Source organism: Paracoccus sp. S-4012 (genome assembly GCF_009674885.1).
GTDB lineage: Bacteria > Pseudomonadota > Alphaproteobacteria > Rhodobacterales > Rhodobacteraceae > Paracoccus.
In genome coordinates, this window is sequence record NZ_WKKA01000008.1 from 1 (window position 1) to 112,201 (window position 112,201).

Genomic DNA, 112,201 nt, shown 5'->3' on the forward strand with positions numbered 1-112,201 from the left:
CGGCTTCCTGTTCCTTGATCATCCCGATGATCTGCGCATCGGTGAAGCGGCTTTTCCTCATCTCGTCTGCTCCTTCAGGTCGGGCAGACTCTACATCACGGCGAGGGAGCTTACGGGGGGCAGGTCAATGCCTTCCGCACGACCTCCCACGGCGATTCCATGAACTTGCATTGCAGCGACGCGATCCGCCGGCGTCTCATGGGCCATGCTCCGCTCGACGAGGGCGAAAATCCTACGCATAGGGTCTTCCGGCCGAGGCACTCGCCGTCGGGATCAACGCGGTTCGGGACGAAGGATCGGACAGAAACTGCGGACGCAGTTTCTGGCAGCGGAAAGAGAAAACCGCCGCCCCGAGGGGCGGCGGTTCTGCGTTCAGCCTTGCGGATCAGCCCGCCGAGGGAGCGAGAGCACCGTTCTTCTGCAGGATCATCATGTAGGTGTCGAACTGGTACTCGGCCGTCTGCGTGTAGAGATACCAGTCGTTGCGGAACTCCTGCACCGCATCCCACTGCGCCTTGAAGTCGGCGTTCTTGGCCGCGACATCGGCATAGACCTCGAGCGCGGCCTGGTAGCTGGCGTTCAGGACCTCTTCCGAGAACGGACGCAGCTGCGCGCCCGCCGCGACGAGGCGCTTCAGCGCGGCCGGGTTCTTGTAGTCGTATTTCGCCAGCATGTTCTGGTCGGAGGCCTGGCAGGCGCTGCGCAGGATCGCCTGATAGTTCGCCGGCAGCTCGTCATAGCGGGCCTGGTTGATGAACAGGTGGACGGTCGGGCCGCCCTCCCAGTAGCCGGGATAGTAGTAGTAGGGCGCGACCTTCACGAAGCCGAGCTTCTCGTCGTCATAGGGGCCGACGAACTCGGCCGCGTCGATCGTCCCGCGCTCGAGCGCCGGGTAGATGTCGCCACCGGCGAGCTGCTGCGGCACCGCGCCCAGCTTCTCGACCACGCTGCCGGCAACGCCCGCGATGCGGATCTTGAGGCCCTGCCAGTCGGCGACCGTGTTGACCTCCTTGCGGTACCAGCCGCCCATCTGCACGCCGGTGTTGCCGGCGACGAAGCCGATCAGGCTGTGCTTGGCGAGGAACTGGTTGTAGAGGTCGTTGCCGCCGCCCTGATACATGTAGGCGGCCTTGCCACGCGCGTTCAGCATGAACGGCAGATCGGCGCCCACGGCGAAGGCCGGGTCCTGGCCCCAGTTGTAGTAACCGACCGAATGCGCGCAATCGACCGTGCCCCCGGAGGCCGCGTTGATCGCCTCGAGACCGGGGACCAGTTCGCCCGCGGCGAAGACCTGGAGGTTGAAGCGCCCGTCGGTCGCTTCCTTGACCCGCTGCGAGATCTCTTCGCCGCCGCCGTAGATGGTGTCGAGCGACTTGGGGAAGGACGAGGCCATGCGCCAGTTGATCGTCGGGCTCTCCTGCGCGATCGCGGGCGCGGCCAGCGTGGTGGCCGCGGCCGCCGCGGCGCCGCCGATCGCCCCGCGCGTGATAAAGGCGCGCCGGCCGAGCGTTTTCGTGTCGGTCATTGATTTCCTCCGAATCGGACCCGCCGGGTATCGCCCCGGCCGAGTGACAGGTAGCTTCTAGCGGCCGATGGCCGCTTGTCTACGATGGCGTGGCGGCCGCCGCCGCATTCATCCGGTCACGCCGCGTTCGCGGCGGCCTTCTCGACCAGTTCAGGGTCCCGCTCTATCACCGACAGCAGCAGCCGGGCGGCGACATCGGGCTTGCGGCGGCCTTGTTCCCAGTTGTTGATGGTGGCAGCCGGGATGCCGAACCGCTTCTCGAACTGGGCGGCGGAACGCGCGACCTTCTTGCGTATGGCCTTTATCCGCGCGGGCGGCATTGGATCAATGTTCTCGACCTCAAGCGCAATCTCGCCCCGCTTCCAGGCGACGGCTTCGCGTAGGGCTTCCTCAAGCTCAAGCCCGAATTGCGTTCGCTTCTCAGTCATCGGTCATCTCCTTGATCGCCGAGAAGATCGCCTTGCAGTCATCCGCTGATAGATCGGCCTGTTCGTTCTTGGCATAGGCCTTCAGCATCACCGCCACGTCATCACCTATCATCAGCAGGTAAACAGCCCGTCCGCCGCCGCTCTTCCCCTTGTTGCCAAGTGGGAAGCGGATTTTCCGAACCCCCTTGAGGCCGATCACCACATCACCAGCGGCCGGATTGGCCACGATCGACGCGTGAAGGGCGGCAACTTTTGCCTCGGTCGCCCGGATTCGCTTGAGATCCTTCAAGTAGCGCCGGGTCCGAACGATCTTCATGCCAGAAAGATGCGCCATTGGCGTAAGTCGGTCAAGAGAAGTTACGCCACCGGCGCAACGTCGCGTTCACCGGTTCTGCCTGTCCGGCACGGGGCTTTCCTTAGCCCGCCTGCTGTGGAACAGATCGCACGGGGCGCGACAGCGCGGGAGCGGGGGCCGAGGCGGCATGGCGGCACGGGGCTTGGATCGGGAAGCGCGGCAGGGGCTGGCCCTGGTGGCGCCGCCCTTCGCCTATGTGCTGCTGGTCATGGCCGCGCCGCTGCTGGTCATGCTGGCGACCAGCCTGTTCCTCTTCAAGACCGGCTACCGCGAGTACGTCGAGGGCTTCACCCTCGCCAACTACCTGCAGGTCTGGGCGGATCCGATCTTCCGCGCGCTGATGCTGCGCTCGCTCTGGGTGGCGGGTCTGGTGACGCTGGCAACCGTCGTGCTGGCCTTCCCTGTCGCCTATTTCCTCAGCTTCGTGGTCTCGCCGCAGAGAAAGGCCTTGTGGCTCTTCCTCATCACCATCCCGTTCTGGACCAGCTACCTGATCCGGGTGTTCCTGTGGTCGGTGATCCTCGCGCCGAACGGGGTCGTGAACTCGATCCTCGATTTCTTCGGCCTGATCGAGCGCCCGCTGAGGATGCTCAACAGCGTCGAGGCAATCGTCGTGACGCTCTCGCATGCCTACGCGCCCTTCGCGATCCTGCCGATCTTCGTCGCGCTCGAGCGAATCGACCGGGCGCTGCTCGAGGCGGGGCGCGACCTCGGCGAGAACCGGGTGATGACCTTCCTGCGCGTGACCCTGCCGCTCGCCATGCCGGGCGTCGTCGCGGCGGCGCTGATCGTCTTCATCCCGACCATCGGCGACTATGTGACGCCCACGCTGATCGGCGGCGGCCGGGTGCCGATGATCGCCAACATGATCCAGAGCCAGATGCTCGACCAGGACAACCGCCCCCTCGGCTCGGCCATCGCGGTCACGGCGATGCTGGTCGTCGCGGTGCTGGCCGCAGTCTTCATGGCGTTGAACCGGCGCTTCCTGAAGGTGCGCGCATGAGGCCGAACTGGCTCGGAGCCTATGCGCTCCTCTACCTGCTGTTCCTCTACGCGCCGATCCTGCTGCTGCCGCTCTTCGCGTTCAACGACGCCACCATCGTCGCCTTCCCGCTGCGCGGCTTCACCACCCAGTGGTTTGGCGAGATGTGGGAGAATGCGACCCTGCGCCGGGCGCTTGGCAATTCGCTCATCATCGCCGGCTCCTCGGCGGTGCTCTCGACCTGCCTGGGCATCTTCGCCGCCCGCGCCTCGACCCGCTTCCGCTTTCCGGCCAAGGGCGGGATCATGGGCGCGATCATGCTGCCGTTGGTCCTGCCCGAGATCATCGTCGCCATGTCGCTGCTGGTGGTGCTGCTCTCGATCGGCGTCACGCTCTCGATCGTCACGGTAATCGTCGGTCACACGCTGATCTGCATGCCCTATGCGATCACGGTCCTCACCACCGCCTTCGCCTCGCTCGACCCCGCCTTCGAGGAAGCCGCGCAGGATCTGGGCGAGAGCAAGTGGGGCGCCTTCCGGCTGGTGATCCTGCCCCTGGTGATGCCCGGCATCATCTCGGCGCTGCTGATCTCGTTCACGGTGTCGCTGGACGAGTTCATCATTGCCTTCTTCCTCGCCGGGAACCAGCCGACGCTGCCGACCTACATCTTCAGCCAATTGCGGTTCCCGGCCTCGATCCCGATGATCATGGCCCTGGGGACGGTGCTGGTGCTGCTGTCGATCGTGATGCTGACCATCGCCGAGTATTTCCGCCGCCGCGGCGCCGCCCGCACCGGCCAGAACGACCGAGGCTTCCTGTGAGCGACCCGACCCCCGCACCCGCCGCCGTGACCCGGCCCGCGCGTCAGCGCCCGCCGCCGCGCACCCCGCGGGCCGAGGCCCGGCCGATGATCGAGTTCCGCGACGTCCACAAGCATTACGCCGACTACCACGCGCTGCGCGGCATCAGCGCGACGATCCGCGAGGGCGAGTTCTTCTCGCTCCTCGGCCCCTCCGGCTGCGGCAAGACCACGCTCTTGCGGACCATCGCCGGGTTCGAGGACATCTCCTCGGGCGCGGTGCTGATCGACGGCCGCGACATGGCCCAGGTGCCCGCGAACGTGCGGCCGACGAACATGGTGTTCCAGTCCTACGCCATCTTCCCGCACCTGACCGTGGCGCAGAACGTGGGCTTCGGCCTCCGCCGTGACCGCCGCGGGCGGATGGAGAAGGACCGCGCCGTGGCCGAGGCGCTGGAGATGGTGGGCCTCGGCGGCTACGGTGCGCGGGCGGCGCATGCGCTCTCCGGCGGGCAGCGGCAACGGGTGGCACTCGCCCGCGCGCTGATCCTCAAGCCCAAGGTGCTGCTGCTCGACGAGCCGCTCTCGGCTCTCGATCGCAAGATGCGCGAGCAGATGCAGGTCGAACTTATCAAGCTGCAGCGCCAGGTCGGCATCACCTTCGTCCTCGTCACCCACGACCAGGAGGAGGCGCTGGTCATGTCGGACCGCATCGCCGTCATGTTCGAGGGCGAGATCGCGCAGCTGGACGAGCCGGAGGCGCTCTATGCCCGCCCGGTGGACCGGCGCGTGGCGGATTTCATCGGCGTGATGAACTTCCTGCCGGCCGAGGTGCTGGGTGACGGCGGCGAGGTCGTCGCGGTGCGCATCGCGGGGCTTGGCATCGTCGAGATCCCGGCGGCCCAGATCAGCCGCGCCATGCCCGGCGACCCCGGCCCGAGCGTCGGCTTCCGCCCCGAGACGATGACGCTGCTCGGCGCCGGGGAGGAGCCGCGCGGAGCCGTCCAGGTCTCGCGGGGCGTGATCGATGAGGTCGTCTATTACGGGGACATGACCTATTACGACATCCGCCTCGAGGGTATGGGCGAGGCGGTCGAGCCGGTCCGCATCTCGATGCGCAACGTGTTCGGGCGCGACGTGCCGGCGGTGGGCATACCGGTGCGGGTGGCGTGGTCGCCGGGCGCACTGGTGCTGTTCCGTTAGCCTGACCGCGATGGTAAACTCGTAGCGTCCAGTGGACGGCCGAGCCGTGGCGCCGTCCGAAGGCGGCCGGCTATCTGCCGGTCGATGTCGATGTGCGCGGCGGCGCGGATTCCGTCATTCAGTTTGCGGAACTCACTCGGCCCTCGGCGCTGATGACGACGCCGTCGCTGGCGCAGTTCCTGATCGACCGGATGAAGGAACGCGCGGGGCGCGAGGTCAGCTCGCTCGGCCTGCGTGCGGTTTTCGTGGTCGGCGAAATCGGCGTCGGCATTCCCGCGATCAAGAAGAAGATCGAGGACGCCTATGGCTGCCGCGTCTGCGACCGGATCGTGCCGGCCGGGCAGACGCTCGCCTTCTCCTGCGACAGCGACGAATATCACGATATCGGCGCGAACATCGCGCGGACCTGGTATGACGTGGACGGCGTCAATGCCATCCTCGACGTGCCGGTGTCCTCGATCGCGGCGGCGGTGGTGGACATCAGCGACAGCAAGGGCGGCGCCACCCTGCTCTCGGCCGCGGCGTCGAGCATCTTCACGCGCGAGAGCTGCCGCCCCTCGACGGTGCAGTGGACCTACGACACCAAGGCCTTTGCCGCCGGCACCGGCCGCAGTCTGGTCGAGGCCGGTGCGACGAAGTGGTTCTTCATCACCGCGGATTACAAATTCGGCCATACGCTTCAGCAGACCGTCTCCGAGGTCGTCGTCGAAGGCGGCGGCGAGATCGTCGGCTCGGTGGCGGTGCCGCTCGAGTCCACGGACTTCTCGTCCTTCCTGCTCCAAGGCCATGAGCAGCGGCGCCGATGTGGTCGCCCTGGCGAGTTCCGGCTGCGATACCTCGACCGCGATCAAGCAGGCGTTCGAGTTCGGCCTGCCGCAATCGGGTCAGAAGCTCGCGGCCATGACGATGTTGCTGACCGATGCCAAGGCGATCGGTCTGGAGACCGCGCAGGGGCTGGTCCTCCTGAGCAACGGATGCGACTTGAATCCCCTGGCGCCGCGCCGGCGCGCTTCCGGGGAGAACCTGTTCGTCTCGGGCATGTTGCCCGCGCTGATGGCAACGCTGGCCCCGCGCAGCGGGAAGGCGACGGCGTTTGCGTCGCCCCTGCGCCCCGTGCTAATCGGCCCGCCATGACCGCTCCGAAGCGCCTCTTCATCAAGACCTATGGCTGTCAGATGAATGTCTATGACAGCGAGCGCATGGCCGCGGCCATGGGCGCCGAGGGCTATGTCCAGACCGACAGCGCCGACGACGCGGACATGGTGCTGCTGAACACCTGCCATATCCGCGAGAAGGCGGCCGAGAAGCTCTATTCCGACCTCGGGCGGCTGAAGCCGCTGAAGGCGGCGCGGCCGGACCTGAAGATCGGCGTCGCCGGCTGCGTGGCGCAGGCGGAGGGTGAGGTCATCCGCGCGCGGATGCCGCTGGTCGATCTCGTCGTCGGCCCGCAGGCCTATTACCGCCTGCCGGCGATGGCGCGCGGCGAGGCGCCCGCGGTCGTGACCGACTTCCCGGCCGAGGACAAGTTCGACCACCTGCCGCCCGCGACCCGCCGCGCGCCCACCGCCTTCCTGACCGTGCAGGAGGGCTGCGACAAGTTCTGCGCCTTCTGCGTCGTCCCCTACACCCGCGGCGCCGAGGTCAGCCGCCCCGCCGCCCGCATCATCGCCGAGGCGCAGGGCCTCGTCGCGCGCGGCGTGGGCGAGATCACGCTGCTGGGGCAGAACGTCAACGGCTGGCATGGCGAGGACGGGCAGGGGCTCGGCCACCTGATCCGCGCGCTTGCCGGGATCGAGGGGCTGGCGCGGATCCGCTACACCACCAGCCACCCCAACGACATGGCCGAGGACCTGATCGCCGCCCATCGCGACGTGCCGCAGCTGATGCCCTACCTGCACCTGCCGGTGCAGTCGGGGTCCGACCGCATCCTCAAGGCCATGAACCGCCGCCACACTGCGGACCACTACCTGCGCCTCGTGGACCGCATCCGCGCGGCGCGGCCGGACATCCTGCTGACCTCGGATTTCATCACCGGCTTCCCCGGCGAGACCGACGCGGACCACGCCGCCACCCTGCGCCTTGTCGAGCAGGTCGGCTTCGCCACCGCCTTCAGCTTCGCCTATTCCGCCCGTCCCGGCACCCCCGCTGCGGACCGCACGCCGGTCCCGCGCGAACTCGCCGAGGCGCGGCTGCATGAGTTGCAGGCGCTGTTGACCCGCCAGCAGAAGGCCGCGCAGCAGGCAATGGTCGGGCGCACGGTCGGCGTCCTCTTCGAGAAGCCGGGCCGCAAGCCGGGGCAGATGGTCGGCAAGTCCGATTACCTGCATTCGGTCTTCGTCGAGGCACCCGAGGCGAAGGCGGGCGACCTCGTGCAGGTCCGCATCATAGGTTCCGCCGCGAACAGCCTCGAGGGGAGGCTCGTGGCGTGACCCCCGCGGTCTGGGCGGCGCTCATCATCGCGGTCGCCTTCGAGGTCGTCGGGACGACGTTGCTGCAGGCATCTCAGCAGTTCACCAAACCCTGGGCCGTGGCGGGGATGCTCCTCTGCTACGCGCTCTCGTTCTACCTGCTCTCGCAGGCGTTGCGGGTGCTGCCGCTGGGCGTTGCCTATGCGCTCTGGAGCGGGTTCGGCATCATGCTGGTGACGCTGATCGGCCTCGTGGTGTTCCGCCAGCGGCTCGACACCGCGGCGGTCGTGGGTATCGGGCTGATCGTCGCGGGCGTGGTGGTCATCAACCTGCTGTCGGAGACGACCACCCACTGAGCCAACGGTCCTTCGTACGAAGGATCGTATCAGAACCTTCGTACGAAGGTTCTGTCAGCCGACGGCGACCGGATATTCCCGGGCTTTCACCGGCGCATAGGCGGCGGCCACCCGCTCCACCGCGTCGGCAGGCGACAGCACCTCGGTCTCGCCGGTGCGGCGGTTCGTCAACTCGACCGTGTTGCTGGCCAGCCCCCGCGGTCCGGCGGTGATGCGCCAGGGCAGGCCGATCAGGTCCATGGTCGCGAATTTCGCCCCCGCGCGCTCGTCGCGGTCGTCGTAGAGCGCCTCCAGCCCCCGCTCGGCAAGCGCGGCATAGAGCGCCTCGCAGGCGCCATCGGTCGCGGCGTCGCCCTGCTTGAGGTTGACGATGCCGACAGGGAAGGGCGTCACCCCCTCGGGCCAGATGATGCCGCGCTCGTCATGGCTGGCCTCGATGATCGCGCCGAGGAGGCGGCTGACGCCGATGCCGTGGCTGCCCATATGGACCGGCTGGCGGCTGCCGTCGGGGCCGACCACCACCGCGCCCATCGGCTCGGAATATTTGGTGCCGAAGTAGAAGATCTGGCCGACCTCGATGCCGCGGGCTTTGCGGCGGCGCGCCTCGGGGATCTGCGCGAAGAGTGCCTCGTCATGCGTCTCGTCGGTGCGGGCGTAGCGCGAGGTGAACTCCTCCAGCACGGCGCGGCACTGGGTCTCGTCGGCATAGTCGATCTGCCGGTCGCCGAAGCGCAGGTCGGTGATCTCGCTGTCGTAGAAGACCTCAGATTCGCCCGTGTCGGCCAGCACCAGGAACTCGTGCGTGTCCTCGCCGCCGATGGGGCCTGAGTCAGCGCGCATCGGGATCGCCTGCAGGCCCATGCGCTCGTAGGTGCGCAGGTAGCTGACCAGGTGGCGGTTGTAGGCGTGGAGCGCGGCCTCCTTCGTCAGGTCGAAGTTGTAGCCGTCCTTCATCAGGAACTCGCGCCCGCGCATGACGCCGAAGCGGGGCCGCATCTCGTCGCGGAACTTCCACTGGACGTGGTAGAGGGTCAGCGGCAGGTCGCGGTAGCTCCCGATGGCCGAGCGGAAGATGTCGGTGATCATCTCCTCATTCGTCGGGCCGTAGAGCAACTCGCGCTTGTGGCGGTCGGTGATCCGCAGCATCTCCTGGCCGTAATCGTCGTAGCGGCCGCTCTCGCGCCAGAGTTCGGCCGGCTGCAGCGTCGGCATCAGCAGCGGGATGTGGCCCGCGCGCTGCTGCTCCTCGTGGACGATGCGCTCGATCCGCTTCAGCACCCGCCAGCCGAGCGGCAGCCAGGAATAGATGCCCGCCGCCTGCTGCCGGATCATGCCCGCGCGCAGCATCAGCCGATGGCTGACGATCTGCGCCTCGGCCGGGTTCTCCTTCAGGACGGGCAGGAAATACTGGCTCAGGCGCATTCGGACGGGCTCCTCGGGGTAGGGACGCGGGAAGGGCCGGGCGCCCGGCTCGCGGGTTAGCGCAGGGCGGGGGTTGCCGCAATGGCGGCTGGGACGACGCCCGCGCCGGCCAGACCGCGCAGCAACCCAGCCAGGTCGCCTGTCTGCACATGGACATGGTCGGCCCGCCCCTCACCGGCAGGCCCTACCAGCACGGTCCGCATCCCGAGCCGGTGCGGCTCCTCGAGGTTGCGGGCATCGTCCTCGAAGAACGCCGCCCGCGCGGGGTCGATCGCGTGCCCGGCGAGGACCGCCTGATAGGAGCGCGGATCGGGCTTCGGATGCCAGGCGGTCTCGCCGATGCCGTAGATCGCCTCGAAGACGGGCAGGGCCAGGCGCGAGAGCACGCGGACGGCAAAGGCGGCGTCGGCACTGGTGTGGACGATCCTGCGCCCCGGCAGCGCGGCAATCGCCGCGGCGAGGCCGGGGTCGGGGCCAATGCCCGAGAGGTCGATGTCATGGACCTCGTCCAGATACGGATAGGGGTCGATCCCGTGCTCGGCCATCAGCCCCGCGAGGGTCGTGCCGTGCCGCTGAAACCAGTCCGCGCGCAGCGCCTCGGCCTCCGCCTCGGAGGCGCCGGTCAGGCGCATGACATAGCCCGTCATCCGCCGCTGCACCTGCGCGAAAAGCTGCGCCTCGGGCGGGTAGAGGGTGTTGTCGAGATCGAAGATCCAGGTGTTCACATGCGAGAAATCCATGCGCAGGCCGTAGCCCGCCCGCCGCGGCCTTGCAATCGCGCGCCCACTGCGGTGAGGCTGGCGTGATGAAGGACGCCTATTCCCTGATCCTCGCGGCGATCGAGGCCGGCGACTACCCGCCCGGCACCCGGCTGGTCGAAAGCGATCTGGCCGAGCGTTTCGGCGTCTCGCGCACGCCTGTCCGCGAGGCTCTGCAGCGGCTCGAGACGCAGGCGATGCTGCGCCGCGACGGGCGCAGCCTGATGGTCGCGTCGCTCGACCACGACCAGCTGGCGGAACTCTACACCGTCCGGGCCGAGCTCGAAGCCCTGGCCGCGCGCCTCGCCGCGCGTCATGCCACGCCCGAGGAGGTGCGGGTGCTGGGGCAGATGGTCGAGGCCGACCGCCGGATCGTGGACGACCCGCAGGCCCTCGCCCGCGCCAACCGCCGTTTCCACCACCAGCTGCATCTGGCCAGCCACAACCGCTACCTGATCCAGCAGCTCGACATGGTCCACAAGACCATGGCGCTGATGGCGCGGACGACCTTCGCCGCCGAGGGCCGCGCGCCCGAGGCCCTGGGCGAGCATCAGGCGATCGTGGATGCGATCGGCGCGGGGAATGCGCGCGAGGCCGAGGCATCGCTGCGCGCTCATATCAGCCAGGCCTACGAGACGCGGCTGCGGCAGGACGCGCGGCTCATCGGCGGTGAGGACGCGGCATGACATCGGAAACCGACCCCAAGGGCTTGATCCGCGAAAGTTTTCGGATCGAGGGCATCACCGCGGGGGAGTGCCGTTCCATTTTCCTCGACTGGGCGCTGTCCCTGCCGCCCGGCCTTGTTCCGCATGAGGCGGCGCGGGCGCTGCTCGACACCTACGCGTCGGAGACCGGGCACCCGATGCTGGCGGTCCTGCGCGAGGCGGCGGACCGGCCGCCGCCCGAGCCGCGCCGCCGCGGCGGCTCGCGCGCGCGGGCGCGGCCGGACGGCGAGTGACATGCGGCTGATCGAGACCGAGGCCGACCTCGCCGAAGGCGCGGCGCATCTGGCGGCGCTGTCGCCGGTCTGGGCCGGGGCGCTGGCCGAGATCGGGCCGCTGCCGCTGCGCCGCCGCAGGGACGGCTTCCCGGCGATCCTGAACGCGGTGGCAAGCCAGCAGCTTTCGGTCGCCTCGGCCGACGCAATCCTCGGGCGGCTCGTGGCGGCGGGCTTCGAAAGGCCCGAGGCGATCCTCGACGCAGGCGAGGATGCGCTGCGCGCCACCGGCCTCTCGCGCCCGAAGATCCGCTATCTCACGGGCATCGCCGCCGCCGGTCTCGACTGGGAGGGCCTGCGCGGCCTGCCGGACGACGAGGTGGCCGAGCGTCTCGTGGCGCTGCCGGGTATCGGCCGCTGGACCGCGGACATCTACCTGATGTTCGCCCTCGGCCGCGCCGATGCCTTTGCGCCGGGCGACCTCGCGCTACAGGAGGCGGCGCGGCTGCTCCACGGGCTCGATGCGCGGCCCTCGCCCAAGGCGCTCGCTGCCATCGCCGAGCCCTGGCGGCCGTGGCGGTCGGTTGCGGCCCGCGCCCTCTGGGCCTACTACCGCCTCGCCAAGGGCCGCGAGGGGGTGACATGACGCGTGCGCTGAAATCCGAACGCCGCGGTCCTGCGGACGCCGATGCCGTGGTCGTCTTCCTCCACGGCTACGGCGCTGACGGGGCCGACCTGCTGGGACTGGCCGAGCCGCTGACCCCGCATCTGCCCGGCACCGCCTTCTACAGCCCCGACGCGCCCGAGCCCTGCCGCAACAACCCCTTCGGCCGGCAGTGGTTTCCGATCCCCTGGCTCGACGGCTCAACCGAGGCCGAGGCGCGGGCGTCGATGGGCGAGTCGATCCGTGACCTCGACGCCTTCCTCAACCGGGTGCTGCGGGACGAGGGGCTGGACGCCGACCGCATGGCCGTCGTGGGCTTCTCGCAGGGCACCATGATGGCGCTGCATGTGGTCCCCCGGCGGGACGAGGCCGTGGCGGGGATCGTGGGCTTCTCGGGGCGGCTCCTCGCGCCCGAGACGCTGGCCGCCGAGGCGCAGGTGAAGCCGCCGGTGATGCTGATCCACGGCGATCAGGACGAGATGGTGCCCTTTGCCGACATGCGCCTCGCGGCCGAGGGGCTGACGGCGGCTGGCTTCACGGTCTATGGTCATGTGATGGAGGGGACGGGGCACGGGATCGCGCCGGACGGCCTCGGGGCCGCCTTGGCTTTCCTGCGGAAGGTCTTGAAAAAAGAGGACTAATCGTCCCAGATCGCCGGATCGGCCAGCTCGATCGAGTTCCCGGCCGGGTCGCGGAAATAGATCGACCGCCGCCCGTTCGGCCAGCGGAAGTCGGCCTCGATGGCGACGCCCGCGCGCTCCAGATGCGCGCGCCAGCCGTCCAGCTCCTCGGGGGCGACGGCGAGGCAGTAGTGGCCCGGCCCCTCGGCCCCGTGCGGCGGGACCGGCAGGCGGGCGTCGGGGGCGGGCGGCTTCGCCGTCGCCTCGGGATTGAAGACCAGCAGCACCTGCGCCGGCTGGCCCTCCACCACCCGGAAGAACACATGCCGTCGCGGCACGCGCTGAAAGACCCGCAGGCCTATGATGTCGGTCCAGAACCCCTCCGCCGCGTCGAGGTCCGCGGCGTAGAGGGCCGATTCGAGGGTGCCGATGCGAGGCGGTGCGGGCTTGCTCATGCCGTCAGTCTGGCACGGCGGGGCCACTGTGGCTACCGCGGCCCATCTTCACCGTGCGACGTGCCAGACGCCGTTCACCCCGTCGCCGGTCATCTCGCCCGGCTGCGTGTCCTTGATCCACAGATAGAGCGGCTTGCCATTCAGCGCCCACTGCATCGTCCCGTTGCTGCGCTGGATCGGGGCGAAGTCGCCCGTCGCCGTTGCATCCGCCGGCGCCACCAGCGGCGGCCAGTTCACCGCGCATTGACCGTCGCAATTCGACACGCCCGGCGTGTCGTTGTCGAAGGTATAGAGCGTCATGTGATTGGCGTCGGCATAGACCTCGCCGCTCGGGGTCTGAATCCTGACCACGCCGGGATCGGCCATTGCCGCGCCGGCGAACGCACCCAGCAGCGCCGCGGCGGCAAGGGCCGCGCGGAGCGATTCGTTGAGACTCGACATCGGATGATCTCCTGACAACGCCCTTGCGACTCAGTCGGGCGCAGGCGTCAGAATAGCACGAGAAAAGGGCCGCTTGCAGGCGGCGTGCAGGGTGGCGTTCACGGCCTCGTCACGCAGACGCGCTAGCCCTGCACGGGGCGGATACATGCGGGGGCTTGCCCAGAGGCGGACGCCAGATATAGTCCGCGCAAAGCCGAGCCCTTCCACCGGACCCGAGGCGGGAACGACGCGGATGCTGGACGAGCACATCACCACCGATTTCCGCACCCAGTTCGTGCGCGAGCCTTCGACGCTCAGGCAACATCCGGCCCTGGTCCTGAACGCCGACTTCAGACCGTTGAGCTACTATCCGCTGAGCCTCTGGCCCTGGCAGGAAGCGATCAAGGCGGTGTTCCTCGACCGGGTGACGATCATCGCCGAATATGAGGAGGTCGTGCGAAGTCAGCGCGCGGCCATGCGCATCCCCTCGGTCGTGGTGCTGAAGGAATATGTCCGACCCCAGAAGCGCGTGGCCTTCACGCGCTTCAATCTTTTCCTGCGGGACGAATTCTGCTGCCAGTACTGCGGCAGCCGGGGCGATCTGACCTTCGACCATGTGATCCCGCGCTCGCGCGGGGGCATCACCAGCTGGGAGAACGTGGTCGCCGCCTGCTCGCGCTGCAACCTGAAGAAGGCCAACCGCAGCCTGCGCAACTCGGGCCTGAAGCTGCGGAAACCGCCCGCGCGGCCCACGGCCGAGCAGATGCACGGAATCGGCCGGCGCTTCCCGCCGAATCACCTGCATCACAGCTGGATCGACTATCTCTACTGGGACGCCGAGCTGGAGAGCTGAGCAAGGATCCCCGGCAGCTCGCCATAGCCCGTCTTGCGCCGCTCATAGGCCAGGCCCAGCCGCGCCGCCGCTTCCTCGGCCTGCCCGTCGAGGGCCGGGTCGTCGGTCTGGGCGAGGTAGATCAGCCGCTCGTAATTGCCGAACATCATCTCGATCAGCTCCGGGTGGCGATCGAAGCCCATGGCGCGCCAGACGAAGGCGTCGAACTGCCGCACGAGGAAATCGGTGAGGTAGAAGGCGCGGATCTCGTCCGCGGCGCGGGCCTCGTGCTCGGCCAGCCCGTCGAAGAAGGCGTAGCAATGCGGCCCCGGCACCATCTCGACGCCGAGGGCCTCGCAGCGGGCGGCCAGCAGGCCCCCGGTGCCGCAGTCGGCGTAGACGACGAAGATCTGCTCATAGGCCGCGCGCGCCTCGGTCACGGTTGCCTCCACCGCGTCCGGGATCAGCGCCGGGCGCAGGTGCAGGTCCGCGGGCAGGCATTGCAGGTCCATGTGGTCCCAGCCATTCGCATCGCGGATGGCCAGCAACTCGCGGGCAAGCGCGCCGCAGGCGATCAGCAGGACCCGCCCCGGCTTGGGCGTCAGTGCTCGCGTCCGACGAGGTGCACCGCCGCTGCCGCCAGCAGCGCCGTGACGGCGAGCGCGAAGAGCGGCACGCCGGCCGCAGAGACGGCCCACAGCGTCAGCCCGGCCGCCGTCACCACCAGAAGCAGCATCACCAGGAAGTGGGGCAGGGGCATGATGGTCCTCCGTCATGGGATCAATATGGCGGCAGACCGGAAAGTTGCAAAGCGGATAGCATTTTTTTGTGCGGGTTGGTGCCGGGAGCGGCGAAAGGCCCTCGACCTGGGCAGATGGCCGGCGGCGCTCAGCCGCGGGCCATCTGGTTGTGCTTGCGGGCGATGAAGTCCTTCGCGGTCTCGACCGCCACGGCCGCGTCGCGGCAATAGGCATCGGCGCCGATCGCGCGGCCGAACTCCTCGTTCAGTGGCGCGCCGCCGACCATCACGATGTAGTCGTCGCGCAGCCCCTGCTCCTTCAGGGTGTCGATCACCACCTTCATGTAGGGCATGGTCGTGGTCAGCAGCGCCGACATGCCGATGATGTCGGCCTCCTCGGCCTTGGCCGTGTCGATGTATTTCTCGACCGGGTTGTTGATGCCGAGGTCCACCACCTCGAAGCCCGCCCCCTCCATCATCATGGCGACCAGGTTCTTGCCGATGTCGTGGATGTCGCCCTTCACGGTGCCGATCACCATCTTGCCCATGCGCGGGGCGCCGGTCTCGGCCAGCAGCGGCTTCAGGATCCCCATGCCGCCCTTCATGGCGTTGGCGGCCAGCAGCACCTCGGGCACGAACAGGATGCCGTCGCGGAAGTCGGCGCCAACGATGGTCATGCCGGCGACGAGCGATTTCGTCAGCACGTCATAGGGTGCCCAGCCGCGCCCGAGGAGGATGTTGACGCCCTCCTCGATCTCCTCCTTCAGCCCGTCATAGAGGTCGTCCATCATCTGGCTGACGAGGTCGTCGTCGGACAGTTCGGACAGGATGATCTCGTCAGCTTCGTCGGCCATGCTCGTGGACTCCTTCGCGCCCCGCTCAAGGGCGTCTTGGCCCGGATCGCCCGGCTTTGCCATACGGATTGCGACATCGCGCGCGGTGCGGGCGACAGGCGGCGCTTGATCCGCGCCTCCGCGGATGCCAGCAGGGGTCCATGAGCCTGAGGATCCTCGACCGCGTGCTGTCCGACCGCGGCTCGCGCTACGCGGCCGCCGGGGGGCCCGCGGCGACCCGCGCCGAGGCCGAGGCGCTGCTGGCCGCGCTGAAGCGGCAGAAGCGGTTCCAGAAGGCGACCCACAACAGCTGGGCCGCGATCCTCGGCGGCGAGGCGGTGAAGGCCGATGATGGCGAGGCCGGGGCAGGGGCGATCATCCTCGCGGAGCTCGAGGCCGCGGGGGCGCGGGACACGCTGCTCGTGGTGACGCGGTGGTATGGCGGCAAGCCGCTCGGCGGGGACCGGTTCCGGCATGTGCGGACGGCGGCGCGGGCGTGGCTGGCTGAGGCGAGGTGACTTGTCCTGGTTACTCCTCCAGCAGGTCCAGCCTCCGCTGGATTCGTGCAAGGCGGGCATAGAGATACGCGAAACCGTCGTCGTGCCTGCCCGTCGTCTGCATCAACGCGCGCAGATGCGCCCGATCCTCCGCTGCGGCGGCACCCTGATGGCGCACCATGTGCTCGAGCCGGTCGAAGCGCGTGTGCATGGCGCGCAGCGATTCTTCCGGCAGCTTGGAGCGTGAGCTCTCGCTCATGATCGCCTCCCCGTGGGCTTCAACATAGGTGCACTCTCCGCCCAACGCCCGTGATCGCGTCACCTCGGCGCGGACACGTAAAGCCGCCTCAGATCCCCCGCATCAGGCTCGGCAGCTCCGGCGCCAGCTCCCGCGCCAGAAACCCCATCGGCCCGTGGCGCTCGGCCAGCCGCCGCCCGGCCTCGCCGTGCAGCCAGACGCCCCAGGCCGCGGCCTCGAAGGGGGTCATGCCGCGCGCGAAGAGCGCGCCGACGATCCCCGCCAGCACATCGCCCGAGCCGCCGGTCGCCAGCCCCACGCCGCCCCCGCCATAGCGCAGCAGCGCGCCCTCCGGCGCGGCGATCAGCGTGGTTGCGCCCTTCAGCGTGATGATGGCGCCGAAACGCTCGGCGGCGCCGCGGGCGATGCCCTCGCGGTCGGCCTCGATCGTTTCGGCCTCGATCCCGAGCAGCAGCGCCGCCTCGCCGACATGCGGGGTCAGGATCAGCCGACCCGCCATTCCGTCGAGCAGCGTCGCCCGTCCCGCGGCGGCGGCGATCGCGGCCGCGTCGAGGACCGCGGCGGCGGGGCGTTCCGCCTCTCCCAGCAGCGCATCCAGCGCCGCCCCGGCAGCCTCGGCCGAGACCATCGCCGGGCCGAGGACGAGGCAGTCGCAGGCATCCACCAGCCCGGCGAGAGGCGCGACCGAGGCGATCTCGCCCTCGCCGTCCACCGGCAAGGCGCGGATACCGCATTCTGGCAGCACCATGCCGGTCGGCACCGCGAGCGGCTCCGGCAAGGCCAGCTGCACCTTGCCCGCGCCCGCCCGCAGCGCGGCCTCCGCGGTCAGCGTCAGCCCGCCCGGCACCCGCAGCGAGCCGCCGACGACCAGCACCCGTCCGCGGCTGTTCTTGTCGGTGTCCTCGGGCGGCACCGGCAGCGGATGGGCGCGCAGCCAGGCGCTGTCCAGAATCGCGGGTTCGCTCATCCCCGGCTCGCCACGATGGGGTCGGGGGCGCGCGTGACCGGCGTTGCCTCCGCCTTCATCGGCGCGGTGACGTTGTAGGCGACGAGCTGCATCTCGCCGGCGCCGTCCTCGGTCTCGGCGAACGCGTATTCGGTGACGCCGCAATTCGCCACGTCCTTCTCGGCGTCGATGGCGAGGATCTCCGCTTCCGTCATCCCCTCGATGATGTAGCGCATGCAGAGGACCACGACCTGATGCGCCACGATCATCACCCGGCAGCCGCCGTAATGCAGGCCCACCGTGTCCAGCAGCGAGCGCAACCGGAAGATCACGTCGCACCAGCTCTCGCCCCCTGGCGGGCGGTGGTAGAACTTGCCAAGCATCTGGCGGAACTCGGCCTGCTCGGGCATCTCGGCGCGGATGCCGGCGGTGGTCCAGCCGTCGAGGATGCCGAATTCCTTCTCGCGCAGGCGCTCGTCGAGGTGGATGCGCGCGCGCGGCACGGCGCCGCCGCCCTCGCGGAAGAGCTCGGCCGTGGCGCAGGCGCGCAGATAGGGCGAGGCGAGGATCACGTTCGGCCGCGCGCCCTCCTCGCCACGGGCGAACCAGTGGCCGAGGGCAAGCGCCTGCTGCCGCCCGAGTTCCGAAAGCGGCACGTCCACGTCGCGGCCGGAAAGCGCGATGCGGTGATGCCCCTGCTCATGCGCGAGGTCGCGCGCGACATTGCCGGCCGACTGGCCGTGGCGGACGATCCAGAGGCGTTCGGGCCAGCGGGGGGTCATCGTGGTTCCTCGACGCGATTGCCGGTGGCAACGCGGTGAGGGGTGCCGGGGTTCAGCGGCGGTCCTCCTCGGCCGCCTTCCAGCGCCGGTGGACCCAGAACCATTGATCCATGTGCTGGCGCACGAGCGTCTCGAGGCCGTCGTTGCAGGCCTGCATCATCGCCGCCGGGTCGCCCGGGGGGATCGGGGCGAAGGCGTGGACGCGGAAGCGGAAACCGTCCGGCTGACGGATGGCGTGCATGGGGATCAGCGGCGCATCGTGGCGCAGGGCGAGTTCGGCCGGGGTCAGGCTGGTCATCGCGGGCAGGCCGAAGAAGGTCAGCGGCGCACCCTCCTGCACATGCAGGTCGAAGCCGAGCGCGATCATGCCGCCGCCACGGATGAAGCGCAGCATCTGGCCCAGACCCTCGCGGCCGCGCGGAAAGACCGGCTCGGCGATGGCCGAGATCGCCGGGACGTAATGGGTGTTGAAGGCCGGGTTGCTCATCGGGCGGTAGAGGCCGCCGATGGGCCAGCCACGCGCGGCGACGACCGCGCGCAGGGCGTCGTAGTTGCCGAAATGGGCGCAGGCGAGGACGACGGGGCGGCCCTCGCGGGCGGCGGCCTCTAGGACCGGCAGGCCCTCGCCTTCAAGCGATGAGGTCTCGGCCATGCGGGTGGTGAACTCGGCCCCGGAATAGGTCTCGGCCATCGCCCGGCCGACATTGTCGGGCACGGCGCGGGCGAGGCGCTCGACCTCCTCCCGCGGCAGGTCCGGCCGGGCGAGCGCGAGGTTCCGGCGGATGCGCCGCCGCCAGCCTGCGAGCGGGCCGAGCGCCTGCGAAAACAGGCGGCCTCCCGCGGGAATGCGGCGCTCATAGGGCAGGCGGCGCAGGCCCGCCATTACCGTCTCGAAGGCAAGGCTGAGGGCGCGGTCGCCGGGGCCGGGGATCCGGTCGCTCATGCGCGGGCCGCCAGTTGCGCCTCGCGGGCCCAGACATAGAGACCCGCGCTGACGATGACCCCCGCGCCGATCACCGTCCAGCGGTCGGGCACCGCGTCGAAGAAGAGCCAGCCCCACAGGGTCGCGAAGACCAGCCCGATATAGCCGAAGGGGGCGAGCGTGGAGGCCTCGGCGAACATGAAGGCGCGGATCAGCAGCGCTTGCGCGACGGCGCCGATCACCCCCATCGCCGCGAAGGCCCAGAGGTCGCGCGGATCCACCGGCTGCCAGACGAAGGGCACGATGGCGCTGCTGATGATGGTGCAGATTGCCGTCGCCCAGAGGATCGAGGTCGCGGTCGAATCGCTCCGCGCGAGCCGGGTCAGCACCGCGCCCGTGGCATAGACGAAGGCTCCGGCGAGGGCGAACAGCGCCGCCGGATGCAGCACCCCGGCGCCGGGGCGGATGACGATCATGGCACCGATCAGCGCCACCACGATGCCGGCGATGCGCCGGGGCCCGATCGCCTCGCCGAGGAACACGGCCGCGAAGAGGGTGATGAGAACGGGGTTCAGGTCCATGATCGCCGTGGTCTCGGCGAGCCCCACATGCCGCAGCGCGAAGAAGAAGCAGACGATCGCGCCCAGTTGCGTGAGGCCGCGGAAGATCTGCACCCAGGGACGGCGGCTGCGGGCGACCGAACCCAGCCGCGGTGCAAGGACCGCGAGCACGATCAGCATGTTGCCCGCGTAGCGCGCCCAGATCACCTGCATCGGCGGGTAGCTCGCCGTCAGATGCTTGCCGAAGGCGTCCATCACCGTGAAGAGGGTGATCGCGCCCAGCATCAGCAGGATGCCGCGCCCGGTCGTGTCGCCCTCGTTGCGGATCCGGTCGAGGACCGGCGTCGCCTCCGCCGTCATCCCCGGCACCTTGGTGCCCGCGGCCTCCCGGCGGTCGGCGATGCCGGGGCGCGCTGTCACATCAGCGACCGGGCGAGATCAGCGGCGGCCTCGGCGGTGATGCCGAAGTGGCGGTAGAGTTTGGGCGCCGGGGCCGATGCGCCGAACCCCTCCATGCCGACGAAGCCCGCCTTCGCCTCCGAGCCGCCCTCGCCGAGGAGCAGCCAGTCCCAAGGCATCCGCACCGCCGCCTCGATGGCGATGCGAACGGTCCCGGCGGGCAGCACCTCGCGGCGGTAGCCCTCGTCCTGCGTGCGGAAGAGCTCCATGCAGGGGACCGAGACGACGCGGGTGGGCGTGCCCTCGGCCTCGAGCGCCTCGCGGGCGGCGAGCGCGATCTCGACCTCCGAGCCGGAGGCCATCAGCACGACCTTCGGCGCGGCCGAGGCCTCGCGCAGCACATAGGCTCCGCGCGCGGTTAGGTTCTCCGCGCCCGCTTCCTCGCGCACGGTGGGCAGGTTCTGGCGCGAGAGTGCGAGAACCGAGGGCGTGGCGGCGGAGGTCAGCGCCAGTTCCCACGCCTCGGCGGTCTCCACGAGGTCGGCGGGGCGGAAGGTCCAGAGGCCCGGCGTCGCGCGCAGCATTGCCAGATGCTCGACCGGCTGGTGGGTCGGGCCGTCCTCGCCGAGGCCGATGGAATCGTGCGTCATGACGTAGGTGACCGGCACCCCCATCAGCGCCGAAAGACGCATCGCGCCGCGCATGTAGTCGGTGAAGCACAGGAACGTGCCGCCATAGGCGCGGATGCCGCCGTGCTGCGTCAGCCCGTTCATCACCGCGGCCATGCCATGCTCGCGGATGCCGTAGTGGATGTAGCGCCCGGCGCGGTTCTGGACGTTGAAGATGCCGAGATCCGCGGTCAGCGTGTTGTTCGATCCCGTCAGATCGGCCGAGCCGCCCATGGTCTCGGCGCAGATCGGGTTCACGACCTCCAGCACCATCTCGGAGGCCTTGCGGGTGGCGAGTTTCGGCTTGCCCTCGACCGCCTGCCGCTTCAGCGCCGCAATAGCCGGGGCGAGGCCGGGGGCCGGTTCCAGCGAGATGCGGCGCGCGAACTCGGCCCGCGTGTCGGCGGGCATGGCGTCCACGCGCGCTTTCCACCCCTCGCGCGCGGTCGCGCCACGGCCTCCGATCTCCAACCAGGACTCGCGGATGTCGTCGGGGATGGTGAAGTCGGCATGCTCCCAGTCGTAGAGGTTGCGGAGCTTCACGATCTCCTCGGCCCCGAGCGGCGAGCCGTGGACGCCCGCGGTGTCCTGCTTGGTCGCGCCGTAGCCGATGGTGGTGCGGCAGGCGACCAATGTCGGGCGGCCATCCGACTGCGCGGCTTCGGCGAGCGCGCGGCTGATGTCCTCGGGGTCGTGGCCGTCGCAGGCGAGCGTGCGCCAACCCATCGCGGCGAAGCGCGCGAGTTGGTCGGTCGAATCCGACAGCGACACGCGGCCGTCGATGGTGATCTTGTTGTCGTCCCAGAGGACCACGAGGCGGCCGAGCTTCAGGTGCCCGGCGAGCGACAGCGACTCCTGGCTGATCCCCTCCATCAGGCAGCCGTCGCCGGTGATGACCCAGGTGCGGTGATCGACGATGTCCTCGCCGAACTCGGCCCGCATGTGCTCCTCGGCGATAGCCATGCCGACCGCGGCGCTGACGCCTTGACCGAGGGGGCCGGTGGTCGTCTCGATCCCGCCCGCATGGCCGTATTCCGGGTGCCCGGCGGTCAGGCTGCCCAGCTGCCGGAAGCGGCGGATCTGGTCGAGGGTGATCTCGTCATAGCCGGTCAGGTGCAGCAGCGAGTAGAGCAGCATCGAGCCGTGGCCTGCCGACAGCACGAAGCGGTCGCGGTCCGGCCAGTGCGGGGCCGAGGCGTCGAACTTGAGGTGGTCGCGGAACAATACCGTGGCGACGTCCGCCATGCCCATCGGCATCCCCGGATGGCCGGAATTGGCCGCCTGAACCGCGTCCACGCTGAGGGTGCGGATGGCGGTGGCGAGGTTCCAGGTCGCGAGGTCGGACTGGCGGCGGGCGGCGAAAGGCATGGCGCGGCTCCTCGGGGAGGCGTGGGGGAGGGTCGCCGCGGGAATAGCAGGTGGCCCCGCGGACGCAAGGCGCGGCGCGGCTCAGGGGCAGGGGGCGAGGATCACCGGCTCGGCCGAGGCCGCCCCAAGCTCGCGGCAGCCCGCATCGGTGCAGAGCCGCCAGCCCGCCCCGGTCGCCCCCGAGGCGCCGAGGGCGAGCGAGGGGACGCGCAGCCCGCCCGGCCAGACCCACCAGCCGTCCCGCAGCACCGCGCCCTCGCCCGGCTCCATGCCCGCGCCGGAACCCTTCACGGCCGCCTCGACGAGGACCAGCTCCGCCCCCTCCACGCGCCAGCTCTCGCGCCACCCGGCCCGCTCGACCGAATGGGTCCAGCCGAGGGTGAAGCCGTGGCTCACGGCAAGCGCGAGGCCGCCGGCCAGCAGGCAGCTCACGCCGCGGCGGCGCGCTGCCGGCGCTGCCAGAGAAGCCAGACAACGAACAGCGCGCCGAGGCCGAAGCCGATCTGGTCGCTGATCGCCGACGGGACGACCAGCGTGAAGCCCGCGACCATCGCCAGCGCGCGCTGCCCCCAGTTCAGCCGGTGCCCGAGCCAGCCGATCACCGCGATGCCCCAGAGGCCGAGCGAGGCGACGGCCTTGACGACGATGTAGACGACCGACGGCCAGAAGCCGATCGCCGCGCTCAGCGGATCGCCCGCCTGCAGCATCAGCGCGGGCGAATAGACCGCCATGAACGGCACCACGAAGCCCGCGGCGGCGATCTTGATCGCCTCGCCGCTGATCTTCAGCCCCGACTCCCGCGCGATCGGCGCCGCCGCGAAGCAGGCGAGCGCCACCGGCGGCGTCAGGTCGGCGAGGATGCCGAAGTAGAAGACGAACATGTGGCTGACGATCAGCGGCACGCCCAGCTCCAGCAGCGCGCCCCCGGCGATCGAGCTGGTGATGATGTAGTTCGGGATCGTCGGGATCCCCATGCCCAGCACGATGCAGGTGATCATCGTCAGCAGCAGCGACAGGAACAGGTTGCCCTGGCCGACCGAGACGATGAAGTTGCCGAAGGTCGAGGCCGCGCCGGTCAGCGTCATGGTGCCGATCACGATGCCCACGAGGGCGCAGGCGACGCCCACCGGCAGCGCCGTCTTTGCCCCCTCGCCGAGGCTGTCGATGCAGAGCCACAGCGTCTCGCGCCCGCCCTTGGAGAGGAGGTTCCAGCCGATCAGGACCGCAAGGGCGATGCCGATGGGCCGGGTGCCCCACTGGAAAAACGACGCGGCGACGAGGCCGATGCCGATCCAGACGATGCTCCGCAGCACCACGTTCGGCAGCCCGAGCACGGCCGAGGCGCCGAGGATCAGCAGCACCGTCAGCGCCAGCCCGATGGTGCCCGCGAAGAGCGGCGTGTAGCCCGCGAACAGCAGCCAGACGAGGACGCCGAGCGGCAGGACCAGATACCAGCCCTCGCGTATGGCCTTCAGCGGCGAGGGCATCTCCTCGCGCTTCATGCCGATGAGGTTGCGCTTGCCGGCCTCCAGATGCGTCATCCAGAAGGCCCCGGCGAAGTAGAGGATCGCGGGGATCACGGCCGCCTTGACGATCTCGACGTAAGGAACGCCCAGCGTCTCGGCCATGATGAAGGCGACCGCGCCCATCACCGGCGGCATGATCTGCCCGCCCATCGAGGCGGTGGCCTCGACGCCCCCGGCGAAGGCCGGGCGGTAGCCGAAGCGCTTCATCAGCGGGATGGTGAACTGCCCGGTGGTGACGACGTTCGCCACGCCCGAGCCGGAGATGGTGCCCATCAGGCCGGAACTGACCACCGCCACCTTGGCCGGGCCGCCGATCATGTGCCCGACAAGGCCGAGGGCGACGTCGGTGAAGAGCTTGATCATCCCCGCCTTCTCGAGGAACGAGCCAAACAGGATGAACAGGAAGATGTAGGTGGAGCTGACGTAGATCGGGATACCGTAGATGCCCTCGGTCCCGTAGGCCATGTGCTCGATCACCTGATCGAAACCGTAGCCGCGGGTCTGGAGCATCCCCGGCATGTATTGCCCGAAGAAGCAGTAGAGCAGGAACGCGCCGGCGATGATCGGCAGCGCGATGCCCATGATCGCCCATGCGGCGGCGAAGACCGTCACGAGCGCGATGGTCCCCATCACGAGGTCGGCGGTGTTCGGCATCCCCGCGCGCAGGATCAGCGGCTCGTATTCGACCCACTGATAGGCCGCGACCGCCACCCCGGCGAGTGCGAGCGCCCAGCCGAGCGCCTGCCCCCAGGCGGGCCAGCGGCGCGCGAGGCCGACCAGCGGGAAGGTCAGCAGGATCAGGAAGCCGACATGGACCGCGCGGACGATCTGGCTCGGCATGTCGATCACATGCGCGGCGGTGGCGATCTGGAAGACCGAGAAGGCGACCGCGATCCAGAACAGCAGCCGGCCCATTTCGGTGTCGGGGAAGCTCTCGGCCAGCGGGTCGTGGATCGAAAGCTCCGCTGCGCCGGGCGGCGGGACGTGCTGGGCTGGGTCCTGGATGTTGCTCATGCGGTCTCGCCTTCTGCGGCCTTGGGCCGAAAAGGCCCCGGCGCGAGAGAACGCCGGGGCCGGGTCGTCATCTGCAGCCCCGCTTACTGCAGGATGCCGGCCTCGCGGTAGTAGCGCTCGGCGCCCGGATGCAGCGGGATCAGCGAGCTGTCGGCGGCGCGCGCCGGGTCGATCGCCTGCGCGGCCGAATGCGCCGCGACCATCGCGGGCAGGTTCTCGAACAACAGCTTCGTCATCTGGTAGACGGTCTCCTCCGGCACATCGGCATGCGTCACCAGCATGTTCTGGATCGACACCGTGGAGGCGTCCGCGTCCTGCCCGTCATAGGTGCCCGCCGGAATCACCGCCGCCTCGAAGGGCGCGCCGAGCGTCTCGGCGATCGTGGCCGGAACCTCGACCACCGTGATCGCGGTGCTGGTCGAGAGGTCCTTCAGCGAGGCGACGCCGAGGCCCGCCGACTGGAGGGTGGCGTCGAGCTGGCGGTTCTTCATCAGCTCGACCGATTCCGCGAAGGGCAGGTATTCGACCTTGCCGAGGTCGTCATAGCTCATCCCCGCCGCCTCGAAGATGGCGCGGGCGTTGAGCTCGGTTCCCGATTTCGGCGCGCCCACCGAGAGGCTGCGGCCCTTGAGGTCGTCGAGCGAGGTGATCCCGGACTCGGCGGTGGCGACGATCTGGACGTAGTTGGGATAGATCGTGGCCAGCCCGCGCAGCTTGTCGAGCGGCTGCGCGAAGCCCGCCTCCGCATCGCCCTCGGCCGCGGCCTTGACGCTGTCGCCGAGCGAGAAGCCGACCTCGCCCCGGCCGGCCTGCAGCAGGTTGAGGTTCTCGACCGAGGCCTTGGTGGACTGCACCTGCGTGCGCGCGCCCTCGATGCCGTCGCCGTAGAGCTTCTGGAGCGCGACGCCGAGCGGGTAATAGACCCCCGAGGTGCCGCCGGTCAGGATGTTGATGAACTGCTGCTGGGCGCTCGCCTGGATCGGCAGCGCGACGAGGGCGGCAGCGGTCAGCGCGGCAAAGGCGCGGCGGTTGAGCATGGTCTCTCCCCTGGGGCTGGTCGTCTGGCTGGCGCGCGGCCCGGCCCGTGTCTGACCATGCGACAGGCGGGCGCGCGCGATCAAGGCCCGGAAAGCCGGGGGCTTCGCGCCCCCGGACCCCCGCCGGATATTTTCGGACAGAAGAAGGAACGGGTCGATCACGCGGCCGTCGCTGGACTTTCCCGCCGGGGGGTCGCATTTCCCGGCTCGCCCGACCCGGATGCGAGCCCCATGACCACCGACCCGTCGCCTCCGCGCGCCACCCCGCGCCCCTTCGCGCCCTTCGAGTTCATGATCGCCTGGCGCTACCTGCGCGCGCGGCGCGCCGAGGGCGGGGTCAGCGTCATGACCTGGATCAGCCTCATCGGCATCGCCCTCGGCGTCATGGCGCTGATCGCCACGCTGGCCGTCCGCGCGGGCTTCCGGGCCGAGTTCGTCGACACGATCCTTGGCGCGAACGCCCATGTCACGGTCTACCAGCAGCCGCGGCAGATCGCCGAGGGGGTGGTCGTGCCGGGGCGGATCGCCGACTACGACACCCTCGCCGGGCGCATCGAGGCGATCCCCGGCGTCACCCGCGCCACGCCCGTGGTGAAGGGGCAGGTGATGATGCAGTCGGGCGACCGCTCGATGGTGGCGGAGGTGTTCGGGCTGACGCCCGAGGCGCTTGCCGCGATCCCGCGCGTGGCCGATCCCGCGACCGGCATCGGGCGGATCGAGGATTTCGGCCAGGGCATCGCCATCGGCTCCGGTCTCGCGCGCGAGTTGGGCGTCGGGCCGGGCGACACGCTGCGCGTGATCTCGCCCCAGGGGGCGCAGACGCCCTTCGGCACCACGCCGCGCGTGAACGCCTACCAGGTCGCCTATGTCTTCACCGCCGGGCGCTACGACATCGACCGCACCCGCGCCTACATGCCGCTCTCCGAGGCGCAGAGCTTCTTCAATCGCGAGGGCGTCGCCGACGAGATCGAGGTCTTCGTGGACGATCCCGAGCGCATCGACCGCTGGACGCCGGCGCTGCTGGAGGTGGCGGGGGAGGGGGCGCAGGTCTGGACCTGGCGGGACAGTTCCGGCGCGTTCCTGCGGGCGCTCGATATCGAGGACGACGTGATGTTCGTCATCCTCTCGGTGCTGGTCCTGATCGCCGCGATGAACATCACCTCGGGGCTGATCATGCTGGTGAAGAACAAGACCCGCGACATCGGCATCCTGCGGACGATGGGCCTGACCGAGGGGTCGGTGCTGCGGGTGTTCTTCCTCTGCGGAGCGTTCACCGGAGTCATCGGCACGCTGGCCGGGGTGATCCTCGGGGTGCTGCTGTCGCTGAACGTCAGTACGATCATGGCCGCGATCAACTGGTTCTCGGGCGGCGGCGCATGGGACGCTTCGGTGCGCGGCATCTACGAGCTTCCGGCGCAGCTGCGCGCCGTGGACCTGGCCCGCGCCGTGGGCCTGTCGCTGACGCTCTCGTTCATCGTGACATGGTTCCCGGCCCGCCGCGCCGCGCGGCTGAACCCGGTGGAGGCGCTGCGCTATGAGTGAGGTGCTGCGCCTCCAAGGGATCGCCAAGACCTACAACCGCGGCCTGCCCTCCGTCGTGGAGGTGCTGCGGGGCCTTGATCTAACGGTCGGGCGGGGCGAGGTCGTGGCCCTGGTCGCGCCGTCCGGGGCCGGAAAATCCACCCTGCTGCACATCGCGGGGCTTCTGGACAGCCCCGATGCGGGCCGCGTCATCGTGGCGGGCCGCGACATGACGACCGAGTCCGACCGTGCCCGGACCACGGCGCGGCGGCGGCAGATCGGCTTCGTCTACCAGTTCCACCACCTGCTGCCCGAGTTCACGGCGCGCGAGAACGTGGTCCTGCCGCAGCTCGCGGATTCGGTCCCGCAGGCGGAGGCCCGCGCCCGCGCCGACGCCCTGCTCGCCCGCGTCGGCCTCGACCACCGGGCCGACCACCGCCCGGCCGCGCTCTCCGGCGGAGAGCAGCAGCGCGTGGCCTTCTGCCGCGCGCTCGCCAACGGGCCCGCGCTCATGCTGGCCGACGAGCCGACGGGCAACCTCGACCCCGCGACCTCGGATCAGGTGTTCGGGGTGCTGATGGAAGTGGTGCGCGAGACCGGCCTCGCGGCGCTGATCGCCACGCACAACATGGAACTGGCGGCGCGGATGGACCGCGTGGTGCGGCTCAGCGCCTGACGAGCTTGAAGAAACGGCTCTCCTCGCCGTCTTTCGTCTCGTCCTGATAAAGGAAGGCGAGGCCGCGGTCCTCGAAAGTCTCAAAGAACTCCTCCCAGGAGATTTCCTCGAGCGCCTCGTCGCGCTCGGCGAAGTCGATCCGCAGGATGCCCTCGCCCTCGTCGTCCTCGGTGCCGCGGACTATGGTCGGAACGCCGCCGCGGGCCTCGGCCCATTCGCGGATGGTGTCGTGATCGGTGGTGGTCTGGCTCGACATGGCTGGCGTTCCCCCCGGAGGCTCGAGCCAGAACGCCCGTATCGAGGCGGCGTTCCGTTACACGTCGCCGATCGGGGCGCCTTTGGTGTGCCAGCTGTCGATTTCATCAGCGACCAGCCGCTGAAGCTGCCAGATATAGGGATCGTCCAGTCCGTTCTCGGCCAGTGCCGCTGCCGTCCGCTGCAGATATTCAGCGCCCGACCCGGCATGGCCGCAAGCATGGGCGAGCCGCCGCGCCTGTTCCTCGAGCGGCGGGCAGACGAGGGTCTGCCCCACCGGCCCGGCGTAGAAGGTCAGCGCCTCTTCGGTGCCGCGGTCGGTCTCGACGGCGATCCAGCAGGCGTTCTCGACCAGCTCCTCGGCCACCAGTTCGCGCTTGAGGATCGCGCGCAGCGAGTCGCGCTCGGTTCCAGGTGCGACCTCCATGATGAGGCCGTCGCAACTGCCCCCCGCCTCGAGCGCCAGCATCAGGCCGGGACAATCAGGCGAGCCGCGCCAGTGGTTCAGCTCGATGCAGAAGCTGCGGTGCCAGCCGATCGCGCGGGCGCGGCGGATGCCGCCGACCTCGAAGCCCGGTTTCCAGATCAGCGAGCCGTAGGCGAAGATCGGGACCGGGCGCGGACGCCCGTGGGTCAGCCGGTGGGCGAGGGCATCGAGGTCGTCGTCCGTCAGCAGCGTGAAGCTGGGATCATGCGGCGGCGCCGCCACCTCGCGGTGGGCGCGAGCGACATGGGCGGGGGTGAGGGCGAGGGAAAAGTCCTTCACAGCCCCGCCGCCTTCCGCAGCAGCGCATTGGCACGCGTCTGCCACCCCTTGCCGTCCTGCTTGAGCCGCTCGACCAGATCGCGGTCGAGATAGATCGTGACCCGCTGCTTGCGCGCGTCCTCCGGCAGCGGCGGGCGGCCGCGACGCAGGACGGCGGCGAGTTCGGGGATTTCGTGCGAGGGCTTGGCGCGGGCGAAGTCCTTGGCCGTCCACTCCGGGTTCTCCGGGTCGTCGATCACGATCTCGTCGCGCTTGCCCACAACCGTCGCTCCTTCGCATTAGCCCTGCGGAGGCTGATGATCCTCAGCCTTCCATCACGCGGCGTCACCACCGCCATGTGCCACCGCCCGTCGATAGGTGCCGCCACCCGCAGCCGCGTCTCGCCATAGTCGTGGCGGTCATCCTCGATGACCACCGCCGCCGTCCAGTCGAGCCGCTCAGCCGCCGCGAAATCCACGCCATGCTTGATCAGGTTCGCGGCGCGCTTGGCCTCATCCCACTCAAGCATTTAAGTATGCATGTAAAGCCCTGCCGTCAAGCCGGACTTCACACATCCAGCTCCTCCACGAACCGCGCATTCTCGCTGATGAACTGGAACCGCAATTCGGGCTTCCGCCCCATCAGCCGCTCGACCACGTCGCGGGTCTCGCCGCTCTCGTCCTCGTCGATGCTGACGCGGATCAGCTTGCGCGTGGCCGGGTTCATCGTCGTGTCCTTCAGGTCCTTGGCGTCCATCTCGCCGAGACCCTTGAAGCGCTGCACGTCGATCTTGCCCTTGCCGCCGAGGCCCTTCGCCAGCCAGCGCTCCTTCTCCGCGTCGTCGGGGACGTAGACCCGCTCGGCCCCCTGGGTCAGCCGGTAGAGCGGGGGGCAGGCCAGATAGAGGTGCCCGCGGTCGATCAGCGGGCGCATCTGGGTGAAGAAGAAGGTCATCAGCAGCGAGGCGATATGGGCCCCGTCCACATCGGCGTCGGTCATGATGATGATCTTGTCGTAGCGCAGATCGTCGAGGATGAAGCGCGTCCCCATGCCGGTGCCGAGCGCCTGGCAGAGGTCGGCAATCTCCTGGTTCTGCCCCAGCTTCGAGGAGGCCGCGCCCAGCACGTTCAGGATCTTGCCCCGGATCGGCATGACCGCCTGCGTCGCCCGCTCGCGCGCCGCCTTCGCGCTGCCGCCCGCCGAGTCGCCCTCGACGATGAACAGCTCCGTCCCCTCGCGGCTGGTCGCGCTGCAATCCACTAGCTTGCCGGGCAGGCGCAGCTTCTTGGTGGCGGTCTTGCGCGCCGTCTCCTTCTCCTGCCGCCGCCGCAGCCGCTCCTCGGCCCGCAGCACGAGAAAATCGAGGATCGCCCCGGCGCTCTTCGGATCGGAGGCCAGCCAGTTGTCGAAATGGTCCCGCACCGCGCCCTCGACCAGCCGCGCGGCCTCGGCGGTGGCGAGGCGGTCCTTGGTCTGGCCGACGAACTCCGGCTCGCGGATGAAGCAGGAGACGAGGGCGCAGCCGCCGGTCAGCAGGTCGTCGCGGGTGATCTGCTCCGCCTTGCGGTTCTTCACCAACTCGCCATGCGCGCGGACGCCCTTGAGGATCGCCGACCAGAACCCCGCCTCATGGGTGCCGCCCTCGGGTGTCGGCACGGTGTTGCAGTAGGACTGGATGAAGCCGTCGCGGGCAGGGGTCCAGTTGATCGCCCAGTCCACCTTTCCGGCACGGTCGAACTTCTCGGCAAACTCGACTGACCCCGCAAATGGTTGGGCGGCATAGGTCGAAACGCCATGAAGCTGCTCGGCGAGGTAGTCGGCCAGGCCGCCGGGGAAGTGGAACACCGCCTCGGCCGGTGTCTCGCCATCGTCGATCTCGGTCCGCCAGCGGATTTCCACGCCGGAGAACAGGTAGGCCTTCGACTTGACCATTTTCATCATCCGCGCGGGTTTCAGCCGGTGGTGGCCGAAGATTTCCTCGTCGGGATGGAAGGTGACGGTGGTGCCGCGCCGGTTCGGGGCAGGACCGACCTTCTCGACCGGGCCGAGCGGAATGCCGCGGCTGAAGGCCTGGCGCCAGAGTTCGCGGTTCCGCGCGACCTCGACCACCATGCTGTCGGAGAGCGCGTTGACGACGGAGGCGCCGACGCCGTGCAAGCCGCCGGACGTCTGGTAGGCGTCGCCCGAGAACTTGCCGCCCGCATGCAGCGTGCAGAGGATCACCTCGAGCGCCGAGCGGCCCGGAAACTTCGGATGCGGGTCGATCGGGATGCCGCGGCCGTTGTCGCGCACGGCGACGGAGCCGTCGGCGAGCAGCTCGACCTCGATGCGGCTCGCGTGCCCCGCGACGGCCTCATCCATCGCGTTGTCGAGGATTTCCGCGACCAGATGGTGCAGCGCGCGCTCGTCGGTGCCGCCGATATACATGCCGGGGCGCTTGCGGACCGGCTCCAGCCCCTCCAGCACCTCGATCGAGGCGGCGGAATAGGCGTGGCTGGCCGCCTCGGCGGAGGAGAGAAGGTCGTTCATCGGCTGCCCGTTGTTTTCGTTGTGGCGAGGGTTATGCGCGCTCGGGCGTTCCAAGGCAAACGCGCGATCCGCCCTCAGGCGTGGTCGCGCAGCCAGTCGGCGAGCGCGCCGTCGTCGATCAGGCCCTGCGCGAGGGCGATGACCTTCTGGCCCATCACCTCCTCGGAGACGGCCGGCTCGCGCGCACCGTTGGTGTCGAGGACGGTCTGCATCACGCGGAACGCAGTCCGCTTGTTGCCGTCATTGAAGCAGTGCCCTTGGGCAATAGCCATCGCGTAGGCAGCGGCGAGGTCATAGACATCGCCCACCAGCCCGTAACTCAGTCGGTTCTCGACGCGCGCCAAGGCACCGTCGAGCGACTTGTCGCGCGCGCGTCCGGTTAGTTCACCGGGGTTCAGCACGGCATCATGGATTAGTTCCACCATGTCGGTGGTCGGCAGAAGCCAGTTCATCCGGCGTCACTTGTCCCGGAGGTAATCCAGCACCGGCTGGGCGCGCTCGCGGGTGCGTTCCAGCGAAGCCATGATCTCCTCGCGCGTGGCATAGCGATGCTGCGGCGCCGTCGCCTCCTCCGGCACGAGATAGGCCACCACCGCCGAGTTCTTCAGCACCGCCACCGGCTTGCCGCCGGCGCGGTCGAGGACCTTCTGCGGCTCGCGTAGTTCGGTCATGGTGCAGATCTGGTTCGTCAGCAGGCGGGTCATCACGCATCCTCCCTGCGCTGGATATCGTCTATTCTAATGCGCGTTTCAATGGCTACTCGGGCTCGGCCAGCCGCGCCTGCCACATCTTCTGGAACGCCGGCCGGGCCTGCGCGGCGGCGAGCCATTCCTCCACCGCCGGAAACTGGCCCATCAACGCGCCATAGCCTTGGGCGTAGCGCACCACCTCGGCCACGTTCAGGTCGGCGACGGTAAAGCGGTCGCTGACGAGGTGGCCGTGGCGGCCGAGGTGCTCGTCGAGGACGCGCATCGGCCGGACCAGCCGCTCGCCGGCCTCGGCCACGAGGCCCGCATCCTCACCGGATTGTGCCTGGCCGCGGCCGTGCAGGAACAGGATCGTCAGCGCATCCGGCTCGATCGCGGTCGCGGCGTAGAAGCTCCACTGCTCCATCAGGGCCAGTTCCGCCGCATCCGCGGGGCCGAGTGGCGGGCCGGCCTTGCGGGCCAGATGCAGCGTGCAGGCCATCGATTCGGAGAGGACCAACCCGTCATCCTCCATCACCGGCACGGCGCCCGCGGGCGAGAGGCGCAGGAAGCCAGGCGACAGGGTATTGAGCGGCGCGCCCTCGTCCAGCGGGTCGGCGAGGCGGTAGGACTGGACCACCGGCACCTGCTCGAAAGGCAGGTCAAGCTCGTGGCAGAGCCAGATGATGCGCGAGGCGCGCGAGCGGGTAACGCCGTGGATCTTCAGCATGGGGGCTCCGGTCTCGGGTTCAGGCCGCAGGCTAGGCGCGGCGCGGGGCCGGGGGAAGGGGGGCCACGATCCCGTGACGCGTCAGGCCGCCGCGGGTGCGTCGGCCGCGAGTTCGGCGACGCTGCCATAACCCTCGCGGGCGAGGCGGGCGTCGAGGGCCTCGGCCAGCCGTGGGGCGAAGGAGAGGCCCTGGAAGACGAGGGCGGTGTAGACCTGCACGGCGCTTGCGCCTGCGGCGAGCTTGGCCCAGGCGTCATCGGCCGAGGCGATGCCGCCGGTCCCGATCAGGGCGATGCGGCCGCCGGTGAGGCGGTGGAGCGCCGCGAGCGTTGCCGTCGCACGCTCGAACAGGGGACGCCCCGACAGGCCACCGGCTTCGGCCTGCCAGCGGGCGGGGAGACCTTCCCGCGCGGTCGTGCTGTTCGTGGCGATGAGCGCGTCGAGGCGCAGGTTCAGCGCCACCGCCGCCAGATCGCTCAGGGCGGGCGCGTCGAGGTCCGGGCCGATCTTGAGGAATACCGGCCGCCGCACCGGCAGCGCATCGCGGGCAGCCAGCACGCCGGACAGCAGCGACTCGAGCGCGGCAGCCCCCTGAAGCTCCCGCAGGCGCTCGGTGTTGGGCGAGCTGACGTTGACGGTCAGGAAATCCGCCGCCAAGCCCGTCGTGGCGACCACGGAGGCGAAATCGGCGGCACGGTCCTCGCTGTCCCTGTTCGCGCCGATGTTGAGGCCGACCGGCACCGGCGAGGGCGCGCGCGCGGCCAGCCGTGCCGCAATGGCCTCCGCCCCCTCGTTGTTGAAGCCGAAGCGGTTGATGACCGCCTCCTCCTCCGCCAGCCGGAAGAGGCGCGGTTTCGGGTTGCCGGGCTGCGCGCGGGGTGTCGCCGCCCCCGCCTCGATGAAGCCGAAGCCCGCTCGGGTGAGGGGGCCGATGACGCGGGCGTTCTTGTCGTAGCCGGCGGCGAGGCCGACCGGGTTCGGCAGATCGAGACCGACGACGGTGGTGCGGAGGCGGTCGGACGTGACCGGCCCGCCCCTCAGCGGCACCAGACCTCGGGCCAGCAGCGACAAGGACAAGTCATGCGCCCGCTCAGGATCGAGGCGGTGGAGCGCCTTGATTCCGACGCGTTCGATGAGGCTCATCCGGCCCCCACGTCCTCGCCGAAGCGGTGGCCGCCGGTGCCGAGGGGCAGGGGCCGCGCCCAGACGACATCCGCGGCGCGGAGCACCCGGTAGAGATGCGGGAACGCCGCGCCTCCGCGCGAGACCTCCCAGCGCAGCGCCGGGCCGAGACCCGCGCCGTCGCAGGCCAGCAGCCACAGCCCGTCCTCGCCGGAAAAATGCCGCGCCGCGGTCTCGCGGACCTGTTCCCCGGTCGAGAAGTGGACGAATCCGTCGGCCCGGTCCACCGGGGCGCCCGCGCTCTCGCCCCGCGCGATCAATTCGGCAAATTCTGCCGGGCGGAAAATCTTGTAGATCAGCATGGGCACGCTTCTGCGGCCCTCCGCCGCCCCGGTCAAGCCGTCACGCCCGCGTCACGGGACCGCGGCAAACACTTGACCGGCGCCGCCGCCCTGCGGCCTCATGCCGATGTTCCGAACCCCTGCGAAAGGACCGCCCCCGATGCTTCGCCTTCTCGCCACGACTGCCGCGCTCGGCCTCATGGCCGGCGCCGCGCAGGCCGACTACGTGCTCCATGTCCTGCACATCAACGATTTCCACAGCCGCATCGAGTCGATCAACGCCTTCGATTCGACCTGCGACGCCGAGACCGAGGCCAAGGGCGAGTGCTTCGGCGGCATTGCCCGCCTCGCCGCGAAGGTGGCCGAGCTGCGCGACGGGCTGGAGGCCGAGGGCGCCAACGTCATCCTGCTGGACGCGGGCGACCAGTATCAGGGCAGCCTCTTCTACATGACCTACAAGGGCGAGGAGGTGGTCGAGTTCATGAACGCGATCGGCTTCGACGCCATGTCGCTCGGCAATCACGAGTTCGACGACGGGCCGGAGGGCACGGTCACGCTGCTTAACGGGGCGCAGTTCCCGGTCATGTCGGGCAATCTCGACGTCTCGCAGTCGAACCTGCTGAACGGCAAGCTCGAGGATACGGTGACGCTAGACGTGGGCGGCGAGAAGATCGGCCTCGTCTCGGCCCTCGCGATGGACACGCCCGAGACCGCCGCGCCGGGGCCCCAGGTGATCTTCCACGACGACATGGAGAGCCTGAAGGGCGACGTGCAGGCGCTGACGGACGAGGGCGTGAACAAGATCATCGCGCTGACGCATTCCGGCTACCTCCGCGATCAGGCCTTCGCGGCGCAGGTGCCCGGCCTCGACGCGGTGATCGGCGGCCACAGCCACACGCTGGTCGGCCCGATGGAGGGCGCGGCCGGTCCCTATCCGACCATGGTCGCGGGGCCGGACGGCAAGGAGGTGCCGGTGGCGACCGCCTATGCCTACGGGAAATATCTCGGCCACCTGATCCTGACCTTCGACGACGCGGGCAACCTGATCGCGGCCGAGGGCGAGCCCGTGCTGCTCGACGCCTCGGTCACGCCCGACCCGGAGATCGCGGCGCGGGTGGCGGAGATGGCGGCCCCGATCGAGGAACTGCGCCAGCGGCAGGTGGCCGAGACCGCCGCGCCGATCGACGGCAGCCGCGAGACCTGCCGCGCGCGGGAATGCGAGATGGGGAATGTCGTGGCCGATGCCATGCTCGAGCGGGTGAAGGGACAGGGCGTCACCATCGCCATCCAGAACGGCGGCGGGTTGCGCGCTTCGATCGACGCGGGGCCGGTCACGATGGGCGAGGTTTATGACGTGCTGCCGTTCCAGAACACGCTGGCGACCTTCGAGGCCAAGGGCGCGACCATCCTTGCGGCGCTCGAGAACGGGGCGAGCCAGTACGAGGAGCAGGCGGGCCGCTTCGCGCAAGTGGCGGGGCTGCGGTATACAGTGGACCCGGCCGCGCCCGCGGGCAGCCGGATCAGCGAGGTGCAGGTTCTGGGCGAGGGCGGCGAGTGGGTGCCGATCGACCCCGAGGCGACCTATGGCGTGGTGACGAACAACTACGTCCGCACCGGCGGCGACGGCTACGACATGTTCGAGACCGAGGGGATGAACGCCTACGACTTCGGCCCGGACCTCGCGGATGTGCTGGCCGAGCATCTGGCGGCGCAAGGGCCGGGGTTCGCGCCGTCGCTCGACGGGCGGATTACGGTGAGGTGAGGGGGGCGGGCTCCCGCCCCCTTACGGATGATTGACCATGCCGCTACGTCCCGCCCGTCCGCCAAAGCGGACGGATCCGCGCCCGCCCGCCCCACAGGCGGGCGCGTTTGCGCCCACCTTCGTGCGGGCGCGGACCCTCTCTGTTACGCTGACGTCTCCGTTCCAAGCGGGATTGGGTCACTCGCCCCAATCCCTCGCGCCGAACCGTCAGCGATCAAAAGCCGAGATCGTCCGTTCCCTTCAGCGTGAGGATCTCCCGCGCCTCATCGGGCGTGGCGATCTCCAGCCCCAGCCCCTCGAGGATCTTGCGGACCAGCCGCACCTGCTCGGCGCTCGACTCGGCGAGCTTCCCCGGCCCCGCCCACAGCGAATCCTCCATGCCGACCCGCACATGCCCGCCCATCGCTGCGGCCATCGCGGCGACCGGCATCTGCGACCGGCCGGCGCCCAGGACCGACCAGCGGTAGTTGTCCCCGAACAGGCGGTCGGCGGTGCGCTTCATGTGCATCACGTCGTCGGGATGCGTCCCGATGCCGCCCATCAGGCCGAACACCGTCTGGATGAACAGTGGTCCCTTCACCAGGCCCCGGTCATGGAAATACTTCAGGTTGTAGAGATGCGCTGTGTCGTAGCACTCGAACTCGAAGCGGGTGCCGTTCGCGCCCAGCGTCGTCAGCAGCTTCTCGATATCGCCGAAGGTATTGCGGAAGATGATGTCCTTGTTGCCGAGGTAATCGCGCTCCCATTGGTGCTTCAGCTTGCCCTCGAAGCGCTCCAGCATCGGCGCGAAGGAGAAGTTCATCGATCCCATGTTGAGCGAGGCGACCTCGGGGCGGTAGACCGCCGCGGGCTGCATCCGCTCCTCGATGGTCATGGTCGGCGCGCCGCCGGTGGTGATGTTCACGACCACGTCCGAGCGCTGCTTGATGACCTGCAGGAACGGCAGGAACGCCTCGGGCGACTGGTCGGGGCGGCCGTCCTCGGGGTTGCGGGCGTGCAGATGGACGATGGCCGCGCCCGCCTCGGCGGCGCCGAGCGCGGCGTCGGCGATCTCGGAGGCCGTGACCGGCAGGTGCGGCGACATCGAGGGCGTGTGGATCGAGCCGGTGACGGCGCAGGTGATGATCGTCTTGCGGGGCGGTCTGGCCATGTCGTGTCGGTCCTTCTGGTCTCAGGCTTCCGGTTCGCGGCCACGATCGCGGTCCCGCGCGGCCGGCGCAAGGGGCCGGACGCTTGCGCCTTCCGCCGGGCGCGATCACAGTCGCCCGGCACAGTCACGGAGCCTGCCCATGGACCTCGCCCTTCTCGGCGCCCGAGTCATCGTCACGGCCGGCGCCGCCGGCATCGGCCGCGCCATCATCGACGCCTTCCTGGCCGAGGGCGCCCGCGTCGCCACCTGCGACATCGACGAGGAGGGGCTGGCGAGCCTGCCCGAGGGCGTCTTCCATCGCCGCGTGGACGTGGCCGACGCCGCGGCGCTCGAAGGCTTCATCACCGACTCCATCACCCATCTGGGCGGGCTCGACTGCCTCGTGAACAACGCCGGCATCGCCGGGCCGACCGCGAAGATCGAGGACATCGGCCTTGACCAGTGGCACGCCACCATCGACATCGGCCTGACCTCGCAATTCGTCGGCACCAAGGTCGCGGTGGCGGCGCTGCGCGAGAGCGGCAATGCCTCGATCATCAACCTGTCCTCGGTCGCGGGCCGCCTCGGCTTCGCCAACCGCACGCCCTATTCGGCGGCGAAATGGGGAGTGATCGGGCTGACGAAGTCGCTCGCGCTCGAACTCGGCCCCGACAGCATCCGCGTGAACGCGGTGCTGCCGGGCGTGGTCGCGGGCGACCGGGTGCGGCGGGTGCTGGAGGCGCGGGCGCAGCTGCGCGGGCAGAGCTTTGCCGAGATCGAGGCCGAGGCGCTCTCCAAGGTCGCGCTGCGCGACTACGTCACGGCCGAGCAGATCGCGGACCAGATCCTCTTTCTGGCGAGCGAGCGCGGGCGGACCATCTCGGGGCAGGCGGTCTCTGTCTGCGGTGGCGTCGAGATGCTGGGCTGAGCGATGGCCAGCTTCAGCTTCAACAGCCCGAAGTCCATCCATTACGGCCCCGGGGCGCTCTCGGGCCTGGGCGGGATCGCGCGCGCGCAGGGGGCCGAGCGGGTGCTGCTCGTCACCGACCCCGGCATGGTCGCCACCGGCATCGTCGAACGGGCCGAGGCCGCACTGCGCGAGGCTGGCGTCGAGGTCACGCGCTATGCCGAGGTCGCGGCCGACCCGCCCGAGAGCGTGGTGCTGGCCGCGACCGAGGCCGCGCGGGAGGCGGGCGCCGCGGGGATCATCGGCCTCGGCGGCGGCTCGTCGCTCGACGTGGCGAAGCTGGTGGCACTGCTCGCGGGCGGGTCCGAGACGCTGGCCGAGGTCTATGGCGTCGGCAAGGCGAAGGGTCCGCGCCTGCCGCTGATCCTCGTGCCGACCACCGCGGGGACCGGCTCGGAGGTCACGCCGATTTCCATCGTGACCACCGCCAGCAGCGAGAAGATGGGCGTGGTCTCGCCCGTCCTGCTGCCCGACGTGGCGCTGCTCGACCCGGAGCTGACCTACGGCCTGCCGCCGCATATAACCGCGGCGACGGGTGTGGATGCGATGGTCCATGCGATCGAGGCCTATGCCTCGGCCAGCCCCAACAACAACCCGGTCTCGCGCGTGCTGGCGACCCAGGCGCTGACGCTGATCGGCCGCTCGCTCTTGCGTGCCGTGCGCGACGGCAGCGATGCGGAGGCGCGCGGGGACATGCTGCTCGGCTCGATGCTGGCGGGGCAGGCCTTCGCGAACTCGCCGGTGGCGGCGGTCCATGCGCTGGCCTACCCCTTGGGTGGGCATTTCCATATCCCGCACGGCCTCTCGAACGCGCTCGTGCTGCCGCATGTGCTGCGCTTCAACATCGTGACCGCGCCGCAGCGCTATGCGGAACTGGCGCCGTTCGCGTTCCCGGAGCTGGCGCAGCTGGAGGGGCAGGAGCGGGCGGCGGCGTTCTGCGACCGACTGGCGGAGCTTGCCCGCCACTGCGGGCTGCCGCCGGATTTACGGTCGATGGAGATCCCGGAGGAGGTGCTGCCTCGGCTGGCGTCGGATGCGATGAACCAGACGCGGCTGCTGGTGAACAATCCCCGACCGGTGACGGAGGCGGATGCCTTGTCGATCTACCGCGCGGCCTGGTAGGGGCGACGCCCCGCGTCCGCAAATGGGACCCTGTGCCCATTTGCGCGCACCGCCAGCCATAGGCCGACCGATCCACCCCGCGGATCGGTCAGCGTCCACCCTGCCCCCGGCGGACGCTTCGCGTCCACCAGGGCGGACGCTGCCCTCTGTTGCGCTAGGCCAGCCACGGGCAAGTGTCGGAGTGCGCCCCGAGGACGCATCTCCTCACCCCGCCTCGCGCAACTCCGGCAGCACATACCCCTGCATCAGACTTCGCAGCGTCAGCTTGGAGATCTTCCCCGTCGCCGTCATCGGCAGGCTCTCGACCAGGATGATGTCGTCGGGCAGCTGCCAGCGGGCGAAGCTGCCGCCCAGCAGCGCATTCACCTCCTCCAGCGTCGGCGGATCGCCCGGGTCCTTCGGCACCACGATCAGCACCGGCCGCTCGTCCCAGCGGGGGTGCGGCACGGCGATGGCGGCGCATTGGGCGATCTTCGGATGCGCCTCGGCCGCGTTCTCGAGGTCGATCGAGCTGATCCACTCGCCGCCCGACTTGATCAGGTCCTTGGTCCGGTCGCGCAGTTGCAGGAAGCCGTCCGGCGAGATCGTGGCGATGTCGCCGGTGACGAACCAGCCCTCGGCGTCCATCGCCTTCCGCGAGGCCTCGGGGTTGTTGAAATAGCCGCCCATCACCGTGGGCGCGCGCACCGCAAGCTCGCCCTGCGACTGGCCGTCATGGGGCAGGCGCCGCCCGGCCTCGTCCACGATCTTCATCGCGACGAAGGGCACCCGCCGCCCCTGCGAGACCTTCAGCGCCATGCGCTCGTCGAAGCTCGCCGCGCGGGCCTTGCGGGGCAGGGTGCCGATGGTGCCGATCGGGCTCATCTCGGTCATGCCCCAGGCGTGGTTGACCTCCACCCCGAGCTTCTCGAACTGCTCGATCAGCGAGCGCGACGCGGCCGAGCCGCCGACGACCATATGGGCCAGCGCCTCGGGCTTGCGGCCGCGCTTCTTGATCTCGTTCAGCAGCCCCATCCAGATCGTCGGCACGCCCCAGGCCGAGGTCACGGCCTCCGCCTCCATCACCTCCCACAGGCTCGCGCCGTCCAGCCGCGGCCCCGGAAAGACCAGCTCGGCCCCGACCAGCGGCGCGGTGTAGGGTAGCCCCCAGGCGTTGACGTGGAAGAGCGGCACGACCGGCATGACCCGCGTCTGCTCGTTCATCGCCTCGGAGGTGACGAGGGCCACGATCATGGCGTGCAGCACGTTGGAGCGATGCGTGTAGAGCGTGCCCTTCGGATCGCCGGTGGTGCCGGAGGTGTAGCAGAGCCCGGCAGCTGTGTTCTCGTCGAAGCTCGGCCAGTCGCGATCGGTCGGGCGGCCCTCCAGCAGCTCCTCGTAGCAGAGCGCATCAAGGCTGTTTTGCGGCATGTGCGCCCGGTCTGTCATGATGACGTAGGTGAGCTTCGGCAGCTGGTCCTTCAGTTGTTCCAGCAGCGGCACGAAGGTCAGGTCGGTGAACAGCACCCGGTCCTCGGCATGGCCGACGATATAGGTCAGCTGCTCGGCTGAGAGGCGCGGGTTGATCGTGTGGCAGACGGCGCCGATGCCCTGGATGGCGTAGTAGAGCTCGAAATGGCGGTAGCCGTTCCAGGCCAGCGTCGCCACCCGGTCCCCCATCTCGATCCCCATCGCCTCGAGGGCGAGTGAGAGCTGCACGATCCGGTCGCGGGCCTGCGAATAGGTCTGCTCGTGGCGGTCGCCTTCGCAGCGCATCGAGATGATCTGGCCGTCCGCATGGGCCTCGGCCGCGTAGTCGATGATGTCGCTGACCAGCAGCGGCCGGTCCATCATGAGGCCCTTCATTCGTCGCACTCCCCGGCTGCTTGCCATCCCTGGTCCGGCATTCCACACTGCCGCGAACCCATTTGCAACCGACGCGGGGGCACGCCCCGCAGGGAGGCCGCCCTGTCCACCACCGCCACCGAGATGCACCGCATCGTCCTCGCCCGCCGGCCTCAGGGCGCCCCCACGCCCGAGAGCTTCCGCCTCGAGACCCTGCCGCTGCCGCAGCCCGGCGAGGGCGAGGTGCTGGTCCGCGTGACCTCGCTCTCGCTCGACCCCTACATGCGCGGGCGGATGGACGACGCGAAGTCCTATGCGCCGAAGGTCGAGCTGGGCGAGGTGATGACCGGCGGCGGCGTCGGCACCGTGGTCGAGAGCCGGGCCGAGGGCTTCGCGCCCGGCGACGTGGTGTTCGGCATGACCGGCTGGGCCGATCATGCGGTGCTGCGGGGGAAGGAGTTGCGGAAGCTGCGCGAGGGATTGCCGGCCAGCACCGCGCTCGGCGTCCTCGGGATGCCCGGCTTCACCGGCTGGTATGGCCTGACGATTCCGGGCGCCGCGAAGGCGGGCGAGACGGTGGTGGTCGCGGCCGCGACGGGCCCGGTCGGCTCGATGGTCGGGCAGATCGCCAAGGCCAAGGGGCTGCGCGCCGTCGGGATCGCCGGGGGGCGCGAGAAATGCGCCATGGGCCGCGACGTCTTCGGCTTCGACGCCATGATCGACCACAAGGCCCACACTGACGCCCGCAGCCTGCGCGAGGAACTCGCCGCTGCCTGCCCGGATGGCGTGGACATCTATTTCGAGAATGTCGGCGGCATGGTGCTGGAGGCGGTGCTGCCGCTGATGAACACCCACGGCCGCATCCCGCTTTGCGGCACGATCGCCTGGTATGGCGGCGCGGACACCAGCGGCCCCGACCGGCTGCCGAAGCTGTGGCGGCAGATCCTCGTCAACCGGCTCTCGATCACCGGCTTCATCATCTTCGACCACTGGCAGCACTTCCCCGATTTCATGGCCGAGGTCGCGCCGATGGTCGAGGAGGGCCGCCTCGCCTATGTCGAGGACGTGGCCGAGGGGCTGGAGGCGATGCCGCAGACCTTCATCTCGATGCTGAAGGGCGGCAATCTCGGCAAGCAGATCGTCCGCCTCGCGCCCGATCCGTTCGGTTAGGCTTCGTCCCGCCGCTTCTCCGTCTCCCGCGCCATGAACCGGATGAACTTGTCGTAATCCGCGGCCTTCACGGCGAGGCCCTTCAGCGTGCTCTCATGCGTCGTGACCATGAAGCGGCCCGCGTCCATTGCCGCCATCAGCGCCGCGGCGACCGCCTCGGGCGTCACCGCGCGCTCGCGCAGGTAGGGGGCGAAGCCGATCATCGAGGTCAGCACCCCCTCGGGGCAGAGGCAGTGGACCTTGAGGCCGTCGGCGGCGTGGTGGAACGCCAGCCACTCGGCAAACCCCACCGCCGCGTGCTTGCTGACCCCGTAGCCGATCGAGCCGACCTCGTTCAGCAGCCCGGCCGCCGAGGCGGTGACGACGAAGCTGCCGCCGCGATGCGCGAGGTCCGGCAGCAGCCGCCGCGCCGCGCGGACATGGGCCATGAGGTTCACGTCCATCATCCGCGCCCAGTCCTCGTCCGGCGACGCCGCATCCATCGCGAAGCCGAGGCCGGCGTTGCCGACGAAGACATCGACCGGCCCCTCGCGCGCCTCGACATCGTCGATCATCGCCCGCACGCCCGCATCGGTTGAGACATCCGCCACGAGCGCCCGCGCCCCCTCGGGCACGCCGTCCGGGAAGCGCAGGTCGGCGGCCACGACCGAATGCCCGCGCGCCAGCAGCGCCTCGGCGATGGTGCGGCCGATCCCGGCGCCGCCGCCGGTCACGAGTGCGGTTTTCGGCATGTTGTGTCCTCCCGGCGCATCGGCCGCAGGAAGCGCGGCGCGCGACGGGTTGTCAACGAAGCACCCCGGCCATAACCCCGATCTGCAACACGGGAGCGCGCGGATGACGGAGCAGGACACCCCCACCTATGTCAGCGGCACCCGCCTGATCTCGCAGGAGATGATCGACGCCTTCGCGGTGCTGACCGGCGACGACCAGTTCATCCATACCGACCCGGTCCGCGCGGCCGCGACCCCCTTCGGCGGCACCGTCGCGCATGGCTTCCTGCTGCTGTCGCTGCTCTCCGCGCTCTCCTACGAGGCGCTGCCCGGGCTGCCCGGACAGCGCGTTTCGGTCAACGCGGGCTTCGACCGCATTCGCTTCGTGCGGCCGTGCCCGGCGGGCGCCACGGTCCGCGCGGTGTTCACGCCGGACGGCCAGACCGCCGTCGCGCCGGGTCAGGTCAGCCTCCGCTGGCAGGTCCGCCTCGAGGATGCCGCCGCGCCGGAGCCGCCGATCCTGACCGCCACCTGGCTGCATCGCATCTGGCTCGAGGCCTGAATGGCGCGCCATGACGCGCCTCGCGCTGGTCCGGCCCGAGGCGATCCTGCTGAATTCACGGGCGAAGCGCCTCGTCACCTGCAGCCGGCGGGGGCTTCGCGCCCCCGCACCCCCGCGGGATATTTTCAGACAGAAGAAGACCTGCCGGTTGATCCCGGCGGCGGCGTCCGCGAGGATTGCCGGGCCGATCTTCCCGCGAGTTGCCGATGACCGACGCCAAGCCTTCCGCCCGCCCCGCGCCCGAGCGCCGCGCCGCCTACAAGGCTTTCGAGCGCATCCAGCTCCGCTGGAACGACAACGACATCTACGGCCACCTCTACAACGCCACCTATTACGAGCTCTTCGACTGCGCCATGACCGCCTGGCTCTCGCGCAACGGGCTCATCGGGGCGAACGGGCGCCCGACCAACGTCGTGGTCGAGAACGGCTGCGTCTTCTTCGCCGAGATCCGCTATCCGGGCGAGGTCGAGGTCGGGCTGCGGCTCGGGCGTCTCGGGTCGAGCTCGGTCCGCTTCGAAATGGCGCTGTTCCGCGAGGGCGAGGACACCGCCGCGGCGCAGGGCTTCTTCAGCATGGTCCGGGTGGACGACGACGACCACCGCCCGCGCCCGATCCCCGAGGCGCAGCGGGCGGTCTACGCCACCATCCTGCGCTGAGGCTCAGGCGCGCAGGCGGGCGCGGTAGTCGAGGGCCTGCCAGCCGTCGGCGCGGAACCGCCACTGCCCGACCGGCTGGCGGGCGGCGATCTCGTCGGGAATCTCGACCTCGTCGAAGCCGGCGCGGCGGGCCATCGCATACTGGTCGGCGATCAACGGGCCGCAGGCGCGCAGGCGGCCGGTGTAGCCCGCTGCCCGCAGCCGCCGCGCGACCGTGAAGCCGCGTCCGTCCGCGAAGCTGGCGAATGCGACCCGCAGCATCGGCGCCGCGAGCGTCTCGGCCGGCAGGGCGTCGAGGTCGGTTGTGGGCCCCAGTTCCGGCGCCTCGGCCTCGTCGCCGGGGGCGAAGCCCTGGTCGGTCACGATCACGCTCATGCGGCGTCCTCCTGCTGGGCCGGGGCGGGGGCCGGCTTGCGGCCGATGAGATGCACCCCGCATTCGGTCTTGTCGCTGCCCCGCCAGCGGCCGGCGCGGGCGTCCTCGCCCGGCGCGGTGCGGGTGGTGCAGGGGGTGCAGCCGATCGAGGCATAGCCCCGCGCGACCAGCGGATGCCGCGGCAGGTCGTGCGCGTCCATGTAGGCCGCGATCCCCTCGCGCCGGACATGGGCGAGCGGGTTGACCTTGATGCGGCCGGTCGGTTCGACCTCGAAATGCTCGAGGCCGGTGCGCTCGGCCCCGTGGAAGCGCTTGCGGCCGGTGATCCAGGCGTCGAAGCCGTGGAGCGCCTGGGCGAGCGGCAGGGTCTTGCGCAGGTCGCAGCAGCCATCCGTGTCGCGCCGGTGCAGGCTGCCGTCCGGGTCGCGTGCGGCGAGGGCCGCCGCATCGGGGCGGATCAGCCGCAGATCGGTGAGGCCGAGGCGTTCCGCAAGGTCGTGCTGATAGGCGTAGGTTTCGGGGAACAGCATCTCGGTGTCGATGAAGATGACCGGCAGGCCGGGGTCGAGAGTCGCGGCGAGGTGCAGGAGAACCACCGCCTCGGCCCCGAAGGACGACACGAGCGCGGTTCGGCCGGTCTCGCCAAGCGCCTGCTCCAGCACGGCGCGCGGCGAGAAGCCGCGGGTCCGCGCATTCAGCGCCTCCACCCGGTCATGCGGCATCGCGCGCCCCTTCCGTCTCGTAGAGGGCGGCGCGGAAGGGTGCCGGGCCGAGGCGGCGGAAGGCCTCGAGGAAACTCTCCCCCGGGGCCGTCCGCAGGTCGAGATAGGCCAGCATCAGCCGTTCGACCGCCGGAACCACCTCGTCATAGGCGAAGCCCGGCCCGGCCTTCTCGCCGATCGCCGCCGTCTCGGTGCCGTCGCCGCCCAGCGTGATCTGGTAGGTCTCGACCCCCGCGCGGTCGAGGCCGAGGATGCCAATATGGCCGACATGGTGGTGCCCGCAGGCGTTGATGCAGCCCGAGATCTTGATCTTCATCGGCCCGATCTCGTGCTCGAGATCGAGTTCCTTGAACCGCAGCCCGATGGCCTGCGCGATCGGGATCGAGCGCGCGGTGGCGAGCGAGCAATAGTCCATGCCGGGGCAGGCGATGATGTCCGACACGAGGCCCACATTCGCCGTCGCCAGCCCGGCGCGCAGCAGCGCGGCATGGACCACGGGCAGGTCCGACTTGTGGACATGCGGCAGGATCACGTTCTGCTCGTGGCTGATCCGCAGCTCGTCGTAGCTGTAGGCCTCGGCGAGATCGGCCAGCACGCGCATCTGCGCGGCCGAGGCATCGCCCGGCGTCGCGCCATGCGCCTTGAGGCTGACCGTGACCATCGCATGCCCTGCGTCGCGGTGCTCGGCGAGGTTGGTCTCGGCCCAGCGGCGGTAGAGCGGGTCCACGCGAAGCGTTGCCTCATGCACCGCGGTGTCGGCCTGCCGGAAGGCGGGCGGCGCGAAGGCGGCGCGGATGCGGTCGAGCGCCGGGCCGAGGGTCTCGGGGACGTGGCCGCGCAGTTCCTCGAACCGCGCCTCGATCAGCGCGGCGAGCGTGTCGCGGCCCAGTTCATGCAGCGTGATCTTCAGGCGCGCCTTGTGCTTGTTGTCGCGCCGTCCGAGCATGTTGTAGACGCTCAGGATCGCCTCGACATAGGCCAGCAGGTCGGCCTCGGGCAGGAACTCGCGCACCGACTGCGCGATCAGCGGCGTCCGGCCGAGGCCGCCGCCGACGCTGACCTCGAAGCCGATGCTGCCGTCGGGACCGCGCCGCATCTGTAGCCCGATGTCGTGGGACCTGGTCACGGCGCGATCATGCGGGGCGCCGGTGATGCCGATCTTGAACTTGCGCGGCAGGAACTGGAACTCCGGGTGGTCGGTGGACCACTGGCGCAGCAGTTCGGCATAGGGGCGGGGGTCGGCGATCTCGTCCGCGGCCGCACCCGCGAAATGGTCGGCAGTCACGTTGCGGATCGTGTTGCCGGAGGTCTGGATCGCGTGCATCCCCACGTCCGCGAGGGCGGTGAGGATCGCCGGCACGTCGGTCAGCTTCGGCCAGTTGAACTGGATGTTCTGCCGCGTGGTGAAATGCCCGTAGCCCTTGTCCCAGGTCTCGGCGACATGCGCGAGCTGGCGCATCTTGCGGCTGTCGAGCGTCCCGTAGGGGATCGCCACCCGCAGCATGTAGGCGTGGAGTTGCAGGTAGAGGCCGTTCATCAGCCGCAGCGGCCGGAACTCGTCCTCGGTCAGCGCCCCCTCGACCCGGCGCCCGATCTGCTGGCTGAACTGCGCCACCCGGTTGCGGACGAAGGCTTCGTCGAAGTCGTCATAGCGATACATGGGCGGGGTCTTCCTGCTTGCCGTGCGGGTAGTTGGAGGGACCGCGGGTGCGGAACGCCTCGCGGAAATGCGTGGGCTCGGGGCCATTCGGGCCGGGCTTCGCGGGCGCGAGGTAAGGCCCGACGACGCTGTGGTGCTGGCCCTGCGCCAGTTGCAGCCGTGCCTCGGCGCGCTCGGGATCGGCGATCAGCTCGGCTTCGGCCATGCGGCGGGTCCAGACCCCGTCGGCGGTGAGCCAGACCACGTCACCCTCCAGCAGCGCGTTGGCGGTGACGACCGAGGGGGAGAAGCGCGGGCTCATGCTGCGGCCGGCGGGCAGGGGAGGAAGCGGGTCATGGCACGGCCTTCCGTGGTTCGATCACTGCCGCGATCTAGGCAATTTTTCCGATTGAAGGCCAGACTGGTTTCCAAATAAGAACGATGTCCTGAAGTCCACGCCAGTCGCGGGCCGCCTTTTTGCCAGAACCGGAGAGAGCCAGATGCCCGCCCGCCTCGATGCCACCGACCGGAAAATCCTCGCCGAACTGCAGCGCGACGCCGCCCAGTCGCTCGACGAGATCGCCAAGGCCGTGGGCGCCTCCAAGACCCCGGTCTGGAATCGAATCCGCAAGCTGCGCGAGCGCGGCGTCATCACCCGCCAGACGGTGCTGCTCGACGCCGAGGCGCTCGGGCTCGAGGCCTGCTTCTTCGTCCTGATCCGCACTTCCGAGCACGAGCCGGGCTGGCAGCAAAGCTTCCTCGAGGCGATCCGCGAACGCCCCGAGGTTCTGGAAGCGCATCGCCTCGCGGGCGAGATCGACTACATCCTCAAGGTCCGGGTGCCGAACGCGCGTGCCTACGATCGCTTCTACCAGTCGCTGATCGCCGAGGTCCGCATCCACAACGTGACCGCGCTGCTGTCGATGGAGGAGATCAAGTCCACCACCATCCTCCCCGTATGAGCCGCCCCGCGGTGGGCAGGCTCAGTCCACCACCGGCGGCTGGCGAAGCTGCGGCTCGTGCAACCCGCCCTCGGGCAGCGGCGGGCATTCACGGAAGATGCGGTAGGGGCAGCGGTTGCAGAGTTCGATGTCGAGTTGCGGCACGATGGCGGCGATAGCGTGGCCCTTGCTCATGAAGATCCGCTCGCGCGTCAGCGTCCGCATCACCTTGAACCGCGCGAGCTTGGTCAGCGTCCGGGCCGAGCGGGTCTGCAGGTAGAAGCCGCCGTCGCGGCCGGTGCGGCGCTGCGCCTCCTCGATCAGCAGGTCGGCGCCGGGCAGGTCGATCTCGCCGACGCCCTTGACGATGAAGAGCAGGTGCTTCTGGATCGGGCGCCGCGCCTCGAAGCGGCGGAACTGACGGCGCACGAACTCCACCGAGCCGAAGAACAGCGGCCCGTCGAGCCGCGCCATCAGCAGTTGCGGGCATTCCGGCAACTGGTGGCCGGCCGTCTCGCGGAACATGCGCTGCGGGGTCGAGGGGTCGGGCGCGCCGACCGCGATCTGCGGCCGCGACGAGCGGCGCATGAAGAAGACGAAGGACAGGATCACGCCCGCGTAGATCGCGAATTCCAGGTCCACGAAGATCGTCGCGAGCAGCGTGACGACGGCAATGACCGCCTCGGAGGCCGAGCGCAGCACGCCGCGCCACTGCTTGAGGTCCACGAGCCGGATCGCCACCAGCAGGATCACCCCGGCCATCGCCGCGAGCGGCACATAGGCGAAGAGGTCCGCCGTCAGTTGCAGGAGCAGCAGCAGGAACAGGGCCGAGAGGACGGCGGCGAGGGGGGTCCGTGCGCCGGCCTCGAAGTTGACGCCCGAGCGGGTGAACGAGGCCGATGACGGGTAGGCGTTGAAGAAGCTGCCGGCGAGGTTCGAGAGGCCCTGGCCCACGATCTCGCGGTTGCCGTCGATAGGCTGGCCGGATTTCACCCCGAGCGCGCGCGCGACCGACAGCGCCTCCAGCAGCCCGACGAGCGCGATGGCGACCGCGGCCGAGCCGTAGTCGCGCAGCAGGTTGAGCGAGACCGGCGGCCATTCGAAGGGCGGCAGCGACGGGTCCACTGCGCCGATCACCGCGACGCCCGCGGCCTCGCCGCCGACCGCGATGCCGAGCGCCGAGGCGGCGACGAAGGCGATCAGGTAGTTCGGCAGCGCCGCGCGCCACTCGCGCACCAGCAGGCCCACGACAAGGGCGGTCGCGCCGATCAGCGGCGCGCGCCATCCGACCTGCGGCAGCGCCTCGGCGAGCGCCGCGAGGAAGGCGCGCAGCTCGTTGGGCCGCGGCAGCTCGACCCCAATGAGGTTCTGCACCTGGCTCAGCGCGATCAGCAGCGCCGCGCCGCTGACGAAGCCGAGCGTGACGGAATGCGAGACGAAGTCGATCAGCACGCCCAGCCGCGCGAGGCCGAGGCCGATCTGCACAAGGCCCACCATCAGCGCCAGCGACACCGCGGCGGCGAGGAAGGTCGGGCTTCCCGGCGCGGCGAAGGGGACGATGGCGGCGAAGACGAGGACGGAGATCGCGGTGGTGGGGCCGGAGACCGCGTGCCAGCTCGATCCCGTCAGCGCCGCCACGATCGGCGGGATCATGGCGGTGGCGAAGCCCATCTCGGCCGGCAGCCCCGCGATCGAGGCGAAGGCCACCGCCTGCGGCAGCACGATCGCCGCCCCGGTCAACCCGGCGGCGGCATCGGCCTTCAGCGTTCCGGGCGATACCCGCCTCGGCCAGTCGGGCCGGGTCAGGACCCCCTGGAAATAGGCGCGCGTCAGGCGCGTGAACTGGTCGGAGACAGGCTCGCTCATCGCCCTGCACTGTTGGTCCGGGCACGGCGGCGATCAACCGCCAAAGCGGGAGGATTCAACGAAAACCCGTGAGGAAGGCGTCGAGGCAGTCGCCGATCACCTCGATGGCATAGCCGCCCTCCTGCACCAGCAGGGTGGGCAGACCGAGGGCGCGGATGGCGCGGGCGGCGGCCTCGAAATCGGCGGCCTGCAGCGTCAGCGCGCCGATGGGATCGGCGGCGTGGGCGTCGAAGCCCAAGGCCAGGACGAGCGCCTCCGTCCCATGCGCCTTGATCGCCTCCGCGGCCGTGGCGATGGCGGCCAGCATCGCATCGCCGCCGCTGCCCGGCGCAAGCGGCAGGTTCAGGTTCGCGCCCTCGCCTGCGCCGGTCCCGCGCTCGCCCGCATAGCCGGTGTAGAAGGGGTAGAAGTTCGACGGGTCGGCATGGACCGAGACCGTCAGCACGTCGGGGCGGTGATAGAAGATCTGCTGCGTGCCGTCGCCGTGGTGGACGTCGATGTCGAGGACCGCGACCCGCGCGAAGCGGCTCCGCAGCCGCTCGGCCGCTATGGCGCTGTTGTTGAGGTAGCAAAAGCCCGAGCCGCGGTCGGCGCGGGCGTGGTGGCCGGAGGGGCGGCAGAGCGCATAGGCCGCGGGTTCGCCGCCCGCGACGGCGTCGGCCCCGGCGATTGCCGTCATGGCCGAGCGGCGGATCGAGGGCCAGCTCGCCTCGCGCATCGGCACCGACATATCGCCGAGATACCAGCCCAAGCGGCCAAGGAAGCCGCTGGCAGGGCAGGGGCCGCGGGTCGGCTGCTCGGGGCGGCCGCTCCAGTAGGGGAAGGTCGCGGGCCAGACCTCGGGGCCGCGCTCGGCCTCCGGCAGCTGTTGCCACTCGTCCCAAGCGGTTTCGAGGAAGTCGATGTAACCCGCGTCATGCACGGCGAGGATCGGCGCCATGCCCGCGTAGCCCGGCTCCTCCGGGGCAATCCCGTGGCGGTCGAGCGCGCCCAGCAGCCGCGCCGTCCGCTCGGGCAGGTCCTTCGGCATCACCACCCGGCCGAAGCGCATGTATTGCAGCGGATCGTGGCCGGCCTGCTCGGGGTGGTAGAATGCGCGCATCGGGTCGGAGCTCCGGCTTCCATCTGGCTTGGCCGCAGGCTAGCCGCAGCGCAGGCGGGCGAACAGGGGGCGATCGGGCTGGTCTTCGGGCTGATGGGCCTCGGCCTGCCTGCCGAACCTTCCGCGTCCGCAAATGGGACCCTGTGCCCATTTGCGCGCAACCTCAGCCATGAGTGGACCGATCCGCCCCGCGGATCGGTCAGCGTCCTCCCTCCCCACGGCGGACGCTTCGCGTCCACCAGGGCAGACGCTGCCCTCTGCTGCGACAAGGGTGCGACGGGCTCCTTATAGCCGCTAAAACAGCCCCTCCACCTCGCCGTCCGAGTTCAGCGTGATCGTCCGCGCCGCCGGATGCCTCGGCAGGCCGGGCATGGTCATGATCTCGCCGCAGATCGCCACGACGAAGCCCGCCCCGGCCGCGAGGCGCACCTCGCGCACCGGCAGCACATGCCCCTCGGGCGCGCCGCGCAGGTTCGGATCGGCCGAGAAGCTGTAGGGGGTCTTGGCGATGCAGACCGGCAGGTGGCCGTGGCCCGCGGCCTCCCAGGCGGCAAGCTGGTCGCGGATCGAGGGATCGGCCACCACCTCGGCGGCGTGGTAGATGCGACGGGCGATGGTCTCGATCTTCGCCATGAGCGGCATTTCGTCGTGGTAGAGCGGCGCGAATTGCGAGCCGTGTCCGGCAAGCTCGACCACGCGCCGCGCGAGATCCTCGGCGCCCGCGCCGCCCTCGGCCCAGTGGCGGCAGACGATGGCCTCGACCCCCTCGGAGGCTGCGGCCGCGATCAGCGCCGCGATCTCGGCCTCGGTGTCGCCCGAGAAATGGTTGATCGCGACCACCACCGGCACGCCGAAGCCGCGAACGTTCGAGATATGGCGCTCGAGGTTCGCCGCCCCCGCGCGCACCGCCCCGACATTCTCGGCCCCGAGGTCGCCCCGCGCCACGCCGGCGTTGTATTTCATCGCCCGAACCGTCGCCACGATCACCGCCACCGCAGGCGTCAGCCCGGCCTTGCGGCACTTGATGTCGAAGAACTTCTCCGCCCCCAGATCGGCCCCGAACCCGGCCTCGGTCACCACGAAATCCGCCAGCTTCAGCGCCGTCGCCGTCGCCATGACCGAGTTGCAGCCATGCGCGATGTTGGCGAAGGGGCCGCCATGGACGAGGGCGGGCGTGTTCTCGATCGTCTGCACGAGGTTCGGCTGCAGCGCGTCCCGCAGCAGCACCGCCATCGCCCCGTCCCCCCCGATCTCGGCGCAGGTGACGGGCGCGCGGTCGCGGCGGTAGCCGATGATGATCCGCCCGAGCCGCGCCTTGAGGTCGTCGAGGTCGCGCGCGAGGCAGAGGATCGCCATGACCTCCGAGGCCACGGTGATGTCGAAGCCGGTCTGCCGCGGGAAGCCGTTGCGGACCCCGCCGAGGCCCACGGCGATGTCGCGCAGGGTGCGGTCGTTCATGTCCATGACCCGGCCCCAGGTGATGCGGCGGGTGTCGATGTCGAGCTCGTTGCCCCAGTAGATGTGGTTGTCGATCATCGCGGCCAGCAGGTTGTGGGCCGAGGTGATGGCGTGAAAATCGCCGGTGAAGTGGAGGTTCATTTCCTCCATCGGCACCACCTGCGCCCGGCCGCCGCCCGCAGCACCGCCCTTCATGCCGAAGTTCGGGCCGAGCGACGCCTCGCGAATGCAGACCGCCGTGCGCTGCCCGATCCGCGACAGCGCGTCGCCGAGGCCCACCGTGGTCGTGGTCTTGCCCTCGCCGGCGGGCGTCGGGTTCACGGCGGTGACGAGGACCAGCTTGCCCTGCGGCCGCCCGTCGAGGCTGGCGATGAAGTCGCGGTCGATCTTCGCCGTGTCCCGCCCGTAAGGGATCAGCGCCTCGGGCGGGACGCCGAGGCGCGCTGCGATCTCCGGCATCGGCAGGCGGGTCGCCGCGCGGGCGATCTCGATATCGGTCGGCATGGGTTCCCCGTCTCCGCCCCTCCTCGGGGCGCGGGAGGGTTCACCGGCCGAGTTTCCGCGCGCTGCGCATCCAAATCAACCGCCTAGCGCCCGGAGATGCGGGCCAGCAGCACCGCGGGCAGCATCCCCACGGCAACGATCAGCAGGGCGGCCACGGCGCCGTTCTCATAGGTGCCGCGCGCGGCCTCGCCATAGAGCTGCGTGGCGAGGGTCTCCACGCCGAGGGGCCGCAGCATGAGGGTTGCGGGGAGTTCCTTGACGCAGTCGACGAAGATCAGCAGCGCCGCCGCCGCCATGGGCGCGTGCAGCAGCGGCAGGTGGATCTCGCGCAGGACCCGGCCGCGGCTGCGCCCGAGGCTGCGGGCCGCGATGTCGAAGGAGCGGGGCAGGCGCGAGAAGCCGGCCTCGAGCGTGCCGGTCGAGATGGCGAGGAAGCGGACCGTGTAGGCCAGCACGAGCGCTGCGCCGGAGCCGAGGAACAGCAGGCCCGTGCCCTCGCCGAGGACGGCGAGCGCGGTGCGGTCGATCCAGCGGTCGGCGGTGGCGACCGGCAGCAGCAGGCCGAGCGCGACCACGGTGCCCGGCATGGCATAGCCGATCGACGCCGCCCGCGCGGCGACCGCGCTGGCCGCGCCGGGGCGAAGCCGCGAAGCCGCGGCGACCGTGAGGCCGAGGGCAAGGGTCAGCACGGTTGCCGCCGCGGCGAGGGTCAGCGTGCCGGCTGTCGCCGCGGCGATGGCCGAGAGGTCATGCCCGGCCCCGATCCGCACCCAGGCCGCCCGCACCAGATAGGCCGCAGGCGCCGCGAAGCCGAGCGCGACCGGCACCACGCAGAGCGCGACCGCAGTCCCCGCCTGCCAGCCCCTGAGCCGCAGCGGCTGGAACGGGGTCGCGCGCACCGCGCTCACGGCATAGCGGTGACGCCGCCGCGCCCAGCGTTCCAGCACGATCAGGCCCAGCACGACGACCAGCATCGAAAGCGCGATCTGCGCCGCGCCGGGAAGGTCGTTGCGCGTCACCCAGGTCGAGTAGATCGAGACCGTCAGCGTCCTGACCCCGAGGAACTCGGCCGCGCCGACGTCATTGAGCGCCTCCATCAGCGCAAGGCTCGTGCCGACCGCGATGGCTGGGCGCGCGAGGGGCAGGGCGACGCGATGGAACAGCGCCCGGCGCGGCGTGCCGAGGGTGCGCGCCACGTCGAGGAGGTTCGCGGCCTGGCTCAGGAACAGCGCCCGCACGGGGATGTAGACATAGGGGTAGAGGACGAGGCTCAACAGCAGGATGCAGCCGGGCATCGAGCGGATGTCGGGCAGGCGGAAATCGCGCGGGCTGTCGATTCCGAGAACCGCGCGCATCGCCGTCTGCACCGGACCGACCGGGTGCAGCAGGTCCAGATAGGCATAGGCGATGATGTAGGTCGGCATCGCCAGCGGCAGCAGCAGCGCCCAGGCGAGGACGCGGCGGCCGGGGAAATCATAGGCGGTGACGATCCACGCCGCGCCGGTTCCCATCGCGGTGACGAGGATGCCCACGCCGACCAGCAGCACCGCCGTATCGCGCAGCGCCTGCGGCAGCACATGGGCCAGCAGATGCGGCCAGAGCCCGCTCGACCCCGCAAGCGCCTGCCAGAGCAGCGCCACCGCCGGCAGCAGCGCGAGCGCCGCCACCGCGATCGCACCGGCCGTCCAGCCCCGCCCGCCCTTCGGCCGCGCGGCGGCACCGCGACCGGCGGCACGCCTCACCGCGCCGCCGGTCCCGGCTCCGGCCTCGCGGCATGCATCCGCGAGTGTCACGGCCGGCGCCGCCGCCCGGCCTCAGTTGTCGAAGCCCACCTTCTCGGCCAGCCGGCTCGCCGCCTCGCGCTGGGCGATGATCTCGGTCAGCGGCACCGGGTCGATCCGCAGCTCGCCCAGTTCAGCGATCAGCGGATCGACGGCCACGCCGGTCTTCACCGGATATTCGTAGTTCTGCTCGGCATAGAGCTTCTGCGCCTCGTCCGAGACCAGCCATTCCAGCAGCGCGACCGCCGCCTCGCGGTTCGGCGCGTGCTTGGCGAGGGCGGCGCCCGAGATGTTCACCTGGGTGCCGCCATCCATGAAGGTCGGCAGGATGACCTTGATCGCCTCGCCCCAGGGCTTCTGCTCCTCGCCGCCCGCGCCCGAGCGCATGAGGCCGACATAGTAGGAGTTGGCGATGCCGATGTCGCAGATGCCGCCCATGATGTCCTTGGCGACATCCCGGTCGCCGCCGCCGGCCTTGCGGGCGAGGTTCGCCTTGACGCCGGTGAGCCACTCCTCGGCCTTGGCTTCGCCGTGATGGACGATGTAGTCGGCGAAAAGGGCCGTGTTGTAGGGGTGCTGGCCCGAGCGGATGCAGATCCGGCCCTTCCATTCCGGATCGTCGAGCTGCTCGTAGGTGAAGCTGTCGAGGTCCATGTCCTTGTCGGCATAGAGGACGCGGGCGCGCATCGAGAGGCCGGTCCACTGGTCCTCGGGGTCGCGCACCTCGGCCGGGACGGCCTGCGCGACCGCCTCCGAATCGATGGCCTGCGTCAGCCCCCGCTCGGCCAGGTCCTCGAGGTTGCCGGCATCGACCATCATCATGAGGTCGGCGGGCGAGCTTGCGCCCTCGGCCGCGACGCGCTCGGCCAGGCCGTCCTTCATGTGGATGACGTTGACCGTGTTGCCGGTCTCGGCCTGCCATGCGTCCAGCAGCGGCTGGATCAGCCCCGGCTCGCGCGTCGTGTAGATGTTGACCTCCGCCGCCGCCGCGAGGGCGGGCAGCGCGGCGAGCGCGAGGGCGGCAGGGGCGACGGCGATGCGGAGGGCAGGGCGGAAGGGGGTCATGGGACACCTGTCGGGTTGCGGTGCCTCATCAACTTCATCCTGAGTGCTTCTGTCAACTACTTCGGAAGATCATCGCCCGGCCCGGCAGGATCGAGAGGCGCACCCGCTCGTCGATGGCGGCGGTGCCGGGCGGGACGCGCGCCTGCACCGGCTGCTCCAGCCCCTCGACAGCGAGGTTCAGCGTCTCGGCGGCGCCGACGAAGGCGACCTCGCGCACCCGCGCCACGACGCCCGCCGGGTCGCGCCCCAGGGCGATCGCCTCGGGCCGCAGCATCACCACGACGGCGGCGCCCTCGGGGACTCCGTCGGGCGCGGGCACCGGACCGAGCGGCGTCGCGATCCGGCCATCGCGCACCCTGCCCGCGACCTCGGTGCAGGGGCCGAGGAAGGTCGCGGCGAAGGCGTCCGCCGGGTGGTCGTAGACCTGCCGCGCGGGACCTTGCTGCACGATCCGGCCCGCCCGCATCACCGCGAGGCGGTCGCCGGTCGACAGCGCCTCCTCCGGGTCGTGGGTGACGATGATCGCCGCCGTGTCATGCGCGCGCAGCTGCGCCAGCGTCTCGGCCCGGAGGCGGGCGCGCAGGTCGCGGTCGAGGTTCGAGAAGGGCTCGTCCATCAGCAGGACCGCCGGCTCCGGCGCAAGCGCACGGGCGAGCGCCACGCGCTGCTGCTCGCCGCCCGAGAGGCTGTGCGGATAGCGCCCCGCGAGCGCCGCGATCCCGATCCGGGCCAGCACCTGCTCCACCCGCGCCCGTGCCGCGCCGCGGGGGAGGGCGGCGAGGCCGAAGGCGAGGTTTTCGGCCACGGTCAGGTGCGGGAAGAGGGCGTAGTCCTGGAACATCATGCCGATGCCGCGCTGCTCCGGCTCGACGAAGACCGAGGGTCCGGCCAGCTCGCGCCCGCCCATGAGGATGCGCCCGGTATCGGCCGCATCTACCCCGGCGATCACCCGCAGAAGCGACGACTTGCCGCAACCCGAGGGGCCGACGAGGCACAGAACCTCGCCCGCCCCCAGCGTCAGGTTGACCTCGCGCAACAGCTCGAATCCGCCCAGCCGCCGCGACACGCCCTCGATCAGGAGCGCAAGGGAGGGGGCGGCGGCGGATTGCATCTGCGGGTCGGGCCTTTCGTCTCGTGGTTGGCCGTGGCCGGCTCGCCTCTAGCGCATCTCGGGGCCGGTCGCGAGCCCGTCGCAACGGCAGGGCGGCGTCGGCCGAATTGGGCGCCAAGGATGTGCCGCGCAAGGGATCGGGGCGCGCGGCCTGATCCCGCTCGGTCCGTTGAAGAAGCGAAGCAGAGGGCCCGCGCCCGCGTTGGCGGACGGGCGGGAGGCTGAATCGTTGCTCGGAAAGGAAAGACCGCCGAACCCTCCCCCACGTCCCACCTTGATTTCCCCCCGCCCGGCTGTTCCATGCTCCGCCCCATGACTCAGGCCGACTTCCTCCGCAGCCCGTTCCCGCCCGCGCATGAGCTGCCGGATGGTCCGCCGGAGGGTCTGGGGCGGTTCTTCAACCGCGAGCTCAGCTGGCTCAGCTTCAACTGGCGGGTCCTCGACGAGGCGCGCAACACGCGCGTGCCGCTCCTCGAACGCCTGCGGTTCCTGTCGATCAGCGCCACCAACCTCGACGAGTTCTACACCGTGCGCGTCGCCGGCCTGCGCGAGCTTGCGCGCGAGCGGAAGGACGCGCTGTCCGAGGACGGTCTCACGCCGTCCGAACAGCTGGTTCTGGTCAGCGCCGACGCGCGGCGGCTGATGGAGGCGCAGCAGGCGGTTTGGAACCGGCTGCGGGGCGAGATGGAGCGCGCGGGAATCGTCCTCGTGACGCCGGAAGGCGTCACCGCGGAGGAGCGCGATTTCCTGACCCGCTACTTCCACGAACAGGTCTTCCCGGTCCTGACGCCGCTCGCCATCGACCCGGCGCACCCGTTCCCCTTCATCCCCAACACCGGCTTCAGCCTTGCGCTCGAACTCGCCCGCGCGAGCGACGGGCGGCAGATGCAGGCGCTGCTGCCGATCCCGGCGCAGCTCCGGCGCTTCGTGCCGCTGCCGGGCGGCGCGCGGTTCCTGCGGCTCGAGCATCTGCTGCTGATGCACCTCGCGCGGCTCTTCCCCGGCTACCGCGACGCCGGGCACTGCACCTTCCGCGTCCTGCGCGACAGCGACCTCGAGGTCGAGGACGAGGCTGAGGATCTGGTGCGCGAGTTCGAGACCGCGCTGAAGCGCCGCCGACGGGGCGAGGTCATCCGGCTGAAGATCACCGTCGGCGCCCCCGCAGGGCTGCGCCGCCTCATCATGGCCGAGCTCGACGCCGCGCCCGACGAGGTGATCGAGGTGCAGGGCCTCCTCGGCATGGCCGACTTGAGCGAGCTGGTCCTCGACCACCGCCGCGACCTGCTGTTTCCCGGCTTCACCCCGCGGGTGCCCGAGCGGGTGCAGGACCATGACGGCGACATGTTCGCGGCGATCCGCCAGAAGGACATGCTGCTGCACCACCCCTACGAGACCTTCGACATGGTCATCCGCTTCCTCGCGCAGGCGGCGCGGGACCCGGATGTGCTGGCGATCAAGCAGACCCTCTACCGCACGAGCCGCGACAGCCCGATCGTGGACGCGCTCTGCGAGGCGGCGGAAAGCGGCAAGTCGGTCATGGCGCTGGTCGAGCTGAAGGCGCGGTTCGACGAGGCCGCGAACATCCGCCAGTCGCGCCGGCTGGAGCGCGCGGGCGCCCATGTCAGCTACGGCTTCATGCAGCTGAAGACCCACGCCAAGATCTCGACCGTGGTGCGGCGCGAGGGTGACGCGCTCGTCACCTACACGCATTTCGGGACCGGCAACTACCACCCGATCACGGCCCGCATCTACACCGATCTGAGCCTCTTCACCTGCGACCCGGCCCTCGGGCGGGACGCCACCAAGGTGTTCAACTACCTCTCCGGCTACGTGCAGCCCGAGGGGCTGGAGAACATCGCCATCGCGCCGATCTCGCTCAAGCCCCGTCTCCTCGGCCTGATCGCCCGCGAGGCCGAGTTCGCGCGCCTCGGACGCCCGGCGGCGATCTGGGCCAAGATGAACAGCCTGATCGACCCCGAGGTGATCGAGGCGCTCTACGCGGCCTCGCAGGCGGGGGTGAAGATCGACCTCGTGGTCCGCGGCGTCTGCGGGCTGCGCCCCCGCGTCGCCGGCCTGTCCGAGAACATCCGCGTCAAGTCGATCGTCGGCCGCTTCCTCGAGCATTCGCGCATCCTCTGCACCGGCAACGGCCATGGCCTGCCCTCGCGGCGGGCGCGGGTGTTCATCTCCTCGGCCGACTGGATGCAACGCAACCTCGAGCGCCGGGTCGAGACGCTGGTCGAATGCACCAACGAGACCGTGAAGGACCAGATCGTCAGCCAGATCATGGCCGCGAACCTCGCCGACGAGGCGAATTCCTGGGTGCTCGGGCCTGAGGGGCGCTATGTCCGCCACCTGCCGGTGGGGCGCGACGACCTGTTCTCGTGCCACCGCTTCTTCCTCGACCATCCCTCGCTTTCCGGGCGCGGCTCGGCCGGTGCGGGAGACGTGCCGGCGCTGACCCATGCGCGGGACGAGGGGCAACCATCGGCGCCCCGCGGCGTTGCCGCCGCGCCGGCGTCCTGATCCGACGACCCCGAGTCCCGATCCCGGAACGAGAGGCCCGAGACATGAGCGACGCGACCACGCCCGCCCGCACCGGCACCAGCCTCCGCGAAACCTTCGCCAAGATGCTCGACGACCCGAGCGCGCGCTTGCTCAGGCGCGTGGGCGTGGTGGATGTGGGCTCGAACTCGATCCGCATGGTGGTCTTCGACGGCGCCGCCCGCAGCCCGGCCTATTTCTACAACGAGAAGGTAATGGCGGGCCTCGGCGCCGGCCTCGCCAGCACCGGGCGGCTGAACCCGGAGGGCGTGACCCGCGGCCTCGAGGCGCTGCGCCGCTTCGCCGAACTGGCCCGCGGAATGGACGTGGCGCCGCTGACCTGCGTGGCCACCGCCGCCGTGCGCGAGGCCGAGGACGGCCCCGACTTCCACGCCCGCGCCGAGGCCGAATCCGGCCTCACGCTGCATGTCGTCGACGGACGGGAGGAGGCGCGGCTCTCGGGGCAGGGCGTGCTGCTCGGCTGGCCGGATGCGGAGGGGCTGGTCTGCGACATCGGCGGCAACTCGATGGAGGTCGCGGTAGTCGGCGGCGGCACGGTCGGCGCGCGCGTGTCCTCGCCGCTCGGGCCGTTCCGTTTGCAGCAGGTCAAGGGCGGCGCCGCCGGCCGCAGGCGCCACATCCGCGCGGTGATGAAGGATCTGGGCGAGGCGGTCGGGACCGGGCATGGCCGAATCTTCCTCGTCGGCGGCTCGTGGCGGGCCATCGCGCGCATCGACATGGAGCGGCGCGGCTATCCGATGACGGTGCTGCACGAATACCGCATGACGCCCGAAGACCTCACCGCCACCATCGAGCATATCGCCGCCACCGACACCGCCACGCTGAAGGCCGCGACCGGTATCTCCAGCACCCGGCTGGAGCTGGTCCCCCTTGCCGCCGAGGTCCTGCGCGAGCTGACCCGCGCCTTCGCCCCCGAGGAGTTCGCCGTCAGCTCCTTCGGCATCCGCGAGGGCTTGCTCTACGAACAGATGTCGCCGTCCCTGCGCGAGCGCGACCCGCTGATCGAGGCGGCGCGCTTCACCGAGAAGAAGATGGCGCGGATGCCCGGCTTCGGAAGGAAGCTGTTCCAGTTCCTGCTGCCGCTGTTCGAGGGCGCCTCGGCGCAGCGCCAGCGGCTGATCCTCGCCGCCTGCCTGCTGCACGACACCGCCTGGCGCGCGCATCCCGACTATCGGGCCGAGGCCTGTTTCGACAACGTGACCCGCGCCAATCTGGCGGCGCTGAGCCATCCCGAGCGCGTGTTCCTCGGCGTGGCACTCCTGCACCGCTACAAGTCGAGCCGCGCGAATTCGCCCATGGCGCCGCTGTTTGCGCTGCTCTCGGCGGACGAACTCCGCGATGCCGAGGTGCTGGGCAAGGCCATGCGCTTCGGGGCCATGTTCTCGGTCCGCAATCCCGGCACCGCCGGGCGCCTGTCGGTCGATGCAGGCGTGCTGCGGCTGAAGCTCACGAAGACCGGCCGGGCGCTGATGGGCGAGGTCGCGCTCGCGCGGTTCCGGTCGCTCGCATCGGCCATGGGGGCGACGGCCGAAGTCGTCTGAGGCCGCCGCGGCGGTTCCGGTCTCCCGACATCAAACATTGTCTCTAATCTGCTGTTGGTTAACGGGTTTCCGGTCCCGTAATCCTCCCTCTTGTGCGGGGGAGTTCCGCACGCTGCCTGACCTAAGCGTGGATCAGCGCGTCCTGATCCGTCGGCATGCCCCAAGGGGCAGGCACGATGCCCTGCGGACATTACCGATGCCCATCAACGACGACTCGGTCGACTACTTCCAGCTCACCCGCCCGATAACGATCGGGAATGCCGCGCATCCGGTGGATACCACCCTGCCGCAGAAGACGGTCCAGCACCTCGAGCTGCGGTATGACGGCCTCCTCCAGCAGGCGAATGCCAGCCGCGAGACGAAGCTCTCGGCCGACGACCCGGATGGCGACAACGTCCTCCAGGTCGGAGACAGCTTCACCATCTCTTCTGCCCTCTACAACAACAAGGGCGTTCATCAGGGGACCGAGTCGGTCAAGTTGACGCTGCTCGGGGCCGGCACCTTCTCCAGTCATCACGGCGTCCGTGACGTGCTGATCGGCGAGGCGGCGAACGGCGCCCAGTATGTGGTCTTTCCCAGGGCCGATGCGCCCACCAAGCCCGGCCAGGTGACCGCGACGATCGGTGCCCAGTCGGCGGGCTACGACTTCGACGGCGGCAAGATCGCGATCTGCTATCTGGAGGGGACCGGGATTCTGACCGAGAGCGGCGAGGTCGCGATCGAGGATCTCCGCGAGGGCGACCTCGTCGTCTGCCGCTTCGGCGGCCTGCGCCCGGCGCGATGGATCGGCCGCCAGAGGCTGACCGGCAGCCGCGCCGCCGGGCAGGAGGCGATCCGCATCGCCACGGGCGCGCTCGCCGACAACATGCCGCGCCGGCCCCTGTTCGTGTCGCCCGGACACGCGATGCTGGTCGCCGGCCGGCTGGTTCTGGCGGCCGACCTCGTGAACGGCATCACCATCACGCGGGAGGAGCCGCGCGACCTGTGGTCCTACGTCCAGCTCGACCTCGGCGAGCATGACCTTCTGCTGGCCGACGGCGCCTGGTCCGAGAGTTTCGCCGACTGCGGCGACTTCCGCACGCAGTTCGACAACTTCGTCGAGTTCCGCGACCGGTTCCCGGACCATGTCGCCCCCGCCGCGCCGCGGCTCTGCGCCCCCCGTCCCGAAGGCGGCGAGGCGCTGCATGAGGCGCTGCGCCACACCGCCCGGCGGGCGCTGAGCAGCGGCGCGACCATCGCCTCCGGCCGCATCGAGGGCCGCGTCGAAGGCGTGGCCGAGCCCTGCCATGTCAGCGGCTGGGTCATGGACGCCGATCATCCCGGCCGTCCGGTCATGCTCGAACTCGTTCTCGGCGACGAGGTGATCGCCACGACGCTCGCCTGCGCGCCGCGCCGGGCGGCCGGCGATCAGGGCCGCATGGGCTTCATCTTCGCCGGCGACCCGCGCCTCTCGACCCGGCAACTGCTGCGCGCCACCGTCCGGCGGGCGCAGGACGGCCAGGCCATCACCCCCCTGCCGAGCGCCGCCCTCGGGACGCTGCAGGGGCATCTCGACCTCGTCACCGATTCGTGCCGCCTCGAAGGCTGGGCGCGGGACGAGACGTTCCCGCAGCAGCCGGTTATGCTGGAGGTCGTCCTCGGCGACGAGATCATCGGCACCGTCCTCGCCAGCCGCGCGCGCGAGGATCTGCGGAAGGCGGGGCTCGGCGATACGGCATTCGTCTTCGAGGCGAGCCGGGCGCTCTCGCCGGCCGAGATGGAAGCGATCCAGCTGCGGCGGATCAGCGACCGTGCGGTGCTGCGGCGGACGGCGGAGACGAGGATCGTGAGAACCGGCGAAACTCGCGCCGCCTGACGGGTATTTCGCTGGATCCGGCGGAATCCCCGAGGGCTCGACCCTGCGGCATTGCGTCACCGTGGCGGCGAAACCATGGCGTTGTGTGACCCTAGGTAAGTACTCGAGAAAATCGTTGACGGGTGGGCTGTCGAGGCCCCATTGGCTGCGCCGTGCGGGGAAAGACGCGCACGGCCTATCACAGTCTAAATCAACAAAGATTTCTCACGTGCACGCTCACGTGCACGCTCACGGGCGACGGCATGCGACTGGTTGCGTGACCCAGAACACCATCTATGAAAGTGCCCAGACGATGTCCTACATCATCCACGTAGTTCCTCTCGATGCGTTCAACTTCGGGTCATTGCCCTATAATCCGTCGATCCCCAAGTATCCTTGGAACTGGTGGGGCGGCAGCGACCCTCAGTTAAATCCGGATGGGGGGAATTGGAACGTCAACCACCCCGACAGGGGACCTTGGAACAAGTTCACGATCGACACGTCGCGGGCTTTCGAGATCCAGGTTCAGGACATCGATAGCAGGCCGGATGTGCTGGACACTGATACCTTCCATCGGGAACCCGCGGAACCGGACTGCAGACGCTCCAGACGGCTGTTAAGGGTGTTTAGATTGGCGGCAACATCGTGAACGAATACGAGGTTACCCTGACCGGCTCTGACGGGCAGACGTACACGCTCGTCGCGTTGAACGTACTGCCTGCTCACCTTCGATGGCAGGGGCAGGAGAACGATGGAAAACTCATCGGCTTCACCTTCGACGGTGCATGGCCCCCGGAAGGGGTGACGCTGGACTACGTGCCCAACAGCAACGTCGATAAGCCGAGCCTTCACGAGTCCAACATGCTCCCCGTCTGCTACCTGCAGGGCACGAAGATCCAGACGGCCTCGGGCGAGGTCGCGGTCGAGGACCTGCGCGAGGGCGACCTGGTCGTCTGCCGCTTCGGCGGCATCCGCCCGATCCGCTGGATCGGCCGGCAGCGCTTCGCCGGGGCGCGCGCGGCCGGGAAGGAGGCGATCCGCTTCGCCGAGGGCTCGCTGGGCGAAAACATGCCGCGCGAGGCGCTGTTCGTCTCGCCCGGCCACTCGATGCTGGTCGAGGGCCGGCTGGTCCTCGCCGACGACCTCGTGAACGGCATCACGATCACGCTCGAGGAGCCGCGCGAGGTCTGGTCCTACTTCCAGATCGACTTCGGCGTGCATGACCTCGTCCTCGCCAACGGCGCCTGGTCCGAGAGCTTCGCCGACGCCGGCGATATCCGCGGCCGGTTCGACAACGCCGCCGACTTCCGCCTGCGGTTCCCCGATCATGTCGCCCCCGAGGCCCCGATCCTCTGCGCCGAGCGTCCGCAGGGCGGCGAGGCGCTGCATGCCGCGCTTCGCCACACCGCCAGCCTCGCGCTGAGCGGCAGCGCGCCGGTCGCCCGCGGCCGGCTGGAAGGCCGCATCGAAGGCGTGGCCGCGCCGTGCCATGTCAGCGGCTGGGCCACGGACGCCGGCCATCCCGGCCGCCCGGTGATGCTCGAGATGGTCCTCGACGGCGAGGTTATCGGCACCACGCTCGCCTGCGCACCGCGCCGGGACGGCGGCCGGGGACGCATGGACTTCGTCTTCGACGGTGCCCGGCCCCTCTCGACGCACGAGTTGCTGCGGATCACCGTGCGGCGGGTGCAGGACGGCCAGCCCCTTGCCGCGCTGCCGAGCGCGGCTGTCGGCCCGCTGCAGGGGCATCTCGACCTCGTCACCGCAGGCTGCCGCATCGAGGGCTGGGCGAGGGACAAGGCCTTTTCGGACCAGCCGGTGATGCTGGAGGCGGTTCTGGGCGATGAGGTGCTCGGCACGGTCCTCGCCTGCCGTTCCCGGCACGACCTGACGAAGGCGGGCTTCGGAGACGTGGCCTTCACCTTCGAGGCGAACCGGACGCTCACGCCGGCCGAGATGGACACGATCCAGCTGCGCCGCATCAACGACCGCGCGGTGCTGCGCCGGTCGGGGAAGACGAAGCTCGTCGGCACCGGTGCGGTTCCCGCCAAGGTGGCCTGACGCATGCATGACGAAGCGCCGCGGCGGAGCCCTGCCGCCGCGGCGTCGTTTTCCGGGGGCGGCAGGATGCCCGGCAATCGGTGACAGCCCGGTCTGACCGACAGCATCGCAGGCAGGGTGATCGTGATCGCCGGCGCGGCTGGCGGCATGGCGAAGCGGCTGCTGGCCACCCTCCGCGGGCCGGATCGCGGCGGCGGCAAGGTCACGGCCGCCCTGAGCGACGTGACCCGACGCGGCTATCCCCAGCCGCCGGTGAAAACCGCGGTCGCTACCTGTGACCGGATCGACCCTTCCTCCATGCGGCTCGCGCCCCCTTCCACTCGCGGCGGGCGACGCACAAGCGGGGACCCCGACGGTCCGCCACGTCACTCCGCCGTGGGCGGGACCGCCATGCGGGCCAGCTCCGCCGTGATGAGGCCGAGCGCGTGGACCACGCTCGACGCGCGCACCGCGTCGCGGCCGATGGCGCCGAACTCGACCGTCTCGGTCGAGACCCCGGCCGGGGTGGCGAGGGCGAAGCACACGCGGCCTTCGGGCTTGTGCTCGGACCCGCCCGGCCCGGCGATGCCGGTGATCGAGAGGGCGAGGCCCGCCGGGCTGCGGCTCAGCGCGCCCTGCGCCATCTCGGCCGCGACCTCCTCGCTGACCGCGCCATGGGCGGCGATGGAGGCCGGGCGGACGCCCAGCATCTCCTCCTTGGCGCTGTTGGAATAGGTGACCCAGCCCCGTTCCAGCACCGCGGAGGAGCCGGGCACTCCGGTCAGCGCCGCCGCCAGCAGCCCGCCGGTGCAACTCTCCGCGAGGGCGATCTTCACCTTCCGCTCGCGCGCGGCGCTGAGGATGTCCTCGACCGATTTCATCGTCCCATGATCCCGTGTGAGAGGCCCGCGGCCAGGATCGTCGCCACCGCCGCGAAAACCCCCGCCCAGACGTCGTCGAGCAGCACCCCCGCAGTATCCCGGCGACGGTCGGCGCGGCCGACGAGCCAGGGTTTCCAGATGTCGAAGAGGCGGAAGAACAGAAACGCCGCGACCCAGCCGGGCCAGGGGAAGCGGTCGGATGCGAGGCCCATGAGCCAGAAACCGGCGGAGGGGGCGCAGAGCGCGATCCACTGGCCGACCAGCTCGTCGATCACGATCTCGGGCCGGTCGGGGTCGGCCATGCCCGCGGTGAAGCGGCCGACGGACCAGAGGCAGAGCGGGATCGCCGCGAGCGTCGCCACCGCGAGCAGCGGGAAATGCCCGATGCGGTGGAGCAGCAGGCCCAGCAGCAGCGCCGCGATCGAGGCCCAGGTGCCGGGCGCGGGGCGCAGGGAGCCGATCCCGCCCAAGGTGACGATCCAGCGCATCCCTCAACCCCCGACCAGCACCGCCGAGGCCATGGCCGCGATCCCCTCTTCGCGGCCGGTGAAGCCCAGCCGCTCGGAGGTGGTGGCCTTGACGCTGATGCGCCCCGGCTCGCAGCCGAGGATTTCCGCCAGCCGTGCCTGCATCGCCGCCGCGTGCGGCCCGATCTTTGGCCGCTCGCAGATCAGCGTCACATCGGCGTTGCCGAGCCGGTAGCCCCGCGCCGCCGCAATCTCCGCCGCGCGGGCGAGGAAGATGGCGCTGTCGGCGCCTTTCCATTGCGGGTCCGAGGGTGGGAAATGGCGGCCGATATCGCCCTCGGCCAGCGCCCCGAGGATCGCATCGGTCAGCGCGTGCATGCCCACATCGGCGTCGGAATGGCCTGAAAGGCCGCGGTCATGGGGCAGGGTGACGCCGCAGAGAACCAGCTGATCCCCCGGCCCGAAGGCGTGGACATCGAAGCCCTGGCCCATCCGCACTTCCACAGCAGCCCTCCGCAGGATCGCCGCGGCGCGGTCGAGGTCGCCCGGCCAGGTGATCTTCAGATTTTCCTCATGCCCCGGCGTGACGGCGACCGCCACCCCCTCGCGGCGCACCAGTTCCACGTCGTCGGCCGCCCCCTCGGGATGGGCGCGGTGCGCGGCGAGGATGGTGGCGATGCGGAAGCCCTGCGGGGTCTGCGCGCGAGCCAGACCGTCGCGGTCGGCGGCGCCCTCCACGGTCCCGTCCGCCACGCGCCAGAGGGCATCGCTGACCGGCAGCCCCGGCGCGGCCGCCTCGGCGCCGGAAGCAAGCGCGGCGACGACGGCCTCGATCACAGGGCGGGGAACCAGGGGGCGGGCGCCGTCATGGATCAGGACGTGAGTGACCCCGCCGCCGTCCAGCGTCTCGAGCGCCGCCCGCACGCTCGCCGAGCGGGTCTCTCCGCCCGCGACCAGCGTGACGGTGCCGCCGAACTCGACCACCGCGCGCGCCATGTCGTCGGGATGCACCGCCACGATCACCCGGCCGAACGGCCGCATCGCGTCCACCGCCCGCGCCAGCACGCTGCGGCCGGCGAGGTCACGCCATTGCTTCGGCTCGCCGCCGCCCGCGCGCAGGCCGCGGCCGGCGGCAGTCACGATGCAGGCGAGAACGGGCGCGGCGGTCATGCGTCCCGGATAGGATACCGCCCGCGCCGCGTCCATCCGCCCCTCGCACCCGGCCGCGATGTCGCCTATACCGCCGGCGATCCCCGCGAGAGGAGTGCCGCCGATGCTTGACCCCGCCGCCGCCAGCGACGCCGCCAAGGACGCCGCTGCCCGCGCCGCCGTGGCCATGGTGGAGGACGGCATGCGCCTCGGCCTCGGCACCGGCTCGACCGCCGCGGTCATGGTCCGCCACCTCGCGCACCGGGTGAAGGCGGAGGGTCTGACGCTGCGCTGCGCCGCGACCTCCGAGGCGACGGCGACGCTCGCGGCCTCGCTCGGCCTCACCGTCGAGCCGCTCGACGCGATCGGCTGGCTCGATCTGACGATCGACGGCGCCGACGAGATCGACCCAGACCTCGCGCTCATCAAGGGCGGGGGCGGGGCGCTGCTGCGCGAGAAGATCGTCGCTGCCGCCTCGGACCGGATGGTGGTGATCGCCGACCCTGCCAAGGTGGTCGAGCGTCTCGGCGCGTTCCATCTGCCGGTCGAGGTCGTCCCCTTCGGCTGGGAGACGACGCGTGCCCACATCACCCGCCTGCTGGAGAAGCACGGCCTCACGCACCGGCCTGTCCTCCTGCGCCAACGCGAGGCTGGACCGTTCCGCACCGACGAGGGCAACCTGATCCTCGATCTGGCCCTCGAGGCGATCCCCGATGCCTGCGAGCTGTCGCGCGGGCTGAACATGATCCCCGGCGTGGTCGAGTCGGGCCTCTTCGTGGACATGGCCGACCTTGCGCTGATCGGGCAGCCGGACGGCACTGCGATCGAACTGATCGCGGACCAGACGCCCGAGGAGGACCGGGCATGAGCGATCCCTTCGACTTTGACCTCTTCGTGATCGGCGGCGGCTCGGGCGGGGTGCGCGCGGGCCGGATCGCAGTGTCCGAGCATGGCGCGAAGGTGGCGCTGGCCGAGGAATCGCGCATGGGTGGCACCTGCGTCATCCGCGGCTGCGTGCCGAAGAAGCTGATGATCTACGCCGCCTCCCACCCGGCTGCCGCCGCCGAGGCACGCGGCTATGGCTGGCCGGAGGCCCAGGTCGGCCGCTTCGACTGGCCGGCGTTCCGCGGCAAGCTCCATGCCGAACTCGACCGCCTCGAGGAAATCTACGAGCGCGGCTTCCTCGTCGCGGGCGGCACGCTCTTCAAGCAGCGCGCCCGCATCGTCGATCCGCACATGGTCGAGCTGGCCGACGGCCGCCGCGTGAGCGCGCGCCAGATCCTCGTGGCCACCGGCGGCCGCCCGGCGCTGCCCGACATTCCGGGGGCCGAGTTCGGGCTGATCTCGGATGATCTCTTCGATCTCGAGACGCTGCCCCGGCGCGTGCTGGTCGTCGGCGGCGGCTTCATCGCCTGCGAATTCGCCACGATCTTCCACGGCCTCGGTTGCGAGACGGTGATGATCCACCGCGGCGACAAGGTGCTGCGCGGCTTCGACGACGAGATGCGGGTCCGGGTCGGCTACCAGCTCGAGGGGATCGGCATCGACCTGCGCCTGGGCGTGAACGCCACGCGGCTGGAACGCAGGGGCGAGGGCGTGCGGGTCCGGTTCGACGACGGCCGGACCGAGGATTTCGATGCGGTGATGTTCGCGACCGGACGGAACCCGAACACGGAGGGCCTCGGCCTCGAGGAGGCCGGGGTCAAGCTCGGTCGCCGGGGCGAGGTGATCGTGGACCGCTGGTCGCAGACGCAGATCCCCTCGATCTACGCCGTGGGCGATGTCACCGATCGCGTGAACCTGACGCCGGTCGCGATCCGCGAGGGGCACGCCTTCGCCGACACGGTCTTCGGCGCGCAGCCGCGATTCCTCGACCACGCCGTCGTGGCCTCGGCGGTCTATACCCGGCCCAACGAGCTTGGCACCGTGGGGCTGACCGAGGAACAGGCGGCGGAGCGCGGGCCGGTCGAGGTCTATGCGGCGCATTTCAGCGGCATGCGCGACAAGTTCGCGGGCAGCACCTCCCGCGTCGCCATGAAGCTGATTGTCTGCCAGACGACGCTGCGCGTTCTGGGCGTCCACATCTTCGCGCCGGAGGCGGGAGAGATGATCCAGTTGGCGGCGATTGCCATCGGAATGGGGGCGACCAAGGCCGATTTCGACCGGACGGTGGCCGTCCACCCGACGCTGGCCGAGGAAATCGTCACCCTGCGCCATCCGGAGCGGCGCCACGCGGGGCCGCAGGCAGACACGGTGGCCCAGGCGGCGCAGGCTTGATTCTAAAGCCTGCGGCCCCACTTTCAGCGTAAACGCGCGGAAGCCGGTCCGGTTTCAGCGCCCGACACGAGACAGACGAAGAGGAACGATGCGGATGGCACAAGGACCCTGGGGGGGCGGCAGCGGCGGCGGCAATGAGGGTGGAGGCGAACCACCACGCGGGCCGCAGAGACCGGAGCGGCCCTGGGGCGCGCCGCCGCCGAATGGCGGCCAGCGGCCGGAGCCGCCGCCCGAGCGTCCGGGCGGCCCCCGGCGGCCCGGCCAGCCCGGTGATCTCGATGACCTGATGCGCAAGGGCCAGGACCGGCTGCGCGTCCTGATGGGCGGACGCACCGGCGGCGGCGGGGGCGGGCGCGGTCCCGGTGGCGGCGGCATGCCGCGCATGCCGCTCAACCGCAACACGGTAGGCATCGTCGCGCTTGCCGCGGTGGCCCTCTGGGCCTTCGCATCCTTCTACACCGTCACCACTGGCGAGAAATCGGTCGAGCTGCTCTTCGGCCGCCCGATCGCCGTCGGGGACGAGGGCCTGAACTTCGCGCCCTTCCCCTTCGTGACCCGCGAAGTCGTGAACGTCACCGGCGAACGCTCGGTCGAGATCGGGGCCGGTCGGGCGGGCGACATGGACAGCGGGCTGATGCTGACCCGCGACCAGAACATCGTCGACATGACCTACCAGGTGGTCTGGAACATCTCCGACCCGGAACGCTACCTCTTCAACCTCGCCGACCCCGAGGGAACGATCCGCGCCGTGTCGGAAAGCGCCATGCGCGACATCGTGGCCCGGACGCAGCTCGCGCCGATCCTCAACCGCGACCGCGGCGTGATCGCCCGCGACCTCGAGGTGGCGGTCCAGCAGACGCTCGACAGCTACGAGGCGGGGATCAACGTGGCGCGGGTGAACCTCGGCCGCGCCGATCCGCCGGACGAGGTCGTGGATGCCTTCCGCGACGTCCAGGCCGCCCAGCAGGAGCGTGACCGGCTGGAGATGGAGGCCGACGCCTATGCCAACCGCGTGCTGGCCCAGGCCCGAGGCGAGGCCGCGCAGCTGGTCGAGCAGGCCGAGGCCTACCGCGCCCAGGCCGTCAACGCGGCCTCCGGTGAGGCGTCGCGCTTCAGCGCGGTCTACGAGGAATACGCAAAGGCGCCCGAAGTGACGCGGCGCAGGATGTATCTGGAGACGATGGAAAAGGTTCTTGGGGACGTGAACAAGGTGCTGATCGACGACGGCGGTAACGGGTCCGGCGTGGTGCCATACCTGCCGCTCGACCAGCTGCAGCGCGGTCAGACCGGGCGTCCGGCGGGGACCTCTGCCGGTTCGACCGGCACCACGGCGGCGCCGCTGCCCGGCGGGGTCTCGCCGGGGATCACGGCGCCCGCCGCGGCCGCCGCGCTGACGCCCGGTCTCGGCGGGGGGAGCAACTGATGCGCCGCACGCTTTCCGCCCTCGCGCTGCCCCTGGTGATCGTGGTCGCGGGCCTCGTGCTCGCCGCGATCTACATCGTCGACATCCGCCAGACCGCGATCGTGCTGCGCTTCGGCGAGGTGGTCGCGGTCCGCAACGAGCCGGGCCTCGGCTTCAAGCTGCCGCTGATCGACCGCGTGGTGAAATACGACGCCCGCATCCTCGGCCTGCCGACCGAGCCGATGGAGGTCACGCCCGCCGACGACCGCCGCCTGGTGGTCGATGCCTTCGCCCGCTGGCGGATCACCGATGCGGTGCGCTTCCGCCGCGCGGTCGGCAATGGCGGCATCACTTTCGCCGAGCAGCGGCTCTCGGGCATCATGACCAACGCCATCCGCGGCGTGCTGGGCTCGGTGCCCTCGACCGCGGTGCTGAGCCAGGACCGCACGGCGCTGATGAACCAGATCCGCGACGCGGCCCGCGACGAGGCGGAGGCGCTTGGCGTCACCGTGATCGACGTGCGGCTGACGCGCACCGACCTGCCGCAGCAGAACCTCGAGGCGACCTATGCCCGGATGCGGGCCGAGCGCGAGCGCGAGGCCGCCGACGAGCGGGCGCGCGGCGGCGAGGCGGCGCAGCGGGTGCGCGCGACGGCCGACCGGACGGTGGTCGAGGTCACCTCCGACGCCCGCCGCCGGGCCGAGGTGGTCCGCGGCGAGGCCGACGCGCAGCGCAACGCCATCTATGCCGAGGCCTTTGGCCAGGACCCGGAGTTCTTCAACTTCACGCGCTCGATGACCGCCTATGAGCGGGCACTGCAGGGCGGGACCAGCTCGCTGGTGATGCAGCCCGACGGCGAGTTCTTCAGCTATCTGCGTGACGACAGCCCGGCCAGCACGATGCCGGCCGGCACCGGGCCGCGCCCGATGCCGCTCGTCGAGGAGGCCAGCGCCGAGGCCGAGGCGACGGCCGAGGCCGCGGCCCCGCCAGTCGCGGCGGAGGTGACGGCGAAGCCGGTCGAGGAAACGGCGGGCTCGGACGCCGCCTCGCAACCGCCGCCCGCGCCGACCGGCGCCGCGACCGACCCCGTCGCCCCGGCGCTGGGCGGCGAGGGCACGACGGTGCCGCTGCCGTCCGAACAGTCGCTCATCCCCGAGGAAACGGCGCCGGCCGTGGCCGAGCCGGTGGCGACGGAGACCGTCACGACCGCCGTGCCGGTCAACCCGCCGGCGGCAGCAGCCGACTGATGTCACTCGCCTTTCACGCCCCCGTCACGATCTGTTCAGTCGCGGCGGGCGTGACTTTTTTGCCGCAGCTTCCTAGATTCTGGCCCGGTCCGACGTGGTGGGGCCGGGCTTTTCGCTTTCAGGCCGCCACGTCTCCCATGGAGTAGTGAAGTCATGCCCAAGTCCCCCAAGACGCTGCTGAGCGTGTCGGGCCTCGCGCTCGCGCTCGCCCTTGCCCCGGCCATCGCGCAGCAGGCGGCGCCCGAAGCCGCCCCGCCCGCGGCAGCTACCCCGGCCCAGGCCGCGCCGTCCGACCAGCCGGTCGTCGGATCCGCCAATGACAATGCACCGCTGGCGGCGCCCGAGACCGCCGCGGCCGCGGCGCAGGTGATGCCCGAGAGCTTCGCCGACCTCGTGCAGGAGGTCAGCCCCGCGGTCGTCAACATCACCACCACCGCGGTCGTCTCGCAGCCGGCGATGCGCGGCGGCCCCGAACTGCCGCCCGGCTCGCCCTTCAGCGACCTGTTCCGCGACTTCGGCTTCGGCATGCCCCCGGGCATGGGTCCGCAGGGACCACAGGGCGACTCGCCCTTCGGCAATCGCGGCACCCCGCGCCGCAGCCAGGCGCTCGGTTCAGGCTTCGTGATCTCGGCCGACGGTTATGTCGTGACGAACAACCACGTCATCGAGGGGGCCGACTCGATCGAGATCGAGTTCACCGACGGCACGAAGCGCGCGGCCGAGGTGGTGGGCAGCGACCCGCAGACCGACATCGCGCTGCTGAAGGTGGACGCGACCGATCTGCCCTTCGTGACCTTCGGCGACAGCGACGCCGCCCGCGTGGGCGACTGGGTGCTGGCGCTCGGCAACCCGCTGGGGCAGGGGCTCTCGGCCTCGACCGGGATCGTCTCGGCCCGCGGGCGCGAGCTGACCGGCACCTATGACGACTTCATCCAGACCGACGCCGCGATCAACCGCGGCAACTCGGGCGGGCCGCTCTTCAACATGGACGGCGAGGTCGTGGGCGTGAACACCGCGATCCTGTCGCCGAACGGAGGCAGCATCGGCATCGGCTTCTCGATGGCCTCCAACGTGGTGGCGCAGGTGGTCCAGCAGCTCGAGGAGTTCGGCGAGACCCGCCGCGGCTGGCTCGGCGTGCAGATCCAGGACGTGACCCCCGACATGGCCGACGCGCTCGGCATGGACGCCGCCAAGGGCGCGCTCGTCGCGGATGTGCCGGACGGTCCGGCGGCGGATGCCGGCATGCAGGCGGGCGACGTGATCGTGACCTTCGCGGGCAAGCCGGTGGCCGACAGCCGCGAGCTGGTGCGCGCCGTGGCCGACGCGCCGATCGGCGACGCCGTGCCGGTCGAGGTGCTGCGCCAGGGCGAGACGGTCGCCCTGGACGTGACACTCGGCAGGCGCGAGCTGGCCGAGGCCGACGGGTCCAGCAGCGCCACGGTCAGCCCTTCGGGCGATGCCAGCGAAGCGCTCGGCATGAGCCTCGCGCCGCTCACGGCCGAGACCGCGGCCGAGCTTGGCGTCTCGCGCGGCATGGAGGGCCTCGTCGTGCAGTCGGTCGAGCCTGACAGCGACGCCGCCTCGAAGGGCATCGCCTCGGGCGACATCATCACCGGCGCCGGCCAGGTGCAGGAGCCGGTGCGGAGCCTCGACGACCTCGATGCGAAGATCAAGGAGGCCCGCGACGCCGGCCGCACGTCGATCGCGCTCTGGATCAGCCGTGCCGGTGAGCCGCGCTTCGTAGCGCTGTCGATCGCCGAGAGCTGAGAGGGGGCCGGGCCTGCCCCACCCATCACGACTGACGGGGCGCGGCGTCGAGCCGCGCCCCTTTTCATCCCCCGGCCGCTCGCCTATCCCTCGCGGCCGAGCGACGGAGGGCCCCGACATGGCGAAGATCACCTACATCGAACACAACGGCACCGTGCATGAGGTCGAGGTCAAGCCCGGCATGACCGTCATGGAAGGCGCGCGCGACAACGGCGTGCCCGGAATCGAGGCCGACTGCGGCGGCGCCTGCGCCTGCTCGACCTGCCATGTCTATGTCGATCCCGCCTGGGTGGACGCGTTGCCGCCACGCGACCCGATGGAGGAAGACATGCTCGACTTCGCCTATGAACCCGATCCGGTGCGCTCGCGCCTGACCTGCCAGATCAAGGTGACGCCCGCGCTCGACGGCCTGGTGGTGCAGCTGCCCGAAAAGCAGATCTGAGCCGCGGCGGTTTTTGCCCCATCCCGGTCGCATCCGGGCGGGCCGCCGCGGCCCGTCCCGGCCAGCGTGCCGCCTGAACCCCGAACGCCGAGCACCCGATGACCAACCACGTCCTCACCGTAGCCTGTCCCTCGCGCCGCGGCATCGTCGCCGCCGTCGCGACCTTCCTCGCCAGGCACGAGTGCAACATCACCGATTCCAACCAGTTCGACGATATGGAGGGCGGGCGCTTCTTCATGCGGGTGCGCTTCCGCTCCGAGGGCGGGGTCGATGCGGCGACGCTGCGCGAGGACTTCGGCGCGATCGCGGATGAGTTCGGCATGGATTGGGCGATCCACGACCCCGGCCACCGCATGCGGGTGCTGCTGATGGTGTCGAATTTCGGCCATTGCCTGAACGACCTGCTCTACCGCTGGCGGATCGGGGCGTTGCCAGTCGATATCGTGGGCGTGGTCAGCAATCACATGACCTATCAGAAGGTCGTGGTGAACCACGACATCCCCTTCCACCACATCCGCGTCACCGCCGCGAACAAGCCCGAGGCCGAGGCGCAGCTGATGGCGGTGGTGGAGGAGAGCGGGGCGGAACTGGTGGTGCTGGCGCGCTACATGCAGGTGCTGTCGGACCGCCTCTGCCGCGAGATGGCGGGGCGGATCATCAACATCCACCACAGCTTCCTGCCGAGCTTCAAGGGCGCCAACCCCTACCGCCAGGCGCATGAGCGCGGCGTGAAGCTGATCGGCGCGACCGCGCATTACGTCACCGCCGACCTCGACGAGGGGCCGATCATCGAGCAGGACACGGTGCGCGTCACGCACGCCCAGTCCCCCGCCGACTACGTCAGCCTCGGCCGCGATGTCGAGGCGCAGGTTCTGGCGCGCGCGATCCACGCGCATATCCATCACCGGGTGTTCATGAACGGGGCCAGCACGGTGGTGTTCCCGGCCAGCCCCGGCGATCACGCCTCCGAGCGGATGGGCTGAGCCGCCTCAACCGCGCGCGGCTGCGGGGCGGAAGCGCAGGTCGACATAACCGTCCACCGCGGCGGAGAGCGCCTTGCGGGGATCGTCGCCCCCGGCCCAGACGCTCGTCTGCTCGATCGCCTCGAGCGTCGTGAGGCCGAGGACGAGGGCACGCAGCGTCAGCAGCAGTTCCTCGATATCGGTCCCGGCGTCGAGGCGGCCCTCATCCTGGGCCTTCAGCGCGAACTGCCGGGCGAGCTCGTAGACGGCGGTGTTGTAGCGCTCGACCATCGCGCTCTCGGCGAAGCGCAGCGCGGGCAGGCTCAGAAGCAGCCGCGAGGCGTCGACATTGTCGAAGGCCCAGTCCAGCACCGCATGCATCATGGCGCGGATCTGGGCCACCGGATCGCCCGCGGCGGCCCGCGCGGTGGCGACCGTCACCGCATCGACCAGCAGCACGAGGGCGTGCTCCATCACCGCGATGGTGAGGTGCTCGGCCGAGGGGAACAGCGCCTTCGCGACGTGGCCGGGCACGCCGGCCGCAGCGGCGGCGGCCTCGACATCGGGCAGCGGCGCCTTGCCGGCCATCTGCGCCGCCGCCGCGACGACGATGGCCTCGTATTGGGTGCTCGACGGGGGCCGGGGGGCGCGTGCCATGCGGCGCAAGGTGCCGAACGGAGGCAGGGGGCGCAAGCCTTATCGCAACCTGTGCGCGAAACGTGGCAGATTAAACCCCCCGACGCGCAGGGTGCGTGCTCCGCACGCACCGGAACGCGGCCGGTGCGTGCAGAGCACGCACCCTGCGGGTCACAGGCCGAGGCGCCACGTCCGTCGCGATCACCCGCGGGCGGTGCGCTTCACTCCGCCCGCGACTGCCGCTTGCGCTCGTGCGGGTCGAGATGCCGCTTGCGCAGCCGGATGATCTTCGGCGTCACCTCGACCAGTTCGTCGTCCTCGACATAGGCTATCGCCTCCTCGAGGCTCATCCGCACCGGCGGCGTCAGGCGCACCGCCTCGTCGGTGCCGGAGGCGCGCACGTTGGTCAGCTTCTTGCCCTTGAGCGGGTTCACCTCAAGGTCGTTGTCGCGGCTGTGCTCGCCGATGATCATGCCCTCGTAGACCTGCTCCTGGGCGCCGATGAACAGCCGTCCGCGCTCCTCCAGGTTCCAGAGCGCGTAGGCGACCGAAACGCCGTTCTCCATCGAGATCAGCACCCCCTGTCGGCGGCCTTGGATCGGGCCCTTGTGCGGGGTCCAGCCATGGAAGATGCGGTTCAGCACGCCGTTGCCGCGCGTGTCGGTCATGAACTCGCCCTGGTAGCCGATCAGCCCGCGCGAGGGGACATGGGCCACGATCCGGGTCTTGCCGGTGCCGGCGGGCTTCATCTCGACCAGTTCGCCCTTGCGGTCGCCGGTCAGCTTCTCGATCACGACGCCGGTATAGTCGTCATCCACGTCGACGATGACTTCCTCGACCGGCTCGAGCCTGTCGCCGCCTTCCTCGCGGAAGATCACCCGCGGGCGGCTGACGGACAGCTCGAATCCCTCGCGGCGCATGTTCTCGATCAGGACGCCCATCTGCAATTCGCCACGCCCCGAGACGACGAAGGCGTCGCCGCCGGGCGTGTCGTCGACCTTGATGGCGACGTTCACCTCCGCCTCGCGCATCAGCCGCTCGCGGATCACGCGGGACTGGACCTTGCTGCCGTCGCGCCCGGCCAAGGGCGAGTCGTTGATGCCGAAGGTCACGGAGATGGTCGGCGGGTCGATGGGTTGGGAGGGGAGCGCGCCCTCCACCTCGGGCGCGCAGATGGTGTCGGCGACGGTCGCCTTCGACATGCCGGCGAGGGTGACGATGTCACCCGCCACGGCCTCGTCGATGCCGGTCTGCGTCAGCCCGCGGAAGGCGAGGACCTTCGAGATGCGGAACTGCTCGATCCGCTCGCCATCGCGGTTCAGCGCCTTGACGGTGTCGCCCGCCCGCGCCCGCCCGCTCTCGACGCGGCCGGTGAGGATGCGGCCGATGAAGGGGTCGGCGCCGAGGGTCGTTGCCAGCATGCGGAACGGCTCGTCGCGCCGGGCCATCTGCGCGGGCGCGGGGACGTGGCGCAGGATCAACTCGAACAGGGCTGACATGTCCTTGCGCGGCCCGTCGAGTTCCAGGTCCGCCCAGCCGTTGATGCCCGAGGCATAGACATGCGGGAAGTCGAGTTGCTCGTCCGTGGCGCCCAGATTGGCGAAGAGGTCGAAAACCTCGTTCAGCGCCCGGTCGGGCTCGGCCGCCGGCTTGTCGACCTTGTTCAGCACCACGATCGGCCTGAGACCGAGGGCAAGCGCCTTCGAGGTCACGAACTTCGTCTGCGGCATCGGCCCCTCGGCTGCATCGACGAGCAAGCAGACCCCGTCCACCATGCTGAGGATGCGCTCGACCTCGCCGCCGAAATCAGCGTGGCCGGGGGTGTCGACGATGTTGACGCGCGTGCCATGCCACTCGACCGAGGTTGCCTTGGCGAGGATGGTGATGCCGCGCTCGCGCTCGATGTCGCCCGAGTCCATGACGCGCTCGGCCACGGCCTGGTTGTCGCGGAAGCTGCCGGACTGCTTGAGCAGCTGGTCGACGAGGGTGGTCTTGCCGTGATCGACATGCGCGATGATCGCGATGTTGCGGATGTCCATGGGGTCTCCGGGTGCCGGGGTTGCGGGCATGTAGCGCGAAGGCCCCCCGAGGAAAAGCCGCGATTGCAGCGGGCCATGGCCGCCGGGCAGGGGTCAGGGACGATTGAGCATTGTGCCCGGCGCATGAACGGCGTTAATGTCGGCGTCGCGCGCGGCCCCTATCCTGCAATCGCAGGTTGTGTCGCGCCAATGATTTCGCAGTTCGGCCCCTGGCGCTGCCTCCGCATGGCGGCAGGTCGGGACCGCACGGAAAAACAGGCGCGCCCGTGGCCGATTGCCGGCCCGGCCGCCATTCGCGCCCCAGGCCCGCCCTCGCGGCGAGCGGGGGCAGACAGGACAACGGACGCGATGGATCGCGCAGGAACAGCATCGGCAGCGCAAGGGGCGGGCAACCGCGCCCGGCCGCCGACGCATCGCCTCGCAGCAGTCGCGCCCTCCCGCACAGAACGCCGATCCCAGCCCCTCGCGCCGCGTGCGCCGGGGCCGGGCGGCGTCGGAAAAGAGCTAAATGGCCAAGAAAATGCTGATCGACGCCACGCATCCCGAGGAGACTCGGGTGGTCGTGGTGGACGGAACCCAGGTTGACGAGTTCGACTTCGAGACCGTCAACAAGCGGCAACTCGCCGGGAACATCTATCTCGCCAAGGTGACGCGCGTGGAGCCCTCGCTCCAGGCCGCCTTCGTGGACTATGGCGGCAACCGCCACGGCTTCCTCGCCTTCGCCGAGATCCACCCGGACTACTACCAGATCCCCGCCGAGGACCGCCGGGCGCTCATCGAGGAAGAGCGCGCGGCCGCCGCCGACGAGGAGGCGGAGGAAGAGGCGCGCGAGAACCGCCGCTCTCGCCGCGGCGGCTCGCGGGCCGAGCGCGCCGGGACGGGCGACCGCACCGCCGCCGCGCCCGCAGAGGCCGAGGCCGAGGCGATGGACGCGGCCCTTGCCTCCGAGGCGATCCCCGGCATGGAGCTGACCGACGGCATCGCCGACGAGGATCAGGGCGACGACGCCGAGGCGGAGGCCCCGGCCGAAGACAGCCACGACGACCACGATCATCACGATCACGACCACGAGGCCCCCGCGCAGGGCGACCTCGAGCCGCGGGCCGCGACCGCCAACGAGCGCGACGAGACCATCGAGTCCGTGGCCGACGAGGACGTGGCCGAGGAAATCCCCGCCAAGCCCCGCCGCCCCCGCGCGCGCCGCTACAAGATCCAGGAGGTCATCAAGGTCCGGCAGATCATGCTGGTCCAGGTCGTCAAGGAGGAGCGCGGCAACAAGGGCGCGGCGCTGACCACGTATCTGTCGCTGGCCGGCCGCTACTGCGTCCTGATGCCCAACACCGCCCGCGGCGGCGGCATCAGCCGCAAGATCACCGTCGCCGCCGACCGCAAGAAGCTGAAGGAGATCGCCTCCGAGCTGGAGGTGCCGCAGGGCGCCGGCCTCATCATCCGCACCGCCGGCAGCCAGCGGACCCGGACCGAGATCCGGCGCGATTACGAATACCTGATGCGCCTGTGGGAGCAGATCAGGGAACTGACCTTCCGCTCCACGGCTCCCGCGCCGATCTACGAGGAAGGCGACCTCATCAAGCGCCAGATCCGCGACCTCTACTCCAAGGAGATCGACGAGGTTCTGGTCGAGGGCGAGCGCGGCTACCGCGCCGCGCGGGACTTCATGGCGATGATCATGCCGTCCCATGCCCGCAACGTGAAGCACTACACCGACCCGGTGCCGCTGTTCTCGCGCTACCAGGTCGAGACCTACCTCGCCGGCATGTTCAACCCGGTCGTGCAGCTAAAATCGGGCGGCTACATCGTCATCGGCCAGACCGAGGCGCTCGTCGCGATCGACGTGAACTCGGGCCGTGCGACCAAGGAAGGCTCGATCGAGGAGACCGCCTACAAGACCAACTGCGAGGCCGCGGACGAGATCGCGCGGCAGCTGCGCCTGCGCGACCTGGCCGGGCTGATCGTCATCGACTTCATCGACATGGACGAGCGCAAGCACAACGCCGCCGTCGAGAAGCGCTTCAAAGATCGGCTGAAGGACGACCGCGCCCGCATCCAGGTGGGCCGCATCTCGGGCTTCGGCCTGATGGAGATGAGCCGCCAGCGGCTGCGTCCGGGGATGCTGGAAAGCACGACCCAGCCCTGCGCGCATTGCCACGGCACTGGCCTGATCCGCAGCGACGACAGCATGGCGCTGACGATCCTGCGCGCCATCGAGGAGGAGGGCACCCGCAAACGCTCGCGCGAGGTGCTGGTCAAGGCACCGGTGAAGGTGGCGAACTTCCTCATCAACCAGAAGCGCGAGCATATCGCCGCCATCGAGGCCCGCGCCGGCATGTCGGTGATGATCGAGGCCGATCCGGACCTGATCTCGCCTGACTGGAGCATGGAGAAGTTCAAGACCGCGACCCGCACCCTTGCAGAGCCCGAGAAGCAGGCGCTGTCGGTGGACGCGAGCCTGATGGCCGCGATCGACGACGAGACGGGCGACCTGGTCGAGGAGGAGGACGAGGACGAGGACGACCGCGACGACGAGGCCGAGGCCGAGGCGCCGGAGGATCGGGCCGAGGGCGAGAAGCACGAGGACGGCGATGGCCGCAACGGCCGCCGCCGTCGGCGCCGCCGCCGTCGCGGTGGCCGCGGGTCCGAGAACGGGGAACACGGCGAGGGCGATGAGGCCGAAACGGCTGAGGTCGCCGATGGCGCGGCGTCGGACGAGGCCGCCGCCCCGCCGGCCGAGGGCGAGGCGGCAACCGGAACCCGTGCCGAGCGCCCGTCTTCCCGCAGCCGCTCGCGCAGCCGCAGCCGCAGCCGCCGTGGTGCGGCCGAGGCCGCCGAGGCGGAAACGTCAGAGGTCGCGGCGGAGCCGGTGAGCGAGACCGAAGCCGAGATTGCGCCCGAGGCCGAAAGCCCCGCACCGGAGCAGGAAGCGCGCGACGAAGCCGCGGCGGAGCCGGCGCCGGTCGAAACCGCGCCTGAGGCCGCACAGGAGGCCGAGGCCGCGCCGGAACCGCCGCAGGAAGCGGAAGCCGCGGCCGAAGAACCGGCTGAGGAGCCTTCGCCGGAACTCGCCCCGGTACCCGCGGCCGAGCCTCCGGCGGAGGAGACGCCCGAGCCCGCGCGCGTGCCGGAACTGGTCAGCGATCAAGCCAACGCCTCCGAGGGGCCCGCGGCGGCCCCGCCGCCCAAGCGCCGCGGCTGGTGGTCGTTCGGCTGACGCGGGCCGTCACTCGCGCATGAAAAAGGCCGCCGGTCACCCGGCGGCCTTTGTCGTTCAGGGGTCCGGCGCCCGACGAGATTTACCTAGAACGACCCGAGCCGATCCGGGAACCACGGGCTAAGCAGCCGCCAGGCCGCCCCGCACAACCGCGGCGATCAATCTGATAGGCGAATCGCCTCTCATTTGCTACCGTCGTGACGACTGATCTGCGCGCTTTCCGGCTTCCCGCGACCTGTTGGGGGAACCTGTGCCGTGCCTTTGCTTCTGACGCATTATCAGGTTGCCGAGGGGGCATGACATGCTTCCCCCGCTCGGTGACGCGATCGATGCCCTGAACAGCGAGATTGCCGGCGTTCTCTCGGCCCCCGTCCCGCCGCTGCCCGCGCCCGAGGTCGTGGTCCATGCCGTCCGCGCCGGTCTGCCGGGCGTCGGCGGCTTCGTCGGCCTGAGCGCCGAACCGCAGGCCGAGATCCATGCCCGCGTCCTCGACGCCGAGGTGACGATCCGCGTCATGGCCGCTTCGCGCGCCGGGCTGCTGGCGGCCGAGGCGCGGGCGGCGCGCGACATCATCGCCGCCGATCCGGTCCTTATGCGCCGCCGCGGCGTCCTCAGGATCGCCCGCATCAGCGACCCCGACGCGCCGGTGCTGGAGGCCGGAGACGGCATCGCCGCCCCATTCGGCCGCGACCTGCGCTTCGCGGTCCGCTACGAGCACCGGCCGCAGCCCGTCACCGGCGAGGGCGTCATCGCGGCGGTGCCGCAGGACGTGGCGCTGGCCGGGATCGGCGAGGACACGCGGCTCCTCTACGCGACCGAGTTCCTGACCGACCCGCTCGCGGATTTCGACGCTGTTTCCGGTCCCGGCACCGGCACCGAAGGCGCCTGGGCCTGGGACGCGGCGGCGCGGGAGCTGGTCCAGACCGGCACCCGGCGCGGCGGCGCGGACGGCCCCGGTGGCGACAAGACCGGCACCTGGCTCGTCCTGCGGCCGTCCGTCGCCGGCGGGCCGCTCACCGACTTCGTCCTCCGGGCCGAGATGCGCTCGGATGGGCCCGGCGGCATCGGCTTCGTCCACGGCTTCCGCGACCCGCAGAACTTCGGCTTCGCGCTGCTGGAGGAGCCCGATGGCCACCGCCTCCTCGGCCGCCGCGAGGGCGGCGCCGGTAGCCTTCTCGCCGCCGACACCGCGGCGGGCTTCCCCACCGGCGAATGGCTGCGGCTGCGGCTGCTGGCGACGGGCGGCACCTGTGAGCTCACCCTGAACGAGCGCGTCGTCCTGACCGGGCGGGACGATGCCGATGCCCCTCCCGGCGCGGTCGGCCTCTTCTGCCGGGGGGCCGGTCAGGCGCGGTTCCGGCATTTCAGGCTTACGGGCCTATGAACTGAGGAGAAGGCTGCGATGGCAGAGAGCTTCGTCACCGGCGAGCTGATCCTTCCGGGCACCTATATCCGCGTCAGCGCCGAGGGGCTGATCGGCGTGCGCGGCATCTCGGCCGGCAACATCGGCATCGTCGGCGCCACCGACGCCGCCAATGCGGGCGTCACCCGCACACTGTCCACGGCGGCCGAGGCGCAGGCTTTCTTCGGCCCGCCGGTCGTGGATGCCGCAGACGGGCAGCTGAACCTCACGGCACAGATCGGCGAGCTCTATCTCAACGGCGCCCGCACGGTCTTCGCCCGCGGGGTGTCGGACGCGGCCGACCAGACCCTCTACACCGCCGCCTTCAACGAACTCATCAAGGAGGACGTGCAGATCCTCGTCGCGCCCGAGCTGACGACCGCGGCGGCCCTCGCCGTGCTGCCGCCGGTGGTCGAGACGGCCGAGAACAGCCAGAAGGACGTGATCGCCGTCATCGGCGCGGACGGTGCCGACCCCGACGCAATCGAGGCGCAGGCGCAGACGAACGACCGCCTGATCCTCGCAGCACCTGGCTATTTCACCTTCAACCCCGCCGCGCCGGACACGCCGCTGGCGCTGCCTGGCAGCTACATCGCCGGGCCGGTGGCGGCGCTGGTCTCGTCGCTCGCGCCGCAGACCAGCCCGACGAACAAGGTGCTGCTGGGCGTCGGCGCGCTGACGCAGCGCTTCAGCTATGCCGAGCGGATCGGGCTGGTGCAGAACCGCATCCTCGCGCTCGAGGCGCGGAACGGCATCCGCGTGGTGCGCGGGCTGACGACCGACGACGGCGGCTTCACGCAAGTGACCACCCGGCGGATCGTGGACTTCGCCAAGGCGGGCATCCGCCAGGTCTCGAACGCCTTCATCGGCCGGCTGAACAACGAGCGCGTCCGCGCCGCGCTGCAAAGCGCCATCGACGGCTTCCTGACCACGATGCGGGTGGACGAGCAGCTGACCGACTACCGCCTCGAGGTCACGGCCACCCGCCGCGACGAGATCGAGGGCCGGGCGATCGTCAACGTGCTGCTGCAGCCGACGTTCAGCATCGACTTCGTCGCCGTCACCATCGTCCTGCAGTGAGAGGGGGTGAGCCATGAGTTCCGACATCTACACCGGTGCCGACGGCGCCATCGTCCTCTCGGCCCCGCAGAGCACCGAGGGCACGGCCGCGCAGGGCGTGCTGGAGCAATACGAGCTGGCGACCGTGGGCCGGGTGCAGGACGTGCGGGTCGAGGTCACAACCGCCGTGCGCGCCTATCACGAGATCGGCCAGCGTTACGCGACCCAGCTGCGCCCCGGCAACGTGACGATCCGCGGCACCCTCGGCCGCGCCTATGTCAACGGCGCGATGATCGGGCTGATGCTGGGCGAGGCGCGCGGCGGCCGCCCGGCGCAGAGCTGGGTGCATCCGGCCTTCAACATCACGGTGCGGCTGGCGAATCCCGCGAGCGGGCTGGCCAACACCATGACGCTGCATGACGTGAAGCTCGACTCCTGGGTCTACACGCTGCCCGAGGACGAGTTCGTGATGGAGCAGGTGGGCTTTCAGGCCCTCTACATGACCGTCGCGGAGGAATGAGATGCTGACGGCCGAGGACCTGCTGGCGGGCGCCGGGACCGAGCATCTGGTCGAGATCCCCGAACGCCTCCTGCCCGAGGCGGACGACCGCCGGGTGCGCCTGCGGCCCCTCACGGTGCGCGACCTGCGCCTGATCGCCCGCGCCGCCCGCGACAACGAGGACCTCAGCGGCGCGCTCATGGTCCGCCAGTCGCTGGTCGAGCCGCCGCTTTCAGCCGAGCAGATCGGCGCGCTGCCTGCCGGCCTGCTGCAGTTCCTGCTGCGCGAGGTGAACCGGATTTCCGGCATCACCGCCACCGAGGACGAGGTGCTGGCCGCGCTCGAGGACCCGCTGGTCCGCGCGTCGCTGATGCTCTCGCGCGAGTTCGGCTGGACGTCGGAGGAGGTCGGGCGGCTGACGCTCGGCGAGACGATGCTGCATGTGGCGGCCCTCAGGGGCCGGGGCTGACGGTGGCGGATGGAACAGGCGAACCCGGAGGTGAAGCTGGCCCTCGCCGTCGAGCGGGCGATGCGGCGCGCGGCGGGGCCGCTGCGGACGGCGCTGGCCGCGGCGACGCGGGTCGTCGCGGAGGAACCCGCGACGGCGGCGTTGCTGGCCGGACCTGACCCGCTGAGCCTGCTCAACGCGCTGCTGGAGGCTCCGGCCGAGGCCGCTGCCCGCGAGCGGGCGCGGCGCTCCGGCCGTTCCCTCGCGCCAGCGGGGACGACGACGCCGGGCCGCCCGCGCCTCCGCAGCGTCGGCGGCGGCGACGGGACCGCGGCCAGCCCCCGGCCCCCGGAGGCAAGGGCGGAGCCGCGCAGCCCTTCGCTCGCCGGGACACGTCCGCTCGACCCCTTGCTGCGCCCCGCCATCGCCGAGCGCCGGGCCGAGCTTCGCCGCTCCGTCACGGCGCCCATGGTCCCTGCCGCATCGGAACCGCCGCCGTCGCGGCAACAGGCGCCGACGCTGCCGACCGGCGCGGCACCGCCGCAGCGGCACGGGACCGCCGCGGCATCCGAGGCGCTGGCCGCAGCGCCCCACGCCCTCGCGACCCTCGCCGCGCGCGCCGCCACCGCCGCCGCCGCAGCCCTCGCGCGGGCCGCGGAGGCCGCCGCAGCCACCGCGCAAGACGCGTCGAGCCCCCTCGCGCGCGCCGGAGCGGAAGGGACGGCCTTGACTGGGGGAGGAAGTCTCGGCCCGGTGACGCAGCTGCCTGCCTCCCCGTCAGCGGCCTCGCCGCTCGCGCCGATCCTGACGCCTCCCGCCGGGATGCCCCGCCCCGTGACCGCGCTCGCGAGCGCCCCGGTCGCCGCGGCCCCCATCGCGCCCGCCCGCGCCCGCCCGGCCACGCTCACCCTCACGGACGACCCCCTGACCGAAGCCGCCTGGCGCAACGGGGTGGACCTGTCATGGCCGTGATCCCCATGCTCGGCGACTGGGAGATCCCGCGCGTGGCGATGCTGCGGACCGAGGAGGCGCGGAAGCTGGCCGAATATCGCACCGCGGGCGGCAGCGGCAGCATCTGGATGGACCTCGGCGCCGAGGCGGTCACGATCGAGCTCGCCGGCGCGGTCTTCTCGGAACCCGAGCGCCACGGCTTCCTCGACGAGGCCCGCGCCCGCCTCGCCGCGGCCGAGCCGCTGAGCTTCGTGGCCGACATCATCCGCGCCACCGACGTGCAATACGTCCTGATCGAGAGCCTCGTGGTCGAGGAATCTGCCACCCACCCCGACGAGATCGCCTGGCGCATGGTCCTGCGCGAGAGCCCGCCTCCGCCACCGCCGCCCGACCCGTTCGGCGGCATCGACACCGGGTTGCTCGAGGATGCCGCCGGCTTCGTGGACGGCGTGACCGCGGCGCTCGACGCCGTGGCGGCGCTCGGGAACGTGCCAGACTTCTCCGACCCCTCGGCGCTGGTGGGCGGGGTCACGGACGAGGTGGTGGAACTGTTGGACGGCCTCGGCGGTGTCGCGCCTGCCATCAATGCGCTGTTCGGGGGACCGTAGATGGCGACGCTGCTGCTGCGCCTCGACGCGAGCCTCGACGGCGCCAGCTTCGACGCGGCGCTCTCGGGTGAGGTGGGGCGGCTGGCGGACATCGCCCGAATGGCCGCCCAGTTGCGCGACAACCCCGCCGGAGTGGCCGATTTCGCCGCCGCCCTGGCGGGGCTGGTGGTCCCGGCGCTGGGCGACGGGGCCGGGGTCACGGCAGCGCTGGGGCAGGCGCGGGCGGCGATTCCGGCGGTCACGGCCGGCGCGGCGCCCGCGGCGCTGGAGGAACTTGCGCGCTTCGGCATGCTGGTCGCCGACCGCCTCGGGCCGATCCTCGGCCGCACCGTCGAGGCCGCGCGGGCGATCGAGGCCGTGAGCCGCGCCAGTTTCCGCTGCCCGCCCGAGCCACCGCCGCCCGGCCTGCCGACCCCGCCGCCCGCGCCCGCGCCGGCCAGCGGCGCCGGCCGCGCGGCCGAAGCCGAGGCACGGGCGGCGGAGATCTCGACCCGCCTCGACCAGCTCCCCGATCCGCTCACCCCGGCGGCGCTGATCGACTTTCTCGCCGGCCTCGCGGCGGGTGGCGGCCGGGCCGAGTTCTTCCCGATGCCGCTGCCCGTCATCGACGACGTGCTGCAACCCTTGGGGACCCTTGCCGGCTGGTCGCTCGCGACCCCAGCCGAGGTCGGCGCGGAGGTCGAGGCGACGCTCACCCGGCTGCGCGACCGCCTCGCCGCCGCGTCGACGGCGCGCCTCGACGCGGCCACGGCGGCGGCGGCGGCGCTGCAGGCGCCGTTGCGCCGGGCCGAGCTGGAGGGGTTTGCCACGGCATGGATCACCGCGGCGCAGGCGATGGCGGCGGCGCTGGACGGGGGCGACGCGGCCGCCGCCGCCGCGCGGGCGGCCGAGATCGAGACCGCGCTCGACGGCTTCGATGCGCTCAGGCTGGCGCAGGCTGCGGATTTCACCCCCGCCGCGACCGTCGCGGCCATGCGCCTGCGGACGGTGCCCCTGGAGGTTCACGAGCACCTGCTGCACCTCGCCATCCAACTCGAGCCGGTCGATCTCGGCGCGCTGATGGCCGGCCTGCCGCGCCCGGAGCGCGCCGATGCCGCCGCCCAAGCGGCGCTGCGCGAGGCGCTGGCGCCGATCACCGACTTCTTCGAGAGCCTCGCCCAGACCCTCGACCTCTCGGTCATCGAGGGCGAGGTCGCCACCATCGCCGCCGAGGCGCAGGAGATCGCCGAGACGATCACCGGCACCCTCGCCTCGGTCGCGCAGGAGACGCGCGCGGCCTTTGCCGAGGTCGGGGCGGCGGTGGCGGCGGTGCCGCTGGATGATCTGGCGGCGGAGGTGCGGGAGGGGATCGGGGCGGCGGGCGACCAGCTCGAACGCGCGATCCGCGACGCCTTCGCCCCGGCCCGCGAGGCGCTCGCGGCGGCCATCGGCGCGATTGCCCAGGCCGTCGATGCGCTCGACCCCGAGGCCGTGGGCGCGGCACTGGCGGACGCCGTCGCGGCGGTCGCGGGCGTCCTCGAGGACCCGGAGGTGCTGGGCGCGCTGGCCGAGATCCGGGGCGCCATCGACCAGGCCGCGGACGCCGCGGGCAGCCTCAGCTTCGCGCCGCTCACCGACGAGGTGATCGCGCTGATCGAGGCAATGACCGAGGGGCTGCGGGCGCTCGGCGATACCGAGCTGAATGCCGCGATCCAGGGCGTCCTCGCCACGGCGCTGTCGGTGCTGCCGCCCGACCTGCGGCCCGTGACCTCGCCGCTGATCGCCGATCTCGGCATCCGCATCGACCAGGGGCCGGTCGTGCTGCTGGAGGCCGTGCGGGCGAAGCCGCAGGAGGCGCTCGATCGCATCCGCGCCTTCGATCCCGCGGCGCTCGCGGGCGAGACGCTGGGCCAGCCCTTCGCCGGCGCGGTCGCCGCCGTCGAGGCGCTGCGCCCGAGCCAGCTTCTGGCGCCGCTCGGGGCCGAACTCGCGCGCGAGCGCGGCCGGTTGCGCGCCACGGCCGCGCCCTCGCGCGTGCTCGCGCCGGTGGCGGAGGCCTTTGCCGGGCTGATGACGGAGTTCGAGGCGCTGTCGCCCGGCAGTGTTCTCGCCCCGATCGAGGCGGCGATCGAGGCGGCTGTCGCGGCTGTCGTGGAAGCCTCCCCGGTGGACGAGGTGCTGGCCGAGGTCGAGCGGGTCTTTGCCACCGTCGAAGGGGTTCTCGGTGCCGTGCAGCGTATCGGCGGGACGCTGGACAAGGCCGCGACGATGCTTTCCGCGCTGGACCAGCCCGACGCGGCCATCGACGCCTGGCGCGATGCGGCGCTGGCGAAGCTCGAGGCGGCGCCGAACGGGGCGGCGCTCGACGCGCGGCTGGCCGAGGTCCGGGTCGCGGCGGAGGCGGCGCGCGGGGCCGAGCTGCTGGCGCGGTTTGACGCCGGGCTCGGCGGCACGCGCGGCGATCTCGACACGCTCGACGCGGAAGGCGCGCTCGCCGTCATGGCAGCGACCTGGCAGCGTTTGCAGGGGCTGGCGCGCAGCCTGCCGGTGGGTGCAGAGCGGGTGGCGGTCGAGGCGTCGCTGGCGCGGTTCGACCCCCTCGACCCGGCTCAGGCCGGGGGCTTGCGGGCGGCCTCGCTGTTGCGCCGCGCGATCGTGGACGCGCGAGCCGATCTTGCCGCGCAGGGGGCGAGCTTCGAGGCCACGCTGCACGGGCCGGAGGGGTCGCTGACGATTCTCGGCAGCGACGCCCCGCTGCGCGGCGTGGTGGCGGCCGAGATCGAAGGCGCGCTGGCCCCGGTGCGCTTCCTCATCGCCCAGCTTGGCGGCGCCGCCCTGCCGCTCGCAGGCGTCGCCGGCGCTTTCGCCGACCTGCACACGCGTTTGACGGGCGCACTCGGCAACATCCTGACCGGCCCGGCCTCGCTGCAATCCATCGCCGAAGCGGTGCAGGCGGTCGTGGACGCGCTGCGCCATATCGACCTCGGCTTCCTGCGCGAGTCGCTCGACGCCGTCTTCGCCGAGGTCCGGGGCGAGATCGCCGCGCTCGAACCGGCGCCGCTCCTCGCCGCGCTCGACCGCGAGTTCGGCGAGGTGCTGGACGCGCTCGACCTCGACCTGCTGCTGCCGCAGGACCAGATTGCGGGTCTCGAGGCCGATGCGGCCGCGCTGGCTGACAGCCTGCGCGCGTTCGACCCGGCGGCGCTGATCGGCGCGACGGTCGGGCCGGCCTTCGAGGCCCGCATCCTGCCGCTGATCGAGACGCTGGACATCACCCCGGTCTTCGACGTGCTGATCGAGGCCCTGCGCGGGCTGGAGGTGCAGCTCGAGGCCGAGATGGGCCGGATCAACACCGCCTACCAGCAGCTTCTGGCCGCCCGCCCGCCGGGGATCAGCGTCAGCGTCGGCGTGAGCGTGGGGTGAGGTCATGTCGCTCGGCGCCGCCATCCTCCAGCCGCAGCTCCTGATCCGCGAGCCGCCCGATCCGGTCCTGGCGCTGGCCGAGGACCTTGCCCGGCTGGTCGCGCTGATCGCCGAGGACGCGGCGGCAGGGGGGCCGGTCACGCGCACGGCCGAGGCGGCGGTGACGGCCACGGGCACCACGCTCGCCGTCTCGATCCAGCCCCGCAGGGCGGCGGCGGAGGCGCGGCTCCGGGCGCGGTTCCCGGTGGTGCTCGGGTTCTTCGACGGGCTGAAGGCCGACGCCGAGGCGGCGATCGACGATCCGGAGCGCATCCTGGCCCTGGTCCGGAAGATCCTCGGCCTTGCGCGCGGCGCGGCGCGGGCCACGACCTTGCCGGTGCTGCGCCGCGAGCTGGAGTTCCTGCGGGCGCTGGTCGAGGACGATCTCGGCCTCACGCCCGCGATGCTGGGCGACACCATCGCGGCCTTTCTGGCGGAGTGGCGCGCGCGCCTCGACGCCGCGGTCGAGCCCGCCGACGCTGCCGGGCGCCGCCGCCTGCGGCTCGCCCGCGCCCTCCTCGGCCGGTTGCAGCTGCGCGCGGCGCTGCTGCGCCCGCCGGCCATCGACATGGAGCCGCTGGCGCGGCTGCTGTTCGACCTGCTCACCCGCGGCGGCATCGCCGCTGCGCTGCGCGAGGTCGATTGCGCCCTCAAGGGGATCGAGGCCTCGCTCGACGCCGCCCTTGCCGCCGGGCGCGCGGTCGCTGTCACCACCGAGGAGCGGGGCGCGGTCAAGCTTAAGAACGCGGCCGAATACTCCTATTATGCAAGCTGGCTGCTGTCGGACGAGAACCTGCCGCTGATCGGCCTCTCGGACCTCAAGGACGCGCCCGGCTTCGTGACGCAGCTCCGCAACGGCGCGAAATCCGTCGAGCGCTATTTCCGCGAGGAGGTGTTCACCGAGGCCGAGCGCGAGGCCCTCTATGACGCCGCCGGGCCCGAGCCCGAGCGCGCGGCGCTGCTGCCGATCCTCGCCGCCGTGAACCGCGGCATGCAGGCGCGCGAGATTCTCGCCTTCAGCATCGAGGACACGTTCCGCAGCGAATACGGCATGCCCGACGAGCTGCTGAAGCTGCGCGACAGCTTCGCCAAGGACCAGGAGCTGTTCCTGTTCAACCGCCGCCTGCTGGAGCATGTCTTCGCCGGCAAGCTCGAGACGTTCTCGGACGGCTTCGGCAACTGGCTCTGGTGGGACGTCATCAACCCCGGCCTCGTCGCCTATCCGCGCAATCAGGTCTTCGTCACCGGCGACCGGCGCCTCGTGATGTGCGACGACATCCCGCTGTTCTCGGGCACCGACCTGCGCTGGTTCGATGCGCCGATGTTCACCGGCACGCCGATCGAGAACGGCTGGTGGTTCAACTACGAGCGCGCCTCGCCCGAGTTCTGCGAGGTCTGGGCGCAGGTCTGGACCATCTGCGGCGAATGCGCCAAGGCCATCTGGCATCTCGTCAAGGTGCAGCCCGGCCACGAGGCGCAGGCGGCGACGGTCGGCACCATCGAGCTGATCGAGACGATCCAGCAGATCCTCTTCGGCAAGCCCCTCAGCGCCTATTTCCTCGAACGCGGCCCGGGTCTGCGCCGCTGGGGCAAGACGCTCGACAGCTCGGTCGGGCCGCGCGGCATCGCCGCCTTCTTCTCCTCTTTCCAAGGCATCCAGACCGAGGCCCTCAACGAGAAGTTCAAGTTCTGGCTGACGGTGTTTCTCGGCGATCTCATCCGCACCAGCGGGCCGATCAAGGTCGTGAACAATGTCCGCGACATCTTCATCGGCTTCGTGGCGCTGCTGACCTTCCGCGGCCCTGAGGACGGCCCCAGTACGCTGCCGCGCAATCCGGCGCGCAACCGCCTCAAGCAGGGCGCCTGGGTGAGCCTGTCGGACTCGCTCTACGCGATGCTGCTGACCTCGCTCTACCCGCGCGACAGCTATTCGATCTTCATCTGGACCGGCGACGCGAGCGGCCGCCACGCCGAGGCGATGGCGGGGCACTGGCTCGGCGGCAGCGCCGGCCTCGGGCTGGCGGCGGGGCTGTCGGGGGCGCTGGTCGCGCAGATCAACGCCTGGGCTGAGGACGTGCCGCGCTTCTTCAAGACCGGCGGCATCTCGGCTGCGAAGATGTTCCTGCTCTACTGGTTCTACAACTACGGCTTCAAGGAAAACGCGACCGACGAGGGGCGCTACCGCCCCGGCGGCGGCGGCAGCTTCCGCGGCTATCCCGACAAGGGGCGCGCGGCCTCGCCCTATCTGCTGCCGTTCCGCGGCGGGACGGCGGAATACATGGGGCAGGGCAACCTCGGCCTCTTCAGCCACAACTTCATTCGCAACAACGCCGATGGCGCGGTGCTGCAGGCCTATGCCTACGACTTCGGCCATGACTTCCGCACGCCCATCGCCTGCTCCCGGGCCGGGGTGGTCTGGTCCTTCACGGAGAACCTGGCCGACAGCTCGACCGGCAACTGGAACGTCCTCACCATCCGCCACGCGACCATCGACCCGGTGCATGACGATTTCGGCACCGGCCCGGTGCAGACCTACAGCGTCTATGGCCACCTGGCGCAGAACGGCGTGCGGAACGCGCCGCTGTTCGGGGGCACGCCTCCGGGGCAGGAGCTGCTGGGGGCCGGGACCGGGACCGCGGTGGCGCAGGGCGACCTGATCGCGCTGGCGGGGGACACGGGGATGAGCTTCCACAACCACCTGCACATGCATGTGGTGCCGGACGTGGGCGGACAGCCGGGCACGGCCTTCGCGATCCCCTTCGTCTTCCAGGACGCCCCGGGCGACGGGGTGCTGAAGAGCACCACCTGGTACAGATCGGGGAACCGGTGATGGTGCTCGGGCTCCTTGATGACCTCGTCGCGGGCCAACCCGCCCTCACCGTGCCGAAGGTGACGATCACCTTCGGCGCGGCGGGAGGCGGTGCGGGCGGGCTGCTGGGCGGTCTGGCGGCGGTGGTGGGCCTCGCCGGGGTGGGGCCGGGGCTGGCCGACGGGCTGGCGGCGATGCGCCTGCATCGCGGCGTGGCGCCGGACGTGGACTGGGCCGAGATGCTGCTGGCGCCGGTGCCGGGCGGCCCCGACCTGCCCGCGCCCGGCGACACGGGAAGCGTCGAGATCGGGGCGGGTCCCTCGAAGGCGGGCTTCGCCTGCACCGTGGACCTTGCCGAGCCGCGCCCCGACGGCAGCCTGCGCCTGACCGCGACCAACGGCGGCCGCCTGCTGGCCCGCGCGCGCCGCGAGATTGCCTTTGCCGAGCGCAAGCCGGGCGAGATCGTGGACGCGCTCTGCGCCGAGGCCGGCGTGGAGAGCGACGGCGGCTCGGCCGGCGAGGCCCTGCCGCGGTTCGTCGTGGACGAGGGTCGCTCGCTCCTCGACCACATCGCCCGGCTGGCCGAGACCGCCGGGCGGCTGGCGCTGTTCGACGATGCGGGAAAACTGGTGCTGGTGGACGACACCGCGAAGGCCGAGCCCGTGGCGACACTCGCCCTCGGGGCGGCGCTGCTCGACGCCCGACTAGCGCGGCGGGAGGCGGTGGGCCGCGTGGTGATCGACGGCGCCGGCGCGGGCGAGCGCGGCGGCAACGCCTGGGCCTGGCTGCGCAAGGAGGCCGGCCCCCACCGGGCCGAGGCGGGCAGCGGCGAGCCGGGGCGCCGCCACGCGGCGCCCTGGGTGCGCTCGCCCGACGCCTCCGCGGCTCTGGCCGAAGCGCAGGGCCGGTCGGTCGCACGCGCCGCCGCACAGGGCCGGTTCCTCGCCGCCGGCGTTCCTGCCATCACCCCCGGCGCGCTTTTCGATGTCACGGGCACGGCGCAGGACGGGCTTTGGCGCGCGCTGACCGTCGACCTGCGCTTCGACCTCGCCGCCGGCCTCGTCAGCGAGATCCGCGCCGCGCCCTTCGTCGGAGGCGGCGGCGGGCTGCTCGGGGGGCTGCTGTGAACGCCGACGCCTACCAGACGCTCCGCCAGATCATCCGCGAGGAACTCCGCGCGCTGCGCCTGCCCGAGCTTGCCGTGGTGCAGGAGATCCATCCCCATGCCGATGAGGGCGACGACGACAACCACGCCTGCACGGTGCGGCTGCGCGACACCGGCCTCGTGATGGCGCGGGTGCCGGTCATGGTCCACCGCAAGGGCGCGGCGGCGATCCCGGACGTGGGCGACCTCGTGCTGGTGCAGTTCCTCGGCGGCGAGGCGAACGCGCCGGTGATCGTGGGCAGCCTCTACAACGACGAGGACCGCCCGCCCGTGAACGCGGCGGGCGATGCGGTGCTGCGGCTGCCGGTGAACGCGGGCGAGTGCGAGGGGGTCGAGCTGCGCGTCAGCTCGGCCGACGCGGCCACGGCGCTGCTGGCGCTCGGCCCCTCGCTGAAGATCGCGCTGAAGGACGACGATCCGGTGGTGGTGATTGAGGTCGGCGGCGGCAAGGCGACGCTGAAGATCGAGAGCGACGGGACCGTGACGCTGACCTCCGACAAGGCCGTGGCGATCGAGGGCGGCGAAGTCTCGGTCAAGGGCAGCGCCGTCACGATCGAGGCGCAGGGCGGGCTGAAGCTGAAGGGCGCGACGATCGACCTGAACTGAGGAGGCGGGAATGGGACAGCCGGCGGCGAAACAGGGAGACCAGGTGGTGGGCACCGACATCCACATCGTGATGATCCCCAGCCCCGGCGGGCCGATCCCGACGCCGCTGCCGCACCCCTTCGCCGGGCAGCTCGACGGCCAGCTGTCGGCGGATGTGAAGATCGAGGGCAAACCGGCGGCGGTGCAGGACAGCACGGCCACGAACGCACCCGCGCATGTCCCGCAGGGCGGCCCCTTCCAGTCGCCGCCCAAGAACCGGGGCGAGGTGCTCATCGGCAGCGCCACGGTCAGGATCAACGGCAAGCCCGCGGCGCGGAACGGCGACCTGGCGATGACCTGCAACGACCCCGCCGACCTTCCCGCGGGCACGGTGGTGGCGGTGGCCACGGTGATGGTGGGGTGAGATGGCGGCGCAGGCGAACCTCGGGACCGACATCGCGATCACGCTGATCGACAGCCGCGCGCTCTCGATCTACCGCGTGACCGAAGCCGAGCGCCGCACCCGCGAGGGCGGCCGCCTGCGCCGCATCGGCGATTTCGGCCTGGTCGAAGGGCGCGACAATCTCGGCCAGGCGCTGATCCGGCGGCTGCTGACGCCGAAGGGCGAACTCGCGCCGCTGGGCCACCCGTCCTACGGCGCCCGGCTGCATGAGATCATCGGCGCGCCGAACACCGAGACGACGCGCAATCTCGCCAAGCTCTTCGTGCTGGAGGCGCTGAAGGCCGAGCGGCGGGTGGCCAAGATCATCGCCGTTGCGGTCACTCCGCATCCCAAGGAGCGCTTCCTGATTCTGATCGCCATCGAGGTGCAGCCGGTCGGCGCGGACGCGGTGCTCGCGCTGTCGTTCGGGCTGGAACTCTAGGGGAGGGTGCCATGAGCTTTCGCAGGCGCGACTACCCGGAGGTGCTGGAGACGATGCTGACCTCGCTCGTCGGCGGGGTGGCTGCCGAGGCGCATCCCTGGCCGCCCGCGGGCGAGGCCGAGCGCACCGTGCTCGAGGCCCCGCCGGCGCGGCTGCTGGTCTCGGTCCACGGGGCGAGGAACGGCCTCTCGCACCGCTTCCAGCTGGGCGCGGATGTGGAGCTGGCGGGTTCGGGAACGGAGCTCGTCTGGCGGCCCGGCGGCGCGCGGCCTGACGACGGCAGCCTCATCGAGGTGAACTACCTGCGCCGCGAATCCCCGGCGCTGCTGACCGATTTCGAGGTCGGCGGCGTCGCCCGGACGCTGGTCGAGGCCATGGCGCACGAGGCGGCGCGGGTCCATGCCGCGTTGGAGGGGGTCTACAACGCCGCCTTCATCGAGACCGCGAGCGGCCGGGCGCTCGATCATGTCGTGGCGCTCGTGGGCGTCGAGCGGGTTCCGGCGGGGCGGGCGCGGGCGAGCCTGCGCTTCACCCGGGACGCGGCGAGCACCGGGGCGATCACCATTCCGGCCGGCACGCGGGTCATCGACCCGGAGGTGGAGGTGGAATACGAGACCGTCGAGACGGTGACGATGTCCCCCGCCCAGACCCGCGTCAGCGTGGAGGCGCAGGACGTGGAGCCGGGCAATCCGCCGGTCGCGGACGACCTGCTGACCATCCTGCCGGTCCCCATCGCCGGCATCGCCGCGGTGACGAACCCGGCCCCAGGCCGGCGCGCCGACACCGCGGAGAGCGATGCCGAGCTGCGGACCCGCGCCCGCAGCTTCCTGCAGGGCTCCGAGCGCGGGACGGTCGGGGCGCTGCAGGCCGCGCTCGCGCGGCAGGGGGTGCGCGGCGAGATCAGCGAGCCGGCCGACCGCCCCGGCGTGGTCGTCATCACCCCCGTGACCGAGGCGCTGACGCCCGAGCGGCGCGAGCAGCTGCTGAAGGCGATCGAGGACGCCCGGCCCGCCGGGGTGCGGGTCGAACTCGCCGGTGCCGCGGCCCCCGTGGGGCTGACGCTGTCGCTGACCGTCGCCACCGCGCCCGGACTCGACGACAAGGCCCGCCGCGCCGCGCATGAGGCGGTCCGCGCGGCGGTTGCCGAGATTTTCGCCGCCTTGCCGACCCGCGAGGACGCCCGCATCAACCAGATCGTCGGCGCGGTGCTCGCCGTGCAGGGGGTCGAGGACGTGACGCTGCTCTCGGCCAGGCTGCTGCTGGAGGCTGGGCCCGAGGAGCGGCTCGACGCCGCCGCGGGCGTGATCGCGCTGCAGGGCGTGGCGGTGACGCTGGCCGAGCTGTCGCTGGCCGACCCCGGCCTGCCGACGCGTGCCGACCTGAGGGTGCGCTTCCCGGCCGCCGAGGCGGCGCCGGACCAGAACGGGGTGACGGCGGCGCTCGAGGCGGCCTTCGCGCATCTCTCGGCGGCGGGCGACGCGGAGGGCCGGACCCTCTCCTATGGCAAGCTGCTGCTGGTTCTTCCGCCGCCGGTCGGTGCCGGCGGAACGCTCGCCCTCTTCATCGCGCAGGCGAACGGCCTGACGCGGGTGCTAGCCAATCCCGGCGACAGCTACGCGCTCAGCCCCGGCGAGCGGCTGGCGCTGCAATCCGTCACCATCGAGGCGGAGGGGTGAATGGTCAGCGCCGCGCGCATCCGCGACCTCCTCCCCTCGCTCTGGCGGCCCGAGGACGAGGCCAGCCTGATGGCCCGGCTGATCGCGGCGGGCGGGCAACAGCTCGACCGCGCCCGGATCGAGGCGGGCGACACGATGCAGGCGCATTGGCTTGCCTTTGCCGACGGCGCGCTGACCTCGCCCTTCGTCGCCGCCCGGCGCCGGGCTGGGGGCCTGGCGCCGCTCCTCCCCGGCGATCCCGCGGTCGCCGCGCATCCGTTCCTCGACGACCTGCCCCGCCTCGCGGGGCTGCTGGGCCTGCGCCCCCATGACGAGCCCGCGGGCGGGCGCGAGACGGTCGAGGCGTTCCGCGCCCGCGTCGTGGCAACTGTCGTGCTGTGGAAGGAAGGGCTGGCCACCCGCGAGGCGCTGCTTCAGGCGGCGCGACTGGCGCTCTCGGGCATGGCCGAGCGGGCGGTGTCGGTGGAGGAGTTCGCGCCCGGTGCCGCCACCCTGCGCTCGGTCTCGGCCGGGCCGCCCGAGGGGCTGGTCGGGCCACTGATACGCTGGACGCTGACCGACCCTGGCGTGAGCGGCAGCCCGGTCGAGGCCTATATCGAGGGCGTGACCCCGGTCCCCGGCGAGGTGGACGCCACCGAAACCCCGCTGATCGAGCGCTTCGATCCGGCGACCGGGACCGGCATCGGGCTGGTCTATGACGGCACGCTCGCGCCGGGGCAGGTGCTGGCGCTGCTGCCGGGGTTCGCGTCGTGGCTCGGCGGGCCGGAGGGGCTGCGCTCGGCGGTGTCGGTGCCGGGCGCCGACCCGGCCGATCCGACCGCCGCCGGGCCTTGGGTGGAAGCCGAGGGCGCCCCCGCGCTGCCGGTCCGCGCGCTCGCCATCGGCGCGGACGGGGGATTGTGGGCGGCGGTGGAGGATGGCGGGACGGGGGCGCTGTGGCGGCTCGGGGCCGGGGGGTGGGCGCAGGTGCTGGCCGGGTTGCCGGAGGTGCATTGCCTGCTGGCGCCGGGCCGCGAGCTGCTGGTCGGGCATGCGAGCGGCGTCTCGCGGCTCGACCCGTTCGCCGCGCCCGCCCTCGTTCCCGATCCGGCGACCGGCACCGGACCCGCCGTCCGGGCGCTCGTCCGCGCGCCCGACGGCACGGTCTGGGCCGCGACCGACACCGGCGCGGCGCGGCTCGGACCGGGAGACGCGGCTGCGCCCGCGGGACCGGCAACACCCCTCACCGCGGTTCAGGCCGACCCGGACGGCATCCTCCATTTCGGCGGTGCCGCGGGCCTCTTCCGCCACGATCCCGCCACCGACGCTTGGCACGCCTATCTCGGCGCCGCGCTCGAGGACACGGTGCCCGACTGGGCGCCGTTCGACCCTGCTGGCCCGCTCCCCGACGAAGCCACCGTCTTCCTCCCCGCCGTCACCGCCATCCTCCGCGGTCCCGACGCCTCCCTTTGGCTCGGCACCGACGCTGGGCTGGCCCGCTACGGCGCGCGCCGGTTCCGCGGCACCTATGCCACCCGCCTCACGGCCTATCCCGCCCTCGGCACCGCCCCGGTCCGCGCCCTCGCGATGGACGAGCGGCAGCGTCTCTGGGCCGGGACGGACCGCGGGCTGCTGGTCTTCGACGGGCGCGACTGGTTCGAGGCTGCGCCCAGCCTCACGCGCCTGCCGCGCCCCGCGGCCGACGATCCCGGCACCGGCTCGCGCTTCGACCGTGCCGCCGCCGTCTGGCAATCGGCCACCGCAGGCGCAGCCGCCGGTTTCACCGACCAGACCCCGCCCGTCATCACCGCCGAGCGCGCGGCCGTCCGCGCGATCCACTGGACCGACCACGCGATCGCCCGCCTCGGCACCTTCGAGGGCGGCGCCTTCGTCCCCGATCCTGACGCCGCACCCGCGCCCCTGCGCCTGCGCGTCAAGCCCGAGCCCACGCGCATCGTCGAGGGCGGCATCCCGGCGCTGCCGCGCACGACGCCCGGCACCTCCCACTGGCGCTACCTCGCGCTCGAGGAGGCCGCGCCGCCCGCGCCCCGGACCTTCCCGGCATGGACCCGCGAGGGCCGGCTGCTGACGCCCCCCGACGAGGCCCCCGCCCCCGAGGAGGGCCGCTTCCTTGCCGCCCGCGCCCTCGCCGAGCTGGACCGGGTCTACGCCTTCAATCCCGCCGCGCGCGTCCGCTTCCGCCTGCGGCTCCGCGCGCCCCTCTCGATCACGGTCCGGATCGAGCGGCTGGACGCGGACGAAACCCTGCCCGCCGTGGTCCTCGACCGGGTCTTCGCGGCGGTCAACATGGTGCGCCCCGCCGGCGCCCGCATCCGCCTCGCGCATGGCGAAACGGTGGTCAGAGGAGGTGACGATGGGTGAGCTTGCAGACCGCTTCGGCGGCAAGGTCAACGGCGAGCTGATCCGTGCCGCCGACTGGAACGGGCTGATCGACGGCATCGAGGCGCAGCTTGCCGCGCTTGGCGGAAGGGTGACCGAGGAAGTCGGCGGCCTCGCCACGCGCCTCGCGGCGGCCGAGGCCACAGCCGCCGACCTCGCCGCGCGCCTCGACCCGCTCGAAGCGCTGAACACCGTTCTGACCGAGCGCCAAAGGCGGCTCGACCTCAGCAGCACCCGCGCCGCCTTCGCCGTGGGCGAGCGGGCCGAGATCGTCGCCCGCGTGACCGACCTGCACGGCCAGCCCCTCGACCTGACCGACGCAGGCGCCCGCCCCTGGGTCGATTTCGTCTGCGTCTGGGGCAGCCTCAAGCCCGCGCCGGGCTTTACCAGCCGCGCGGGGACCGGCGGGCGCTCGGTCACGGTGCAGGTCAACGACGCGGGCGAGGCGCGGGTTCTGCTGCGCGAGGAGGCGGGCGAGACCTTCGCCGAGGAGCAGGAGCTCGAGATCGACGCGGTCCTGCAGACCACCGTCGCGGGCGTCAGCGTGGCGCAGAGCTTCCTCAACGCCAGCACGCCGGGCGCCAGCGAGATCGCGCCGGCCTTCTCGGCCGTGACCGCCGCCTATGAGCGCGCCGACACCGGCGTCATGCGGAACTATCTCGACGCGGTCTATCTCGAACGCCCGTCCCGCGCCTTCAGCCCGATCACCCCCGCCTTCGTGCTCAACTGGCGCGACGAGTTCGCCACCGTCATGGCCTTCGTCAAGCCCGACGACAGCCCCGGCACGGGCGATGCAGCGATGGCGGCGGGTTCGATCCGCGTCACCTTCCGCGACTGGGTCTATCCCTGGCTCGTCACCCACTACCTGCCGGTCTCGCCGCCGATCCTCGACCGCTACCGGGCCGAGTTCACGCCGCTGATCCTGCGCGGCTTCGAGCCTGCCGTGAGCGGAATCTTCGAGACCATCCAGTCGCGCACCCGCGACCGCGGCATCCTCGGCACGCAGCGCGAGATGATCGCCGCGCGCGAGGCGATGCGGACGCTGCCGCTGACGACGCGGCCGGCCTATCTCGACAGCGTCGTGGGCGCGGTGAACGGCGGGCTGACGGTGCAGCAGGGCTTGCTGTTCAGCCAGGCGATGGCGCCGCTGATGGAGGAGAACACCGCGCCCGCCCGCGCCATCGGCATCGGCGCGGCGCGCGGCGAGGCGGCGGCGGGGGCGGTGGCCGAGGCGATCCGGGGCGAGACCGAGGCCACGGTGAACGCGGCCGAGGGGCGTCTGCTGGACACCGTGAAGGCCGAGAACCTGCGGCTGAGCAGCGAGCTGCTGAGCGATGACGGCCCGGTGCGGCGGGCCGAGAACATCGCGCTGAAGGCGGCGGGCGAGGTCGATACGATCAACGCGCAGCTGGGGCAGAAGGCCGGGCTGGACCTCGTCGGGCAGCTTCTGAACGTGCGCGGCGGGAACGGCTGAGATGCCGGGGCCGGTCCTCACCCCCGAGGAGGTCGGCCCGCTGGATGCGGCGCGGGTGCTGACCTTCCTCAACCGCGTCGGCAGCGCCGAGGAGCTGGCCGACACGATCGGCCTCTCGGAAGGCGCGGGCGTCGGCCGGCGCGTGGCGGCGGCCATACTGGCCCGGCGCGCGGAGGGGCCGCTGGTCTCGCTCGACGCGGTGCTGGCGGTGACGGGGGTGACCCCGGCCCGATTCACCGAGATCGTGACCGCGCTCTCTGGCGCGCGGCCCGCGCCGGCGGGTGGCACGCTGCGGCTGACGCCCACGAGCGAGGCGCCGTGGCTGGGGCAGGGGGTCGGGATCGTCGGGCAGCTTCTGGACGCGTCGGGTCGCGGTGTGCCGAACGTGGCGATCGCCTGCATCGCGAGCGCAGGGTTTCTGTCGGCGCAGGCCGGGATCGAGCGGCAGCAGGGCGCGGCGGTGAGCCTCGTGACTGGCCCCGGCGGGCTCATCCAGTTCCGGCTCGGTCCGCCGCTCGCCCCGCCGCTCGACCCCGCTTCGGCGGCGGCCTTGCAGGCGGAGCTGGCGCGGCTGCCGCGGGAGGCCGCGACCCCCGAGGCGGCGCGCGAGGCGCTTGCGGGGCTTGCCGCGCGATACCGGGCCGAGGGGGCGGGGCTGCTGCGGGCGGCGATGGACCGTCTCGCGCGCAGCTTTCCGGCCGAGGCCGACCGGCCCGAGGCTCCCTGGCCGGTCATGCCGGTGACGCTCATCGCCGTCGCCTCCGGGGCCGGCGGCCGGGCCGAGCAGGTCACGGTGCTGACGCTGCGCGTCCGCAACTGGCTGGGCGGCTGGCTGCGTTTCCTGCGCGCGGCGGTGGAGGGCGACGCGCGCCTCGACGCCGCGCTGAAGAACCTCGACCGCGCGGCGCATTCCGGGGCGGATCTCTCGGAGGCGCTGATCCGCGCGACCCAGGCCTTCGCCGGCCTCGAGCGCGGCGAGATCGGCGCCCGCCTCCGCGATGAAGCGGCCGGCGCACCGATCGCCCGCTATGTCGAGCAGGTCGCCCCGCGCCTCCGGGACAGCGCCATCGTCAACACCGTCCGCGCCGCCGGCGCCTCCAGGGCGGCGATCAGCGCCGGAGGCTTTGCGGTGTTCGAGGCGATCCGCGCCACGCAGGACGTGCAGGACACGATCGAGCCGAAACGCCCCGGCCGCAGCACGGTCGATCCGCGCCTCGACCTGTTCGACCACCGCCTCGGCACTCTCGAGGCGAAGGCGGTGGACCGCGCCGCGCTCGACGGGCTGCGCGACGAGCTGCTCTCCGGGACCGGCGCGCGGTTCGACCGGATGCAGGGCCGCGTCGATGCGCTCGAGTCGCGGCCTCAGCCCGACCTCGATGCCTTCGAGGCGCGGCTGACCCGCAGCCTCGACGCGCGCTTTGCCGAGCGGCTGGCGGAGACCGAGACCCGCCTCGGCCGCCAGGTCGCGGACACCCGGCGCGAGCTTGGCGGCGAGATCACGCAGACCCGGAGCGATCTGGTCACGCGGATCGACGCCAAGGCCGATGCGACGGCGGTGCGCGGGCTCGAGCGGTCGGTGACGGACCTGCGCACGACCAATGCGGCGCTCTCGGACCGGCTGAACGTCACCCGGCCCGACCGATGAGCCGGGTGACGACAGCGGCGCTCGTCGGACAGCTGGCGGGCGGCCTCGACATCGCGCGGGCGGGGCGGTTCCGCCGGGTCGTGCGGCTGACGCTGCCGACCGGCGGGGCGGATGGCGCCGTGGTCGCGGCGGCGCCGGTGCTGGACGTGACGTTTCTCGCGCGCGAGGTCGAGGCCACCGCGGCGAGCGCGCCGGAGCCTGCAAGTCTGGCGCCCGGGGGGGGCGGTCTTGTCCTGACGCTGCCGGTCGCGCGCGAAATTGCGCGGGTGCGGCTGACGGCGCCGCAGCCGGGCGACCAGGTGGCGGCGTTCCGCTTCGACGGGGCGGCGGTCTCGGACGATCCGGTGGCGGTCGCCGCGCATGGCGGCAGCGGGGCGGCGCTCGAGGTGACCGACCAGGCGCTGATCCTGCGGCGCCGCAACGCAGGCGATCATGCGCTGAGTGCAGGGGCGATCGCCGGGGTGGTGCTGCGCTATCCGCCGGTCAATCCGCGCCTCGCGCTGATGCTCGTCGGCGATCCCGCGGGGGAGCAGGGGTTCCCGCCGGCGGCAGGCCCGGGCGGCGTGCCGGTCTTTCCGGGGGTGATCCAGGCCGGGGCGCAGCTGGCCGCGAGGCTGGACCCGGCACTCGCCCGTCTCGCCGAGGCCGGGCCATTGCCCGAGGCGCTCGCGCTCGACCTGATCCTCGAGGCCGACCAGCCCTGCGCGGCGCGAATCGACGCGCTCGACCTCGGGCTGAGGCTCGAGCGCGTCGGCTTCGCGGGTGAAGCTGGCAAGCGGGTGCTGCGGTTCGGCGGGCAGGGGACCCAGGCGGTCGAACTGGCGCTGCCCCCGGCCGCGGCGGCGGTCGAGGGCCGGATGGGCGTCAGCCTCTCGGCCCCGCCCTCAGCCGGCGTCCCCGCCGTCTCGACCGCCTCCGGGCCGGCGGCGGGGGCCGACGGCGTGGCCCTCGGCCCGGGCAATCTCGTAGCCGGCCGGATCGATCTCCCGGCGGCGGCGGTGATCGTTGGCGCCGAGGCCGTGCTGGCCGCCGCCGAGCCGCAGACGCTGATCGCGGCCCGGCTCATGGCCGAGCGGAACGGTCGGCCCGATGTCGTCATTGCCGTGAGCGACGAAGTGGGCCTCGGCCGCGCCCGTCCCGCGCCGGTCAGCTTCGCCTTTCCTCCGACGGTGGCGCCGGCCGGGCCGCTGTGGCTGGCCGTCGAGGCGCGACGCGGGGCGGCGGTCGCCATGCTGGGCGGCGGCGGCGCGGTGGTGAAGGGCGGCGCTCTCGTGACGGAGGCGGGGCTCGCCGTCGCGCTGCGCTTCGCCGCGCTCGCGGGCGAGCCTGAGGCCACCGGCATCGTGCTGCGCCTGAACGGGCTGGCGCTGCCCTTGGATGGCGGCACCGTCGATCTCACCCCGGCGCTCGCCGCGCTGCCCGAGCCGCACCCGGCCGCCGTCACGCTCAGCGTCCGCGCCGCCGGGCGCGCGGTGGTGACGCTCGACCCGCCGCGCATCCGCTATTCGCTGCCATGAGGGAGACAGACCATGAGCGACGCAACGACCGCCCGCCTGCGCGACTACCTCGCCAAGGTACTGCCCGGCGGCGGGCTGGAGGAACTGGCCGATACCGGCGCGGCGGCCGAATCCATGCTGGAGGCCGCCTGGATCGACGCCACCGCCCCCGCGGCGGCCCCGCCGGCCCGGCCCGAGGCAATCCGCAGCGCCGCCGAGAAGCTGGCGCAGGGGGCCGAGCTCGACCGCGAGGAGCAGTTCGTCACCGAGGCCATCATCATCCCCGACAAGCGCCCGGCGGTGCTGGTGCAGGACGGCGACTACCGGGTCGCCCATGCGCTCTGGACGCATTACGATCAGGACCCCGGCATCCGGCAGCGGCTGCGGACCGCCATCGCCTCCATCGGCCGGGTCGAGTTGCCCGACCACCCCTCGCTGCCCTATGGCGGCACCGGATTCGTGGTCGGGCCGGACCTGCTGATGACCAACCGCCATGTCGCGGAGATCTTCGCCTCGGGGCTCGGGCTGCGCGACCTGCGTTTCCGGCCGGGGCTCTCGGCCGGGGTGGATTTCCTGCGCGAGCATGAGCGGGACGGCTCGATCGGGGTCAAGGTCCGCGAGGTGGCGATGATCCATCCACATTGGGACATGGCGCTGCTGCGGGTCGAGGGGCTCGGCAACGGCCAGCCGCCGCTGGAACTGGCGCTCGAGGAGCCGGAGGCGCTCGAGGGCGAGGAGATCGCGGTGATCGGCTATCCGGCGTTCGACCCGCGCAACGACGCGGGCGTTCAGGGCATGGTCTTCGGCGGCATCTACAACGTGAAGCGGTTGCAGCCGGGGGTGGTCGGCCCGCGCCGCCGGACGGCGAGCTTCGGGCGCAGCGTCGATGCGGCGACGCATGACAGCTCGACGCTGGGCGGCAACTCCGGCTCGGCGGTGATTTCGGCCCGGACCGGGCGGGTGGTCGCGCTGCATTTCGGGGGGCGCTACCTCGACGCCAATTTCGGCGTGCCCACGGGCGAGTTGGCGCTTGATGCGCGCGTGGTGGACGCGGGGGTGCGTTTTGCCGGCAAGCCGGCACCGCGCCCGGATGCCTTCGCCGATGCGTGGCGTGACGTGTCGGGGCAGGAGGCGGCGGTGGCGATCCGGCCGGAGGCGCGGGACGGGAGCGTCACCGTGACGGTGCCGGTGACGATCACGCTCAGTCTCGGGGGGCCGGTTCAGGGCGCCTGACCTCAACGCCGGCTGCCGCCCCCGCGGGCGGGCTGATCCAGACCTCGAGGATGCCGTTGCGGATGATCTCCATGCCCACGGCAGTCACCTCCGAGTGCCCGGCGGCGCGCAGGTCGGCGGCCAGCAGTCGGGCCGCGGCCGCGTCCGCCTCACTGCCCTCGTGATAGCGGACCTGGTTTAGCCCCTGCGCCGCGTCGATCTGCTCCTCGCGCGGCATGTCCCAGCCGAGCGCCTGCAGCTCCTTCCTGAGCACGACCGCCTGATCGTGGGTGTAGCCGGCGAATTGCAGGTAGACGGTCTGGTCCGGTCCATCCTCGAGGCCGAGCCCGTCGCGCAGGGCGGCGAGCAGCTGCTGCGCCTGCGGGCCGAGCACCGCATCGGCGGCGGCGAGCCGCCGCGCGCGGGCGGTCAGCGGCAGCCATGCCTCCCGCATCCAGTTCTCCGCGGGAACCTGCACCAGCACGAAGAGCAGGTTCACCCGCGTCTGGGGCGAGAGATAGGCAAGCCGCCCGCCTTCGCTTGCGGCCAGCAATGCCTCGACCACCTGCAGCTTGTCGTCCTCCTTCGCCTCGGGGTCCCGCAGCAGATCGGCGAGGTCCTGAACCGCGGCCCGGCGGGTGGCCTCGTCGGCGGCCTCGAGTTCGGGCACCCGCGCGGCGAGGCGGGCGCCATGGCTGCCGGCGGCGATCAGCGCCTCCGGGAAGCCGAGGCCCGTCAGCAACGCGATCTCCTCGACGCTGGTGCGATAGGCCTCCGGGTCCGGCGCGGAGGCCGGGGTGTTCGGCACGAGGAAGGCGTCCACCGTCGGCAATCCCTCCGGTCCGGCGGAGACGGCGATCTTCCAGTAGGCCTCGGGCAGGCCGCCACGCTCCCCGAAGACCGGGCCGGAGAGGATCGTCACGCGCGAGGCGGCGGGATTGTGGTGCAGGCGCACCCAGTCCTCGATCGCCGGCCACGACTGCTGGTTCACGGCCGCGAACTGCGGCACGAGGTTCGGATAGTGGCTGGTCATCTGCGCGACGAAGGCCGCCGCCTCGGCGGTGTCCGAAGGAAGCGCCGGCCCCCAGGAAATGTCGGCCCGGCCCACGAGGCGGCCGCGTTCGATCCCGCGCTCATCGAAGATGCCTGGGTCGGGCTGCTGAGCCGGGTCGAGGCGGGGGTCGGGCCGGAAAACGTCGCCGGCGCGGGGCAGGGCGCGGCTCTGCAGCCGGTCGAGATTGGCCGCCGACAGGATCGCCATCCGCCGGCCGGTGTCGAGGATGATGCTGTAGTAGAAATAGGGCAGCGGCTCGCCGCCGTTCCACGCCATGGCGGCCTGCGCCTCGGTCACTGCGGGCAGGGGCAGGTCCATGCCGAGGAAGCCGGGATCGTAGCCGGGGAAGGTCAGCGCCGGCTCGGCGGCAGGCGTTGCAAGGTCGGCGGTTTGAACGTGGGGTTCGCCTTCGTCGACGCCGATGGTGGCCTCCGGCTGCGCGCCCGATGCGCCCGCGGGCATGGCCTCCGTTGCCCTCGGCAGGGCGTAGGGAAGCAGCGGGTCCGGGGTGTCGGCGGGCGTGAGGCGGGTGATGAGGATGGACCGCAGTCTGGCATCGGGGATGCTCGTGGGGTCCAGCAGCCCCGAGTGCACCTGGCGGGCGAGCACGTCGAGGGCGGCGTCGAGTTCGACGTTGCGGCTGTTCTGCCCGCGCCATTGCTGGGTCGCCTGCCTTGCGCTCTCCTCGGCGCGCAACCGCTCGGTGTTGGCCCTGGTGGCCTGCATCCTCGCCTGCGCCTCCGCCGTCCGGGCGGCCAGGCGATCGGCTTCCGCCGCCAGCCGAGCCGCCGCCTCCCGTTCCGATGCCCCTTCCGCTGCCTGCCGCGCCACTTCCGCCTCTTGCCGGGCCAGGCTCGTCTGCCAGTTCATCCAGCCCAGCAAGGCGATGACCGCGACGAGGACGGCCAGCGCCACGTTCTTGATCCGCTGCCGTCGCCGCAGCGTCCGGCCCTGCGCCCCGCGGCTGGCGGCGATCAGGGCGGCGATGTCGGGGTCGCGGGCGAAGCGTTCGGCCTCATCGAGGGCCTCTCCGCCGAGCAGATAGCCTGCCGCGCCGCTGTCGCGCCATTGGCGCGCGAGGGCGCTGAGGCGGATGTATTGCCGCGCCTCCTCGGGGTTGCGGATCGCGCCCTCGGGCTCCGGTTTGGGCGCGGCGGCGGCATAGGGCGCCAGCTGCACCGGCCGCACCTCCACCCGCTCGCGGCGAGACGCGGCGATGAGGTCGGCCGACCAGTAGTCAAGGATGCGCTGCACCGCACGGCGGTCCTCGGGGTCGGCGAGAAGCGCGCCGGTGGCGCCCGCCCGGCCGAGGAACGCCGCGATCTCGCCGGCGGGGATGGTCTGCAGCGGCGCCGTGTCGCTGCCGGCCTGCCGCTCCAGCATCTGCTGGTGCAGGCGGCGCAGGACATCGAGGGACGCGAACGGCTCGCCGGCCGGGGGAGTGCTCATGCGCCAAGCTCCGACAGGATGCGGTTCAGCGGCTCGCCGATCTTCACCAGCTCGCTGCAATCCGCCTTGAGACGCGAATCCACGATGAGGAAATGATACTGCGCGTCGCCGCGGAACACCGCAAAGGCGTCGAGGAAGCGGGCGTCGGCGACCTCGGCCGCGAGGCGGTCGTCCACGTCGCGGACGTAACCCTGCAAGTCCTCGGCCCACTCGGCGCCGGCGTCGCGGGCGGCAAGCTCCAGCACCTTGGCCTTCAGCTCCAGCCAGTCGGCCGCGAATTCCTCGATCAGCCGCGGCGAGCCCAGTTCGACCAGCCGGTCGAGGTCGGCGATGACGTTGTCGGCGTCCTGCCAGTCCTTGTGCTCGACCACCCTTGCCCGGATCGCCGGGATGATGAGCCGCAGCGCCTGCAACGCGCCCTGCGTCGGGCCGCCGACCACGGGCACGATCACGTCCTGAAGCGCGCCGGCGAGCTTCTCCAGCGGCAGCTCGGTCGCCATCGCGAAGATCTGCGTGTTCAGCCGCGGCGGTGTGTTGCGCATGATCCGCGCGATGCGGTTCAGCGCGCGGCGGGCGGCATCGGGGTCGCGGGCCTGGATGGCGTCGTGGAACTCGTCCCCCGCCGCCTCCAGTTCGCCGATCCACAGAAGCTCGGTGCGGCGCACCACGGGCGTGTCGGGCAGCTTCAGCACTGCCTGGTTGGCGAACAGGCAGGCGTTGCGGAGCTGGTTGCGGAACACCCGCAACTCGGCCGCCTGCGCCGGGTCGCCCCCGAGGTTGCGGGCCGCCTCGCGCAGAGTGGCGAACTGCTTGGCCTGCAACTGGTGCAGGCATTCGTGCAGCGCCTTGTAGGCGTCGAGGCTGTCGATGGTCGAGGAAATCAGCAGCAGCTCCGTCTTCGAGCTGGTGAGCGCGCCCTTGACCGCCGGATCCTCCAGCTTGGCCCGCACCGCGTCGAGGCCCTGCACGAGCGAACTGACATTCGCCTCGGTGCTGCGCGGCACGTTCTGCGCCCCCGGGGCCGCCTCGGCTACGAGCGCCGCGAACTCGGCGTCATCGGGCCGCTGGGCCAGCATCTCGCCCAGCACCGCCAGTTCCATGCTCCGTGCGCTGATGCGGTCCACTAGCTCCGAGACGGTCGCGGGGTCGGGCTTGTCGCGCGGCACGAGGTCGTAGAGCCGCTCGCCCGAGGTCTTGAGCAGGATCAGGTTCAGCTCGGCCAGCGTGAAGATGCGCGCGATCTTGCGGCTGAGCGGCTCGATCAGAGCGGCGGCGATGGTCATGGCCCGAGCAGCCCGCTTTGCCCCCCGGCCTCGATCCGCGCGCGGACGAGGTGCAGCGGGACGCCCTGGTTGAACTTCGGCGCCTGCCATGCCGGGTCGCCATAGTGGTGCAGCACCACCGGGTCCCAGTCCATGCTGAAGCCGGGCGAGCCGGAGGAGCCGCTGTCGGTGTTGGTGCGGTAGCGCAGGCGGGTGCCGTTGGCGTTCGGCCCGATCACCGCCTGCGTGTCCATCGCCAGCTTCATCGGCGCGCCGTCCGGGTGCTGGACGATCAGCAGCGGGTCGTCGGGGGCCAGCGCGGGCGCGGCGGCGGGGAGGGGGATCCAGCGGCGGGCGACGCCCTCGATCTCGTGCTCGCCCGCGGCTTCCCCGAGGTGCAGCAGCGCGAAGTCTAGCTCGTCGGGCGTGGGAGGCGGTTCGGCCGGGTGGTCGGTCAGTTCGGCCGGGCTGAACGGGCTGTGGCAGGCGAGGGCCTTGTCGCCCAGCGGCAGCACCACGCCCGGCTGCCGCGCACCGTCCTCGCGCATGAGATAGTCGAAGCGGCAGCGCAGGTCGGCCACCCGCCCGGCGGTGGCGGCCTTCTCCACCACATGCCAGTTGGTCAGCACCGCCTGAGGCCCGACGAGGAAGCCGGTTCCGGCGGCGCGGGTGCCGATCTCGATCCGGCAGACGCGGTTGCGGATGCGGAGCAGCTTGTCCACCCACACCATCAGGTCGAGCTTCTGGAGATTCGGGCGGACATTGCGTTGCAGGCCCGGCGCGAAGCCGTTGGGCGGCGCGTCGGCCACCGCCGCCCCGGCGACCTGCAGCGACAGCGGCATCTCCGCTTGCGGCGGCGAGGCGGCGGCTTCCGGGCTGGCGCGGGCGACGAGGTCACGGAACTCGGGATCGTTCGGGCGCCGCGCCAGCATCTCGGAGAGCAGCTTCGCCTCGATGTTGCTGGCGCTCACCGCGTCGAGCAGCGCCGAGAACGTCGCCCGGTCGGGCAGGCCGCGGGGCACGACCTCGTAGAGCATGTCGCCCGTCACCTTGCGCAGCATCCAGTCGCCTTCCTGCAGCGTGAAGATGCGCGCGCTCTTCCGGCTGAGGGGTTCGATGAGCTCGACCGGGATCGCCATCAGGGGAACTCCACCAGGTCGATGCCCTCGGCCCGGCAGAGGTCGCCGAGGCTCGCGTGGCGCAACCCGCGCAGGCCCTCCTCGTCGAGGATCGCCGAGAGCGGATGCGCCCAGTTCGCCCGCGCCGCGCCCCAACTGCCGCCGTAGTGGATCCCGGTCACGGCCGGGCAACTGTCGAGCCCCATGACCAGCGAGCCCGAATTGCCGCCGAGGGTCGTGGCGTCGTGCAGCATCGTCCGGCCCGCGGGCGCAGGCATCACCGCGCCGGGCGCGAGGCGCTTGAAGCCCCAGAGGCGGCCAAAGAGGAGGCGCAGCACCCGATCGGTCTCGGTCACGTCGCCGAGGATGTCCTCGCGCGCGGGGGCGGCGGGATAGCCGGCGAGGAAGATTTCGGTGCCCGGGCGGGTGAGGGCGCCGCCGCCGCCGATGCAGAGCGGCGCGAGGTGGCGCTCGCTGCCGGAGGGCGCGGCGCGGAAGATCGCGAGGTCGAGGACGGCATGGTCGATCCCGCGCGCGGGCACCGGGCGGGCGCCGCAGAAGACCAGCTCGGTCAGCGGTCGAGGGTCGACGGAGTCGCGGCCGCCGAACTCATGGCCGAAGTCGATCCGCGGCCCCCGGGCGGGATCGATCCGCGGCCCGCCGGGGGCGCCGAAGTCCACGAAGATCTGCGCGACGTGGCGGTTGGTGGCGACGAGGTCGGGCGCGATCAGCCAGCCGGTGCCCGCGAACGGGGCGGCCGGATGGGTGATGTCGATGCGTCCGACGGCGCGGATGACGGCGCGCAGGGTATCCTCGAGCGCCACGTCGGTCAGCCGGCCGGTCCATTCGCCGGGCGGGCTCGACCCCGGCACGATGGCGTCGTCGCGGATCAGGAACACCGGGCGCGAGCCGTCCGTCTCGACGATGACCTCGAGCCCCGCCTCGAGCCGCGCGCGGGGCGCCGCCGTGCGGTCGCGCGACCCCTCGATCAGCTTCAGCCCCTCGCGCCCGTCGGCCAGCACCCGTTCGGCGAGCGCGGTCAGGTCGGCGTCACCGCCGAGTTCGTCGCGGATGAAGCGCAGCAGGAACTCGCGCGAGCGTGCCCAGCGTTCGGCCACTGCGGCCTCGGGGCTGCCGCCGCCGATGGATTCGAGCCGGCCGTGCCCGCTCGACATGCGCGGCAGGAACTTCCTCGTCAGGGCCTCGACTGCCACCGGATCGTGCCTGTGCATGGCCCGTCTCCCCCTGGGAGAACAGAATCTGAAGAAATCGGTAATTGCCCGAAACGGGCGCCTTCCAGTGAAATCCGCCGGCGCTTCCAGGCCGGTGCGGTCAGCAAGGATATTCTACTTCAGCGCGAGGCACTTGAACAGTCAGCGGGATAGCACATCGCGATTGACGCAATCCTGGCCGAGGCGCATCATCGCCACACGGATAACGGCAGTTTCGTCCCTCGTTTCAGCGCTCATCCCGGGCGGCTGTGGAGGCTATCTGGATGAACGATCCGCTGCATTCCTCCGCTATCGAGGCCCCGAACGCCGTCGATCTGGCCGAAATGCTGGGCTGGCGCGAGGCAGCCGAGGAATGGGGTGGCGACGAGGAGGCGACGCCGCTCGACATCCCGTGGCAGGACGCGATCTCGACCCGCGCCTATGACTTCATCGTCACCTGGGAGACGGGCGGCCGCGCCTATTACGAGCAGGTGATCCGCGCCCGCCCGGTCTGGCCCGCCTTCGCCTCCGGCATCACCATCGGCTGCGGCTACGACCTCGGCTACCACACGCGGGCCGAGTTCGAGGCCGACTGGGGCACCCGCCTCCCGCGCGCGGCGATCGAGCGGCTCTCGCGCGTCATCGGCTTTCGCACCGACGACCCGGGCCGCGCCGCCAAGGTCACGCGCGCGAAGGCCCTCGTGCGGTCGCTGTCGGACATCGTGGTGCCGTGGGACGTGGCGATCGCGCAGTTCGACGCCGCGAAGATGCCGAAGCTGGTGGGACAGCTCTACGGCGCGCTCGACAATCTCGACCGGCTGCATCCGCATGCCCGCGGGGCGCTGCTGAGCCTCGTGTTCAACCGCGGCGGGGGCGGCTTCACGTCCACGAAGGACCGCTTCCGCGAGATGCGCGATACCCGGCGGATGATGGCGGATGGCGATTTCGATGCCATCCCCGGCTGCTTGCGCGCCATGATCCGCATCTGGGGCGCGGAGTCGAGCCTCGCCAAGCGGCGCAGGCAGGAGGCGGATCTGTTCGAGGCCGGGCTGGCCGAGATGGCGCTGACCGAGGGGCTGGCGGCCCTCGGCGCCCTGGAGACCCTCGAAGCCCC

General features: G+C 71.3%; 104 protein-coding genes and 1 pseudogene (1 of these 105 cut by a window edge). 54 read left to right on the top strand and 51 right to left on the bottom strand.

Annotated elements, in window-relative coordinates; all coding sequences use genetic code 11:
* Positions 1-385: 385 nt before the first annotated feature.
* From GI374_RS11675 to GI374_RS11685, 3 genes are all read right to left on the bottom strand, one after another.
* Positions 386-1,525 carry a TRAP transporter substrate-binding protein gene (locus GI374_RS11675; protein WP_154337261.1) on the bottom strand — a complete coding sequence of 380 codons (1,140 nt, stop codon included), beginning with the start codon at positions 1,523-1,525 and terminating at the stop codon, positions 386-388.
* A 116-nt stretch (positions 1,526-1,641) separates the two neighbouring features.
* Complete coding sequence (locus tag GI374_RS11680; protein ID WP_154337262.1) at positions 1,642-1,953, bottom strand: DNA-binding transcriptional regulator; 312 nt, start codon at positions 1,951-1,953, stop codon at positions 1,642-1,644.
* Entirely contained in the window at positions 1,946-2,269 is a 324-nt protein-coding gene (locus GI374_RS11685; protein WP_154337263.1) for a type II toxin-antitoxin system RelE/ParE family toxin, read from the bottom strand. Before GI374_RS11685 ends, GI374_RS11680 begins: the two co-directional genes overlap by 8 nt.
* Positions 2,270-2,435: 166 nt before the next feature.
* Here GI374_RS11685 and GI374_RS11690 point away from each other — a divergent pair, with 166 nt between their 5' ends.
* The 7 genes and pseudogenes from GI374_RS11690 (at position 2,436) to GI374_RS11720 (ending at position 8,056) form a co-directional block, all read left to right on the top strand.
* Positions 2,436-3,311 (top strand): ABC transporter permease, encoded by an 876-nt coding sequence (locus GI374_RS11690; RefSeq protein ID WP_154337264.1) that lies wholly within the window; start codon positions 2,436-2,438, stop codon positions 3,309-3,311.
* Entirely contained in the window at positions 3,308-4,111 is an 804-nt protein-coding gene (locus GI374_RS11695) for an ABC transporter permease (RefSeq protein WP_154337265.1), read from the top strand. The genes GI374_RS11690 and GI374_RS11695 overlap by 4 nt, the downstream gene beginning before the upstream one ends.
* 86 nt (positions 4,112-4,197) lie before the next feature.
* Complete coding sequence (locus GI374_RS11700; RefSeq protein WP_154337399.1) at positions 4,198-5,292, top strand: ABC transporter ATP-binding protein; 1,095 nt, start codon at positions 4,198-4,200, stop codon at positions 5,290-5,292.
* A gap of 191 nt (positions 5,293-5,483) precedes the next feature.
* Positions 5,484-6,050: pseudogene (locus GI374_RS19650) on the top strand (ABC transporter substrate-binding protein); the annotation flags it as partial.
* A 28-nt stretch (positions 6,051-6,078) separates the two neighbouring features.
* Positions 6,079-6,426 carry an ABC transporter substrate-binding protein gene (locus GI374_RS19830; protein WP_154337400.1) on the top strand — a complete coding sequence of 116 codons (348 nt, stop codon included), beginning with the start codon at positions 6,079-6,081 and terminating at the stop codon, positions 6,424-6,426.
* Complete coding sequence (gene miaB, locus GI374_RS11715; RefSeq protein WP_154337401.1) at positions 6,423-7,721, top strand: tRNA (N6-isopentenyl adenosine(37)-C2)-methylthiotransferase MiaB; 1,299 nt, start codon at positions 6,423-6,425, stop codon at positions 7,719-7,721. Before GI374_RS19830 ends, miaB begins: the two co-directional genes overlap by 4 nt.
* Complete coding sequence (locus tag GI374_RS11720) at positions 7,718-8,056, top strand: multidrug efflux SMR transporter (protein ID WP_370515306.1); 339 nt, start codon at positions 7,718-7,720, stop codon at positions 8,054-8,056. Before miaB ends, GI374_RS11720 begins: the two co-directional genes overlap by 4 nt.
* 54 nt (positions 8,057-8,110) lie before the next feature.
* Here the strand turns inward: GI374_RS11720 and proS are convergent, their stop codons facing one another.
* Together proS and GI374_RS11730 are read right to left on the bottom strand one after the other, a co-directional pair.
* Positions 8,111-9,478 carry a proline--tRNA ligase gene (gene proS / locus GI374_RS11725; RefSeq protein WP_154337266.1) on the bottom strand — a complete coding sequence of 456 codons (1,368 nt, stop codon included), beginning with the start codon at positions 9,476-9,478 and terminating at the stop codon, positions 8,111-8,113.
* Between the two features lie 56 nt (positions 9,479-9,534).
* A complete protein-coding gene (locus GI374_RS11730) occupies positions 9,535-10,218 on the bottom strand; it encodes a pyrimidine 5'-nucleotidase (RefSeq protein WP_154337267.1) in 684 nt (227 codons plus the stop codon).
* Between the two features lie 65 nt (positions 10,219-10,283).
* Here GI374_RS11730 and GI374_RS11735 point away from each other — a divergent pair, with 65 nt between their 5' ends.
* The 4 genes from GI374_RS11735 to GI374_RS11750 are packed head-to-tail and all read left to right on the top strand — an operon-like array spanning position 10,284 to position 12,478.
* Entirely contained in the window at positions 10,284-10,922 is a 639-nt protein-coding gene (locus GI374_RS11735; RefSeq protein WP_154337268.1) for a GntR family transcriptional regulator, read from the top strand.
* The gene (locus GI374_RS11740) at positions 10,919-11,194 is read left to right on the top strand and encodes a hypothetical protein (protein WP_154337269.1); all 276 of its coding nucleotides are present in this window, start codon (positions 10,919-10,921) and stop codon (positions 11,192-11,194) included. Before GI374_RS11735 ends, GI374_RS11740 begins: the two co-directional genes overlap by 4 nt.
* A gap of 1 nt (position 11,195) precedes the next feature.
* Positions 11,196-11,819: a DNA-3-methyladenine glycosylase gene (locus GI374_RS11745; RefSeq protein WP_154337270.1), complete on the top strand. Its 624-nt coding sequence runs from the start codon at positions 11,196-11,198 to the stop codon at positions 11,817-11,819.
* Positions 11,816-12,478 carry an alpha/beta hydrolase gene (locus GI374_RS11750; RefSeq protein WP_154337271.1) on the top strand — a complete coding sequence of 221 codons (663 nt, stop codon included), beginning with the start codon at positions 11,816-11,818 and terminating at the stop codon, positions 12,476-12,478. Before GI374_RS11745 ends, GI374_RS11750 begins: the two co-directional genes overlap by 4 nt.
* Here the strand turns inward: GI374_RS11750 and GI374_RS11755 are convergent.
* Both GI374_RS11755 and GI374_RS11760 read right to left on the bottom strand, forming a co-directional pair.
* Positions 12,475-12,912 carry a VOC family protein gene (locus tag GI374_RS11755; RefSeq protein ID WP_154337272.1) on the bottom strand — a complete coding sequence of 146 codons (438 nt, stop codon included), beginning with the start codon at positions 12,910-12,912 and terminating at the stop codon, positions 12,475-12,477. The two genes, GI374_RS11750 and GI374_RS11755, sit on opposite strands and share 4 nt — an antisense overlap.
* 48 nt (positions 12,913-12,960) lie before the next feature.
* Entirely contained in the window at positions 12,961-13,353 is a 393-nt protein-coding gene (locus GI374_RS11760) for a hypothetical protein (RefSeq protein ID WP_154337273.1), read from the bottom strand.
* 232 nt (positions 13,354-13,585) lie between these two features.
* Between GI374_RS11760 and GI374_RS11765 the strand changes: the two genes are divergently transcribed.
* On the top strand, positions 13,586-14,185 hold the full coding sequence (locus GI374_RS11765) for an HNH endonuclease (protein WP_154337274.1): 600 nt from the start codon (positions 13,586-13,588) through the stop codon (positions 14,183-14,185).
* Here the strand turns inward: GI374_RS11765 and GI374_RS11770 are convergent.
* The 3 genes from GI374_RS11770 to GI374_RS11775 form a co-directional block, all read right to left on the bottom strand.
* Positions 14,158-14,712: a DUF1638 domain-containing protein gene (locus GI374_RS11770; protein WP_370515308.1), complete on the bottom strand. Its 555-nt coding sequence runs from the start codon at positions 14,710-14,712 to the stop codon at positions 14,158-14,160. The two genes, GI374_RS11765 and GI374_RS11770, sit on opposite strands and share 28 nt — an antisense overlap.
* Positions 14,713-14,765: 53 nt before the next feature.
* Positions 14,766-14,924 carry a hypothetical protein gene (locus GI374_RS19230; protein ID WP_229583160.1) on the bottom strand — a complete coding sequence of 53 codons (159 nt, stop codon included), beginning with the start codon at positions 14,922-14,924 and terminating at the stop codon, positions 14,766-14,768.
* Between the two features lie 128 nt (positions 14,925-15,052).
* Positions 15,053-15,757 carry a B12-binding domain-containing protein gene (locus GI374_RS11775; protein WP_154337275.1) on the bottom strand — a complete coding sequence of 235 codons (705 nt, stop codon included), beginning with the start codon at positions 15,755-15,757 and terminating at the stop codon, positions 15,053-15,055.
* Between the two features lie 140 nt (positions 15,758-15,897).
* Here GI374_RS11775 and GI374_RS11780 point away from each other — a divergent pair, with 140 nt between their 5' ends.
* Positions 15,898-16,254: a YigZ family protein gene (locus GI374_RS11780; RefSeq protein ID WP_154337276.1), complete on the top strand. Its 357-nt coding sequence runs from the start codon at positions 15,898-15,900 to the stop codon at positions 16,252-16,254.
* 10 nt (positions 16,255-16,264) lie between these two features.
* Here GI374_RS11780 and GI374_RS11785 read toward each other — a convergent pair whose 3' ends face one another.
* The 9 genes from GI374_RS11785 to GI374_RS11825 all read right to left on the bottom strand — a co-directional run bounded on the left by GI374_RS11785 (position 16,265) and on the right by GI374_RS11825 (position 25,714).
* Complete coding sequence (locus tag GI374_RS11785) at positions 16,265-16,492, bottom strand: hypothetical protein (protein ID WP_154337277.1); 228 nt, start codon at positions 16,490-16,492, stop codon at positions 16,265-16,267.
* Positions 16,493-16,580: 88 nt separating this feature from the next.
* Positions 16,581-17,459 (bottom strand): NAD(P)H-hydrate dehydratase, encoded by an 879-nt coding sequence (locus GI374_RS11790; RefSeq protein ID WP_154337278.1) that lies wholly within the window; start codon positions 17,457-17,459, stop codon positions 16,581-16,583.
* Positions 17,456-18,220: a histidine phosphatase family protein gene (locus tag GI374_RS11795; protein WP_154337279.1), complete on the bottom strand. Its 765-nt coding sequence runs from the start codon at positions 18,218-18,220 to the stop codon at positions 17,456-17,458. Before GI374_RS11795 ends, GI374_RS11790 begins: the two co-directional genes overlap by 4 nt.
* 52 nt (positions 18,221-18,272) lie before the next feature.
* Positions 18,273-19,163 (bottom strand): lysophospholipid acyltransferase family protein, encoded by an 891-nt coding sequence (locus GI374_RS11800; RefSeq protein ID WP_154337280.1) that lies wholly within the window; start codon positions 19,161-19,163, stop codon positions 18,273-18,275.
* Positions 19,160-20,122 (bottom strand): DMT family transporter, encoded by a 963-nt coding sequence (locus tag GI374_RS11805; protein WP_370515309.1) that lies wholly within the window; start codon positions 20,120-20,122, stop codon positions 19,160-19,162. The genes GI374_RS11800 and GI374_RS11805 overlap by 4 nt, the downstream gene beginning before the upstream one ends.
* Entirely contained in the window at positions 20,119-22,137 is a 2,019-nt protein-coding gene (tkt, locus tag GI374_RS11810; RefSeq protein ID WP_154337281.1) for a transketolase, read from the bottom strand. The genes GI374_RS11805 and tkt overlap by 4 nt, the downstream gene beginning before the upstream one ends.
* A gap of 81 nt (positions 22,138-22,218) precedes the next feature.
* Positions 22,219-22,569: a DUF1850 domain-containing protein gene (locus GI374_RS11815; RefSeq protein ID WP_370515310.1), complete on the bottom strand. Its 351-nt coding sequence runs from the start codon at positions 22,567-22,569 to the stop codon at positions 22,219-22,221.
* Positions 22,566-24,677: a TRAP transporter permease gene (locus GI374_RS11820; RefSeq protein WP_154337282.1), complete on the bottom strand. Its 2,112-nt coding sequence runs from the start codon at positions 24,675-24,677 to the stop codon at positions 22,566-22,568. The genes GI374_RS11815 and GI374_RS11820 overlap by 4 nt, the downstream gene beginning before the upstream one ends.
* A gap of 83 nt (positions 24,678-24,760) precedes the next feature.
* A complete protein-coding gene (locus GI374_RS11825) occupies positions 24,761-25,714 on the bottom strand; it encodes a TAXI family TRAP transporter solute-binding subunit (RefSeq protein ID WP_154337283.1) in 954 nt (317 codons plus the stop codon).
* A gap of 231 nt (positions 25,715-25,945) precedes the next feature.
* Between GI374_RS11825 and GI374_RS11830 the strand changes: the two genes are divergently transcribed.
* The gene (locus GI374_RS11830; RefSeq protein ID WP_154337284.1) at positions 25,946-27,256 is read left to right on the top strand and encodes a lipoprotein-releasing ABC transporter permease subunit; all 1,311 of its coding nucleotides are present in this window, start codon (positions 25,946-25,948) and stop codon (positions 27,254-27,256) included.
* Positions 27,249-27,911 (top strand): ABC transporter ATP-binding protein, encoded by a 663-nt coding sequence (locus tag GI374_RS11835; RefSeq protein ID WP_154337285.1) that lies wholly within the window; start codon positions 27,249-27,251, stop codon positions 27,909-27,911. The genes GI374_RS11830 and GI374_RS11835 overlap by 8 nt, the downstream gene beginning before the upstream one ends.
* Here GI374_RS11835 and GI374_RS11840 read toward each other — a convergent pair.
* The 10 genes from GI374_RS11840 to GI374_RS11885 form a co-directional block, all read right to left on the bottom strand.
* Positions 27,901-28,167: a hypothetical protein gene (locus GI374_RS11840; RefSeq protein WP_154337286.1), complete on the bottom strand. Its 267-nt coding sequence runs from the start codon at positions 28,165-28,167 to the stop codon at positions 27,901-27,903. The genes GI374_RS11835 and GI374_RS11840 overlap by 11 nt on opposite strands.
* Positions 28,168-28,224: 57 nt before the next feature.
* The gene (locus tag GI374_RS11845) at positions 28,225-28,932 is read right to left on the bottom strand and encodes a gamma-glutamylcyclotransferase (protein ID WP_370515312.1); all 708 of its coding nucleotides are present in this window, start codon (positions 28,930-28,932) and stop codon (positions 28,225-28,227) included.
* The gene (locus GI374_RS11850) at positions 28,929-29,192 is read right to left on the bottom strand and encodes a BrnA antitoxin family protein (RefSeq protein WP_370515313.1); all 264 of its coding nucleotides are present in this window, start codon (positions 29,190-29,192) and stop codon (positions 28,929-28,931) included. The genes GI374_RS11845 and GI374_RS11850 overlap by 4 nt, the downstream gene beginning before the upstream one ends.
* Entirely contained in the window at positions 29,168-29,440 is a 273-nt protein-coding gene (locus GI374_RS11855; RefSeq protein WP_154337287.1) for a BrnT family toxin, read from the bottom strand. The genes GI374_RS11850 and GI374_RS11855 overlap by 25 nt, the downstream gene beginning before the upstream one ends.
* A 38-nt stretch (positions 29,441-29,478) precedes the next feature.
* The gene (gene parE, locus GI374_RS11860) at positions 29,479-31,440 is read right to left on the bottom strand and encodes a DNA topoisomerase IV subunit B (RefSeq protein ID WP_154337288.1); all 1,962 of its coding nucleotides are present in this window, start codon (positions 31,438-31,440) and stop codon (positions 29,479-29,481) included.
* 74 nt (positions 31,441-31,514) lie between these two features.
* Positions 31,515-31,892: a type II toxin-antitoxin system death-on-curing family toxin gene (locus GI374_RS11865; protein ID WP_154337289.1), complete on the bottom strand. Its 378-nt coding sequence runs from the start codon at positions 31,890-31,892 to the stop codon at positions 31,515-31,517.
* 6 nt (positions 31,893-31,898) lie between these two features.
* Entirely contained in the window at positions 31,899-32,144 is a 246-nt protein-coding gene (locus GI374_RS11870; protein ID WP_154337290.1) for a hypothetical protein, read from the bottom strand.
* Between the two features lie 52 nt (positions 32,145-32,196).
* Positions 32,197-32,856 carry a glutathione S-transferase family protein gene (locus GI374_RS11875; protein ID WP_154337291.1) on the bottom strand — a complete coding sequence of 220 codons (660 nt, stop codon included), beginning with the start codon at positions 32,854-32,856 and terminating at the stop codon, positions 32,197-32,199.
* Between the two features lie 81 nt (positions 32,857-32,937).
* Positions 32,938-33,999, bottom strand: coding sequence for a quinone-dependent dihydroorotate dehydrogenase (locus GI374_RS11880; RefSeq protein ID WP_154337292.1), 1,062 nt, complete (start codon positions 33,997-33,999; stop codon positions 32,938-32,940).
* Positions 33,996-34,340 carry a DUF952 domain-containing protein gene (locus GI374_RS11885; RefSeq protein ID WP_154337293.1) on the bottom strand — a complete coding sequence of 115 codons (345 nt, stop codon included), beginning with the start codon at positions 34,338-34,340 and terminating at the stop codon, positions 33,996-33,998. Before GI374_RS11885 ends, GI374_RS11880 begins: the two co-directional genes overlap by 4 nt.
* Positions 34,341-34,479: 139 nt before the next feature.
* Between GI374_RS11885 and GI374_RS11890 the strand changes: the two genes are divergently transcribed.
* Entirely contained in the window at positions 34,480-36,081 is a 1,602-nt protein-coding gene (locus GI374_RS11890; RefSeq protein ID WP_154337294.1) for a bifunctional UDP-sugar hydrolase/5'-nucleotidase, read from the top strand.
* 214 nt (positions 36,082-36,295) lie between these two features.
* Here GI374_RS11890 and GI374_RS11895 read toward each other — a convergent pair whose 3' ends face one another.
* Complete coding sequence (locus GI374_RS11895; RefSeq protein ID WP_154337295.1) at positions 36,296-37,231, bottom strand: 3-keto-5-aminohexanoate cleavage protein; 936 nt, start codon at positions 37,229-37,231, stop codon at positions 36,296-36,298.
* Between the two features lie 139 nt (positions 37,232-37,370).
* Here GI374_RS11895 and GI374_RS11900 point away from each other — a divergent pair, with 139 nt between their 5' ends.
* Together GI374_RS11900 and GI374_RS11905 are read left to right on the top strand one after the other, a co-directional pair.
* Positions 37,371-38,138, top strand: a complete 768-nt coding sequence (locus GI374_RS11900; RefSeq protein WP_154337296.1) for an SDR family oxidoreductase — start codon at positions 37,371-37,373, stop codon at positions 38,136-38,138.
* A 3-nt stretch (positions 38,139-38,141) separates the two neighbouring features.
* Complete coding sequence (locus GI374_RS11905) at positions 38,142-39,299, top strand: iron-containing alcohol dehydrogenase (RefSeq protein ID WP_154337297.1); 1,158 nt, start codon at positions 38,142-38,144, stop codon at positions 39,297-39,299.
* A 204-nt stretch (positions 39,300-39,503) separates the two neighbouring features.
* Here the strand turns inward: GI374_RS11905 and GI374_RS11910 are convergent, their stop codons facing one another.
* Positions 39,504-41,144 carry a long-chain fatty acid--CoA ligase gene (locus tag GI374_RS11910; protein ID WP_154337298.1) on the bottom strand — a complete coding sequence of 547 codons (1,641 nt, stop codon included), beginning with the start codon at positions 41,142-41,144 and terminating at the stop codon, positions 39,504-39,506.
* Positions 41,145-41,267: 123 nt separating this feature from the next.
* Here GI374_RS11910 and GI374_RS11915 point away from each other — a divergent pair, with 123 nt between their 5' ends.
* Positions 41,268-42,293 carry an NADP-dependent oxidoreductase gene (locus tag GI374_RS11915; protein WP_154337299.1) on the top strand — a complete coding sequence of 342 codons (1,026 nt, stop codon included), beginning with the start codon at positions 41,268-41,270 and terminating at the stop codon, positions 42,291-42,293.
* Here GI374_RS11915 and GI374_RS11920 read toward each other — a convergent pair.
* Entirely contained in the window at positions 42,290-43,024 is a 735-nt protein-coding gene (locus GI374_RS11920) for an SDR family oxidoreductase (RefSeq protein ID WP_154337300.1), read from the bottom strand. The genes GI374_RS11915 and GI374_RS11920 overlap by 4 nt on opposite strands.
* 103 nt (positions 43,025-43,127) lie before the next feature.
* On the opposite strand from GI374_RS11920, the gene GI374_RS11925 reads away from it, so the two are divergent.
* Both GI374_RS11925 and GI374_RS11930 read left to right on the top strand, forming a co-directional pair.
* Positions 43,128-43,565, top strand: a complete 438-nt coding sequence (locus GI374_RS11925; RefSeq protein WP_154337301.1) for a MaoC/PaaZ C-terminal domain-containing protein — start codon at positions 43,128-43,130, stop codon at positions 43,563-43,565.
* 206 nt (positions 43,566-43,771) lie between these two features.
* A complete protein-coding gene (locus GI374_RS11930; RefSeq protein ID WP_154337302.1) occupies positions 43,772-44,221 on the top strand; it encodes a thioesterase family protein in 450 nt (149 codons plus the stop codon).
* 3 nt (positions 44,222-44,224) lie between these two features.
* Here the strand turns inward: GI374_RS11930 and GI374_RS11935 are convergent, their stop codons facing one another.
* The 4 genes from GI374_RS11935 to GI374_RS11950 are packed head-to-tail and all read right to left on the bottom strand — an operon-like array spanning position 44,225 to position 47,279.
* Complete coding sequence (locus GI374_RS11935; RefSeq protein ID WP_154337303.1) at positions 44,225-44,596, bottom strand: DUF934 domain-containing protein; 372 nt, start codon at positions 44,594-44,596, stop codon at positions 44,225-44,227.
* Positions 44,593-45,318, bottom strand: coding sequence for a phosphoadenylyl-sulfate reductase (locus GI374_RS11940; RefSeq protein ID WP_154337304.1), 726 nt, complete (start codon positions 45,316-45,318; stop codon positions 44,593-44,595). Before GI374_RS11940 ends, GI374_RS11935 begins: the two co-directional genes overlap by 4 nt.
* Entirely contained in the window at positions 45,308-46,978 is a 1,671-nt protein-coding gene (locus GI374_RS11945; RefSeq protein ID WP_154337305.1) for a nitrite/sulfite reductase, read from the bottom strand. Before GI374_RS11945 ends, GI374_RS11940 begins: the two co-directional genes overlap by 11 nt.
* Positions 46,965-47,279: a DUF2849 domain-containing protein gene (locus tag GI374_RS11950; protein ID WP_154337306.1), complete on the bottom strand. Its 315-nt coding sequence runs from the start codon at positions 47,277-47,279 to the stop codon at positions 46,965-46,967. The genes GI374_RS11945 and GI374_RS11950 overlap by 14 nt, the downstream gene beginning before the upstream one ends.
* A gap of 178 nt (positions 47,280-47,457) precedes the next feature.
* Here GI374_RS11950 and GI374_RS11955 point away from each other — a divergent pair, with 178 nt between their 5' ends.
* Positions 47,458-47,919 (top strand): Lrp/AsnC family transcriptional regulator, encoded by a 462-nt coding sequence (locus tag GI374_RS11955; RefSeq protein ID WP_154337307.1) that lies wholly within the window; start codon positions 47,458-47,460, stop codon positions 47,917-47,919.
* A 21-nt stretch (positions 47,920-47,940) separates the two neighbouring features.
* On the opposite strand, the gene GI374_RS11960 is transcribed toward GI374_RS11955, so the two are convergent.
* The 6 genes from GI374_RS11960 to GI374_RS11985 all read right to left on the bottom strand — a co-directional run bounded on the left by GI374_RS11960 (position 47,941) and on the right by GI374_RS11985 (position 56,785).
* Positions 47,941-49,764, bottom strand: coding sequence for a SulP family inorganic anion transporter (locus tag GI374_RS11960; protein WP_154337308.1), 1,824 nt, complete (start codon positions 49,762-49,764; stop codon positions 47,941-47,943).
* Between the two features lie 55 nt (positions 49,765-49,819).
* Entirely contained in the window at positions 49,820-50,866 is a 1,047-nt protein-coding gene (locus GI374_RS11965) for a histone deacetylase family protein (protein WP_154337309.1), read from the bottom strand.
* Between the two features lie 294 nt (positions 50,867-51,160).
* Entirely contained in the window at positions 51,161-52,828 is a 1,668-nt protein-coding gene (locus GI374_RS11970; RefSeq protein ID WP_154337310.1) for a formate--tetrahydrofolate ligase, read from the bottom strand.
* 83 nt (positions 52,829-52,911) lie between these two features.
* Positions 52,912-54,570 carry an ABC transporter permease gene (locus tag GI374_RS11975; protein WP_370515315.1) on the bottom strand — a complete coding sequence of 553 codons (1,659 nt, stop codon included), beginning with the start codon at positions 54,568-54,570 and terminating at the stop codon, positions 52,912-52,914.
* A 72-nt stretch (positions 54,571-54,642) separates the two neighbouring features.
* Entirely contained in the window at positions 54,643-55,674 is a 1,032-nt protein-coding gene (locus GI374_RS11980) for an extracellular solute-binding protein (protein WP_154337311.1), read from the bottom strand.
* Positions 55,675-55,726: 52 nt separating this feature from the next.
* Positions 55,727-56,785 carry an ABC transporter ATP-binding protein gene (locus GI374_RS11985; RefSeq protein ID WP_154337312.1) on the bottom strand — a complete coding sequence of 353 codons (1,059 nt, stop codon included), beginning with the start codon at positions 56,783-56,785 and terminating at the stop codon, positions 55,727-55,729.
* 312 nt (positions 56,786-57,097) lie between these two features.
* Here GI374_RS11985 and GI374_RS11990 point away from each other — a divergent pair, with 312 nt between their 5' ends.
* From GI374_RS11990 to GI374_RS12010, 5 genes are all read left to right on the top strand, one after another.
* Positions 57,098-59,311, top strand: a complete 2,214-nt coding sequence (locus GI374_RS11990) for an RNA degradosome polyphosphate kinase (protein WP_154337313.1) — start codon at positions 57,098-57,100, stop codon at positions 59,309-59,311.
* Between the two features lie 44 nt (positions 59,312-59,355).
* Positions 59,356-60,891, top strand: a complete 1,536-nt coding sequence (locus GI374_RS11995; RefSeq protein WP_154337314.1) for a Ppx/GppA family phosphatase — start codon at positions 59,356-59,358, stop codon at positions 60,889-60,891.
* A gap of 196 nt (positions 60,892-61,087) precedes the next feature.
* Positions 61,088-62,746, top strand: a complete 1,659-nt coding sequence (locus GI374_RS12000; protein WP_154337315.1) for a Hint domain-containing protein — start codon at positions 61,088-61,090, stop codon at positions 62,744-62,746.
* A 256-nt stretch (positions 62,747-63,002) separates the two neighbouring features.
* The gene (locus GI374_RS12005; RefSeq protein ID WP_154337316.1) at positions 63,003-63,374 is read left to right on the top strand and encodes a hypothetical protein; all 372 of its coding nucleotides are present in this window, start codon (positions 63,003-63,005) and stop codon (positions 63,372-63,374) included.
* Positions 63,375-63,586: 212 nt separating this feature from the next.
* Positions 63,587-64,786, top strand: a complete 1,200-nt coding sequence (locus GI374_RS12010) for a Hint domain-containing protein (RefSeq protein ID WP_154337317.1) — start codon at positions 63,587-63,589, stop codon at positions 64,784-64,786.
* Positions 64,787-65,151: 365 nt separating this feature from the next.
* Here GI374_RS12010 and GI374_RS12015 read toward each other — a convergent pair whose 3' ends face one another.
* The 3 genes from GI374_RS12015 to GI374_RS12025 are packed head-to-tail and all read right to left on the bottom strand — an operon-like array spanning position 65,152 to position 67,283.
* Positions 65,152-65,646: a CinA family protein gene (locus tag GI374_RS12015; protein WP_154337318.1), complete on the bottom strand. Its 495-nt coding sequence runs from the start codon at positions 65,644-65,646 to the stop codon at positions 65,152-65,154.
* A complete protein-coding gene (locus tag GI374_RS12020; RefSeq protein WP_154337319.1) occupies positions 65,643-66,134 on the bottom strand; it encodes a phosphatidylglycerophosphatase A in 492 nt (163 codons plus the stop codon). The genes GI374_RS12015 and GI374_RS12020 overlap by 4 nt, the downstream gene beginning before the upstream one ends.
* A 3-nt stretch (positions 66,135-66,137) precedes the next feature.
* Positions 66,138-67,283: a bifunctional 2-C-methyl-D-erythritol 4-phosphate cytidylyltransferase/2-C-methyl-D-erythritol 2,4-cyclodiphosphate synthase gene (locus GI374_RS12025; protein ID WP_154337320.1), complete on the bottom strand. Its 1,146-nt coding sequence runs from the start codon at positions 67,281-67,283 to the stop codon at positions 66,138-66,140.
* Positions 67,284-67,386: 103 nt separating this feature from the next.
* Between GI374_RS12025 and rpiA the strand changes: the two genes are divergently transcribed.
* From rpiA to purU, 7 genes are all read left to right on the top strand, one after another.
* On the top strand, positions 67,387-68,130 hold the full coding sequence (rpiA, locus tag GI374_RS12030; RefSeq protein ID WP_154337321.1) for a ribose-5-phosphate isomerase RpiA: 744 nt from the start codon (positions 67,387-67,389) through the stop codon (positions 68,128-68,130).
* On the top strand, positions 68,127-69,539 hold the full coding sequence (gorA, locus tag GI374_RS12035) for a glutathione-disulfide reductase (protein ID WP_154337322.1): 1,413 nt from the start codon (positions 68,127-68,129) through the stop codon (positions 69,537-69,539). The genes rpiA and gorA overlap by 4 nt, the downstream gene beginning before the upstream one ends.
* A gap of 94 nt (positions 69,540-69,633) precedes the next feature.
* A complete protein-coding gene (hflK, locus tag GI374_RS12040; protein WP_154337323.1) occupies positions 69,634-70,962 on the top strand; it encodes an FtsH protease activity modulator HflK in 1,329 nt (442 codons plus the stop codon).
* The gene (locus GI374_RS12045; protein ID WP_154337324.1) at positions 70,962-72,188 is read left to right on the top strand and encodes a protease modulator HflC; all 1,227 of its coding nucleotides are present in this window, start codon (positions 70,962-70,964) and stop codon (positions 72,186-72,188) included. The genes hflK and GI374_RS12045 overlap by 1 nt, the downstream gene beginning before the upstream one ends.
* Before the next feature lie 153 nt (positions 72,189-72,341).
* Positions 72,342-73,955: a Do family serine endopeptidase gene (locus tag GI374_RS12050; RefSeq protein WP_154337325.1), complete on the top strand. Its 1,614-nt coding sequence runs from the start codon at positions 72,342-72,344 to the stop codon at positions 73,953-73,955.
* A gap of 118 nt (positions 73,956-74,073) precedes the next feature.
* Positions 74,074-74,397 carry a ferredoxin FdxE gene (fdxE, locus tag GI374_RS12055; RefSeq protein WP_154337326.1) on the top strand — a complete coding sequence of 108 codons (324 nt, stop codon included), beginning with the start codon at positions 74,074-74,076 and terminating at the stop codon, positions 74,395-74,397.
* A gap of 98 nt (positions 74,398-74,495) precedes the next feature.
* Positions 74,496-75,380, top strand: a complete 885-nt coding sequence (purU, locus tag GI374_RS12060; protein ID WP_154337327.1) for a formyltetrahydrofolate deformylase — start codon at positions 74,496-74,498, stop codon at positions 75,378-75,380.
* A 6-nt stretch (positions 75,381-75,386) separates the two neighbouring features.
* Here purU and GI374_RS12065 read toward each other — a convergent pair whose 3' ends face one another.
* Both GI374_RS12065 and typA read right to left on the bottom strand, forming a co-directional pair.
* Complete coding sequence (locus tag GI374_RS12065; protein ID WP_154337328.1) at positions 75,387-76,016, bottom strand: hypothetical protein; 630 nt, start codon at positions 76,014-76,016, stop codon at positions 75,387-75,389.
* A 200-nt stretch (positions 76,017-76,216) separates the two neighbouring features.
* Positions 76,217-78,034 (bottom strand): translational GTPase TypA, encoded by a 1,818-nt coding sequence (gene typA, locus GI374_RS12070; RefSeq protein WP_154337329.1) that lies wholly within the window; start codon positions 78,032-78,034, stop codon positions 76,217-76,219.
* Positions 78,035-78,542: 508 nt separating this feature from the next.
* On the opposite strand from typA, the gene GI374_RS12075 reads away from it, so the two are divergent.
* The 19 genes from GI374_RS12075 (at position 78,543) to GI374_RS12165 (ending at position 105,014) form a co-directional block, all read left to right on the top strand.
* Positions 78,543-81,260 (top strand): ribonuclease E/G, encoded by a 2,718-nt coding sequence (locus GI374_RS12075; protein ID WP_154337330.1) that lies wholly within the window; start codon positions 78,543-78,545, stop codon positions 81,258-81,260.
* Positions 81,261-81,561: 301 nt separating this feature from the next.
* Positions 81,562-82,644 carry a family 16 glycoside hydrolase gene (locus tag GI374_RS12080; RefSeq protein ID WP_154337331.1) on the top strand — a complete coding sequence of 361 codons (1,083 nt, stop codon included), beginning with the start codon at positions 81,562-81,564 and terminating at the stop codon, positions 82,642-82,644.
* Between the two features lie 18 nt (positions 82,645-82,662).
* Positions 82,663-83,742, top strand: a complete 1,080-nt coding sequence (locus GI374_RS12085) for a phage tail sheath C-terminal domain-containing protein (protein ID WP_154337332.1) — start codon at positions 82,663-82,665, stop codon at positions 83,740-83,742.
* Positions 83,743-83,755: 13 nt separating this feature from the next.
* Positions 83,756-84,241, top strand: coding sequence for a hypothetical protein (locus tag GI374_RS12090; RefSeq protein ID WP_154337333.1), 486 nt, complete (start codon positions 83,756-83,758; stop codon positions 84,239-84,241).
* Position 84,242: 1 nt separating this feature from the next.
* Positions 84,243-84,689: a hypothetical protein gene (locus tag GI374_RS12095; RefSeq protein WP_154337334.1), complete on the top strand. Its 447-nt coding sequence runs from the start codon at positions 84,243-84,245 to the stop codon at positions 84,687-84,689.
* A 9-nt stretch (positions 84,690-84,698) separates the two neighbouring features.
* A complete protein-coding gene (locus tag GI374_RS12100; protein ID WP_154337335.1) occupies positions 84,699-85,640 on the top strand; it encodes a hypothetical protein in 942 nt (313 codons plus the stop codon).
* A complete protein-coding gene (locus GI374_RS12105; RefSeq protein ID WP_154337336.1) occupies positions 85,631-86,227 on the top strand; it encodes a hypothetical protein in 597 nt (198 codons plus the stop codon). Before GI374_RS12100 ends, GI374_RS12105 begins: the two co-directional genes overlap by 10 nt.
* Positions 86,228-89,629 carry a hypothetical protein gene (locus tag GI374_RS12110; protein ID WP_154337337.1) on the top strand — a complete coding sequence of 1,134 codons (3,402 nt, stop codon included), beginning with the start codon at positions 86,228-86,230 and terminating at the stop codon, positions 89,627-89,629.
* A 4-nt stretch (positions 89,630-89,633) separates the two neighbouring features.
* Positions 89,634-92,498, top strand: coding sequence for a M23 family metallopeptidase (locus GI374_RS12115; RefSeq protein ID WP_154337338.1), 2,865 nt, complete (start codon positions 89,634-89,636; stop codon positions 92,496-92,498).
* On the top strand, positions 92,498-93,604 hold the full coding sequence (locus GI374_RS12120) for a hypothetical protein (protein ID WP_154337339.1): 1,107 nt from the start codon (positions 92,498-92,500) through the stop codon (positions 93,602-93,604). Before GI374_RS12115 ends, GI374_RS12120 begins: the two co-directional genes overlap by 1 nt.
* Positions 93,601-94,248: a phage baseplate assembly protein V gene (locus tag GI374_RS12125; RefSeq protein WP_370515318.1), complete on the top strand. Its 648-nt coding sequence runs from the start codon at positions 93,601-93,603 to the stop codon at positions 94,246-94,248. The genes GI374_RS12120 and GI374_RS12125 overlap by 4 nt, the downstream gene beginning before the upstream one ends.
* Positions 94,249-94,258: 10 nt before the next feature.
* The gene (locus tag GI374_RS12130) at positions 94,259-94,651 is read left to right on the top strand and encodes a PAAR domain-containing protein (RefSeq protein WP_154337340.1); all 393 of its coding nucleotides are present in this window, start codon (positions 94,259-94,261) and stop codon (positions 94,649-94,651) included.
* A 1-nt stretch (position 94,652) separates the two neighbouring features.
* Positions 94,653-95,111 carry a hypothetical protein gene (locus tag GI374_RS12135; protein ID WP_154337341.1) on the top strand — a complete coding sequence of 153 codons (459 nt, stop codon included), beginning with the start codon at positions 94,653-94,655 and terminating at the stop codon, positions 95,109-95,111.
* An 11-nt stretch (positions 95,112-95,122) separates the two neighbouring features.
* A complete protein-coding gene (locus tag GI374_RS12140; RefSeq protein ID WP_154337342.1) occupies positions 95,123-96,787 on the top strand; it encodes a baseplate J/gp47 family protein in 1,665 nt (554 codons plus the stop codon).
* Positions 96,788-99,148: a hypothetical protein gene (locus GI374_RS12145; RefSeq protein WP_154337343.1), complete on the top strand. Its 2,361-nt coding sequence runs from the start codon at positions 96,788-96,790 to the stop codon at positions 99,146-99,148.
* Complete coding sequence (locus GI374_RS12150; RefSeq protein WP_154337344.1) at positions 99,141-100,640, top strand: hypothetical protein; 1,500 nt, start codon at positions 99,141-99,143, stop codon at positions 100,638-100,640. The genes GI374_RS12145 and GI374_RS12150 overlap by 8 nt, the downstream gene beginning before the upstream one ends.
* Before the next feature lies 1 nt (position 100,641).
* Positions 100,642-102,285 carry a hypothetical protein gene (locus tag GI374_RS19725; protein WP_154337345.1) on the top strand — a complete coding sequence of 548 codons (1,644 nt, stop codon included), beginning with the start codon at positions 100,642-100,644 and terminating at the stop codon, positions 102,283-102,285.
* Positions 102,282-103,802, top strand: coding sequence for a hypothetical protein (locus GI374_RS12160; protein ID WP_154337346.1), 1,521 nt, complete (start codon positions 102,282-102,284; stop codon positions 103,800-103,802). Before GI374_RS19725 ends, GI374_RS12160 begins: the two co-directional genes overlap by 4 nt.
* A gap of 12 nt (positions 103,803-103,814) precedes the next feature.
* Positions 103,815-105,014, top strand: a complete 1,200-nt coding sequence (locus tag GI374_RS12165; RefSeq protein WP_154337347.1) for a serine protease — start codon at positions 103,815-103,817, stop codon at positions 105,012-105,014.
* On the opposite strand, the gene GI374_RS12170 is transcribed toward GI374_RS12165, so the two are convergent.
* From GI374_RS12170 to GI374_RS12185, 4 genes are read right to left on the bottom strand one after another with little or no spacing between them, the layout of a single operon-like run.
* Complete coding sequence (locus GI374_RS12170) at positions 104,983-107,496, bottom strand: DNA/RNA non-specific endonuclease (protein WP_154337348.1); 2,514 nt, start codon at positions 107,494-107,496, stop codon at positions 104,983-104,985. The genes GI374_RS12165 and GI374_RS12170 overlap by 32 nt on opposite strands.
* On the bottom strand, positions 107,493-108,779 hold the full coding sequence (locus tag GI374_RS12175) for a hypothetical protein (RefSeq protein WP_154337349.1): 1,287 nt from the start codon (positions 108,777-108,779) through the stop codon (positions 107,493-107,495). The genes GI374_RS12170 and GI374_RS12175 overlap by 4 nt, the downstream gene beginning before the upstream one ends.
* Positions 108,776-109,897: a serine protease gene (locus GI374_RS12180; RefSeq protein ID WP_154337350.1), complete on the bottom strand. Its 1,122-nt coding sequence runs from the start codon at positions 109,895-109,897 to the stop codon at positions 108,776-108,778. Before GI374_RS12180 ends, GI374_RS12175 begins: the two co-directional genes overlap by 4 nt.
* A complete protein-coding gene (locus GI374_RS12185; RefSeq protein WP_154337351.1) occupies positions 109,897-111,108 on the bottom strand; it encodes a serine protease in 1,212 nt (403 codons plus the stop codon). Before GI374_RS12185 ends, GI374_RS12180 begins: the two co-directional genes overlap by 1 nt.
* A 263-nt stretch (positions 111,109-111,371) precedes the next feature.
* On the opposite strand from GI374_RS12185, the gene GI374_RS12190 reads away from it, so the two are divergent.
* Positions 111,372-112,201, top strand: partial view of a hypothetical protein gene (locus tag GI374_RS12190; protein ID WP_154337352.1) — the 5' portion only. 1,123 nt of this gene lie beyond the right edge of the window; 830 of the gene's 1,953 nt are visible here — the first part of the coding sequence; its start codon is at positions 111,372-111,374; the stop codon falls past the right edge of the window.

Bases quoted from the DNA above. Each gene is read 5' to 3' on its own strand.
- parE (WP_154337288.1), bottom strand. From the start codon at position 31,440: ATGAACGACCTTCTCTCCTCCGCCGAGGCGGCCAGCCACGCCTATTCC.
- GI374_RS11855 (WP_154337287.1), bottom strand. From the start codon at position 29,440: ATGCTTGAGTGGGATGAGGCCAAGCGCGCCGCGAACCTGATCAAGCAT.
- GI374_RS12080 (WP_154337331.1), top strand. From the start codon at position 81,562: ATGCTTCCCCCGCTCGGTGACGCGATCGATGCCCTGAACAGCGAGATT.
- GI374_RS19230 (WP_229583160.1), bottom strand. From the start codon at position 14,924: ATGCCCCTGCCCCACTTCCTGGTGATGCTGCTTCTGGTGGTGACGGCG.
- purU (WP_154337327.1), top strand. From the start codon at position 74,496: ATGACCAACCACGTCCTCACCGTAGCCTGTCCCTCGCGCCGCGGCATC.
- GI374_RS11935 (WP_154337303.1), bottom strand. From the start codon at position 44,596: ATGAGCGTGATCGTGACCGACCAGGGCTTCGCCCCCGGCGACGAGGCC.
- GI374_RS12140 (WP_154337342.1), top strand. From the start codon at position 95,123: ATGAGCTTTCGCAGGCGCGACTACCCGGAGGTGCTGGAGACGATGCTG.
- GI374_RS11755 (WP_154337272.1), bottom strand. From the start codon at position 12,912: ATGAGCAAGCCCGCACCGCCTCGCATCGGCACCCTCGAATCGGCCCTC.
- GI374_RS12150 (WP_154337344.1), top strand. From the start codon at position 99,141: ATGGGTGAGCTTGCAGACCGCTTCGGCGGCAAGGTCAACGGCGAGCTG.
- GI374_RS12100 (WP_154337335.1), top strand. From the start codon at position 84,699: ATGGAACAGGCGAACCCGGAGGTGAAGCTGGCCCTCGCCGTCGAGCGG.
- GI374_RS11820 (WP_154337282.1), bottom strand. From the start codon at position 24,677: ATGAGCAACATCCAGGACCCAGCCCAGCACGTCCCGCCGCCCGGCGCA.
- GI374_RS12135 (WP_154337341.1), top strand. From the start codon at position 94,653: ATGGCGGCGCAGGCGAACCTCGGGACCGACATCGCGATCACGCTGATC.
- GI374_RS11995 (WP_154337314.1), top strand. From the start codon at position 59,356: ATGAGCGACGCGACCACGCCCGCCCGCACCGGCACCAGCCTCCGCGAA.
- GI374_RS11835 (WP_154337285.1), top strand. From the start codon at position 27,249: ATGAGTGAGGTGCTGCGCCTCCAAGGGATCGCCAAGACCTACAACCGC.
- GI374_RS11915 (WP_154337299.1), top strand. From the start codon at position 41,268: ATGCACCGCATCGTCCTCGCCCGCCGGCCTCAGGGCGCCCCCACGCCC.
- tkt (WP_154337281.1), bottom strand. From the start codon at position 22,137: ATGCCTTTCGCCGCCCGCCGCCAGTCCGACCTCGCGACCTGGAACCTC.
- GI374_RS11895 (WP_154337295.1), bottom strand. From the start codon at position 37,231: ATGGCCAGACCGCCCCGCAAGACGATCATCACCTGCGCCGTCACCGGC.
- gorA (WP_154337322.1), top strand. From the start codon at position 68,127: ATGAGCGATCCCTTCGACTTTGACCTCTTCGTGATCGGCGGCGGCTCG.
- GI374_RS11685 (WP_154337263.1), bottom strand. From the start codon at position 2,269: ATGAAGATCGTTCGGACCCGGCGCTACTTGAAGGATCTCAAGCGAATC.
- GI374_RS11960 (WP_154337308.1), bottom strand. From the start codon at position 49,764: ATGAGCGAGCCTGTCTCCGACCAGTTCACGCGCCTGACGCGCGCCTAT.
- GI374_RS11870 (WP_154337290.1), bottom strand. From the start codon at position 32,144: ATGACCCGCCTGCTGACGAACCAGATCTGCACCATGACCGAACTACGC.
- GI374_RS11955 (WP_154337307.1), top strand. From the start codon at position 47,458: ATGCCCGCCCGCCTCGATGCCACCGACCGGAAAATCCTCGCCGAACTG.
- GI374_RS12010 (WP_154337317.1), top strand. From the start codon at position 63,587: ATGCTCCCCGTCTGCTACCTGCAGGGCACGAAGATCCAGACGGCCTCG.
- GI374_RS12145 (WP_154337343.1), top strand. From the start codon at position 96,788: ATGGTCAGCGCCGCGCGCATCCGCGACCTCCTCCCCTCGCTCTGGCGG.
- GI374_RS11985 (WP_154337312.1), bottom strand. From the start codon at position 56,785: ATGCAATCCGCCGCCGCCCCCTCCCTTGCGCTCCTGATCGAGGGCGTG.
- GI374_RS11675 (WP_154337261.1), bottom strand. From the start codon at position 1,525: ATGACCGACACGAAAACGCTCGGCCGGCGCGCCTTTATCACGCGCGGG.
- GI374_RS11945 (WP_154337305.1), bottom strand. From the start codon at position 46,978: ATGTATCGCTATGACGACTTCGACGAAGCCTTCGTCCGCAACCGGGTG.
- fdxE (WP_154337326.1), top strand. From the start codon at position 74,074: ATGGCGAAGATCACCTACATCGAACACAACGGCACCGTGCATGAGGTC.
- GI374_RS11890 (WP_154337294.1), top strand. From the start codon at position 34,480: ATGCTTCGCCTTCTCGCCACGACTGCCGCGCTCGGCCTCATGGCCGGC.
- GI374_RS11700 (WP_154337399.1), top strand. From the start codon at position 4,198: ATGATCGAGTTCCGCGACGTCCACAAGCATTACGCCGACTACCACGCG.
- GI374_RS12185 (WP_154337351.1), bottom strand. From the start codon at position 111,108: ATGCACAGGCACGATCCGGTGGCAGTCGAGGCCCTGACGAGGAAGTTC.
- GI374_RS11940 (WP_154337304.1), bottom strand. From the start codon at position 45,318: ATGCCGCATGACCGGGTGGAGGCGCTGAATGCGCGGACCCGCGGCTTC.
- GI374_RS11930 (WP_154337302.1), top strand. From the start codon at position 43,772: ATGACCGACGCCAAGCCTTCCGCCCGCCCCGCGCCCGAGCGCCGCGCC.
- GI374_RS11785 (WP_154337277.1), bottom strand. From the start codon at position 16,492: ATGAGCGAGAGCTCACGCTCCAAGCTGCCGGAAGAATCGCTGCGCGCC.
- GI374_RS12095 (WP_154337334.1), top strand. From the start codon at position 84,243: ATGCTGACGGCCGAGGACCTGCTGGCGGGCGCCGGGACCGAGCATCTG.
- proS (WP_154337266.1), bottom strand. From the start codon at position 9,478: ATGCGCCTGAGCCAGTATTTCCTGCCCGTCCTGAAGGAGAACCCGGCC.
- GI374_RS12120 (WP_154337339.1), top strand. From the start codon at position 92,498: ATGGTGCTCGGGCTCCTTGATGACCTCGTCGCGGGCCAACCCGCCCTC.
- GI374_RS11750 (WP_154337271.1), top strand. From the start codon at position 11,816: ATGACGCGTGCGCTGAAATCCGAACGCCGCGGTCCTGCGGACGCCGAT.
- GI374_RS11990 (WP_154337313.1), top strand. From the start codon at position 57,098: ATGACTCAGGCCGACTTCCTCCGCAGCCCGTTCCCGCCCGCGCATGAG.
- GI374_RS11735 (WP_154337268.1), top strand. From the start codon at position 10,284: ATGAAGGACGCCTATTCCCTGATCCTCGCGGCGATCGAGGCCGGCGAC.
- GI374_RS12130 (WP_154337340.1), top strand. From the start codon at position 94,259: ATGGGACAGCCGGCGGCGAAACAGGGAGACCAGGTGGTGGGCACCGAC.
- GI374_RS12170 (WP_154337348.1), bottom strand. From the start codon at position 107,496: ATGAGCACTCCCCCGGCCGGCGAGCCGTTCGCGTCCCTCGATGTCCTG.
- GI374_RS11965 (WP_154337309.1), bottom strand. From the start codon at position 50,866: ATGCGCGCATTCTACCACCCCGAGCAGGCCGGCCACGATCCGCTGCAA.
- GI374_RS12160 (WP_154337346.1), top strand. From the start codon at position 102,282: ATGAGCCGGGTGACGACAGCGGCGCTCGTCGGACAGCTGGCGGGCGGC.
- GI374_RS11765 (WP_154337274.1), top strand. From the start codon at position 13,586: ATGCTGGACGAGCACATCACCACCGATTTCCGCACCCAGTTCGTGCGC.
- GI374_RS12020 (WP_154337319.1), bottom strand. From the start codon at position 66,134: ATGCGCTGGATCGTCACCTTGGGCGGGATCGGCTCCCTGCGCCCCGCG.
- GI374_RS19725 (WP_154337345.1), top strand. From the start codon at position 100,642: ATGCCGGGGCCGGTCCTCACCCCCGAGGAGGTCGGCCCGCTGGATGCG.
- GI374_RS11695 (WP_154337265.1), top strand. From the start codon at position 3,308: ATGAGGCCGAACTGGCTCGGAGCCTATGCGCTCCTCTACCTGCTGTTC.
- GI374_RS19830 (WP_154337400.1), top strand. From the start codon at position 6,079: ATGAGCAGCGGCGCCGATGTGGTCGCCCTGGCGAGTTCCGGCTGCGAT.
- GI374_RS11950 (WP_154337306.1), bottom strand. From the start codon at position 47,279: ATGAGCCCGCGCTTCTCCCCCTCGGTCGTCACCGCCAACGCGCTGCTG.
- GI374_RS11680 (WP_154337262.1), bottom strand. From the start codon at position 1,953: ATGACTGAGAAGCGAACGCAATTCGGGCTTGAGCTTGAGGAAGCCCTA.
- GI374_RS11840 (WP_154337286.1), bottom strand. From the start codon at position 28,167: ATGTCGAGCCAGACCACCACCGATCACGACACCATCCGCGAATGGGCC.
- GI374_RS11780 (WP_154337276.1), top strand. From the start codon at position 15,898: ATGAGCCTGAGGATCCTCGACCGCGTGCTGTCCGACCGCGGCTCGCGC.
- GI374_RS11690 (WP_154337264.1), top strand. From the start codon at position 2,436: ATGGCGGCACGGGGCTTGGATCGGGAAGCGCGGCAGGGGCTGGCCCTG.
- GI374_RS12105 (WP_154337336.1), top strand. From the start codon at position 85,631: ATGGCCGTGATCCCCATGCTCGGCGACTGGGAGATCCCGCGCGTGGCG.
- GI374_RS11900 (WP_154337296.1), top strand. From the start codon at position 37,371: ATGGACCTCGCCCTTCTCGGCGCCCGAGTCATCGTCACGGCCGGCGCC.
- GI374_RS11740 (WP_154337269.1), top strand. From the start codon at position 10,919: ATGACATCGGAAACCGACCCCAAGGGCTTGATCCGCGAAAGTTTTCGG.
- GI374_RS11865 (WP_154337289.1), bottom strand. From the start codon at position 31,892: ATGAACTGGCTTCTGCCGACCACCGACATGGTGGAACTAATCCATGAT.
- GI374_RS12180 (WP_154337350.1), bottom strand. From the start codon at position 109,897: ATGGCGATCCCGGTCGAGCTCATCGAACCCCTCAGCCGGAAGAGCGCG.
- GI374_RS12175 (WP_154337349.1), bottom strand. From the start codon at position 108,779: ATGACCATCGCCGCCGCTCTGATCGAGCCGCTCAGCCGCAAGATCGCG.
- GI374_RS11775 (WP_154337275.1), bottom strand. From the start codon at position 15,757: ATGGCCGACGAAGCTGACGAGATCATCCTGTCCGAACTGTCCGACGAC.
- GI374_RS11920 (WP_154337300.1), bottom strand. From the start codon at position 43,024: ATGCCGAAAACCGCACTCGTGACCGGCGGCGGCGCCGGGATCGGCCGC.
- GI374_RS11875 (WP_154337291.1), bottom strand. From the start codon at position 32,856: ATGCTGAAGATCCACGGCGTTACCCGCTCGCGCGCCTCGCGCATCATC.
- GI374_RS11830 (WP_154337284.1), top strand. From the start codon at position 25,946: ATGACCACCGACCCGTCGCCTCCGCGCGCCACCCCGCGCCCCTTCGCG.
- GI374_RS11760 (WP_154337273.1), bottom strand. From the start codon at position 13,353: ATGTCGAGTCTCAACGAATCGCTCCGCGCGGCCCTTGCCGCCGCGGCG.
- GI374_RS11980 (WP_154337311.1), bottom strand. From the start codon at position 55,674: ATGACCCCCTTCCGCCCTGCCCTCCGCATCGCCGTCGCCCCTGCCGCC.
- GI374_RS11925 (WP_154337301.1), top strand. From the start codon at position 43,128: ATGACGGAGCAGGACACCCCCACCTATGTCAGCGGCACCCGCCTGATC.
- GI374_RS11905 (WP_154337297.1), top strand. From the start codon at position 38,142: ATGGCCAGCTTCAGCTTCAACAGCCCGAAGTCCATCCATTACGGCCCC.
- GI374_RS11790 (WP_154337278.1), bottom strand. From the start codon at position 17,459: ATGAGCGAACCCGCGATTCTGGACAGCGCCTGGCTGCGCGCCCATCCG.
- GI374_RS12115 (WP_154337338.1), top strand. From the start codon at position 89,634: ATGTCGCTCGGCGCCGCCATCCTCCAGCCGCAGCTCCTGATCCGCGAG.
- GI374_RS12110 (WP_154337337.1), top strand. From the start codon at position 86,228: ATGGCGACGCTGCTGCTGCGCCTCGACGCGAGCCTCGACGGCGCCAGC.
- GI374_RS12075 (WP_154337330.1), top strand. From the start codon at position 78,543: ATGGCCAAGAAAATGCTGATCGACGCCACGCATCCCGAGGAGACTCGG.
- GI374_RS12050 (WP_154337325.1), top strand. From the start codon at position 72,342: ATGCCCAAGTCCCCCAAGACGCTGCTGAGCGTGTCGGGCCTCGCGCTC.
- GI374_RS11910 (WP_154337298.1), bottom strand. From the start codon at position 41,144: ATGAAGGGCCTCATGATGGACCGGCCGCTGCTGGTCAGCGACATCATC.
- GI374_RS11970 (WP_154337310.1), bottom strand. From the start codon at position 52,828: ATGCCGACCGATATCGAGATCGCCCGCGCGGCGACCCGCCTGCCGATG.
- GI374_RS12000 (WP_154337315.1), top strand. From the start codon at position 61,088: ATGCCCATCAACGACGACTCGGTCGACTACTTCCAGCTCACCCGCCCG.
- GI374_RS12025 (WP_154337320.1), bottom strand. From the start codon at position 67,283: ATGACCGCCGCGCCCGTTCTCGCCTGCATCGTGACTGCCGCCGGCCGC.
- GI374_RS11730 (WP_154337267.1), bottom strand. From the start codon at position 10,218: ATGGATTTCTCGCATGTGAACACCTGGATCTTCGATCTCGACAACACC.
- miaB (WP_154337401.1), top strand. From the start codon at position 6,423: ATGACCGCTCCGAAGCGCCTCTTCATCAAGACCTATGGCTGTCAGATG.
- GI374_RS11885 (WP_154337293.1), bottom strand. From the start codon at position 34,340: ATGCTGATCTACAAGATTTTCCGCCCGGCAGAATTTGCCGAATTGATC.
- GI374_RS12065 (WP_154337328.1), bottom strand. From the start codon at position 76,016: ATGGCACGCGCCCCCCGGCCCCCGTCGAGCACCCAATACGAGGCCATC.
- GI374_RS11800 (WP_154337280.1), bottom strand. From the start codon at position 19,163: ATGAGCGACCGGATCCCCGGCCCCGGCGACCGCGCCCTCAGCCTTGCC.
- GI374_RS11825 (WP_154337283.1), bottom strand. From the start codon at position 25,714: ATGCTCAACCGCCGCGCCTTTGCCGCGCTGACCGCTGCCGCCCTCGTC.
- GI374_RS12045 (WP_154337324.1), top strand. From the start codon at position 70,962: ATGCGCCGCACGCTTTCCGCCCTCGCGCTGCCCCTGGTGATCGTGGTC.
- GI374_RS11880 (WP_154337292.1), bottom strand. From the start codon at position 33,999: ATGAGCCTCATCGAACGCGTCGGAATCAAGGCGCTCCACCGCCTCGAT.
- GI374_RS11795 (WP_154337279.1), bottom strand. From the start codon at position 18,220: ATGACCCCCCGCTGGCCCGAACGCCTCTGGATCGTCCGCCACGGCCAG.
- GI374_RS12090 (WP_154337333.1), top strand. From the start codon at position 83,756: ATGAGTTCCGACATCTACACCGGTGCCGACGGCGCCATCGTCCTCTCG.
- GI374_RS11745 (WP_154337270.1), top strand. From the start codon at position 11,196: ATGCGGCTGATCGAGACCGAGGCCGACCTCGCCGAAGGCGCGGCGCAT.
- GI374_RS12015 (WP_154337318.1), bottom strand. From the start codon at position 65,646: ATGAAATCGGTCGAGGACATCCTCAGCGCCGCGCGCGAGCGGAAGGTG.
- GI374_RS12165 (WP_154337347.1), top strand. From the start codon at position 103,815: ATGAGCGACGCAACGACCGCCCGCCTGCGCGACTACCTCGCCAAGGTA.
- typA (WP_154337329.1), bottom strand. From the start codon at position 78,034: ATGGACATCCGCAACATCGCGATCATCGCGCATGTCGATCACGGCAAG.
- GI374_RS12085 (WP_154337332.1), top strand. From the start codon at position 82,663: ATGGCAGAGAGCTTCGTCACCGGCGAGCTGATCCTTCCGGGCACCTAT.
- rpiA (WP_154337321.1), top strand. From the start codon at position 67,387: ATGCTTGACCCCGCCGCCGCCAGCGACGCCGCCAAGGACGCCGCTGCC.
- hflK (WP_154337323.1), top strand. From the start codon at position 69,634: ATGGCACAAGGACCCTGGGGGGGCGGCAGCGGCGGCGGCAATGAGGGT.